At 61.3% G+C, this 115,343-nt stretch carries 93 protein-coding genes (2 of these 93 running past the window's edge); 55 read left to right on the top strand and 38 right to left on the bottom strand.

The annotated features are described in order from the left end of the window. A protein-coding gene (locus AC3ZU9_RS05835; protein WP_012722372.1) for a SirB1 family protein crosses the window boundary here: on the bottom strand, positions 1–505 show its 5' portion. 299 nt of this gene lie to the left of the window's left edge; only the first 505 of its 804 coding nucleotides appear in the window; the start codon lies at positions 503–505; its stop codon lies beyond the left edge, outside the window. Positions 506–692: 187 nt separating this feature from the next. On the opposite strand from AC3ZU9_RS05835, the gene AC3ZU9_RS05830 reads away from it, so the two are divergent. Further along, a complete protein-coding gene (locus AC3ZU9_RS05830) occupies positions 693–1,712 on the top strand; it encodes a Glu/Leu/Phe/Val dehydrogenase family protein (RefSeq protein WP_043204825.1) in 1,020 nt (339 codons plus the stop codon). Between the two features lie 54 nt (positions 1,713–1,766). On the opposite strand, the gene AC3ZU9_RS05825 is transcribed toward AC3ZU9_RS05830, so the two are convergent. Further along, positions 1,767–2,027 (bottom strand): YebG family protein, encoded by a 261-nt coding sequence (locus AC3ZU9_RS05825; RefSeq protein ID WP_012722374.1) that lies wholly within the window; start codon positions 2,025–2,027, stop codon positions 1,767–1,769. A gap of 372 nt (positions 2,028–2,399) precedes the next feature. Between AC3ZU9_RS05825 and AC3ZU9_RS05820 the strand changes: the two genes are divergently transcribed. Further along, a complete protein-coding gene (locus tag AC3ZU9_RS05820; RefSeq protein ID WP_012722375.1) occupies positions 2,400–2,888 on the top strand; it encodes a phosphate-starvation-inducible protein PsiE in 489 nt (162 codons plus the stop codon). Here AC3ZU9_RS05820 and AC3ZU9_RS05815 read toward each other — a convergent pair. The 3 genes from AC3ZU9_RS05815 to AC3ZU9_RS05805 form a co-directional block, all read right to left on the bottom strand. Beyond that, positions 2,885–3,199 (bottom strand): DUF3509 domain-containing protein, encoded by a 315-nt coding sequence (locus AC3ZU9_RS05815; RefSeq protein WP_012722376.1) that lies wholly within the window; start codon positions 3,197–3,199, stop codon positions 2,885–2,887. The two genes, AC3ZU9_RS05820 and AC3ZU9_RS05815, sit on opposite strands and share 4 nt — an antisense overlap. Before the next feature lie 298 nt (positions 3,200–3,497). Further along, entirely contained in the window at positions 3,498–4,784 is a 1,287-nt protein-coding gene (locus AC3ZU9_RS05810; protein WP_093542088.1) for a serine/threonine transporter, read from the bottom strand. A 62-nt stretch (positions 4,785–4,846) separates the two neighbouring features. Next, entirely contained in the window at positions 4,847–6,223 is a 1,377-nt protein-coding gene (locus AC3ZU9_RS05805; protein ID WP_012722378.1) for an L-serine ammonia-lyase, read from the bottom strand. A 137-nt stretch (positions 6,224–6,360) separates the two neighbouring features. Between AC3ZU9_RS05805 and AC3ZU9_RS05800 the strand changes: the two genes are divergently transcribed. Both AC3ZU9_RS05800 and AC3ZU9_RS05795 read left to right on the top strand, forming a co-directional pair. Next, positions 6,361–7,308: a LysR substrate-binding domain-containing protein gene (locus AC3ZU9_RS05800; protein ID WP_490090409.1), complete on the top strand. Its 948-nt coding sequence runs from the start codon at positions 6,361–6,363 to the stop codon at positions 7,306–7,308. 213 nt (positions 7,309–7,521) lie between these two features. Beyond that, positions 7,522–7,932, top strand: coding sequence for an HPF/RaiA family ribosome-associated protein (locus AC3ZU9_RS05795; protein WP_012722380.1), 411 nt, complete (start codon positions 7,522–7,524; stop codon positions 7,930–7,932). Positions 7,933–7,991: 59 nt separating this feature from the next. Here the strand turns inward: AC3ZU9_RS05795 and AC3ZU9_RS05790 are convergent, their stop codons facing one another. After that, on the bottom strand, positions 7,992–9,506 hold the full coding sequence (locus AC3ZU9_RS05790) for an MFS transporter (protein WP_490090408.1): 1,515 nt from the start codon (positions 9,504–9,506) through the stop codon (positions 7,992–7,994). 107 nt (positions 9,507–9,613) lie between these two features. Here AC3ZU9_RS05790 and AC3ZU9_RS05785 point away from each other — a divergent pair, with 107 nt between their 5' ends. Then, on the top strand, positions 9,614–10,525 hold the full coding sequence (locus AC3ZU9_RS05785; RefSeq protein ID WP_012722382.1) for a LysR family transcriptional regulator: 912 nt from the start codon (positions 9,614–9,616) through the stop codon (positions 10,523–10,525). Positions 10,526–10,716: 191 nt separating this feature from the next. On the opposite strand, the gene fecA is transcribed toward AC3ZU9_RS05785, so the two are convergent. From fecA to AC3ZU9_RS05770, 3 genes are all read right to left on the bottom strand, one after another. After that, positions 10,717–13,053 (bottom strand): TonB-dependent Fe(3+) dicitrate receptor FecA, encoded by a 2,337-nt coding sequence (gene fecA / locus AC3ZU9_RS05780; protein ID WP_490090407.1) that lies wholly within the window; start codon positions 13,051–13,053, stop codon positions 10,717–10,719. 91 nt (positions 13,054–13,144) lie between these two features. Then, positions 13,145–14,086: a FecR domain-containing protein gene (locus AC3ZU9_RS05775; RefSeq protein WP_064054836.1), complete on the bottom strand. Its 942-nt coding sequence runs from the start codon at positions 14,084–14,086 to the stop codon at positions 13,145–13,147. Beyond that, the gene (locus AC3ZU9_RS05770) at positions 14,083–14,571 is read right to left on the bottom strand and encodes a sigma-70 family RNA polymerase sigma factor (protein ID WP_043204827.1); all 489 of its coding nucleotides are present in this window, start codon (positions 14,569–14,571) and stop codon (positions 14,083–14,085) included. The genes AC3ZU9_RS05775 and AC3ZU9_RS05770 overlap by 4 nt, the downstream gene beginning before the upstream one ends. 170 nt (positions 14,572–14,741) lie before the next feature. On the opposite strand from AC3ZU9_RS05770, the gene AC3ZU9_RS05765 reads away from it, so the two are divergent. From AC3ZU9_RS05765 to AC3ZU9_RS05745, 5 genes are read left to right on the top strand one after another with little or no spacing between them, the layout of a single operon-like run. Beyond that, positions 14,742–15,044, top strand: coding sequence for a DUF3649 domain-containing protein (locus AC3ZU9_RS05765; RefSeq protein ID WP_102061633.1), 303 nt, complete (start codon positions 14,742–14,744; stop codon positions 15,042–15,044). After that, positions 15,041–16,615: a PepSY-associated TM helix domain-containing protein gene (locus AC3ZU9_RS05760; RefSeq protein ID WP_490090406.1), complete on the top strand. Its 1,575-nt coding sequence runs from the start codon at positions 15,041–15,043 to the stop codon at positions 16,613–16,615. Before AC3ZU9_RS05765 ends, AC3ZU9_RS05760 begins: the two co-directional genes overlap by 4 nt. Then, positions 16,616–16,942 (top strand): DUF3325 domain-containing protein, encoded by a 327-nt coding sequence (locus tag AC3ZU9_RS05755; RefSeq protein ID WP_320400264.1) that lies wholly within the window; start codon positions 16,616–16,618, stop codon positions 16,940–16,942. Positions 16,943–16,949: 7 nt separating this feature from the next. After that, on the top strand, positions 16,950–17,528 hold the full coding sequence (locus tag AC3ZU9_RS05750; RefSeq protein ID WP_043204830.1) for an RNA polymerase sigma factor: 579 nt from the start codon (positions 16,950–16,952) through the stop codon (positions 17,526–17,528). After that, on the top strand, positions 17,525–18,502 hold the full coding sequence (locus AC3ZU9_RS05745; protein WP_490090405.1) for a FecR family protein: 978 nt from the start codon (positions 17,525–17,527) through the stop codon (positions 18,500–18,502). Before AC3ZU9_RS05750 ends, AC3ZU9_RS05745 begins: the two co-directional genes overlap by 4 nt. Here AC3ZU9_RS05745 and AC3ZU9_RS05740 read toward each other — a convergent pair whose 3' ends face one another. After that, positions 18,503–18,853, bottom strand: coding sequence for a glutaredoxin family protein (locus tag AC3ZU9_RS05740; RefSeq protein WP_064054842.1), 351 nt, complete (start codon positions 18,851–18,853; stop codon positions 18,503–18,505). It abuts the gene before it with no gap. Continuing rightward, complete coding sequence (gene yejK / locus AC3ZU9_RS05735; protein ID WP_012722392.1) at positions 18,853–19,857, bottom strand: nucleoid-associated protein YejK; 1,005 nt, start codon at positions 19,855–19,857, stop codon at positions 18,853–18,855. Before yejK ends, AC3ZU9_RS05740 begins: the two co-directional genes overlap by 1 nt. A 396-nt stretch (positions 19,858–20,253) precedes the next feature. Between yejK and AC3ZU9_RS05730 the strand changes: the two genes are divergently transcribed. After that, positions 20,254–20,535 (top strand): HU family DNA-binding protein, encoded by a 282-nt coding sequence (locus AC3ZU9_RS05730; protein WP_003188840.1) that lies wholly within the window; start codon positions 20,254–20,256, stop codon positions 20,533–20,535. 166 nt (positions 20,536–20,701) lie between these two features. On the opposite strand, the gene rlmF is transcribed toward AC3ZU9_RS05730, so the two are convergent. The 5 genes from rlmF to AC3ZU9_RS05705 all read right to left on the bottom strand — a co-directional run bounded on the left by rlmF (position 20,702) and on the right by AC3ZU9_RS05705 (position 27,690). Beyond that, positions 20,702–21,721, bottom strand: a complete 1,020-nt coding sequence (gene rlmF / locus AC3ZU9_RS05725) for a 23S rRNA (adenine(1618)-N(6))-methyltransferase RlmF (RefSeq protein ID WP_064054843.1) — start codon at positions 21,719–21,721, stop codon at positions 20,702–20,704. 430 nt (positions 21,722–22,151) lie between these two features. Further along, the gene (locus AC3ZU9_RS05720; protein WP_012722394.1) at positions 22,152–24,998 is read right to left on the bottom strand and encodes a valine--tRNA ligase; all 2,847 of its coding nucleotides are present in this window, start codon (positions 24,996–24,998) and stop codon (positions 22,152–22,154) included. Positions 24,999–25,227: 229 nt separating this feature from the next. Then, the gene (locus tag AC3ZU9_RS05715; protein ID WP_043204835.1) at positions 25,228–25,605 is read right to left on the bottom strand and encodes a hypothetical protein; all 378 of its coding nucleotides are present in this window, start codon (positions 25,603–25,605) and stop codon (positions 25,228–25,230) included. Positions 25,606–25,612: 7 nt separating this feature from the next. Then, positions 25,613–26,041 carry a DNA polymerase III subunit chi gene (locus AC3ZU9_RS05710; RefSeq protein ID WP_012722396.1) on the bottom strand — a complete coding sequence of 143 codons (429 nt, stop codon included), beginning with the start codon at positions 26,039–26,041 and terminating at the stop codon, positions 25,613–25,615. Between the two features lie 158 nt (positions 26,042–26,199). Next, positions 26,200–27,690 (bottom strand): leucyl aminopeptidase, encoded by a 1,491-nt coding sequence (locus AC3ZU9_RS05705; RefSeq protein ID WP_012722397.1) that lies wholly within the window; start codon positions 27,688–27,690, stop codon positions 26,200–26,202. A 284-nt stretch (positions 27,691–27,974) separates the two neighbouring features. Here AC3ZU9_RS05705 and lptF point away from each other — a divergent pair, with 284 nt between their 5' ends. The 10 genes from lptF (at position 27,975) to tadA (ending at position 38,520) form a co-directional block, all read left to right on the top strand. Continuing rightward, on the top strand, positions 27,975–29,093 hold the full coding sequence (lptF, locus tag AC3ZU9_RS05700) for an LPS export ABC transporter permease LptF (RefSeq protein ID WP_012722398.1): 1,119 nt from the start codon (positions 27,975–27,977) through the stop codon (positions 29,091–29,093). After that, on the top strand, positions 29,086–30,165 hold the full coding sequence (lptG, locus tag AC3ZU9_RS05695) for an LPS export ABC transporter permease LptG (RefSeq protein WP_012722399.1): 1,080 nt from the start codon (positions 29,086–29,088) through the stop codon (positions 30,163–30,165). Before lptF ends, lptG begins: the two co-directional genes overlap by 8 nt. A gap of 151 nt (positions 30,166–30,316) precedes the next feature. Next, positions 30,317–32,116: a translation elongation factor 4 gene (lepA, locus tag AC3ZU9_RS05690; RefSeq protein WP_003210439.1), complete on the top strand. Its 1,800-nt coding sequence runs from the start codon at positions 30,317–30,319 to the stop codon at positions 32,114–32,116. A 5-nt stretch (positions 32,117–32,121) separates the two neighbouring features. Then, positions 32,122–32,976 (top strand): signal peptidase I, encoded by an 855-nt coding sequence (gene lepB, locus AC3ZU9_RS05685; protein ID WP_012722400.1) that lies wholly within the window; start codon positions 32,122–32,124, stop codon positions 32,974–32,976. 146 nt (positions 32,977–33,122) lie between these two features. Next, positions 33,123–33,812, top strand: coding sequence for a ribonuclease III (gene rnc / locus AC3ZU9_RS05680; RefSeq protein ID WP_012722401.1), 690 nt, complete (start codon positions 33,123–33,125; stop codon positions 33,810–33,812). Further along, positions 33,805–34,707, top strand: coding sequence for a GTPase Era (era, locus tag AC3ZU9_RS05675; RefSeq protein ID WP_043204836.1), 903 nt, complete (start codon positions 33,805–33,807; stop codon positions 34,705–34,707). Before rnc ends, era begins: the two co-directional genes overlap by 8 nt. Before the next feature lie 194 nt (positions 34,708–34,901). Next, positions 34,902–35,591, top strand: a complete 690-nt coding sequence (gene recO, locus AC3ZU9_RS05670; protein WP_012722403.1) for a DNA repair protein RecO — start codon at positions 34,902–34,904, stop codon at positions 35,589–35,591. A gap of 52 nt (positions 35,592–35,643) precedes the next feature. Then, complete coding sequence (gene pdxJ, locus AC3ZU9_RS05665) at positions 35,644–36,387, top strand: pyridoxine 5'-phosphate synthase (protein WP_490090404.1); 744 nt, start codon at positions 35,644–35,646, stop codon at positions 36,385–36,387. A 259-nt stretch (positions 36,388–36,646) separates the two neighbouring features. Further along, positions 36,647–38,023, top strand: coding sequence for a multicopper oxidase family protein (locus AC3ZU9_RS05660; RefSeq protein WP_102061638.1), 1,377 nt, complete (start codon positions 36,647–36,649; stop codon positions 38,021–38,023). Continuing rightward, positions 38,023–38,520: a tRNA adenosine(34) deaminase TadA gene (gene tadA / locus AC3ZU9_RS05655; RefSeq protein WP_043204838.1), complete on the top strand. Its 498-nt coding sequence runs from the start codon at positions 38,023–38,025 to the stop codon at positions 38,518–38,520. Before AC3ZU9_RS05660 ends, tadA begins: the two co-directional genes overlap by 1 nt. An 80-nt stretch (positions 38,521–38,600) precedes the next feature. On the opposite strand, the gene cmoB is transcribed toward tadA, so the two are convergent. The 6 genes from cmoB to AC3ZU9_RS05625 form a co-directional block, all read right to left on the bottom strand. Then, positions 38,601–39,557 carry a tRNA 5-methoxyuridine(34)/uridine 5-oxyacetic acid(34) synthase CmoB gene (gene cmoB, locus AC3ZU9_RS05650; protein ID WP_012722407.1) on the bottom strand — a complete coding sequence of 319 codons (957 nt, stop codon included), beginning with the start codon at positions 39,555–39,557 and terminating at the stop codon, positions 38,601–38,603. Further along, positions 39,554–40,297, bottom strand: a complete 744-nt coding sequence (gene cmoA / locus AC3ZU9_RS05645; protein WP_102061639.1) for a carboxy-S-adenosyl-L-methionine synthase CmoA — start codon at positions 40,295–40,297, stop codon at positions 39,554–39,556. The genes cmoB and cmoA overlap by 4 nt, the downstream gene beginning before the upstream one ends. Before the next feature lie 185 nt (positions 40,298–40,482). Next, positions 40,483–41,118, bottom strand: coding sequence for a lysoplasmalogenase (locus AC3ZU9_RS05640; protein ID WP_093542061.1), 636 nt, complete (start codon positions 41,116–41,118; stop codon positions 40,483–40,485). A gap of 1 nt (position 41,119) precedes the next feature. Continuing rightward, a complete protein-coding gene (locus AC3ZU9_RS05635; RefSeq protein ID WP_012722410.1) occupies positions 41,120–41,509 on the bottom strand; it encodes a protease inhibitor I42 family protein in 390 nt (129 codons plus the stop codon). 208 nt (positions 41,510–41,717) lie between these two features. Continuing rightward, positions 41,718–44,138, bottom strand: coding sequence for an endopeptidase La (gene lon / locus AC3ZU9_RS05630; protein WP_012722411.1), 2,421 nt, complete (start codon positions 44,136–44,138; stop codon positions 41,718–41,720). Between the two features lie 218 nt (positions 44,139–44,356). Beyond that, entirely contained in the window at positions 44,357–45,346 is a 990-nt protein-coding gene (locus AC3ZU9_RS05625; RefSeq protein WP_490090403.1) for a GntR family transcriptional regulator, read from the bottom strand. 337 nt (positions 45,347–45,683) lie between these two features. Here AC3ZU9_RS05625 and AC3ZU9_RS05620 point away from each other — a divergent pair, with 337 nt between their 5' ends. The 13 genes from AC3ZU9_RS05620 (at position 45,684) to AC3ZU9_RS05560 (ending at position 60,791) form a co-directional block, all read left to right on the top strand. Next, complete coding sequence (locus AC3ZU9_RS05620; protein WP_012722413.1) at positions 45,684–47,006, top strand: amidase; 1,323 nt, start codon at positions 45,684–45,686, stop codon at positions 47,004–47,006. An 11-nt stretch (positions 47,007–47,017) separates the two neighbouring features. Next, positions 47,018–47,896, top strand: coding sequence for a polysaccharide deacetylase family protein (locus tag AC3ZU9_RS05615; RefSeq protein WP_003234086.1), 879 nt, complete (start codon positions 47,018–47,020; stop codon positions 47,894–47,896). 31 nt (positions 47,897–47,927) lie between these two features. After that, a complete protein-coding gene (locus tag AC3ZU9_RS05610; RefSeq protein WP_046034403.1) occupies positions 47,928–49,268 on the top strand; it encodes an MFS transporter in 1,341 nt (446 codons plus the stop codon). 10 nt (positions 49,269–49,278) lie between these two features. Then, a complete protein-coding gene (locus AC3ZU9_RS05605) occupies positions 49,279–50,040 on the top strand; it encodes an SDR family NAD(P)-dependent oxidoreductase (RefSeq protein WP_012722415.1) in 762 nt (253 codons plus the stop codon). A gap of 136 nt (positions 50,041–50,176) precedes the next feature. Then, complete coding sequence (locus AC3ZU9_RS05600) at positions 50,177–50,926, top strand: SDR family NAD(P)-dependent oxidoreductase (protein WP_012722416.1); 750 nt, start codon at positions 50,177–50,179, stop codon at positions 50,924–50,926. Positions 50,927–50,939: 13 nt separating this feature from the next. Beyond that, positions 50,940–51,233 (top strand): hypothetical protein, encoded by a 294-nt coding sequence (locus tag AC3ZU9_RS05595; RefSeq protein ID WP_043204842.1) that lies wholly within the window; start codon positions 50,940–50,942, stop codon positions 51,231–51,233. A gap of 125 nt (positions 51,234–51,358) precedes the next feature. Then, a complete protein-coding gene (locus AC3ZU9_RS05590; RefSeq protein WP_043204844.1) occupies positions 51,359–52,333 on the top strand; it encodes a CobW family GTP-binding protein in 975 nt (324 codons plus the stop codon). After that, the gene (locus AC3ZU9_RS05585) at positions 52,330–53,505 is read left to right on the top strand and encodes an ABC transporter substrate-binding protein (protein ID WP_012722419.1); all 1,176 of its coding nucleotides are present in this window, start codon (positions 52,330–52,332) and stop codon (positions 53,503–53,505) included. The genes AC3ZU9_RS05590 and AC3ZU9_RS05585 overlap by 4 nt, the downstream gene beginning before the upstream one ends. Before the next feature lie 441 nt (positions 53,506–53,946). Further along, a complete protein-coding gene (locus tag AC3ZU9_RS05580; protein ID WP_490090402.1) occupies positions 53,947–56,283 on the top strand; it encodes a putative bifunctional diguanylate cyclase/phosphodiesterase in 2,337 nt (778 codons plus the stop codon). A gap of 210 nt (positions 56,284–56,493) precedes the next feature. Continuing rightward, a complete protein-coding gene (locus AC3ZU9_RS05575; protein WP_012722421.1) occupies positions 56,494–57,171 on the top strand; it encodes a methylamine utilization protein in 678 nt (225 codons plus the stop codon). Next, entirely contained in the window at positions 57,155–59,503 is a 2,349-nt protein-coding gene (locus AC3ZU9_RS05570; RefSeq protein WP_122809971.1) for an EAL domain-containing protein, read from the top strand. The genes AC3ZU9_RS05575 and AC3ZU9_RS05570 overlap by 17 nt, the downstream gene beginning before the upstream one ends. A gap of 5 nt (positions 59,504–59,508) precedes the next feature. Next, positions 59,509–60,372, top strand: coding sequence for a DUF3034 family protein (locus AC3ZU9_RS05565; protein ID WP_043204846.1), 864 nt, complete (start codon positions 59,509–59,511; stop codon positions 60,370–60,372). After that, entirely contained in the window at positions 60,372–60,791 is a 420-nt protein-coding gene (locus AC3ZU9_RS05560) for a group I truncated hemoglobin (RefSeq protein WP_046034410.1), read from the top strand. Before AC3ZU9_RS05565 ends, AC3ZU9_RS05560 begins: the two co-directional genes overlap by 1 nt. 246 nt (positions 60,792–61,037) lie before the next feature. On the opposite strand, the gene AC3ZU9_RS05555 is transcribed toward AC3ZU9_RS05560, so the two are convergent. Next, the gene (locus tag AC3ZU9_RS05555; protein WP_012722425.1) at positions 61,038–63,449 is read right to left on the bottom strand and encodes a glucose/quinate/shikimate family membrane-bound PQQ-dependent dehydrogenase; all 2,412 of its coding nucleotides are present in this window, start codon (positions 63,447–63,449) and stop codon (positions 61,038–61,040) included. A 416-nt stretch (positions 63,450–63,865) separates the two neighbouring features. After that, positions 63,866–65,884, bottom strand: a complete 2,019-nt coding sequence (locus AC3ZU9_RS05550; protein WP_012722426.1) for a TonB-dependent receptor — start codon at positions 65,882–65,884, stop codon at positions 63,866–63,868. Positions 65,885–66,031: 147 nt separating this feature from the next. Between AC3ZU9_RS05550 and AC3ZU9_RS05545 the strand changes: the two genes are divergently transcribed. Both AC3ZU9_RS05545 and AC3ZU9_RS05540 read left to right on the top strand, forming a co-directional pair. Continuing rightward, on the top strand, positions 66,032–66,265 hold the full coding sequence (locus AC3ZU9_RS05545) for a VF530 family protein (RefSeq protein ID WP_012722427.1): 234 nt from the start codon (positions 66,032–66,034) through the stop codon (positions 66,263–66,265). A 4-nt stretch (positions 66,266–66,269) separates the two neighbouring features. Beyond that, entirely contained in the window at positions 66,270–66,893 is a 624-nt protein-coding gene (locus AC3ZU9_RS05540) for a Pr6Pr family membrane protein (RefSeq protein WP_093542044.1), read from the top strand. A gap of 1 nt (position 66,894) precedes the next feature. On the opposite strand, the gene AC3ZU9_RS05535 is transcribed toward AC3ZU9_RS05540, so the two are convergent. Together AC3ZU9_RS05535 and AC3ZU9_RS05530 are read right to left on the bottom strand one after the other, a co-directional pair. Continuing rightward, complete coding sequence (locus AC3ZU9_RS05535) at positions 66,895–67,662, bottom strand: siderophore-interacting protein (protein WP_093542041.1); 768 nt, start codon at positions 67,660–67,662, stop codon at positions 66,895–66,897. Then, the gene (locus AC3ZU9_RS05530) at positions 67,659–68,180 is read right to left on the bottom strand and encodes a PadR family transcriptional regulator (RefSeq protein WP_012722430.1); all 522 of its coding nucleotides are present in this window, start codon (positions 68,178–68,180) and stop codon (positions 67,659–67,661) included. Before AC3ZU9_RS05530 ends, AC3ZU9_RS05535 begins: the two co-directional genes overlap by 4 nt. Positions 68,181–68,652: 472 nt before the next feature. On the opposite strand from AC3ZU9_RS05530, the gene AC3ZU9_RS05525 reads away from it, so the two are divergent. From AC3ZU9_RS05525 to AC3ZU9_RS05485, 9 genes are all read left to right on the top strand, one after another. Beyond that, complete coding sequence (locus tag AC3ZU9_RS05525; RefSeq protein WP_043204847.1) at positions 68,653–69,162, top strand: fimbrial protein; 510 nt, start codon at positions 68,653–68,655, stop codon at positions 69,160–69,162. Between the two features lie 51 nt (positions 69,163–69,213). Then, positions 69,214–69,768, top strand: coding sequence for a fimbrial protein (locus tag AC3ZU9_RS05520; protein WP_012722432.1), 555 nt, complete (start codon positions 69,214–69,216; stop codon positions 69,766–69,768). A gap of 19 nt (positions 69,769–69,787) precedes the next feature. Further along, positions 69,788–72,382, top strand: a complete 2,595-nt coding sequence (locus AC3ZU9_RS05515; RefSeq protein ID WP_012722433.1) for an outer membrane usher protein — start codon at positions 69,788–69,790, stop codon at positions 72,380–72,382. Further along, entirely contained in the window at positions 72,379–73,140 is a 762-nt protein-coding gene (locus AC3ZU9_RS05510; RefSeq protein ID WP_320400277.1) for a fimbria/pilus periplasmic chaperone, read from the top strand. Before AC3ZU9_RS05515 ends, AC3ZU9_RS05510 begins: the two co-directional genes overlap by 4 nt. Before the next feature lie 21 nt (positions 73,141–73,161). Beyond that, positions 73,162–73,740 carry a fimbrial protein gene (locus tag AC3ZU9_RS05505; RefSeq protein ID WP_012722435.1) on the top strand — a complete coding sequence of 193 codons (579 nt, stop codon included), beginning with the start codon at positions 73,162–73,164 and terminating at the stop codon, positions 73,738–73,740. 10 nt (positions 73,741–73,750) lie between these two features. Continuing rightward, positions 73,751–74,245 (top strand): fimbrial protein, encoded by a 495-nt coding sequence (locus tag AC3ZU9_RS05500; protein ID WP_102061647.1) that lies wholly within the window; start codon positions 73,751–73,753, stop codon positions 74,243–74,245. A gap of 13 nt (positions 74,246–74,258) precedes the next feature. Then, positions 74,259–74,738 carry a fimbrial protein gene (locus AC3ZU9_RS05495; protein ID WP_012722437.1) on the top strand — a complete coding sequence of 160 codons (480 nt, stop codon included), beginning with the start codon at positions 74,259–74,261 and terminating at the stop codon, positions 74,736–74,738. Positions 74,739–74,749: 11 nt separating this feature from the next. Next, on the top strand, positions 74,750–75,298 hold the full coding sequence (locus AC3ZU9_RS05490) for a fimbrial protein (RefSeq protein WP_490090401.1): 549 nt from the start codon (positions 74,750–74,752) through the stop codon (positions 75,296–75,298). A 131-nt stretch (positions 75,299–75,429) separates the two neighbouring features. After that, positions 75,430–76,401, top strand: coding sequence for a fimbrial protein (locus AC3ZU9_RS05485; protein ID WP_102061648.1), 972 nt, complete (start codon positions 75,430–75,432; stop codon positions 76,399–76,401). A 1-nt stretch (position 76,402) separates the two neighbouring features. Here AC3ZU9_RS05485 and AC3ZU9_RS05480 read toward each other — a convergent pair whose 3' ends face one another. Then, entirely contained in the window at positions 76,403–79,501 is a 3,099-nt protein-coding gene (locus tag AC3ZU9_RS05480; protein WP_490090400.1) for a transglycosylase domain-containing protein, read from the bottom strand. Between the two features lie 112 nt (positions 79,502–79,613). Further along, positions 79,614–84,845, bottom strand: a complete 5,232-nt coding sequence (locus AC3ZU9_RS05475) for a hypothetical protein (RefSeq protein ID WP_490090399.1) — start codon at positions 84,843–84,845, stop codon at positions 79,614–79,616. A gap of 476 nt (positions 84,846–85,321) precedes the next feature. Here AC3ZU9_RS05475 and AC3ZU9_RS05470 point away from each other — a divergent pair, with 476 nt between their 5' ends. Further along, positions 85,322–86,731: an amino acid permease gene (locus AC3ZU9_RS05470; protein WP_012722443.1), complete on the top strand. Its 1,410-nt coding sequence runs from the start codon at positions 85,322–85,324 to the stop codon at positions 86,729–86,731. An 18-nt stretch (positions 86,732–86,749) separates the two neighbouring features. Here AC3ZU9_RS05470 and AC3ZU9_RS05465 read toward each other — a convergent pair whose 3' ends face one another. From AC3ZU9_RS05465 to AC3ZU9_RS05450, 4 genes are all read right to left on the bottom strand, one after another. After that, entirely contained in the window at positions 86,750–93,262 is a 6,513-nt protein-coding gene (locus tag AC3ZU9_RS05465) for an NEL-type E3 ubiquitin ligase domain-containing protein (RefSeq protein ID WP_490090398.1), read from the bottom strand. 63 nt (positions 93,263–93,325) lie between these two features. Next, positions 93,326–94,459, bottom strand: a complete 1,134-nt coding sequence (locus tag AC3ZU9_RS05460) for an OpgC family protein (RefSeq protein ID WP_043204851.1) — start codon at positions 94,457–94,459, stop codon at positions 93,326–93,328. A gap of 215 nt (positions 94,460–94,674) precedes the next feature. Beyond that, entirely contained in the window at positions 94,675–94,959 is a 285-nt protein-coding gene (locus AC3ZU9_RS05455; protein WP_102061654.1) for a putative quinol monooxygenase, read from the bottom strand. Between the two features lie 12 nt (positions 94,960–94,971). Beyond that, positions 94,972–96,591 carry an FMN-binding glutamate synthase family protein gene (locus tag AC3ZU9_RS05450; protein ID WP_012722446.1) on the bottom strand — a complete coding sequence of 540 codons (1,620 nt, stop codon included), beginning with the start codon at positions 96,589–96,591 and terminating at the stop codon, positions 94,972–94,974. Positions 96,592–96,775: 184 nt separating this feature from the next. On the opposite strand from AC3ZU9_RS05450, the gene AC3ZU9_RS05445 reads away from it, so the two are divergent. The 3 genes from AC3ZU9_RS05445 to AC3ZU9_RS05435 all read left to right on the top strand — a co-directional run bounded on the left by AC3ZU9_RS05445 (position 96,776) and on the right by AC3ZU9_RS05435 (position 97,806). After that, positions 96,776–97,048, top strand: coding sequence for a type B 50S ribosomal protein L31 (locus AC3ZU9_RS05445; RefSeq protein ID WP_012722447.1), 273 nt, complete (start codon positions 96,776–96,778; stop codon positions 97,046–97,048). 165 nt (positions 97,049–97,213) lie between these two features. Then, on the top strand, positions 97,214–97,492 hold the full coding sequence (locus AC3ZU9_RS05440) for a type II toxin-antitoxin system RelE/ParE family toxin (RefSeq protein ID WP_490090397.1): 279 nt from the start codon (positions 97,214–97,216) through the stop codon (positions 97,490–97,492). Positions 97,493–97,500: 8 nt separating this feature from the next. After that, positions 97,501–97,806, top strand: coding sequence for a HigA family addiction module antitoxin (locus AC3ZU9_RS05435; RefSeq protein ID WP_012722449.1), 306 nt, complete (start codon positions 97,501–97,503; stop codon positions 97,804–97,806). 90 nt (positions 97,807–97,896) lie between these two features. On the opposite strand, the gene AC3ZU9_RS05430 is transcribed toward AC3ZU9_RS05435, so the two are convergent. The 4 genes from AC3ZU9_RS05430 to AC3ZU9_RS05415 are packed head-to-tail and all read right to left on the bottom strand — an operon-like array spanning position 97,897 to position 103,962. Next, complete coding sequence (locus AC3ZU9_RS05430; protein ID WP_490090396.1) at positions 97,897–99,276, bottom strand: ATP-binding protein; 1,380 nt, start codon at positions 99,274–99,276, stop codon at positions 97,897–97,899. Continuing rightward, positions 99,273–101,087 carry a DAHL domain-containing protein gene (locus AC3ZU9_RS05425; protein ID WP_490090395.1) on the bottom strand — a complete coding sequence of 605 codons (1,815 nt, stop codon included), beginning with the start codon at positions 101,085–101,087 and terminating at the stop codon, positions 99,273–99,275. The genes AC3ZU9_RS05430 and AC3ZU9_RS05425 overlap by 4 nt, the downstream gene beginning before the upstream one ends. A 10-nt stretch (positions 101,088–101,097) precedes the next feature. Further along, positions 101,098–102,033, bottom strand: a complete 936-nt coding sequence (locus AC3ZU9_RS05420; RefSeq protein ID WP_122809922.1) for a cytochrome-c peroxidase — start codon at positions 102,031–102,033, stop codon at positions 101,098–101,100. 54 nt (positions 102,034–102,087) lie between these two features. Then, the gene (locus AC3ZU9_RS05415) at positions 102,088–103,962 is read right to left on the bottom strand and encodes a putative bifunctional diguanylate cyclase/phosphodiesterase (RefSeq protein ID WP_122809921.1); all 1,875 of its coding nucleotides are present in this window, start codon (positions 103,960–103,962) and stop codon (positions 102,088–102,090) included. 218 nt (positions 103,963–104,180) lie between these two features. On the opposite strand from AC3ZU9_RS05415, the gene nosR reads away from it, so the two are divergent. Genes nosR through AC3ZU9_RS05400 form a run of 3 tightly spaced genes read left to right on the top strand, consistent with a single transcriptional unit; the run spans position 104,181 to position 106,431 of the window. Continuing rightward, on the top strand, positions 104,181–105,506 hold the full coding sequence (gene nosR / locus AC3ZU9_RS05410; RefSeq protein WP_102061659.1) for a response regulator c-di-GMP phosphodiesterase, NosR family: 1,326 nt from the start codon (positions 104,181–104,183) through the stop codon (positions 105,504–105,506). Continuing rightward, positions 105,503–105,919 (top strand): NUDIX hydrolase, encoded by a 417-nt coding sequence (locus tag AC3ZU9_RS05405; protein WP_012722455.1) that lies wholly within the window; start codon positions 105,503–105,505, stop codon positions 105,917–105,919. The genes nosR and AC3ZU9_RS05405 overlap by 4 nt, the downstream gene beginning before the upstream one ends. 5 nt (positions 105,920–105,924) lie before the next feature. Further along, positions 105,925–106,431, top strand: a complete 507-nt coding sequence (locus AC3ZU9_RS05400; RefSeq protein ID WP_093542016.1) for a GNAT family N-acetyltransferase — start codon at positions 105,925–105,927, stop codon at positions 106,429–106,431. Between the two features lie 51 nt (positions 106,432–106,482). Here AC3ZU9_RS05400 and metR read toward each other — a convergent pair whose 3' ends face one another. Both metR and AC3ZU9_RS05390 read right to left on the bottom strand, forming a co-directional pair. Beyond that, a complete protein-coding gene (metR, locus tag AC3ZU9_RS05395; protein ID WP_012722457.1) occupies positions 106,483–107,400 on the bottom strand; it encodes a transcriptional regulator MetR in 918 nt (305 codons plus the stop codon). Positions 107,401–107,488: 88 nt separating this feature from the next. After that, positions 107,489–112,939, bottom strand: a complete 5,451-nt coding sequence (locus AC3ZU9_RS05390; RefSeq protein WP_490090394.1) for a dermonecrotic toxin domain-containing protein — start codon at positions 112,937–112,939, stop codon at positions 107,489–107,491. A gap of 258 nt (positions 112,940–113,197) precedes the next feature. Here AC3ZU9_RS05390 and AC3ZU9_RS05385 point away from each other — a divergent pair, with 258 nt between their 5' ends. From AC3ZU9_RS05385 to AC3ZU9_RS05375, 3 genes are all read left to right on the top strand, one after another. Continuing rightward, a complete protein-coding gene (locus AC3ZU9_RS05385) occupies positions 113,198–114,217 on the top strand; it encodes an alpha/beta fold hydrolase (RefSeq protein WP_012722459.1) in 1,020 nt (339 codons plus the stop codon). A gap of 55 nt (positions 114,218–114,272) precedes the next feature. Further along, a complete protein-coding gene (locus AC3ZU9_RS05380; RefSeq protein WP_102061663.1) occupies positions 114,273–114,926 on the top strand; it encodes a DsbA family oxidoreductase in 654 nt (217 codons plus the stop codon). Between the two features lie 186 nt (positions 114,927–115,112). Beyond that, positions 115,113–115,343 carry the 5' portion of an arginase family protein gene (locus AC3ZU9_RS05375; RefSeq protein WP_102061664.1) on the top strand. Its footprint extends 690 nt past the window's final position, so only the first 231 of its 921 coding nucleotides appear in the window; its start codon is at positions 115,113–115,115; its stop codon lies off the right edge, out of view.

Genomic DNA, 115,343 nt, shown 5'->3' with positions numbered 1-115,343 from the left:
GGTCGGCCTGCAGCTTGAGGTTGGGGCCGTATTGGCGTTGCAGCAGGTCACGGCAATCATTGGGGTACAGGCGCCGGCCGCCGCACGGGTCCAGAAGGTGATCGGCGCCGGGGACCCGCAGTAGAAAGTGGCCGGGGAAATTCACGCCGACCATGGGGATATCCAGGCGTCGTGCCAACTCAAGGGCGATCAGCCCCATGGCCAGGGGTTGTCCGCGTTTGCGCTGCAAGACCTTGTCCAGCAGCGCGGCAGCGGGGCGCAGTGGCGTGAACTCATCCTGGGCAAACCCCAAGTCATTCATGCGCCGCAACAACGTCTGGCCCAGTTCATCCGCCGGCACCATGGGCATGCCGAGGCTCACCTGCTGTTGCAGCAACGTCAGCTCCTGCAGGATCAGCAATGGCTGCACTGCCGGGTCATGCTCGGCGGCTATCCACAGCGCGGCTTCAAACAGCGCAGGGGGGGAGCGTTCCAGGCAGGCAAAAAAGGCTTTGCGGGGGTTCATTGCATTCTCCGGCGGATGCCCCCGTTTTAGCCTTGCTGGGAATTTTCGTCCAGTGGCTTAGGCGATAACCTGTGTGCTTATGTCGCAAGGCCTGCGAAATCGAGCGGCTTATTCCAGCGTATTTCGGCAGGTTTCTGCCGCAAGCCTATACTTGGCCCACTACCAGAAGTGATTCGGGAGCTTGACGATGTTTGCTCTCATGCACAGCACCCGCCTTGAATCGCTGCACTTGAGCGTCGACCCGGCTACCGGGCTGAAGGCGGTCATCGCCATCCATAACAGCCGCCTGGGGCCTGCTCTCGGCGGTTGTCGCTATCTCTCCTACCCCGACGACGAAAGTGCCGTAGCCGACGCTGCGCGCCTGGCCCAAGGCATGAGCTACAAGGCGGCATTGGCCGGTTTGCCGGTGGGCGGCGGTACGGCGGTGATCCTGCGCCCCGGCCATGTGGAAAACCGCGCGGCACTGTTTGAAGCATTCGGCCGTTGTATCGAGCAACTCGACGGCCGCTACATCACCGCCACCGACAGCGGCACCTCGGTGGCCGACATGGACTGCATCGCCCAGCACACCCGCTTCGTCACCAGCACCAGCGCGGCAGGCGACCCTTCGCCCCATGCCGCCATGGGCGTTTTCGCCGGCATCCGCACCACCGCCATGGCCCGCCTGGGCAGCGACAACCTAGAAGGTTTGCGCGTCGCCATCCAGGGCCTCGGTAACGTCGGTTACGCCCTGGCCGAACAACTGCACGCCGCGGGTGCCGAACTGCTGGTCAGCGACATCGACCACGGCAAGGTGCAGTTGGCCATGGAGCAACTGGGCGCGCACCCCATCGCCAACGACGCCTTGCTCAGCACCCCGTGCGACATCCTCGCGCCCTGCGGCCTCGGGGCCGTGTTCAACCGCCAGAGCGTCGGCCAACTGCGCTGCGCTGCCGTGGCCGGTTCCGCCAGTGCGCAATTGACCAACCTGCAAGTGGCTGACCAACTGGAAGGGCGCGGCATCCTCTACGCCCCTGACTACGTCATCAACTCGGGCGGCCTGATCTACGTCGCGCTCAAACACAGCGGGGCAGAACTGCCGACCATCACCGCGCACTTATCCAACATCGGCACGCGCCTCACGGAAATCTTCGCCCACGCCCAAGCCGAAAAACGCTCGCCCGCACGGGTCGCGGATGAATTGGCCGAGCGCCTGCTTTACCAATAGCCGGTTATTAAAAAGGCCCTGAATCGATGATTCAGGGCCTGTTCAATTCGGGCTTTATTCCGCCGGTGCGTTCAGCAACTCGGACAACGCGTCCGGCTGACTCTTGAACGCCTTGGCAAATACATCGCGGTTCTTCGCCATGTAGATCCCGGCTTCTTCCACCTGCTGCTCGCTCAGGGACGGCACGGCTTTTTGCAACACTTCTGCCAGCAACTCAGCGAGTTCAAGCATCTTGTCATGACGGTCAGCTTCGGCTTTATCCATGAACAAACGCTCCAGATCTCGGCTGCTGCGGTATACCACTTCGACGGCCATTCACCACCTCACATGCCTTCACGATAGTTGTCTTTCGCTACTACTGTATTCATATACAGTGAAAAGAGTAAGCCAAACCGTGGGGTTTGGGTAGCAGTTTTTTAATGTAGTCGGGAAATAGAGGTTTGCTACAACGGAAATTTCTGACAACACGGCGAGGTTGCCGGGTAATCCTACGGTGACACCCTCTTCAATGTGACCCCCAACGGGAGCAAGCTCTCTCGCCACAGGTTATGTGCCACTTAATGAATCTGTGTCTCATGTCATGCTGCCACCATCTCATTTCCCAGCCCTGGCCTTTTTTCTGCATGCAGAACAACCGTCACGTCCAACCCGCATTATCCGGTCGAGTCGACCTAAGGAAGCATCATCGTGAAAATCAACTGGGCCGAAAGGCTGCGCCAGCAAGTACATGGTCTGGCCGAGTCCCTGGGCAATCTGTTTGTCGAGTCGTTCCACTACCTGGCGCTGTTCGCCATTGGTGCGGTGACCGCGTGGGCGGCGGTGATGGAGTTTCTGGGGATGCTCGAGAATGGGCATATCAAGATCGATGACATCTTGCTGCTGTTCATCTACCTGGAATTGGGCGCGATGGTCGGGATTTATTTCAAGACCAACCACATGCCGGTGCGCTTTCTGATCTACGTGGCAATCACCGCGCTGACGCGTCTGCTGATTTCCAACGTGTCCCACCACAATCCACCCGACATTGGCATCATCTACCTGTGCGGCGGGATTCTGCTCTTGGCGTTTGCGATCCTGGTGGTGCGCTATGCGTCGTCGTCGTTCCCCTCCGTGAAGGTAGAAGGCCCGCGCCGCAAGGGCGAAGCGAGCCTGGAAACCGAGAAAGGTGAGCTTTAAAGCCCGACACTGAAGGGCAGGGGGCGGTTGGGCGGGCGCTGTAGTACTTTGTGATCGCCATCCGTCATCACCGCCAGGATTTCCATGGCGCTGTGACCCTGCTCGATGGCGATGCCGAATTGGATACTCTGCACCAGACGCTTCAGCCGCTTTGGATCATTGCGTTGTTCGGCGCTGATCATGCGTTTGGCTACCACCCCTTGCTCGTTGGAGAGGGTCAGCATGATGCTGCCGTCCAGCCGTTGGATGCTCAAGTTGACACGGTATTCTGGCGTGAACGTGTCGGTGATGATCTGAAAAGGATTGTCCATGGTGCGTTACCGCCTGATAAGAACATGCAGTCATTGACGACCGGTGTCGGGTTTAGTTCGCGTCTCCTGACCACCGGCCACTCCGTCGCTGAAGCTTCACAAGATCCGTTTGCTTCAATGCTGTACAGCAAGGGGCGTGCCGTACAGAGATCTTTCAGACAGTGCGATTCCAATGTGGGAGGGGGCTTGCCCCCGATAGCAGTCTTTCCGCCGAGCATTCATTGGCTGACACACCGCCATCGGGAACAAGCCTCCTCCCACCGTTGTTTTGGGTTGCGTATGAGATCGGTGACCTGTTTCAGGGCAGTACCGAGAAAACGATCGCAGACAGCGCAATCAACCCAATCACCACCACAAACACATTCGACAGCTGACCCGAATACTGGCGCAGAGAGGGCACGCGGCGGATCGCGTACATCGGCATCAAGAACAGCAGGCACGCGATGATCGGCCCGCCCATGGTCTCGATCATGCCCAAAATACTCGGGTTGAAAGTCGCCACGGCCCAGCAGGTCAGCACCATAAACAGCGCGGTGCAGCGTTCCAGCCATTTGGACGACATCGAACGGTTACGCCCGCGCAGGGATTTGACGATCAGGCCTTGGAAGCCTTCGCTCGCGCCGATGTAGTGACCGAGGAAGGATTTGGTGATGGCCACCAGCGCAATCAACGGCGCGGCGTAGGCGATCACCGGGGTCTGGAAGTGGTTGGCCAGGTACGACAGGATCGAGATGTTCTGGGCCTTGGCCGCTGCCAGGTCGGCCGGCGACAACGCCAGTACACAACTGAAGCAGAAGAACATCACGGTCACCACCATCATGCCGTGGGCGGTGGCGAGGATGCCGCTGCTTTTGCGCTCGGCCTGCGGGCCGTACACGCGTTTCTGGTCGACGGCGAACGCGGAGATGATCGGCGAATGGTTGAACGAAAACACCATGACCGGGATCGCCAGCCACAAGGTCTTGAAGAACATCGGCAGCGGCATGCCCTCGCTGGCAGAGGCGAAGAACGCACCGTTCCAGTTGGGGACCAGGCTCACGGCCAGCAGCAACAGGGCGGCAACGAACGGGTACACCAGCACGCTCATGGCCTTGACGATCACGCCCTGGCCGCAGCGCACAATGGCCATCAGTCCGAGGATCAGCACCAGCGACAGGATCGCCCGAGGCGGCGGGGCCATGTGCAGTTGGTGTTCCATGAAACTGCCGAGGGTGTTGGTCAGCGCCACGCTGTACACCAACAGGATCGGGAAGATCGCAAAGAAATACAGCAGGGTGATCAGTTTGCCGGCGCCGACGCCGAAGTGTTCTTCGACCACTTCGGTGATGTCGCCGGATTTGCCCGACAGCACAAAACGCGTCAGCCCACGGTGGGCGAAGAAGGTCATGGGGAAGGCCAGCAGTGCCAGCACGATCAGCGGCCAGAAACCGCCGACGCCGGCATTGATCGGCAAGAACAGGGTGCCGGCACCGATGGCGGTGCCGTAGAGGCCCAACATCCAGGTGGTGTCGTGTTGGGTCCAGCCGGTGGTCACGGTGTTGTCTGAAACAGGATTTTCGGCAGCAGGTGTACGTACATCGGTCATCGTTATTGCCTCGTTATTATTTTTGCGCGGGCTCACGTTTGGGGCGGGTAGCAGTGCTCCGATCAGCACTCCACCCAGCTGACCGCCAGGCCGCCCCGTGAAGTTTCTTTGTATTTGTCATGCATGTCGGCACCGGTATCGCGCATGGTGCGGATCACCCGGTCGAGGGAAATGAAGTGTTTGCCGTCACCGCGCAGGGCCATTTGCGTGGCGTTGATCGCCTTGACTGCCGCGATGGCGTTGCGCTCGATGCACGGTACTTGCACCAAGCCGCCGACCGGGTCGCAGGTGAGGCCGAGGTTGTGCTCCAGGCCGATTTCGGCGGCGTTTTCCAATTGCTCGGGGGTGGCGCCGAGGATGTCGGCCAACCCCGCAGCGGCCATGGCGCAGGCCGAACCGACCTCGCCCTGGCAGCCGACTTCGGCACCGGAGATCGAGGCATTTTTCTTGCAGAGAATGCCGACGGCAGCAGCGGCCAGGAAGAAATTGACTACGTCGTCGTCAGACGCGTCGGCGTTGAACTTCATGTAGTAATGCAGCACGGCCGGGATGATCCCGGCGGCGCCATTGGTCGGTGCGGTGACCATGCGCCCGCCGGCGGCATTTTCCTCGTTGACGGCGAGGGCGAAGAGGTTGACCCATTCCATCGCCGACAAGGTTGAGGTGATCACATTCGGCTTGCCGATTTCCAGCAGGCTGCGGTGCAGTTTTGCCGCGCGGCGTGGCACGTCCAGGCCACCTGGCAGGATGCCTTCATCGCGCAGGCCTTGCTCCACGCATTCGCGCATCACCGACCAGATATGCAGCAAGCCGCTGCGGATGTCGGCGTCGCTGCGCCAAGCGCGTTCGTTGGCCATCATCAGTTCGGAAACCCGCAAGCCATGCTTGTTGCACAAGGCCAGCAGCTCCACGGCGCTGGAAAAGTCGTACGGCAAATCAACATCGCTGGTCGGCGCAATGCCGGAGGCGGCTTCTGCCGCTTCGATGATGAAACCGCCGCCCACCGAGTAATAGGTTTGCTCACTCAACAGGCCATTTTCGCCATAGGCGTGCAGGGACATGGCGTTGGGGTGGTAGGGCAGGCTCTCGTCCAGCAGCAGGAGGTCTGTGTGCCAGTTGAAGGCAATGTCTTGTGTGCCTGCGAGTAGCAGACGGCCGGACTCGTGCAATTGCTGGATGCGGGGATTGATCGAGCTCGGATCGACCTGATCTGGCCATTCGCCCATAAGCCCCATCACGCAGGCGCGGTCGGTGGCGTGGCCGACACCGGTGGCGGACAGTGAGCCGTACAGGCGCACTTCCACGCGGCGGGTATCGGTCAGCAATTGTTGGTCGATCAGGGCTTTGGCGAAGGTCGCCGCCGCCCGCATGGGGCCGACGGTGTGGGAGCTGGAGGGGCCAATGCCCACTTTGAATAGATCAAAAACGCTGATAGCCATGCTAAAGCCTTACAAGCAATGGAGTAGAAATCGCTGCCATGTTTTGTAGAGCGAGCGGAATTGGCGAGATACTGAGCCTCTGGATCGGCACTGACCAACGAATTATCCTAAGACACCCTTTAGCAGGACTAAACGCTATGACCCGGCCCCTTCATGGCCAGACGTATGTCTGGCTGCACGTTTTTTCCTGTGCTGCGCGGCATTTGTCGTTTACGCGCTGCGCCGAAGAACTGCACATCACGCCGGGTGCGGTGAGCCAGCAGATCCGCCAGCTGGAGGAGCGATTGGGTTTCCGTTTGTTTCATCGACGCGCGCGTGGGGTAGAGCTGAGTGCCGAGGGGCAGCGTTTGGCGACGACGGTGGGTGAGGCCTACGGCAGCATCGATGCTGAACTGCAGCGCTTGGACGCGGGGATGATCAGCGGCACGTTGCGGCTGCGTTCGATCCCGTCGTTTCTCGGCAAGTGGCTGACCCCGCGTTTGCCGCGCTTGCAGCAACGCTTTCCGGATATCCAATTGCGCATGGTTGCCGAGGACAGCAGCATCGCTCTGCATGAGGGCGATTTCGACCTGGCCATCGACTTGAACGACGGCAGCTACCCCGGCCTGTTATCCACAGCGTTGCTCGACGAGCAGATCTTCCCGGTGTGCGCCCCGAGCCTGCTACGCGGCAGGCCACCGTTGCATGGCCCGGCCGACCTGGTGCATTTCCCGTTGCTGCACGACATTACCGCCTGGCGTGGGAGTTATGAGTACGCAGAGTGGGAGTTCTACCTGAATGCCATCGGCTATCACGACGCCGACGTGCGCCGTGGGCATACGTTCAATCGCAACCACCTGACCATCGAGGCGGCCATTGCCGGCATGGGCGTGGCCATCGCGCGGCGCACCTTGCTCAACGATGAATTGGAGCGCGGCACCTTGATCGTGCCGTTCGGCCTGGCCGTGCCCAATCACAAACGCTACGTGTTGCTCTATGCGCCGGTTGCACTGAGCCATCCGGGCGTGCGCGCGGTGCATGATTGGCTGGTGGAGGAAGCAGGGATTTTCCGCGGATTGCACCCGTTGGGAGAGGGGCAATTGTAAGGTTGGCTGAGCGTAAGAAGATGTAACCAACTCCCCACCCTAACAGCGTTTTTGCTTGTCGTCAGACTTAATTTGTAATGTGGGATTTATCTTTGCAAAGGGGTTGAATTGTTCTTCGGACTGCTCAATTGTGTAATCAAGAGGTCATGGTTTCACCACCCCGGTGTTGCAGTTTGTGACCTCTCGCGAGCTAGCTGAAATAAGGGAAGAACTATGCAAATCCAAGTCAATAGCGATAACCATATTGAAAGCAGCATCCGACTGGAGGAGTGGGTACGTACTACCATTGAGAGCACGCTAGAACGTTACGAAGAAGACCTGACCCGAGTGGAGGTCTACCTGCGGGATGAGAACGGCGACAAGCCCGGTCCCCACGATTTAAGTTGCCGCCTGGAAGCACGGCCAAAAGGCCATCAACCGCTGTCGGTACTGCACAAGGCCGATACCCTGGAACAGGCGATCGACGGTGCGGCGACCAAGCTGGACCATGCGTTGGAACATCTGTTTGGCAGACTGCAAGGCAAGCCACGCGCTGCCGGGAAAAGTCTGTCGGACACCAAGGTCAACGAAGATGAGCTTGAACAGGAGTTTCTGGAAAAAGAACGTGCTGTGTTTAACAGCTGATCACTGAGAGTTCTTTCATCCCCCACTGAACGGGCCTGCCATTGCAGGCCTGTTTTCGTTTAGTGTCCGCGCCGGAAGAAAGACCTGCTCAACCACGCCAACCCACACGCCCCCCCTCCCGCGAAGAGCATGGCCCAGCCGACGCCATGGCGCAGGGCTGCCTGGGCATCGGTGACGCTAAGGTCCATCGATGAAGCCAGTTTGCCCGCCGCAATGTTCTGGCTGATGGCCGCCCAATCCAGCACGGTGCTTTGGGGCAATACAGCAGCCAGTTGATGGCTGATCCCCAGCAACAGCACCAACCCCATCAACGCGATGTTGAGCGCGAGGGTGATCAGCCGCGCGCTGAGGTCGATGCCCGAGGCCATGCCTGCACGGTCGGCCGAGACTGAACCGGTGGTGGTGTTGGTGGTGGGGGAGTTGGTCAGCGCCAATCCCACGCCGGCCGCGATGCAACTGCTCAGCACCAGCACGATGCTTGGCTGCGCGGCAGCGTTTGCAGCGGCCATGCTCAAGAAACCTGCACCCATCAAACCTAACCCAAGAGGGATGATGCGTTCGGCGCCGTAGCGCAGGGCCAGGCGTTCGGCCAGTGGCGGCACCAGCAGTGTCGGCAAGGTGTAGGCGAGCAGGGCGCCGCCGGTGGTCAAGGTGTCGTAGCCCAGCCCGGCCTGGAAATACAGTGGCAGGTAGATCATGAACGGCCAGAAGCTGAAGTTCATGCCGATCGAGCCCATCAACGCGCCGTTGAAGCGCTGGATACGGAACACCGAGAAATCAAACATCGGGTGGGCGCTGCGCCGTTCGACAACGATGAACAGCAGCAGTGCGGCCACTGCCAGGCCCGCCCAGCCGAGCATGGCCGGGGTGCCAAAGCCGTGTTCGGTGCCTTGGGTGATGAAGTACACCAGCGCGAACACCGACAGCGTCAAGGTGAGCATGCCGGCGATGTCCAGGCGATTGCCCGCCGGGTCGCGGGATTCCTGCACGCTGATGTGCAGCAGCACCAGGGTGAACACCGTGAGTGGCACGTGCACGAGAAACACCCAGCGCCAATCCGCCACCGCCAGGATCAACGCGCCCACCATCGGGCCGAAGCCCAGGCCCACGCCGGCAATCACGCCCCAGATCGCGAATGCTCGCGCCCGCGCTGCCGGTTCGCGGAACAAGTGCGACAAAATCGCGAACTGGCAAATCATCATCGCCCCGGCGCCGATGCCTTGGACGAAACGCGCGGCGATCAGCGTCGAAGCATGCTCCGCCAGCCCACAGGCCAGGGACGCTAGCCCGAACAGCCACAGGCACAGCACCAGCATGCGTCGGCGGCCAAAGCGATCGGCCAGGGTGCCGGCCGCCATCAACACGCTGGTGCAGGCCAGGGTGTAGGCATTCATGATCCATTGGGCGTCCTGGAAGCCGGTGCCCAGTTCCCTTTCAAGGGTGGGCAGGATGACCGGCACGCTGGAGATTTCCAGGCCGAACATCAGGGCGACCAGGCACACGGCGGTCAGCGCGAGACCATTTTTGGCGGTGCGCGGTGGGCTGGCGACCGATAACGTGGCAGCGGGTGGCATGGGGACTCTCCTGTCGTTGGGGTATCGGGCTATTTTCAGGGGAATCTGGTTCTTTATTCGTGATAAGTTTTCCAGTAATAAGGGAATCAAGAGCGACAATCGAGCCTATGACCACTCCACGTTTTGATGGCGTTGAACTCTTTCTGCAGATCGTCGAGAGCGGCAACCTGACCGAAGCCGCCGAGCGGCTGAATGTGACGCGCTCGGCAGTCGGCAAGGGCTTGGCGCGACTTGAGGCCCGCCTGGGCACGTGCCTGTTACAGCGCTCTACCCGTCGCCAACGGTTGACCGAGGACGGGCAGGCCTATTACGAGCATTGCCTGCGGGCGCTGGCGGAACTTGAGGCCGCCGAGTCCGTGCTGGAAAGCGGACGGCAACAACCTCGTGGGCGGTTGCGGGCCAGTCTGCCATTAGCGTTCGGGCACCACTATGCGGCGCCTGCGCTCTGGGGGTTGATGGATAGATTTGCCGAATTGGAGATCGAGATTTCTTTCTCTGACCGGCTGATCGACGTTGCCCAGGAAGGCTTCGACCTGGCGGTACGCATTGGCGCGCTGCCCGACACCGACCGCTTGAGCGCCCGTCGCCTGGGCGAGCAGGCGATTGGCCTGGCGGCGTCACCGGCGTACTTGCAGCGCGTGGGTCAAATTGAGCGCATCGAGGACCTGGCCGGGCATCGCGGCATTGCTTATCGCTGCAGTGCCCCGCGCTTGGAGTGGGCGCTCAATGACGAGCAGGGCCGCCCACACCGTGCGCGGGTGGCCTCGCCGCTGATGATGGATGACCTCCAGGCGGTGGCCGATGCCGCCATCGCGGGCGTGGGCCTGGCCTGGTTGCCCAGTTGGCTGATCGCCCACTATGCGCTGCGCGGTCAGCTGCAAGCGGTACTGCCTGGTTACTGCGAGCAGCCCTCGCCGATCCACGTGATCTGGCCCACGGCGGCGCACATGCCGGCCAAGACGCGCTGTGCCATCGACGCGTTGGTGGCCGGCACGCCGTCGTGCCTGGCGGGCAGTTAAAACTCAGGATGAACATAGGCATTGTGGTGAGCGGGCTTGTTGTGGTGAGCGGGCTTGCCCCGCGCTGGACTGCGTAGCAGGCCCATTTTTCAGGGTCGCTGCGCAACCCGGCGCGGGGCAAGCCCACTCACCACAACAGACCTCTCACCACAGCAAGCCCCCTTGCCACAGGTTATTTGTGGCTCGAGCCGTTAGAACGCGATGGAGGTCTGCACATACACCGTGCGTGGCTCACCGACGTATTTGCCTTTGTTGTTATCGTCGAATGAACGTGTGTAGTACTGCTTGTTGAAGATGTTTTTCACTCCCACCGCCACGTTCAAATCAGACAGCTGCGGGCCGAAGTCGTAGGCGGCGCGGCTGCTGAACAGCATGTAGCCGGGGATGCGCCCGTTCGCACCGTCGGCGCTTTCGGCCTGGGTGTTGGCGTTGTCGGCGAACTGGCTGCTCTGGTAGCTGCTGTCCAGGTTGAGCTTCCAGCGGCCTTCGGTGTAGCCCACGCCGAGGGTGCCCTTGTGTTTTGACGAGAAGGGCACGCGGTTGCCTTTGTTCGGGCCGTCTTCGCGGATGGTGGCGTCCACGTAAGCGTAGCTGGCATACACATCGAACCCTGCCAGCGCCGGGCTCAAGCCGTCGAGGGCGTAGTTGATGCTGGATTCGATGCCCTGGTGACGGGTCTCACCACGGGCAATCACCGAATCATTGGTCTGGTTGCTTTCGTACTGGTTGTCGAAGTTGATCAGGAACGCGCCGATTTCCGCGCGCAGGCTGCCGTTGTCGTAGCGTGTGCCGAGTTCCCAGGTCCGCGCTTTTTCCGGTTTGACTTCGCCGCTGGTCACACGGTTGGGCATCTGGCTGTACTGCACGCTACCGAACGAACCTTCGGTGTTCGCGTAGAGGTTCCAGTCTTCGGTGAGGTGATAAAGCACGTTCAGTGCCGGCAGCGCGGTGTTGTAGTCACCCTTGTATTTAACGTTGCTCAGGTTGTTGGTTTGCTGGGACTCGATCATCTCGTAGCGAATGCCCGGGGTGATGGTCCACTTGCCGATATCAATCCGGTCATCGATGAAGAAAGCATTGGCCTCGGTGCCGCCACGGGTGTCGCGGTCATTGCGGCTGTCGGTGGTGGGGATTTGCTGATTGGCGGCAATCGGCGTGCGGTAGCGCAGTTCGTGGCCGGCCTCGTTGATATAACGGTAGCCGACGCCCACTTCGTGGCTGGTCGGGCCCAGGTCAAAGCCTTGGGCGAAGCGCGTTTCCACGCCGCGCACCCAGTACTCGCGCGGGGACAGCGACAGGAACGTGCCTTGGTCGAGGTAGCCGCTGCGCAGCGTCTTGGTGAAGAAGCTGTTCACGGTGAATTCGCGACGGTCCTGCTCATAGCGATAGCCGACGTTGAACATCGTACGGCGGCCCCAGAACTTGTCGTAGGGACGGGTGGACTGATACGGATCGGCCTTGTAGTCCGCGACGTTCAAACCACCGGGCATATCGGCCTGGCCTTCGTAGTATTGCGCCATGGCGTTGAAGCTGTTGGCATCATCGAGCTGGTATTTACCCTTGAGGATCAAGTCGTCAATGCGCGTGTCGCTGTTCTCGCGCCAGTCGCCGCCTCGGGTGCCGGAGTACAGCAGCGCGCCGCCCAGGCCGTTGTCGGCGGTGCCGCCGGCGAGCAGGTTGCCGGTGGTCTTGAAGCCGTCGTGGCTGGAGGACGGGCTGGTTTCGGTCTGCAGGCCGCCTTTGACCGTGGGCGCATCCGGGATCGCGCGGGTCACGAAGTTGACCACGCCGCCGACGTTCTGCGGGCCGTAGCGCACAGCGCCGCCGCCGCGTACGACGTCCACCGCATCCATGTTGCCCATGCTGATCGGCGCGAATGAAAGCTGCGGCTGGCCGTAAGGCGCGAAAGGCACCGGGATGCCGTCCATCAACACTGTGGAGCGCGAGGCCAGGCGCGGGTTGAGGCCGCGAATGCCGAAGTTCAGCGCCATGTCGTGGCTGCCGGTGCCGTTGTTGTCCGGTGCGTTGACGCCGGGGATGCGGTTGAGCACGTCCTTGGCCTGGGTCGCGCCCTGACGCTCGAACTCTTCGCGGCGGATCACATCACGGGCGCCTGGGTGTTCGAATACGTTGGTTTGCGCCGCATCGCCGAGCCAGTCGCCGACCACGCTGGACGTGCCCAATTCGATACTGGCCGGTGCCGTGACCGGTTGCAGGCTGTAGGCATTGTCGCCCTCGGCGCGGGCTTGCAGGCCGGTGCCTTCCAGCAGTTTTTGCAGGCCGTCTGCGGCGCTGTAATTGCCGGACAGGCCACGGCTCTGTCTACCCGCCGTAACTTCGGAGCCGAAGGAAATCAGCACGCCCGCTTCGCGGCCAAACTGGTTCAACGCAGCTTCCAGCGATGTCGGGGCGATGTGATACGGCTTGGCATCGGCCGCCATCACCGGCGGCAGTACGGTAAGACTCAGGCTGGCGCCGAGTAGGAGTTGGCGCAAGGTGCGGGCGAGAAGCGTCGGTTGCTGGGGCATGAACAGCGGTCCTGAGAAGGAAGGATCAAGGTGGCTTTCCTTCTCTGTCACGCGAGGGGTGGAAAACGGCTCATCGGTTTTGAAATTAATCTCAGGCGCGTGCCTGCACGGTCACCCAATACCGCGTAAAACGCCTTACTTTCACCGGCAGGCTCACTTCCAGCAGGTCGAGAATGCGTTCGCTGTCATCCAGCGGGTAGCTGCCGGAGATCAGCAGGTTGGCCACCTGTGGGTCGCAATTGACCTGGCCACGACGATAACGGCCCAGTTCGCCGAGGAAATCTTCCAGGCGCATGTGGGATGCGACCAGCATGCCGTCGGCCCAGGCGCCGCTGTTGGCGTCGGTGGGGCGCGGGGTGTCCCAGCCTTTGCGGGTGAAGTTGACCTGGCGCCCAGCCTCGACCGTCAGCGGCAGGCCGCTGTAGGTGTTTGGCATCACCTCGGCGCGGCCATCGAAGACCGTCAGTTGGGTGTGATCGTTGAACTGGCGCACATTCAAGCGCGCCGCCTGGCTGGTGAGCAGGCCCTGGCCGGTCAGGACATTCAGCGGCGTATTGCCTGCGAGGCTGGTCAGCAGGATCTCGCCTTCAAGCAGGCGGATCAGCCGCTGCCGGCCATCGAAATGCACGTCTACCGCGCTGCCGGTATTGAGCTGCAATTGGCTGCCATCGGCCAATTGCACCTTGCGACGCTGGCCGACGGGGCTGCGATAGTCGGCGGTCAGCGGCGGCAGGATATGTTGCTGGCGCAGGCTCCAGGCGGCGGCCGAACCGGCACCGAGGACCAACAGTAACTTGAGGGCCTGGCGGCGGCTGGTGGAGGTCGGCGCATTCAATGCGGCATGGGCCAGGGGCGAGGGCATGCCGCGCAGGCGCTGATTCACGCGCTGCATATGGTCCCACGCGCGCTGGTGTTCGCTGTGGGCGTTCAGCCATTGCTGCCAGGCCGCTTGCTGGCGAGGGTTGAGCGCGCCTTGCTGCATTTCCATCAGCCAGTGCACGGCTTGTTCGGCGACTTGAGTGGAAAAATTCATAGGGCGAAATAGCAGCGCATGGCCGCTTTGTTCAGGTGGCGTTTGACGGTGGCGATGGAGATGCCCAGTTCAGCGCCGATTTGTGCGTAGGTCAGGCCATCCAGCTGGGCCAGCAGGAAAGCGCGTTTGACCTGCACGGGCAGGCCGTCGAGCAGCTGATCCAGCTCCACCAGGGTTTGCAGGATGATTGCGCGTTCTTCTTCCGACGGCGCGACGTGCTCGGGCATGTGCGCCAAGGCGTCGAGGTAGGCGCGTTCCAGGTCCTGGCGGCGGTAGAAGTTGAACAGCACGCGCTTGGCGACGGTGGTGAGAAACGCACGGGGCTCGATCAACGGGGGCGTTTCCCGTGCGGTGAGTACGCGAATGAAGGTGTCCTGTGCCAGGTCGGCGGCACTTTCCGGGCAGCCGAGCTTGCGTCGCAACCAGCCGGTGAGCCAGCGGTGGTGGTCGTTGTACAAAACTTCGACGGTGTTGGACGGGCTCAACGGGGACACTCCACAAGCATCGCCATGCTTTAGAGAACAAGAATTGTTCGCATTGTAGGGTGCGTGAGCGGCTTCGGCAATCCACCTGCGCAGGTGATTCATCCGTTCTGTTTTGCTTATGAGAATATTTATCATTAATATTGCGTGCTGATGAACCTGGCGCTTCCCGCATGAAAAGCAAAACCTCGCTGCCTGTCTCCTATCGTCTTGCTGTGACCTCGCGCGTGCTGGCTGCCGTGGTGGGGGGGTACCTGATGGCTTCCCTGGCCAGTATCTGCCTGGCGCTGTGGATGCCTATTTCCCGTGCTGACGCAGTGATCACCGGGATGATGAGTTCGTTCGTGTTCTATCTGCTGGCCGTGCTCTGGTGTTTCGCCTGCCGCAGTGCCGCGCGCGCCTGGTTGGGTGTGATGCTGCCGAGCGCGGCTTTCGCCACGTTGGCGGGTGTGGGGTTCTGGATGGCACGCACATGAAAGAGGGCTTTCGCCAGGCCATGGCTTGGCTGCACACCTGGGCTGGGCTGATCTTTGGCTGGCTGCTGTTTGCGATTTTCCTGACCGGCACCTTGGCGTATTTCAAGGACGAAATCAGTCATTGGATGCAGCCTGAAGTACAGGCCCATCCGCTCGACGACACGCGCAGCCTCACGTTGGCACAGGCGTATCTGCAGCAGCAGGCACCGAATGCCGCGCGCTGGTTCATCACCTTGCCCGACAGCCGCGATCCTGGCCTGTCGGTGATGTGGCAAGACAAGGTCGACCCCGGCAAGCGCGGTAATTTCATCCAGAAAACCCTCGACCCAGTCAGCGGCCAGGCCGTACAGGCCCGTGAAAGCATGGGCGGCGAGTTCTTCTATCGCTTCCATTTTCAGCTGCAGATGCCTCACCCGTGGGGCCGTTGGCTGTCGACCATTGCCGCGATGGTGATGTTTGTCGCGCTGATCACCGGCATCATCACCCACAAGAAAATCTTCAAGGACTTCTTCACCTTCCGCCCCCGCAAAGGCCAACGCTCCTGGCTCGACGGGCATAACGCGGTGGGCGTGCTGGTGCTGCCATTCCATTTGATGATTACCTACAGCAGCCTGGTGATCTTCATGAGCATGGTGATGCCGGCGCCGATCCTGGCTTCTTATGGCAACGACACCCGCGCCTTTTTCAGCGAGGTGTTCCCCAATACCAACAACGCGCCGGCCTTGGGCCAGCCAGGCACATTGCGGCCGCTGGTGCCGATGTACGAACAGGCACGGGCGCAGTGGGACGGTGGGCATGTGGGGCGCGTGGCGGTGAATAATCCCAGCGATGTAAACGCCTCGGTCAATGTGTTCCGCGCAGGTTCCGACAGCGTGGTGCACGATTTCGGCAGCACCGTTTCCTTCAACGGCAGCACCGGTGAGCTGTTGCGGGTGAGTGGCGGGCAGTCACTGCCGGCGGCCATCGGCGGCAGTTTCTACGGCCTGCACATGGGCCATTTCGCCGGTCCGGTCCTGCGCTGGTTGTACTTTATCTGTGGCTTGGCGGGCACGGCGATGATCGGCACCGGGCTGGTGATCTGGCTCGGCAAACGCCAGCTCAAACACGCTAAAGCCGCGGTCATGCCGTTTGAACTGCGCTTGGTGGAAGTACTCAACATCGCCAGCATGTCCGGGCTGATGATCGCCATCGCGGTGTTTTTCTGGGCGAACCGTCTGCTACCGGTGAGCTTCGCCGAGCGTTCCGACTGGGAAGTGCAAACCTTCTTTATGGCCTGGGGCCTGAGCCTGTTGCACGCCATCCTGCGGCGCGGGCGACAGGGTTGGGTCGAGCAGTTAAGCGTCGGCGCGCTGCTGTTTATCGCCATTCCGCTGCTCAATGCGTTGACGACCTCGCACCACCTTGGCGTTTCGCTGGCCACCGGCGATTGGGCCATGGCCGGCTTCGACCTGACCTGCCTGGCCAGCGGTGTGTTTCTCGCCTGGGCCGCCTGGAAGATGCAGCATCGCACCGCGCCTGCGCCCAAGGCTGAACGCGCACGCCCGTTGACGCTCAAGCAGGAGACCAACTGAATGCTGCTCGCTCTGCTGATGTGCTACGCCGGGTTCACGGCGCTGTGCTTGTCCACTGACCGTCACCACGGCGAACTGCTGCACAGCAAACCCTCGCCCCGGCGGCGCCTGGGGTTGCGTGTGACCGGCTGGTTGCTGCTGACGCTGTCGATCTGGCCGGCGGTGAGTGTCGTCGGTTGGGGGCAGGGCCTGGTGGAATGGTGCGCCGTGTTGATGCTCAGCGCGCTGCTGTTGGTGCTGTTGTTGCCGTATCGGCCAAGGCTGGCCTTGATCCTGGCAGGCATCGGCCTGCTGGCCAGCCCGGTTGCGGCGTTTGCCACCCTTTGAGCCGACCTTGATGATCAGCACCCCACCCGAATCCCAGGACAGCCAGCACGCTGACGCGGCCGGTGGACGTGCGCATTTCCTGCAGGTCTTCTTGTCCCAGCGTTCGCAGATGGAGGCCCTGGTAAGTCGACGCGTGGGGTGCCGCGCCACGGCGGCTGACCTGGTGCAGGACCTGTTCCTGCGCTTCTGGCGCCGGCCGCTGGTACAGGTTGAAGAACTCAGCACCTACCTGTTGCGCTGCGCCGGCAACATCGCTATCGACCACCTGCGCAGCGAAGGCGCACGGGTGCGCAGCAGCGAAGGCTGGCTGCCCGAACAGCAAGACAACCAGGGCTCCGAACCCCAGGCGGCGCTGGAGGCAGGCAACGATCTGCGCCACGTCGAAGCGGCCCTGCGCAGCTTGCCCGAGCGCACGCGGCAGATTTTCCTGCTCAACCGCATCCACGGCCGCAAGTACGCCGAAATCGCCAAGGCCATGGGCCTGTCCCAAAGTGCCGTGGAAAAACATATGATGCGTGCCCTCGAAGCCTGCAAAGCCAGCCTTCGCGAACCTTCATCCCCCCGCACGCCAGGGAAAGCACCGTGAACGTCACCCCCACGCCCGCCCAGGAGCAAGCCGCACTGGCCTGGCTGAGCCTGCTGCACGACCAGCCCAGCAGCGGCGACCAGGCTACGTTCAGCCAGTGGCTGCGGGCCGACCCTGCGCACGTCGTGGCCTATTCCCAGGCGCAGGTGCTGTGGGAGTTGAGCGAAGTACCGGCGCGCAAGTTGGCGGGCGAGGAGGCGTTGGCATTGCAGGGCTACCTTAACGCCATGCATGCCTCGAAGCGTTCGCGGGGGGGGCGCTGGTCCGGGGCGCTGGCCATGGCCGCGTGCCTGGTGGTGATGGTGTCGATGGGCGCCGGTTGGCAGCCGTCGCGCTGGGTCGATGACTTTGGCGCGGACTATGTGACGGCACCCGGAGAAATCAAAACCGTCACCCTGGCCGACGAGTCCCAAATCACCCTCGATGCCGACAGCGCCATTGCTGTGGATTTTAACCATGGCGAACGGCATATCCAACTGCGTCGGGGCGCGGGCTTTTTCAGCGTGACCCACACCGGTGAGTCCTTCGTCGTGGCGGCGGGCAGTGGCGAAGCGCGGGTGCTGGGCACACAGTTTGAAGTCCGTCTGCAACCGGCAGGCGCTCAGGTAACGGTGTTGTCCGGGCGGGTTGGCGTGACGCCGTCAACGCAGGGCCAGCAGCAGATTCTTACGGCGGGCCAGCAAGTGGCCTACACCGATGGCATCGCCGATCAGATGCACGCGGTCGACAGCGAATCACGCCTGGCCTGGCGCGACGGCTGGCTCAACTACTACAAGGCGCCGCTGGCCGACGTGGTCAAGGACCTGGAGCGTTATTACCCTGGTCGCATCCTGTTGCTCAATGACGAGATGGGCGCCAAGCGCGTCAGTGGCAGCTTCCCGAGCCAGGATCCGCAGGCGGTGCTGAATGCATTGCAGGCGGTACTGGGTTTTGAACAGCACCATGTGCTGGGGCGAATGATCGTGGTGCGCTGATTACTTCAGCGCCGCCATGATTTTCTCCGGGCTGTAGTCGCGAATCAGCGTGCCGTTCACGTCCACGAACGGAATCCCGCCGCCGCCCAGCGCCTCGTACGCCTTGCGCGCCTGGGCGTCCTTCTCGATATCGAACGCCTGGTAGGGAATGCCTTTCTGGTCCAGGAACCGGCGGATCTGTTTGCAGTACCCACACCATTCGGTGGAATAGAGCACCACGCGCGCCGACGTGCGCACGTGCTCCGGCACCCCTTGCGAGGGGTTGAACACCCGCTCGATCTTGCCCCAGTTCTGGATCACCACCACGACCAGCAACACCAGCAGGACTTTCTTGAAAACCCCGCCCAGCATCAGTTGCGGCGCTTGAGCTGATCGGTCAGTTGGGTTGGCAGGCCCTTGATGATCAAGGTGCCGGCGGCTTCGTCGTACTCGATCTTGTCGCCCAGCAGGTGCGCTTCAAAGCTGATGGACAAGCCCTCGGCGCGGCCGGTGAAGCGGCGGAACTGGTTGAGGGTACGCTTATCGGCAGGGATTTCCGGCGACAGGCCGTAGTCCTTGTTGCGGATATGGTCGTAGAAGGCTTTTGGCCGATCTTCATCGATCAATCCGGAGAGCTCTTCCAGGCCCATCGGTTCACCGAGCTTGGCCTGGCTGCTGGCGTAGTCCACCAGGGTCTTGGTTTTCTCGCGGGCGGACTCGTCCGGCAGGTCTTCGCTTTCGACGAAGTCGCTGAAGGCCTTGAGCAGGGTGCGGGTCTCGCCCGGGCCGTCGACGCCTTCCTGGCAGCCGATGAAGTCGCGGAAGTATTCCGAAACCTTCTTGCCGTTCTTGCCCTTGATAAAGGAAATGTACTGCTTGGACTGCTTGTTGTTCTGCCACTCGGACACGTTGATGCGTGCCGCCAGGTGCAGTTGACCGAGGTCCAGGTGACGCGAGGGGGTCACATCCAGCTCGTCGGTCACCGCCACGCCTTCGCTGTGGTGCAGCAGGGCGATGGCCAGGTAGTCGGTCATGCCCTGTTGATAGTGGGCAAACAGCACGTGGCCGCCGGTGGAGAGGTTGGACTCTTCCATCAGCTTCTGCAGGTGCTCGACAGCGGTGCGGCTGAAGGTGGTGAAATCCTGCCCACCCTCGAAATACTCCTTCAACCAGCCGCTGAACGGGTGCGCACCGGACTCGGCATGGAAGAAACCCCAGGCCTTGCCTTGTTTGGCGTTGTAGCTCTCGTTGAGGTCGGCAAGCATGTTCTCGATGGCGGCCGACTCGGCAAGCTCGGAGTCGCGGGCATGGAGAACTGCAGGTGTGCCGTCGGGTTTTTTGTCGATCAGGTGGACGATGCAGTGACGGATCGGCATAGGCTTCTCGGCTGGTTGATAGGGGAGCGGTTGGCCTCCCCGAAAAGTCGCCAAGTGTACCGCACCATTGGCCAAGACGTGCTTCGAAGGGTGTTTCGAGCACCCTCCGACGGGCCATATGCCTTTTTTTCACGGTTTAGAGCGATAAAGCTGACCAAATGGGTAGGTAGAAGCGGATATTTCCCCGTCTCTGTGCTAGTTTTGCCCCGTCTTACGCCAAGTCTCGGCGATAAGCGTGCATTCAGCATCTGTCAGGTCGAACCAATCCCCGTTTCAAGCATCTATAACCCCGATCTCCGTGGTTATAGCCGGGGGTGCCAGGCCATGACGGTCGGGCTCGACGGCTGACACTGCACTCTGCAATCCATATGAATTTGATAGGGAAGGAACACCACAATGGCTATTACTAAAGACCAACTGATCGCTGACCTGGCTGAAGCAGTAGACGCACCGAAAACTACCGTGCGCGCTCTGCTGGACCAACTGAGCCAAGTTGTTGCTGACCAGCTGGAAAACGGCGGCGAAATCACTCTGCCAGGCGTTGGCAAACTGAAAGTGACCGAGCGTCCTGCCCGTACTGGCCGTAACCCTTCGACTGGCGCTGCCATCGAAATCGCTGCCAAGAAAGTTATCAAGCTGGTTGTGGCCAAAGGCCTGACCGACGCTGTTAACAAGTAAGACGCAGCAAAAAAAACCGTGCTCCGGAGCGATCCGGGCACGGTTTTTTGTTGCCTGCGATTTACTGTAGTTGCGGGGTTACTGTGGCGAGGGAGCTTGCTCCCGCTGGGCTGCGCAGCGGCCCCAAAAGTCTGGGAGCGGGAGCAAGCTCCCTCGCCACAATGGATCAGTCGCGCACCCAGCGCTGGCGCCAGATCTGCTGCTCGTTCTTGGTCTGGAAGGTCCAGGCCACGAAACGGCTTTGCTTCTGGCCCTGGGACATTTCCACCACTTGGCTTTCCAGCACGCCGGCTTTTTTCAGGGCTGTCTCGATAGCGGGCAAGTTTGACGCTTTTGACACCAAGGTGCTGAACCACAACACCTTGTGGGCAAAATGCGCGCTCTCGGCAATCAGCTGCGTCACAAAGCGCGCTTCGCCGCCTTCACACCACAGTTCAGCTGATTGGCCGCCGAAGTTCAGCACCGGCAACTTGCGCTTGGGGTCGGCTTTGCCCAGGGCGCGCCACTTGCGCTCGCTGCCCTTGGTCGCTTCGTCCATGGACGCATGGAACGGCGGATTGCACATGGTCAGGTCAAAGCGCTCACCCGGCTCCAGCAGGCTCAGCAGGATCTGCTTGGGGTTGGTCTGCTGGCGCAGTTGGATGACTTTGCTCAGGTCATTGGACTGCACGATTGCCTTGGCGGCGGCCACGGCGATAGGGTCGACCTCCGAGCCGAGGAAGTTCCAGCGGTACTCCATGTAGCCAATCAGCGGGTAGACGCAGTTGGCGCCCATGCCGATGTCCAGCACTTTGACGATCGAACCGCGTGGGATCTTGCCGTCATTGACGCTGGCCAGCAGGTCGGCGAGGAAGTGCACGTAGTCGGCACGCCCCGGTACCGGTGGGCACAGGTAATCGGCCGGGATGTCCCAATGCTGGATGCCATAGAACGACTTGAGCAACGCTCGGTTGAACACCCGCACCGCGTCCGGGCTGGCGAAGTCGATGCTTTCCTTGCCGTACGGGTTGATGATCACGAATTGCGCCAGTTCCGGCGTGGTCTTGATCAGTGCCTGGAAGTCGTAACGGCCTGTATGGCGGTTGCGCGGGTGCAGGGTGGCCTCTTTACGCGGCACGACGGGTTTGGCCGTGGTTGCGGTTTTAGGCTTCTTGCGCGGAGGTTTTGGCGTGCTGGGGGCGGTCATGATGATTCTGGTGTTGGCTCAAAGTGGTGGGCATTGTCACACATCCTGAGCCTGTCCCGGTCAAATGTGGGAAGGGGCTTGCTCCCGATTGCGGTGGGCCCGCCAGTTCATAGGTAGCTGACACACCGCTATCGGGGGCAAGCCCCCACCCACATTGACTGTATTGTCAGCCTGGCATTGGGAGTCTCCAGGCAAAAAAAGAGGCCCGAAGGCCTAATGCAAGTCAGTTAAGGGCAAACACTGTACCTGTGGCGAGGGAGCTTGCTCCCGTTGGACTGCGCAGCAGTCCCAGTCTTTTGAAACAAAGAGCTGGGGCCGCTTCGCGGCCCAGCGGGAGCAAGCTCCCTCGCCACAGGTTATTTTTTACCCTTTCTACGTCTTAACTGACTGGCATTAGGCCTGAAGGCCTCTTTCTTAAACGCGGTCCACCTTACAGGCTGGAAATCCGCGCATGTTGCTCCGCCAGCTTGCCCAAGGCCTGTTCAGCCTCGGCTAACTTGGCGCGTTCCTTGTCGATCACTTCCGCCGGCGCCTTGTCGACGAACGCCGCGTTGGACAGCTTGCCGCCCACGCGTTGCACTTCGCCTTGCAGGCGGGCGATTTCCTTGTCGAGACGGGCCAGTTCCGCACCCTTGTCGATCAGGCCCGCCATCGGCACCAGCACTTCCATGTCGCCGACCAGTGCGGTGGCAGACAGTGGTGCGTCTTCGCCAGCCGCCAATACGGTGATCGACTCCAGCTTCGCCAGCTTCTTGAGCAGTGCGTCATTCTCGCTGAGACGACGCTGGTCCTCGGCACTGGCGTTCTTCACGAACACCGCCAGTGGCTTGCCCGGCCCGATGTTCATCTCGGCGCGGATGTTGCGCGTGCCGAGCATCAGGGTCTTGAGCCATTCGATATCGCTTTCGGCGGCCTCATCGATGCGCGCTTCGTTGGCCACCGGCCAAGGTTGCAGCATGATGGTCTTGCCTTCGATACCGGCCAGTGGCGCCAGGCGCTGCCAGATTTCTTCGGTGATGAACGGCATGAACGGATGCGCCAGGCGCAGCGCCACTTCGAGCACGCGTACCAGGGTACGGCGAGTGCCGCGCTGGCGTTCAACCGGCGCGTTTTCGTCCCACAGCACGGGCTTGGACAGTTCCAGGTACCAGTCGCAATACTGGTTCCAGATGAACTCGTACAAGGCCTGTGCAGCCAGGTCGAAACGGAACTGGTCGAGCTGGCGGGTCACTTCGGCTTCGGTGCGTTGCAGCTGCGAGATGATCCAGCGGTCGGCCAGGCTCAACTCATAGGCTTCGCCGTTCTGGCCGCAGTCTTCGCCTTTATCCAGCACGTAGCGCGCGGCGTTCCAGATCTTGTTGCAGAAGTTGCGATAGCCTTCGACGCGGCCCATGTCGAACTTGATGTCGCGACCGGTGGACGCCAGCGAGCAGAAGGTAAAGCGCAGGGCGTCGGTGCCATAGCTGGCGATACCGTCGGCGAACTCGTCGCGGGTCTGCTTCTCGATCTTCTTCGCCAGTTTCGGCTGCATCAGGCCCGAGGTGCGTTTCTGCACCAGGGTTTCCAGGTCGATGCCGTCGATGATGTCCAGCGGGTCCAGGACGTTGCCCTTGGACTTGGACATTTTCTGGCCTTGACCATCACGCACCAGGCCGTGCACGTACACGGTCTTGAACGGTACTTGCGGGGTGCCGTCCTCGTTCTTCACCAAGTGCATGGTCAGCATGATCATCCGGGCAACCCAGAAGAAAATGATGTCGAAGCCGGTGACCAGCACGTCGGTGGAGTGGAATTTCTTCAGGAATTCGGTCTGCTGCGGCCAGCCCAGGGTGGAGAAGGTCCACAGGCCCGAACTGAACCAGGTGTCCAGTACGTCGTTGTCCTGTTGCAGCGCAACGTCCGCCCCCAGGTTGTGCTTGGCGCGCACTTCGGCTTCGTCGCGGCCGACGTAGACCTTGCCCGACTCGTCGTACCAGGCCGGAATGCGATGGCCCCACCATAGCTGACGGCTGATGCACCAATCCTGGATGTCGCGCATCCATGAGAAATACATGTTTTCGTACTGCTTGGGCACGAACTGGATACGGCCGTCTTCCACGGCGGCAATGGCAGGTTCTGCCAGCGGCTTGGTAGACACGTACCACTGGTCGGTCAGCCACGGCTCGATCACGGTGCCGGAGCGGTCGCCCTTCGGCACTTTCAGGCCGTGGTCGTCAACGCTGACCAGTAAACCGGCGGCGTCGAAGGCGGCAACGATCTGCTTGCGCGCTTCAAAGCGGTCAAGGCCGGCGTATTCAGCCGGGATCTTGCCGTCGATGCTGTCGTTCAGCGTGCCGTCCAGGTTGAACACCTGGCAGGCCGGCAGAACGGCGGCATTCTTGTCGAAGATGTTCAGCAGCGGCAGGTTGTGGCGCTTGCCGACTTCGTAGTCGTTGAAATCGTGGGCCGGGGTGATTTTCACGCAGCCGGTGCCGAATTCAGGGTCGCAGTAGTCGTCCGCGATAATCGGGATGCGGCGGCCCACCAGCGGCAGCTCGACAAACTTACCGATCAGCGCCTGGTAGCGTTCGTCGTTCGGGTTAACGGCTACGGCGGCGTCGCCGAGCATGGTTTCCGGGCGCGTGGTGGCGACGATCAGGTAGTCGTTGCCTTCAGCGGTCTTGGCGCCGTCGGCCAGCGGGTACTTGAGGTTCCACAGGAAGCCTTTCTCGTCGTGGTTTTCCACTTCGAGGTCGGAAATCGCCGTGTGCAACTTGGTGTCCCAGTTGACCAGGCGCTTGCCGCGATAGATCAGGCCGTCTTCATGCAGGCGCACGAAGGCCTCTTTCACGGCTTCCGACAAGCCGTCGTCCATGGTGAAGCGCTCGCGGCTCCAGTCCACGGACGAGCCCAGGCGGCGGATCTGACGGCTGATATTGCCGCCGGACTGGTCTTTCCATTCCCAGATCTTTTCCAGGAATTTCTCGCGACCCAGATCATGACGGCTCTGGCCGGTGGCTTCGAGTTGGCGTTCCACGAGCATCTGGGTGGCGATGCCTGCGTGGTCGGTGCCCGGCTGCCACAGGGTGTTGCGGCCCTGCATGCGGCGGAAACGGATCAACGCATCCATGATCGCATTGTTGAAGCCGTGGCCCATGTGCAGGCTGCCAGTGACGTTCGGTGGTGGAATCATGATGGTGTAGGAATCGCCCGCGCCTTGCGGGGCGAAATAATTCTCGGATTCCCAGGTGTTGTACCAGGAAGTTTCGATAGCGTGCGGCTGGTAGGTCTTATCCATGCGCGGCGGGACCCTAGTTGGCATTTATTCAGGAAAGCCGGCAAGTATAACGGGGGCGGACGAGGAGGGCGAGTTGAAGACGGGCTTAAGGCTGATGCAAGACTAATGGGGGAGGGGCTTGTGGTGGTGAGGGGGCTTTTCCCCCGAAAAACCAATGGGACTGCTTCGCAGTCCAGCGCGGGGCAAGCCCGCTCACCACAGCAAGCCCCACAGGGGATTTTGGTGTGGTTTAAGACTGGTACTGGCTAAGCAACCGCTCCATCCGCGCATCCAACCGACGCTTGATCTCGGTTTCGATATGCGGGGCAAAGTCGTCGATCACGTCTTGCATGATCAGTTGCGCGGCGGCGCGCAGTTCGTTGTCCAGGTGCAGCAGCAGGGCGTCGGGGCCTTTTTCGGCCGTTGCAGGGGCGGCGGCCTTGACCACCGGCGCCGGCTCGACCGGCTTGCCACCGACCATATCGAATAACAGCGGAATCTGCGGCTCGCCCTCGGCGGGCTCGGTCAACAGCGGCGGCTGCACGTTATCATCACCCAGCAACTGACGGATCGACTCCAGGTCGTCCAGCAGGTGGTCGTCTTTTTTTAGAGGGTTTGGCGTGTCCATCATTTACTCAAAGTCGTTGTAGCCGGTGATCCTGCAGAGGATAGCCCTGTTCGCGGTAGAAACGGAAACTCTCCCGCGCGGCCTGACGAATAGCCGGATCTTCCACCACCACTTCCGCCACACGGGCGAATGCCTTGGCGAACGGCGGCACTTTCAGGTCCAGGTTGACCAGCAGGTCGTGGTGATCGCCGCAACTGTCGCCTAAACCCAGCACTACCAGGCCTTCAGGTTCAGACTCGGCGGGGCCGTGGGGCACGAAGCTTTCGCCCTTGAAACGCCACAGGCGGGCATCCAGCTCGTCGCGCTGGGCGGCATCGCTGCAATGCAGGTAGATGCGGTGGCCCATGCGCCAGGCTTTTTCGGTGAGTTTGCAGGCAAAGTCCAGGCGCGCGAGCGGGTCGGCGCTGGGCAATATATAGAAGTCGACTTGGGTCATTGCGGTTCCTGGGCGGCCTCAACAAGGGTAAAAGGCAGCTTGTTGTGGCGAGCAAGCGTGCTTGCGCTGGGGTGCGAAGCGCCCCCAAAAAGCTGGGGACTGCTGCGCAGTCCAGCGGGAGCAAGCGCCCTCGCCACATCAAGCCCGCTCCGACCGGGTTAGGCCTTTGCGCGATCCAGCAGGTATTGGGTCAGCAGGGGCACCGGGCGGCCGGTGGCGCCCTTGTCCTTGCCGCCGCTGGTCCAGGCCGTGCCGGCGATGTCCAGGTGCGCCCAGTTGAAGTTCTTGGCAAAGCGCGACAGGAAGCAGGCAGCGGTGATGGTGCCGGCTTTCGGGCCACCGATGTTGGCGATGTCGGCGAACGGGCTGTCCAGCTGTTCCTGGTACTCATCGAACAGCGGCAGTTGCCAGGCGCGGTCGTCGGCGGCCTTGCCGGCGCTGAGCAGTTGTTCGATCAGCTCATCGCTGTTGCCCAGCAGTCCCGACGTGTGGGAGCCCAGGGCAACGATGCAGGCACCGGTCAGGGTGGCGATGTCGATCACGGCCTGTGGCTTGAAGCGCTCGGCGTAGGTCAGGGCATCGCACAGCACCAGACGGCCTTCGGCGTCGGTGTTGAGGATTTCGACGGTCTGGCCGCTCAGGGTGGTGACGATGTCGCCTGGACGGGTCGCGCCGCCGCTCGGCATGTTCTCGGCGCAGGCCAGGATGCACACCAGGTTGATCGGCAGCTTGAGTTCCAGCACGGCACGCAGGGTGCCGAACACGCTGGCGGCGCCGCCCATGTCGTACTTCATTTCGTCCATGCCCAGGCCCGGCTTGAGGCTGATGCCGCCGGTGTCGAAGGTGATGCCTTTGCCGACCAGGGCGTAAGGCTTCTCGGACTTCTTACCGCCGTTGTATTGCATCACGATCAGGCGTGGCGGCTGGTCGCTGCCTTGGCCTACGGCATAGAACGAGCCCATGCCCAGTTCCTTGATCTTCTTTTCGTCCAGCACTTCGACTTTCAGGCCCTTGAACTCTTTGCCCAGTGCCTTGGCCTGTTCGCCCAGGAACGTCGGGTGGCAGATGTTCGGTGGCAGGTTGCCCAGGTCGCGGGTAAAGGACATGCCGTTGGCGATGGCCTGCGCGTGGGTCACGGCGCGCTCGACTTCAGCCTGGGCAGCCTTGATGGTCAGCAGGGTGATTTTCTTCAGCGCACGCGGTTCGGCTTTCTGGCTCTTGAACTCGTCGAAAATATAGCCGCCGTCCACCAGGGTTTCGGCCAGCAGGCGGGTCTTGCCGTAGCTGTCACGGCCTTTTACAACGATTTCATCGAGGGCCAGCGTCGCATCGCTGCCGCCCAGGCCCTTGAGGGTCGTGAGGATACCGCTGATGATCTTGCGGAACGGGCGGTCGCCCAGTTCGGCCTCTTTGCCCACGCCGACCAGCAACACGCGCTCGGCCTTGAGGTTGGGCAGGCTTTGCAGCAGCAGGCTCTGGCCGACTTTGCCGGCCAGGTCGCCGCGCTTGAGCACCGCGCTGATGGCGCCGCCGCTGAGTTCGTCGAGTTGCTTGGCGGCAACGCCGAGCTTGCGGCCTTCGCCGATGGCGACCACGAGGGTGGCGGTTTTCAACGTTTCGGGGCTAACGCTTTTTACAACCAATTCCATTTTCGGGTCCCTTATAAAGGTCTGTTAGCCAAGAGTCTGTACTCCGGCTTTAATACCAGGCAGCTGTGTAAACCGCCGGTGACAAAGGCCGCAGTTTGAACCTCGCCGACGGAGCCTGACAACCCTTGCCACCTGCTTTGTGCATGTGCATGAGGTTGCGCAGTGACAGGCGCGGTCAATCACAGGATAATGCGCCATCTTTTTAGCCGGCCCTGTGTCAATGGGCTGACTCGGTATGCTTGCTTGTTTGGCCGCCTTAGCCTGACAACCCTGGAGTGTCTGGTTTGATCGTCTTCCGTTATCTGTCCCGCGAAGTCCTGTTGACCCTGAGTGCCGTGAGTGCGGTATTGCTGGTCATCATCATGAGTGGTCGTTTCGTCAAATACCTGGCCCAGGCTGCCTCCGGCGCCCTCGATCCGGGCTCGCTGTTCCTGATCATGGGCTTTCGCCTGCCGGGCTTCCTGCAGCTGATCCTGCCGTTGGGCCTGTTCCTCGGGATCCTGCTGGCCTACGGCCGGCTGTACCTCGAAAGCGAGATGACCGTGCTCTCGGCCACCGGCATGAGCCAGCAGCGTCTGCTGGGCATGACCATGATCCCGGCCGCCGGCGTCGCGCTGATCGTGGCCTGGCTGAGCCTGAGCCTGGCCCCTCAGGGCGCCATGCAGTTCCAGCTGGTGCTGAACAAACAGGACGCGATGACCGAGTTCGACACCCTCGAACCCGGCCGCTTCCAGGCACTCAATGACGGTTCACGGGTGACCTACACCGAAACGCTGACCGACGACCGCGCCAACCTGGGCGGTGTGTTCATCTCCGAGAAGCGTCTGGGCCAAGACAAGAAAGACCGTGGTATTTCCGTGCTGGTGGCTGATTCAGGTCGCCAGGAAGTGCGTCCTGACGGCAGCCGCTACCTGATCCTGGAAAATGGCTATCGTTACGATGGCAGCCCAGGCATGGCGGATTATCGCGCGATCAAGTACGACACCTATGGCGTGATGCTGGCTCGCCCGGACATCAGCGATGAAGTCACCGACCGCGATGCCATTCCGACGATGGACCTGTTCGGCAGCAACGAACTGCGTTCTATCGCCCAGTTGCAGTGGCGCTTATCCTTGCCTCTGTTGGTGTTTATCGTGACCTTGATGGCTGTTCCGTTGGCCCGTGTCAACCCGCGCCAAGGCCGTTTCCTCAAGCTGTTGCCCGCGATCCTGTTGTACATGGCTTATCTGACGATGCTGATCTCTGCCCATGGGGCGGTAGAGAAAGGCAAGCTGTCGCCGACCCTGGGCTTGTGGTGGGTGCACGGGATCTTCCTGGCAATCGGCCTGGGGCTGCTTTATTGGGAACCTATACGTTTGAAAATGAAGAGCCGTCGTGGCCAGAAGGAGTTGGCTCGTGGCTAAGCTCGATCGCTACATTGGTAGCAGCGTACTGATCGCCATCCTGGCGGTACTGGGCATCATCCTGGGCTTGGCCTCGTTGTTCGCCTTCATCGATGAAGTCGGCAACGTCAGCGACACCTACACGGTGTGGGATGTGCTGAGCTACGTGGCCCTTACCGCGCCGCGCCGTCTCTACGACATGATGCCGATGGCCGCGCTGATCGGTTGCCTGATCGGCCTGGGCAGCCTGGCCAGTAGCAGTGAACTGACCATCATGCGCGCCGCCGGCGTGTCCATTGGGCGTATCGTCTGGGCGGTGATGAAACCCATGCTGCTGCTGATGGCCTGCAGCGTGCTGATCGGCGAATACGTGGCGCCACCGGCCGAAACCACCGCCCAGGCCAACCGCGCCCTGGCGCAGGGGTCGGGCGATGCGCAAAGTTCCAAGCACGGCCTGTGGCACCGTCAGGGTGAAGAGTTCATCCACATCAACGCCGTGCAGCCAGGTGGCCTGTTGATTGGTGTGACGCGCTACACCTTTGACAAAGAACGTCACTTGCTGGAGTCGAGCTTCGCCAAACGTGCGCAATACAGTGGCGAAAAATGGCAACTGAGCGACGTCACCACCACGTACTTCCGCAATATTGGCCAAGGCACCAACGCCCGTACCGAAGTGATCAACGTGCCGAGCGAAGAGTGGGATATCGCCCTCAAACCGGAACTCTTGAATACCGTGGTGATGATCCCGGAAAGCCTGCCGATCTCGGGGCTGTGGAGCTATATCCACTACCTCAAGGACCAGGGCCTGAACAACGGCCGCTACTGGCTGGCATTTTGGGTCAAGGTGTTGCAACCGGTGGTCACCGCGGCGCTGGTGCTGATGGCGATTTCGTTCATCTTCGGCCCGTTGCGTTCGGTAACCCTGGGCCAACGCGTGTTTACCGGCGTGCTGGTGGGCTTCACCTTCCGCATCGCCCAGGACCTGCTGGGCCCGTCGAGCCTGGTGTTTGGTTTCTCGCCGCTGTTTGCGGTGCTGGTGCCAACCGCTATCTGCGCCCTGGCCGGGTTCTGGCTGCTGCGCCGGGCGGGCTAGCCGCGCGCTTATGAACAAAAAATGCCCCGGTCGAGAGATCGGGGCATTTTTGTTCTGGTCAGCAAAGATGACGCCTGGCCTGAGCATCAGGTACAATTCCCGGCTATTTTTCAGCGGGCAATCTGCCTGCAGCCTTTTTGAGTGTTGATCCGTGAGTGATTTGAGTCATATCCGCAATTTCTCCATCATCGCCCACATTGACCATGGTAAGTCGACGCTGGCCGATCGATTCATCCAGATGTGCGGCGGCCTTGCCGAGCGTGAAATGGAAGCCCAGGTACTGGATTCCATGGACCTCGAACGCGAGCGCGGGATCACCATCAAGGCCCACAGCGTGACCCTGTACTACACCGCCAAAGACGGTATCAAGTACCAACTGAACTTCATTGACACCCCTGGCCACGTCGACTTCACCTACGAAGTCAGCCGTTCCCTGGCGGCCTGCGAAGGTGCGCTGCTGGTGGTGGACGCGGGCCAGGGCGTTGAAGCCCAGTCCGTGGCCAACTGCTACACCGCCATCGAGCAAGGCCTGGAAGTGATGCCGGTGCTGAACAAGATCGACCTGCCACAGGCCGATCCGGACCGCGTCAAAGAAGAAATCGAAAAAATCATCGGCATTGACGCCACCGACGCCGTCGAGTGCAGCGCCAAGACCGGCCTGGGCGTCGACGAAGTGCTCGAGCGCCTGGTCAAGACCATTCCCGCCCCCACCGGCAACTACGAAGATCCGCTGCAAGCGTTGATCATCGACTCCTGGTTCGACAACTACCTAGGCGTTGTTTCCCTGGTACGCGTGCGCCATGGCCGTGTGAAAAAAGGCGACAAGATCCTGGTCAAATCCACCGGCAAGATCCACCTGGTGGACAGCGTCGGTGTGTTCAACCCGAAGCACACGGCTACCACTGATCTGAAGGCCGGTGAAGTAGGCTTCATCATCGCCGGTATCAAGGACATTCACGGTGCGCCGGTCGGTGACACCCTGACCTTGAGTTCCACCCCTGACGTCGACGTGCTGCCGGGCTTCAAACGCATCCAGCCGCAGGTCTACGCCGGCCTGTTTCCGGTCAGCTCCGACGACTTCGAAGATTTCCGCGAAGCCCTGCAAAAGCTCACCCTCAACGACTCGTCGTTGCAGTACACCCCGGAAAGCTCCGACGCCCTGGGCTTCGGCTTCCGTTGCGGCTTCCTCGGCATGCTGCACATGGAGATCATCCAGGAGCGTCTTGAGCGCGAGTACGACCTGGACCTGATCACCACCGCGCCGACGGTTATTTTTGAGCTGGCGCTGAAAACCGGTGAAACGATTTACGTCGACAACCCGTCCAAGCTTCCAGACCTGTCTTCCATCGAAGACATGCGCGAACCGATCGTGCGCGCCAATATTCTTGTGCCGCAGGAACACCTGGGCAACGTCATTACCCTGTGTATTGAAAAGCGTGGCGTACAGCACGACATGCTGTTCCTCGGTACCCAGGTGCAAGTGACCTACGATTTGCCGATGAACGAAGTGGTCCTGGACTTCTTTGACCGTCTCAAATCCACCAGCCGCGGCTATGCTTCGCTGGACTACCATTTCGACCGGTACCAATCGGCTAATCTGGTGAAACTGGATGTGTTGATTAACGGCGACAAGGTCGATGCCCTGGCACTGATCGTGCACAAGGACAACGCGCACTACAAAGGTCGCCAGTTGACCGAGAAGATGAAAGAACTGATCCCGCGCCAGATGTTCGACGTTGCGATCCAGGCCGCCATCGGCGGGCAGATCATTGCGCGGACCTCGGTCAAGGCCCTCAGAAAGAACGTGCTGGCCAAATGCTACGGCGGTGACGTAAGCCGTAAGCGCAAGCTGCTTGAAAAGCAAAAGGCCGGTAAAAAACGCATGAAGCAAGTGGGTAACGTGGAAATTCCACAAGAAGCCTTCCTTGCGGTGCTCAGGTTGGATAGTTAGGTCCTATGTCGCTAAATTTCCCGCTGTTGCTGGTCATCGCCGTTGCCGTTTGCGGTCTGTTGGCATTGCTCGATCTGGTCTTCTTCGCCCCGCGTCGTCGGGCGGCTATCGCGTCCTATCAGGGCAGCGTCAGCCAGCCCGATGGCGTGGTCATCGAGAAGCTGAACAAAGAGCCTTTGCTGGTTGAATACGGCAAGTCGTTCTTCCCGGTGTTGTTCATCGTGCTGGTGCTGCGCTCGTTCCTGGTGGAGCCGTTTCAGATCCCGTCGGGCTCGATGAAACCGACCCTGGACGTGGGCGACTTCATCCTGGTGAACAAGTTTTCCTATGGGATCCGCTTGCCGGTGATCGACAAGAAGGTCATCGAAGTCGGTGACCCGCAGCGCGGCGATGTGATGGTGTTCCGCTACCCGAGCGACCCGAACGTCAACTACATCAAGCGTGTGGTCGGCCTGCCGGGCGACGTGATTCGCTACACCAGCGACAAACGCCTGTTCATCAACGGTGAATCGGTGGCCGAGAAACTGATCGGTTCCGAACCGAACAGCCTGGGCAGCGCCGAGCTGTACCAGGAAAAACTCGGTGCGGTCGAGCACGAAATCCGCAAGGAAATGAGCCGCTACCGCGCGACGCCTGATGGTGAATGGAAAGTGCCGGCCGGGCACTACTTCATGATGGGCGACAACCGTGACAACTCCAATGACAGCCGCTACTGGGATGATCCCAATATTCCCAAGGACCTGCTGGGCATGGTTCCCGACCAGAATATCGTCGGCAAGGCCTTTGCGGTCTGGATGAGCTGGCCGGAACCCAAACTCAGCCACCTGCCGAACTTCTCGCGAGTCGGGCTGATCAAGTAATACAAGCGGCGCTGTGAACACAGCGCCGAATGCTTTTCTGGGGCTCGGACATTTCCGGCCTCATGCAGCACCAACCAGGATTTGAATTTGAACACTGCGTCAATCGTCGATGGCCGCCGGTGCCACCAACTAGATATGGATAAACCGTGACCGTTTCTCTAGCACGTCTCGAGCGCCAGCTCGGCTACACCTTCAAGGACCAGGAATTGATGGTCCTTGCCCTCACACACCGCAGCTTTGCAGGGCGCAACAACGAGCGCCTGGAATTCCTCGGTGATGCCATCCTCAATTTTGTCGCCGGTGAAGCGCTGTTCGAGCGCTTCCCCCAAGCCCGTGAAGGCCAGCTGTCGCGCCTGCGCGCGCGCCTGGTGAAGGGCGAGACCCTTGCCGTGCTGGCCCGTGGCTTTGGCCTGGGCGAATACCTGCGGCTGGGTTCCGGTGAGTTGAAGAGCGGCGGTTTCCGGCGTGAATCGATCCTGGCCGATGCCCTCGAGGCGTTGATCGGTGCGATCTACCTTGATGCAGGCATGGAAGCGGCCAAGGAGCGCGTCACTGCGTGGCTGACTTCCGAGATCGAGAGTCTCACGCTGGTCGACACCAACAAAGATCCCAAGACCCGCCTGCAGGAATTCCTGCAGTCCCGCGGTTGCGAACTGCCACGCTACGAAGTGGTGGATATCCAGGGTGAGCCCCATTGCCGCGTATTCTTCGTGGAATGTGAAATCACCTTACTGAACGAAAAAAGCCGAGGTCAGGGTGTGAGCCGTCGTATTGCCGAACAGGTAGCGGCCGCTGCAGCACTGATTGCCCTGGGCGTGGAGAATGGCCATGACTGATTCAACCGCAACACGCTGTGGCTATGTTGCCATTGTTGGCCGCCCCAACGTGGGCAAGTCCACGCTGCTCAACCACATCCTCGGCCAGAAGCTTGCGATCACCTCGCGCAAGCCGCAGACCACCCGCCACAACATGCTGGGCATTAAGACCGAAGGCACCGTGCAAGCGGTCTACGTCGACACCCCGGGCATGCACAAAGGCGGCGAGAAAGCCCTTAACCGCTACATGAACAAGACCGCTTCGGCGGCGTTGAAAGACGTCGACGTGGTGATCTTCGTGGTCGATCGCACCAAGTGGACCGACGAAGACCAGATGGTCCTCGAGCGTGTGCAGTACGTCACCGGCCCGCTGATCGTCGCGCTGAACAAGACCGACCGCATCGAAGACAAAGCCGAGCTGATGCCGCACCTGACCTGGCTGCAGGAACAACTGCCGAACGCCCAGATCATGCCGATCTCGGCCCAGCACGGTCACAACCTCGAAGCCCTGGAACGCGTGATTGCCGGCTACCTGCCGGAGAACGAACACTTCTTCCCCGAAGACCAGATCACCGACCGCAGCAGCCGTTTCCTTGCCGCCGAACTGGTGCGCGAGAAAATCATGCGCCAGATGGGTGCCGAGCTGCCGTACCAGATCACCGTCGAAATCGAAGAGTTCAAGCAGCAGGGCAAGACCTTGCACATCCATGCGCTGATCCTCGTCGAACGTGACGGCCAGAAGAAAATCATCATTGGCGACAAGGGTGAGCGCATCAAGCGCATCGGCACCGAAGCGCGCAAGGACATGGAATTGCTCTTCGATTCCAAGATCATGCTCAACCTGTGGGTGAAGGTTAAGGGTGGCTGGTCCGATGATGAGCGTGCATTGCGCTCGTTGGGCTACGGCGACTTGTAAAACACCGCACGATGATGGGCGGGCTTGTTGTGGCGAGGGAGCTTGCTCCCGCTGGGCCGCGAAGCGGCCCCAAAAAGGCCACCGAGGTTTTACTGATAAAGCTCGGTGGCTGATACAGGGGCTGCTTCGCAGCCCAGCGGGAGCAAGCTCCCTCGCCACAAAGGCGCTTTCCCTCTTCAGAGATTCCCCGTCTCATGTCCCAATCCCCACCCCCCAGCCAACTCGCCTATGTCCTGCACAGCCGCGCCTATCGCGAGACCAGCGCCCTGGTGGATTTCCTCACGCCACAAGGCCGCTTGCGCGCAGTCTTGCGCAGTGCACGGGGCAAGGCGGGCACGTTGGCCCGGCCGTTCGTGGCCCTGGACGTGGAGTTTCGCGGCAAGGGCGAGCTCAAAAACGTCGGCCGCCTGGAAAGCGTTGGTACCTCCGCCTGGCTGAATGGCGAGGCCCTGTTCAGTGGCCTCTACCTCAATGAGTTGCTGATCCGTCTGCTTCCCGCGGAAGACCCGCACCCGGCGGTCTTCGATCACTACGCCGCCACCCTGATCGCCTTGGCCGAAGGCCGGCCCCTGGAACCGTTGCTGCGCGCGTTTGAATGGCGCCTGCTCGACGACCTGGGCTATGGCTTTGAATTAAACAACGACCTGCACGGCGACCCCATTGCTGCCGACGGTATGTACCGACTGCAAGTCGACGCGGGCCTGGAGCGCGTATACCTGCTGCAACCCGGCTTGTTCCAGGGCACCGAGCTGTTGGCCATGAGCGAAGCCGACTGGACCGCCCCCGGCGCCTTGTCCGCCGCCAAGCGCCTGATGCGCCAGGCCCTGGCCGTGCACTTGGGCGGACGGCCGCTGGTCAGTCGCGAGTTGTTTCGAAAGCCCTGACATCCCCGTGTATGCTGTGCAGCGTTTCTTTCCCCTTTTCAGGAGCGCTTCCGTGAGCACCAGCAATCGCATTCTTCTTGGCGTCAATATCGACCACGTCGCTACCCTGCGTCAGGCCCGGGGCACCCGTTACCCTGACCCGGTCAAGGCCGCGCTGGACGCCGAAGAAGCGGGCGCCGACGGCATCACCGTGCACCTGCGCGAAGACCGCCGCCACATCCAGGAACGCGACGTGCTGTTGCTCAAGGATGTGCTGCAAACGCGCATGAACTTCGAAATGGGCGTCACCGAAGAAATGATGGCCTTCGCCGAGCGCATCCGCCCGGCGCACATCTGCCTGGTCCCGGAAACCCGCCAGGAACTGACCACCGAAGGCGGCCTGGATGTGGCTGGCCAGGAAGCGCGAATCAAGGCGGCGGTAGAGCGCCTGTCGAAGATCGGCAGTGAAGTGTCGCTGTTCATCGACGCCGACGAGCGCCAGATCGAAGCCTCGCGCCGTGTCGGTGCCCCCGCCATCGAACTGCACACCGGCCGTTACGCCGACGCCACCACGCCCACCGAAGTGGCTGACGAGCTGCAGCGCATCGTCGACGGTGTGAACTGCGGCCTCAACGAAGGCCTGATCGTCAACGCCGGCCATGGCCTGCACTACCACAACGTCGAAGCCGTGGCCGCGATCAAGGGCATCAACGAGCTGAACATCGGCCATGCACTGGTCGCGCACGCGCTGTTCGTCGGCTTCAAAGGCGCCGTGGCCGAGATGAGGGCGCTGATCCTGGCTGCTGCCAAGGCTTAAAAAACGCTGAAAATCCAATGTGGGAGGGGGCTTGCCCCCGATAGCGGTGTGTCAGTCAGCCTATCTGTCGCTGACCCACTGCGATCGGGGGCAAGCCCCCTCCCACAGTGATTTTCGGTGCATCCAGAGTTGTCGTCATCCAGCCAACCCCTTTGAAATCAGCCATGCGGCAATGCGAAGCCTTACTGTTTAGCCAGTGCAGGTGTATCGTATCTGCCCTTTGCAGGCCCCGAGCCTGCGGCAGATACGTGAGGTTGTTGTGTCCCGATCCTTTTCTCGTCGACAAATCCTGGGTGGTCTTGCAGGCCTGGCCGTAGTGGGGGTGGGGGCCGGTGGCGCCTATCGCTACTGGCTGGGGAAAGTCGCCGAGGCCGAGGCGGGACACGATTACGAACTGATTGCGGCACCGCTGGATGTGGAACTGGTGCCGGGGCACAAGACCGAAGCCTGGGCGTTCGGCCCCTCGGCGCCGGGCACCGAATTGCGCGTGCGCCAGGGCGAGTGGCTGCGCGTGCGGTTTATCAACCACCTGCCGGTCGCCACCACCATTCACTGGCATGGCATCCGCCTGCCGCTGGAAATGGACGGCGTGCCCTACGTCTCGCAATTGCCGGTGCTGCCCGGCGAATACTTCGACTACAAATTCCGCGTGCCCGACGCCGGCAGCTACTGGTATCACCCGCATGTGAACAGCAGCGAAGAACTTGGCCGGGGCCTGGTCGGCCCGCTGATCATCGAGGAGCGCGAACCTACCGGTTTCAAGCACGAGCGCACCCTCAGCCTGAAAAGCTGGCATGTGGACGAAGAGGGCGCTTTCGTGGCGTTCAGCGTTCCCCGTGAAGCGGCGCGTGGCGGCACCGCCGGGCGCTTGTCGACGATCAATGGCGTGTCCCAGGCGGTGATCGATCTCCCCGCCGGGCAGATTACGCGCGTGCGTCTGCTCAACCTCGACAACACCTTGACCTATCGCCTCAATATCCCGGACGTTGAAGCGCAGATCTATGCGCTGGACGGCAACCCCATCGAACCTCGCCCGTTGGGCAAGGAATATTGGCTGGGCCCGGGCATGCGTATCTGCCTGGCGATCAAGGCACCGCCGGCTGGCGAAGAGCTGTCGATCCGCAACGGCCCGGTGCGCCTGGGCACCTTCCGTTCGGTGGCCAACACCGACGCGCCTACCGACTGGCCACCGGCATTGCCCGCCAACCCGATCAGCGAGCCGGACCTGGCCAATGCCGAAAAACTCAACTTCAATTTCGAGTGGGTGGGTTCGGTGTCGGTGGATGACGGCAAGCCGCCGAGCCTGTGGCAGATCAACGGCAAGGCCTGGGACATCACCGACAAGACCTGCGCCGACCGCCCGATTGCCAGGCTTGAGAAGGGCAAGAGCTACATCTTCGAATTGAAAAACATGACCCAGTACCAGCACCCGATCCACCTGCACGGCATGAGTTTCAAGGTGATCGCTTCGAACCGCCACAAGGTGATCCCGTACTTCACCGACACTTACCTGCTGGGCAAGAACGAACGCGCACGCGTGGCGTTGGTGGCGGATAACCCAGGGGTGTGGATGTTCCACTGCCATGTGATCGACCACATGGAAACCGGCCTGATGGCCGCCATCGAGGTGGCGTGATGCGCCAGTTTCGCCCTACGGCGATCATCGACCGCAGTCGCGACCAGGACTTCATGCGCGAGGCCCTGGTGCTCGCCGCCCAAGGTGCCGCGTTGGGTGAAGTGCCCGTGGGCGCGGTACTGGTGCAGGACGGTGAAATCATCGGCCGTGGCTTCAACTGCCCGATCAGCGGCAACGACCCCAGCGCCCATGCCGAAATGGTCGCTATCCGCGCCGCTGCGCAAGCCATCAGCAACTACCGCCTGGTGGGCAGTACGCTGTATGTGACGTTGGAACCGTGCAGCATGTGCGCCGGTTTGATCGTGCACTCACGGATTGCGCGGGTGGTGTACGGCGCGCTGGAGCCTAAGGCCGGGATTGTGCAGAGCCAGGGGCAGTTTTTTACCCAGGGCTTTTTGAATCATCGGGTGGTGTTTGAAGGTGGGGTGTTGGCGCAGGAGTGTGGGACGGTGCTGAGTGAGTTCTTCAGGGCCAGACGCGCCAAGCCTCAGGCCTAGCCAACACCGTATAGCCAATGTAGGGGGAGCAAGCCCCCTCCCACATTGTGATCTCCCTGTATTCAAGGGGGATCGGGGGGTTATTTCTTGGCGATGATCACCGCCCGCATCGGCGCCGGCAGCCCTTCAAGGGTCTTGCTGTGATCCTCCGGATCGAGGAAGTCACTTAACGACTGATACTTCATCCACTCCGTGCCGCGCTGTTCCTCCACGGTGGTCACGCTCACATCCACGCAACGCACGTCACTGAACCCGGCACGGCGTAGCCACAGCATCAACGCCGGCACCGAAGGCAGGAACCACACGTTACGCATCTGCGCGTAGCGATCTTCCGGCACCAGCACTTGCTGCTGATCGCCCTCGACCACCAATGTTTCCAGCACCAGCTCACCGCCCTTGACCAGGGTGTCCTTCAGCGCCAGCAAATGCTCGATCGGCGAACGGCGGTGGTAGAAAACACCCATCGAAAATACCGTGTCAAAGCCTTCCAGGTTCGCCGGCAAATCTTCAAACGGGAACGGCAGGTGCCAAGCCTTGGGCTCGGACAGGTAGCGCTGCACCGCCTGGAACTGGCAGAAGAACAGCCAATTCGGGTCCACGCCAATCACACTGTCGGCACCGGCGCCGAGCATGCGCCACATGTAATAGCCGTTGCCGCAGCCTACATCCAGGATGCGTTTGCCTTTGAGGTCCAGGTGCGGCGCGACCCGTGACCATTTCCAATCCGAGCGCCATTCGGTGTCCACATGGACGCCGAACAGGTGGAACGGCCCCTTGCGCCACGGGCACAGCCCCATCAGTGCCGTGCGCATTTGCGCGCGGGTAGCGTCGTCGCAGTCGGTGTCCAGCGCCAGGTCGTTGAGCAAATCGACTTCGCTGGGTTGGATGTTCGGCAGTGCATCCAACGCACTCTGCCAACGGTCCAGGTCGCCATGACCCTTTTCCATCTTGCTATCGAGTTGCGCTTGCAGGCCTTGGGCCCACACGGCCAGGGGAGTGCCGACCAAATGGCGGGCGAGGGGGGACAGATCAATCATGGCAAGGCAATCAACGAGGCAAAGTTAAGACACTGGAACCACGGCACGACTGTCGAGAAACCCGCCGCCAGCAGGCGTTCGCGGTGTTCTTCGAGGCTGTCGGGCTTCATGACGTTTTCGATGGCGCTGCGCTTCTGGGCGATTTCCAGTTCGCTGTAGCCGTTGGCGCGTTTGAACGCGATGTGCAGGTCGTTGAGCAGCGCGTGTTCTTCAGGATCGTTGAAACGCAGCTTCTCCGAAAGAATCAACGCACCGCCCGGCAGCAGCGATTGGCGGATGCGCGAGAGCAAGGCCAGGCGTTCATCGGGGGCAATGAACTGCAGGGTGAAATTCAGCGCCACCACCGAGGCCGGCGCAAATTGCAGCGCGAGGATATCGCCCTCGATCACCTCGACCGGCAGCAACTCCTGGAACATCGAGTCCTGGCCATTGAGGTATTCGCGGCAGCGCTCGACCATCGCCGCCGAGTTATCCACTGCAATCACCCGACAACCGTCGGTGCGCACATGGCGACGCAAGGCCTGGGTCACCGCGCCGAGCGACGAGCCCAGGTCATACAGCACGCTATGGGGCTGGGCAAACTGCGCCGCGAGCACACCGAGGTTCTCGACGATGGTCGGGTAACCCGGCACCGAGCGCTTGATCATGTCCGGGAACACCCGCACCACGTCTTCGTTGAAGGCGAAGTCCGGCACCTGGGGCAGGGGCTGGGCGAATAGGCGATCGGGTTCTTTGCTCACGGTTGTTCCGGCAACGAAGGGGGAAAGGCCGGCATTTTAGCCAAGTTGGCCCTCGGATGCGCGCGTTGTCTGATTTGTGGTCAGCAGGCTTACTGTGGTGGGCGGGCCTGCTGTGGTGAGCAGGCTTGCTGTGGTGAGCGGGCTTGCCCCGCGCTGGGCTGCGCAGCAGCCCCAAACTATTAAGGTCAGCGCTGCTTCCGGATAAATGCTGATGCAGTGATGCCCCACTGTCCCAGCCAGTAAGTGACGATCAGCAAATACGGCGCCGCCTCGAACGCGACCACAAACCGATTGATACCGATCAGCGTGTCGGAAAACACAAACGACCCCGCACCCGCCGCCGCCAGCAGTGCCGAGCGTTTCGGCACATCACTGCCCAATCGCGCCAGTGCGCGCCAGAGCATGGCGCTGATCACCAGCGCGTACACCACGACGGGGATCAGCAAATCGCCAAGCCCGTGGGAAATCAAAATGCTCAGCAGCACCGCGCCCACGGCCAGCGCGAGCACCAACGGCAGCAGTGCCAAACGCCGACAGTCGCTGTAATAGGCTTTCAGATAGGCCAGGTGCGCAAACAGGAACGCACCGAGGCCAAAGATAAACAGGTCGCCCGGCCAGGCGAGCAGCACATCGCCGACCAGGGAGAAAATCAGCCCCAGGCTGATCCAGCGTCGATAGTCGGTGGGCGGTGCATCATGCAGCCAGCCCAGCAGCGCCAGTACCGGCAGCGGCTTGACCAGCAGGCACAGCAACGCCGCATGGGTGGTCAAGCCGTAGATAAAGGTGCCGGCGCCCATCAGCGCAAGAATCAGCCATGGCATATCAGTTCACCGTGACGGCGCAGTCAAAGGTTTCGACGGGTTCGGCTTCCGGTTCCCAGGGTTGCTGGGAGGTCAGGCGCAAACGGCCCTGGCCGGCCGCGAAGGCCTGGAAGCGCCAGGTGGACTGGCCGCCGCCTCCGATCACGCCGGATTCCGTGCTGCTATAGACCTCGGGGCTCAACGCACGCAGCACACCGCCGGCGGAGTCCTGGATGGCCCAGCGGTAACCGGTGGTGGGGTTGCTGGGCAGGGTTAGGATCAGGTTTTGCCCGGTTTTAAGCTGAAGCGGGCAGGCGCTTTGGTTGTCCACGCTGACGTTTTGCTTGGGGGCACTGGCGCAGGCGGCCAGCAGGGCAAGGCTCAAGGGGAGAAGCAGGCGGGCTGCGGTCATGGGGGCTCCGTTGATTCACGACGAAGGGCGAGCATAACTGAAGATGAGGCAAGGTGTAGTGAGCGGGCTTGCCCCGCGCTGGGTGGCGAAGCCGCCCTGAACCAAACACCGCGTTCTGTCTGAAAGAATGCGGTGTTTTAACAGGGGCGGCTTCGCCACCCAGCGCGGGGCAAGCCCGCTCATTACAGGGCCGGGCACTACCTGGTGATTAGAACAGCACCTTCGCCACGTCCGCAAAGCGCTTGGCAAAGTGCACGGTCATGCCTTCCTTCAGGTACTCCGGCAACTCCTCGAAGCTACCGCGATTCGGCTCCGGCAAAATCAGCTCATGAATCTTCTGGCGCCGCGCCGCAATCACCTTTTCGCGCACCCCGCCAATCGGCAGTACATGCCCGGTCAACGTCAGCTCGCCGGTCATGGCCACGCCTTTTTTCGGCGGCTGGTTACGCGCCAGGGACAATAGCGCACTGGCCATGGTCACCCCCGCACTCGGGCCATCTTTGGGCGTGGCACCTTCCGGCACGTGCAAGTGCACGAAGGCTTCGTCGAAGAACTTCGGATCACCACCAAACGACTTCAAGTTGGAGCTGATGTAGCTGTAGGCAATTTCGGCGGATTCTTTCATCACTTCACCCAACTGCCCGGTGAGCTTGAAGCCGCGATTGAGCGTATGGATGCGCGTCGCCTCGATCGGCAACGTCGCGCCGCCCATACTCGTCCAGGCCAGGCCGGTGATCACACCGGTGCCGGACAGCACTTGCTCATTGCGGAACACCGGCATGCCCAGCGAGCTTTCCAGGTCCTTGTTGCCGATCTTGATCACCGAGTCCGGCTCATCCAGCAGCTTGACCACGGCCTTGCGCACCAGTTTGCCCAGCTGTTTCTCCAACTGGCGCACCCCGGCTTCGCGGGCGTAGCCGTCGATCAATGCGCGCAGGGCGCCGTCGCTGATGCTCAGGCTGTTTTTCGACACGCCGGCTTTTTCCAGCTGTTTCGGCCACAGGTGACGCTTGGCGATGGCAACTTTTTCTTCGGTGATGTAGCCCGACAGGCGAATCACTTCCATACGGTCGAGCAGCGGGCCGGGGATGGAGTCCAGGGTGTTGGCGGTGCACACGAACAGCACCTTGGACAGGTCCAGGCGCAGGTCCAGGTAATGATCGAGGAATTCGACGTTCTGCTCCGGGTCGAGGGTCTCCAGCAACGCCGACGCCGGGTCGCCCTGGAAGCTCTGGCCCATCTTGTCGATCTCGTCGAGCATGATCACTGGGTTCATCACTTCCACATCCTTGAGCGCCTGCACCAGCTTGCCCGGCAGCGCGCCGATGTAGGTGCGGCGATGGCCCTTGATCTCGGCCTCGTCGCGCATGCCACCCACACTGAACCGGTAGAACGGCCGCCCCAGGGATTCGGCGATGGATTTGCCGACGCTGGTCTTGCCCACGCCCGGCGGGCCCACCAGCAGCACGATGGAACCGGCGACTTCGCCTTTATAAGCGCCCACCGCGAGGAATTCGAGGATGCGACTCTTGATGTCATCCAGCCCCGCGTGGTGTTTATCCAGCACCTTGCGCGCGTGTTTGAGGTCAAGTTTGTCCTCGCCGTACACGCCCCACGGCACCGCGGTGGCCCAGTCGAGGTAGTTGCGCGTCACCGCGTATTCCGGTGAACCGGTTTCGAGGATCGACAGTTTGTTCAGTTCTTCATCAATACGTTTTTTCGCCTGGGCCGGCAGCACTTTGCCTTCCAGGCGTTGCTCGAACTGTTCGACATCCGCGCTGCGGTCGTCCTTGGTCAAGCCCAGCTCTTGCTGGATGACCTTGAGCTGTTCCTTGAGGAAGAACTCGCGCTGGTGCTCGCCGATCTTGCGGTTCACCTCGGCGGAGAGTTCTTTTTGCAGGCGCGCCACTTCCACCTCTTTGCGCAGCATCGGCAGGACTTTTTCCATGCGCTTGAGCATGGGCACGCAGTCCAGCACTTCCTGCAACTCGTTACCGGTGGCCGAGGTCAGCGCGGCGGCGAAGTCGGTCAGCGGCGACGGGTCGTTGGGGCTGAAGCGGTTGAGGTAGTTCTTCAGCTCTTCGCTGTACAGCGGGTTGAGCGGCAGCAGTTCCTTGATCGCATTGATCAGCGCCATGCCGTAGGCCTTGACCTCGTCGGTCGGCTCGCTCGGCTGGTGCGGGTATTCGACTTCCACCAGGTACGGCGGGCGGTGGTGCTTGAGCCAAGTCTTGATGCGCACGCGGGTCAGGCCCTGGGCCACGAACTGCAGCTTGCCGTTCTCGCGGCTGGCGTGGTGCACCTTCACCAGGGTGCCGTACAGCGGCAGGCTGGAGGTGTCGAAGTGGCGCGGATCTTCCGGCGGGGTGTCCATGAAGAACAGGGCCAGGGAGTGGTGGTCGGATTTGCTTACCAGCTCCAGGGTCTCGGCCCACGGCTCTTCATTGACGATCACCGGCAGCACTTGCGCCGGAAAGAAGGGCCGGTTGTGGATCGGGATGATATAGACCTTGTCCGGCAGGTTTTGCCCAGGCAGGGCCAGGCCGGTGTTGGACGAAGGGGTTTCAGCGTTTTCGGGGTCGGCGTAGTCGTTGAGGTCGTAATCAGGGAAATCTTGCTGGTCGCTCATGGGGCACCTGCATAAGGAAGTATGGTGCTTAGATGGGGCGGGGCAGTGGTGGTTTCAATGGGGGGGTGGAGTTAGCAACAAATTGCATGAAATAACGGGAGAGACTCGCTCAGTGTGGGAGGGGGCTTGCTCCCGATAGCGGTTATTCAGATAAAAATTGATGTCTGGCACACCGCCATCGGGAGCAAGCCCCCTCCCACATTTTTTATCGCGTGGCGTCAGCTGATTTTGTACAGGTAGGCGGGCAAGGGCTGCTCCGGTAACACTGAGAGCACCTTCAAACGCTGCAACATACGTTGCCGTGCCCGCTGTAAATGCTCACGCAGGTTCAGCGCCGCTGCATCAAACGCGCCGTGCAGCAGCAACTCCAGAATCAAACGATGTTCGGCCAGCATGGCGGGATCGGCGCCGATCCCCAGCAAACGGTAGAAAATCCGGCTGATGATCATCGGGCTCTGGCCCTGGCGGATCAGGGCGGCGATCTTGCGGTTTTGCAGGCCGGCCAGGCAGCGTTGGTGCAAGTCCTCTTCAATCTGCTCAATGGCTTCCAGGCTGCATTGGGGGCTGTCTTGCGCTTCCAGCACGCGCTGCAACATCGCTTCAAGCAGCTCGCGGTCGAGGTGGGGCGCGCTCTGGCGCAGGGCTTCAGGCTCCAGGCAGGCACGCAGTTCGTAGTCTTCGGTGATTTCCCGCGCCGTCAAAGGCCCCGCCAGCCATTGGGAGTAGGGCTCCTTTTCGACCAGGCCACGATCGCGCAGGCGCATCAGCGCTTCGCGCACCACCGCGCGGCTGACGCCGTAGTGGTCGGCAGCGGCTTGCTCGTCGAGTCGGTAGTGGCCGAAGGCAATGCAGGTGGACAGCGCCGCGCCGATTTCCTCAACGATGCGCTCGCCCAGCGGCCGCGTGTCCACCAGCTCATCTTCTCCGTTAAGCCCCAGATGCGCATGGCTCAAGGGTAAGCGCAGTGGCTCCATGGCCAAGCCTTCGGGGTTGATCAGGTAACCCCGGCCGTTGAAGCGGCAGATCAGGCCTTCGTCATGCAGCAGGTCCAGCGCCTTGCGCACCGGTACGCGACTGGTGCCGAACAATTCGGCCAGCGGCGCTTCCAGCAACACCAGGCCGTGACGCGCGGTACCGTTGACGATCGCGTCACGCAACACCTGGTGAATCATCGCGTAACGGGAGGCCGAGGCGGACACTGCTTTCATCGCTTTCTCTAGAGGCTGTAGGACGGTGGCCGGGGATTCTCTCATACCTTGCGCCTGTCACTCTGCGCCACGTCGGTGGCACTTTTTTGGGGCCCGAAAGGTGGGACTGTTACTTTTCTGCACCAAAATGTACTTATTAATAAAAGATACATTATTTCATTGAAGGCGCTTTCCCGCGCCCTGGCAAGATTTTATTCCACCGTTTAAAACCATCTATCCCGTAGCTCTGGGCAAAATTCACGCATCGCGCCCCTACGGCCTGACGAAGACTGGCACGAAAGCTGCCTTTGTAAAATGTACATTTTATTAATATGTACGTTTTGTGAGGGTCATCCTGATGTCAGACGCCACTTCAATGGCCGAGGATTTTGCCAGCGGTCGCAGCGACCCGGTGCAAGCCCTCGAACAGGCACTCGAAAAGGCCAGCCAAGCGCCGGCCGTTTTTATCAGCCTGACTGCCGAACGTGCCCGCCGTGAAGCCGAGGCCTCCGCCGCCCGTTGGCGCGCCGGCCAGCCATTGAGCATGTTCGATGGCGTGCCGCTGGCCTGGAAGGACTTGTTCGATGTGGCCGGCAGTATCACCACGGCGGGCGCCGCCTACCGTCGAAACGCGTCCGCCGCGTTGCTTGATGCCCCCATCGTCGGCCTGCTGTGCCGCGCCGGGATGGTCAGTGTCGGCAAGACCAACCTCAGCGAACTGGCCTATTCCGGCCTGGGGCTGAACCCGCATTTCGGCACGCCGCACAACCCTCATGGCACCGACCAACCGCGCATTCCCGGTGGCTCGTCGTCCGGCTCGGCAGTGGCCGTCGCCGCCGCAATTGTGCCGATCGCCATGGGCACCGACACGGCCGGTTCCATCCGTATCCCGTCGGCGTTCAACGGCCTGGTGGGTTACCGCAGCAGCAGCCGACGCTATAGCCGCGACGGTGTCTTCCCCCTGGCCCATACCCTTGACAGCCTCGGCCCGCTGACCCGCAGCGTGCGCGATGCGCTGGCCATCGACGATCTGCTGCACGGTCGTAGCCAAACCCACAGCGCCCGCAGCCTCAAGGGCCAGCGCTTTGTGCTGGCGCAACAGGACGTCGAACCCGCTGTGCGCAACAACCTGTTGCGCGCCGTGGAGCAACTCAAGGCCCAGGGTGCGTTGATCGAAGAACGCGAATGCCCGACCTTCCAGGCAACCCTGGACCTGATCAAACACCACGGTTGGCTCGGTGCTTTTGAAGCCTTCGCCCTGCACGAAGCGTTGCTCGACAGCCCCGACGCCGAACAACTCGACCCCCGCGTGCGTCGCCGCCTCGAAGCCGCGCGTTCACTGCCGGCCAGCCAGCTTATCCACCTGACCGAAGCACGCCGCCGCCTGCAACACCACCTGGTTGAAGACCTCGACGGCGCCATCCTCATCACCCCCACCGTTGCCCACGTTGCACCGGCGTTGGCGCCTCTTGAGGCCGACGACGACCTGTTTGTCAGCACCAACCTCGCCACCCTGCGCTTGACTATGCCCGGCAGTTTGCTCGACATGCCTGGCGTAAACCTGCCCAGCGGCCGCGATGCCCAGGGCCTGCCCACCGGGCTGCTGCTCAGCGCCCCGACGGGAGAAGACGCACGCCTGCTGCGCGCGGCGTTGTCCGTCGAAACCGTACTTAACGTTTAAGGAGACACACCATGGCTAAAGACATCCTCTGTGCATTTGGCGTCGACGTTGACGCCGTCGCCGGCTGGCTCGGTTCCTACGGCGGCGAAGATTCGCCCGACGACATTTCCCGTGGCCTGTTCGCCGGTGAGATCGGTGCGCCGCGCCTGCTCAAATTGTTCGAACGCTACGGCCTGCGTACCACGTGGTTTATCCCCGGCCACTCGATGGAAACCTTCCCCGAGCAGATGAAGGCCGTGGCCGATGCCGGTCATGAAATCGGCGTGCATGGCTACAGCCATGAAAACCCCATCGCGATGACCGCCGAGCAGGAAGAAATCGTCCTCGATAAATCCATCGAACTGATTACCCAAGTCACCGGCAAACGCCCCACCGGCTACGTCGCGCCGTGGTGGGAATTCAGCAAGGTCACCAACGAGCTGCTGCTGAAAAAAGGCATCAAGTACGACCACAGCCTGATGCACAACGACTTCCACCCCTACTACGTGCGCAAGGGCGACAGCTGGACCAAGATCGACTACAGCCAGCACCCCGACACCTGGATGAAACCCTTGGTGCGCGGCGAAGAAACCGACCTGGTGGAGATCCCGGCCAACTGGTACCTCGACGACCTGCCGCCAATGATGTTCATCAAGAAAGCCCCCAACAGCCACGGCTTCGTCAACCCGCGTCACCTCGAAGAAATGTGGCGCGACCAGTTCGACTGGGTCTACCGCGAACACGAACACGCGGTGTTCACCATGACCATCCATCCCGATGTGTCCGGCCGCCCGCAAGTGCTGCTGATGCTGGAGCGCCTGATCGAACACATCCAGAGCCATGCCGGCGTGCGCTTTGTCACGTTCGACGAAATCGCCGACGACTTTATCCGCCGTCAACCGCGTACCTGAACCTTTGCCCCCCACCCCTGAGGCGCGACCCATGTCCATCTACAACAAGCTTGACCTGACTGGCTGGAAACCCCGGCAACTGACTTCCAAGGAGGTGCGTTTCGCCACCTGGATCGCGTTTTTCGCCTGGGTGTTTGCGGTGTATGACTTCATCCTCTTCGGCACCTTGCTGCCGGAAATCGGCCGGCACTTTGGCTGGGGTGAAGTGGAGCAAGCTGAAATCGCGACCTGGGTGGCGGTGGGCACGGCGGTGGTCGCCTTTGCCATTGGCCCCGTCGTCGATAAGTTGGGACGACGCAAAGGCATTATCTTCACCGTGGCCGGTTCTGCGCTGTGTTCGGCGCTGACCGCGATCGGTGGCGCGTGGGGCAAGTCGCCGCTGATTCTGATTCGGTCGTTGGGTGGCCTGGGCTATGCCGAGGAAACCGTTAACGCCACCTACCTGAGCGAGCTGTATGGCGCCTCGGAAGACCCGCGCTTGACCAAGCGCCGTGGCTTTATCTACAGCCTGGTGCAGGGCGGCTGGCCGGTCGGCGCGTTGATCGCCGCCGGGTTGACCGCGCTGTTGCTGCCGATCATCGGCTGGCAGGGGTGCTTCATCTTCGCCGCGATCCCGGCCGTGGTCATCGCGATCATGGCGCGCAAGCTCAAAGAGAGCCCGCAGTTCCAGATCCACCAGCGCATCAGCCAGCTGCGTAAAAGCGGTGCGGTGAAGGAAGCGCAGAACGTCGCGGTGACCTACGGCGTGGACTACGACGAACACAGCAAGGCCGGCCTCAAGGCGGCCTTCCGTGGCCCGGCGCGGCGCGCCACGTTGGTGATCGGCGCGGCACTGTTGCTCAACTGGGCGGCGATCCAGGTGTTCAGCGTGCTGGGGACTTCGGTGATCGTCAGCGTGCATCACATCTCGTTCGAAAATTCGCTGATCATCCTCGTGCTGTCGAACCTGGTGGGCTACTGCGGTTACCTCAGCCACGGCTGGATGGGCGACAAGATCGGCCGCCGCAACGTGATCGGCCTGGGTTGGATGCTCGGCGGCCTGGCGTTCGCCGGGATGCTGTTTGGCCCGAGCAATATGCCGATGGTGGTCGGGCTGTACAGCCTGGGCCTGTTCTTCCTGATCGGGCCGTACTCGGCGGCGTTGTTCTTTATCAGCGAAAGTTTTCCCACCAGCATCCGCGCCACGGGCGGCGCCATCATCCATGCCATGGGCCCGATTGGGGCGGTGGTCGCAGGCTTTGGTGCCACTCAAGTGTTGTCCGCCGGCAGCGACTGGCAGACCGCCGCGCTGTGGTTCGGCGCACTGCCGTGCTTTTTGTCCGGCGCGCTGATGTTTGCCGCACGCCATGTGCGTCCGGAAACCGTTCAGTAAGGAGTGATCGATGAGTCGTAAAGTTGCCTTGATTACCGGCGCCGCCAGCGGCATCGGCCAAGCCCTCGCCGTGGCCTATGCCCGCAACCGCGTGGCGGTGGTGGGCGGGTATTACCCGGCTGATCCCCATGACCCGCAGACCACCGTCAGCCTGGTGGAAGCCGCCGGCGGCGAATGCCTGATGCTGCCGTTGGACGTGGGCAATACCGCCTCGGTGGATGCGCTGGCCGAGCAAGCCATACAGCATTTTGGGCGACTGGATTACGCCGTGGCCAACGCGGGTTTGCTGCGTCGCGCACCGTTGCTGGAGATGACCGACGCGCTGTGGGACGAGATGCTCAATGTCGACCTCACGGGGGTGATGCGCACCTTCCGCGCGGCGACCCGGCATATGCATGCGGGCGGCGCGTTGGTGGCGATTTCATCGATTGCCGGTGGCGTGTACGGTTGGCAGGAACACAGCCACTACGCGGCGGCCAAGGCCGGTGTGCCGGGTTTGTGCCGGTCGCTGGCGGTGGAATTGGCACCGCTGGGTATTCGTTGCAATGCGGTGATCCCCGGGTTGATCGAGACGCCGCAGTCGCTGGATGCGAAGAATTCGCTGGGGCCGGAAGGCTTGGCGAAGGCGGCGCGGGCGATTCCGTTGGGCCGGGTAGGGCGGGCGGATGAAGTGGCATCGCTGGTGCAGTTCTTGACCAGTGAGGCGTCGAGCTATTTGACCGGGCAGAGCATCGTTATCGACGGTGGGCTGACCGTGCGCTGGCCTGACTGATGTACCCGATCCAAATGTGGGAGGGGGCTTGCCCACGATGACAGTGTGTCAGCCAGTTTATCTGTAGCTGACACTCTGCAATCGAGGGCAAGCCCCCTCCCACATTGGAACTGTGTTTTTTGTAGGAGATGTGTGTATGCCTCAACTGACTAACCGCCGCGCCGTCATCACCGGCGCCGGCAGCGGCATCGGTGCCGCCATCGCCCGTGCCTACGCCGCTGAAGGCGCGCGCCTGGTGCTGGCCGACCGCAACGCCGCCAGCCTCGCCGAAACCGCGATCACCTGCCGCAACCTCGGCGCCGAGGTGTTCGAATGCCTGGCCGACGTGGGCAGCGTCGAAGGCGCCCAGGCCAGTGTCGACCGTTGCGTCGAACAGTTCGGCGGTATCGATATCCTGGTCAACAACGCGGGCATGCTTACCCAGGCGCGCTGCGTCGACCTGTCCATCGACATGTGGAACGACATGCTGCGCGTCGACCTCACCAGCGTCTTCGTCGCCAGCCAGCGCGCCTTGCCGCACATGCTCGCGCAGCGCTGGGGGCGGATCATCAACGTGGCCTCGCAACTGGGGATCAAGGGCGGCGCCGAACTGACTCACTACGCCGCCGCCAAGGCCGGTGTGATCGGCTTTACCAAGTCCCTGGCCCTGGAAGTGGCCAAGGACAACGTGCTGGTCAACGCCATCGCCCCCGGCCCGATCGAGACGCCGTTGGTGGGTGGCATCAGCGAAGACTGGAAGCGCGCCAAGGCCAAGGAGCTGCCCCTGGGCCGCTTTGGCTTGGCGGACGAAGTGGCACCGGTTGCAGTGCTGCTGGCCAGCGAGCCGGGGGGCAACCTGTTTGTCGGCCAGACCCTGGGCCCGAACTCCGGCGACGTCATGCCATGACGGAGGTGTAGCGATGTGCGGACTCTGCGGATTGCTCGGCGAAGACCTGCACTGGAGCGACCCCCTGGGCGACGAACTGCCCCGACGCCGCGAACGCCTGCGCCGGATTGCGGCGATCAACCAAGTGCTGGCGGTGTTCCGGCTCAAGGTCGAAGACTTCCAGGGCGCGTCCTACCTGCTGTTGGGCGCCACCGGTAAACAGGCACTTGCCCATGGCCTGGATCAACTTTGGCAGGCCGCCGAGACCCTGCTCGGCCGCCCGTTGGATCCTCTCGATCCGATACTGCTCGACCATCTTGAACGCTGAACCCGCCCTCTGTGGCGAGGGAGCTTGCTCCCGTTGGAGCGCGAAGCGCTCCGGTTTTCTGGGGGCTGCTGCGCAGCCCAACGGGAGCAAGCTCCCTCGCCACAATGGACGGTTTGGAAACGACTATGAGCATTGCCCTTAATGTCATCACCGGCTTCCTCGGCAGCGGCAAGACCACCTTGCTCAAGCGCCTGCTGCAGGGCGAAAGCCTGGGCGACACCGCGCTGCTGATCAATGAATTCGGCGATGTCGGCATCGACCACCTGCTGGTGGAAGAAGTGGCGCCGGACACTGTACTGCTGCCCAGCGGCTGCGTGTGCTGCTCGATCCGTGGCGAGTTGAAAGACGCGCTGCTCGGCCTGTTGCAGCGCCGCGAGCGCGGTGAAATCCCGGCCTTTAAACGGGTGATCCTGGAGACCACTGGCTTGGCCGACCCGGCGCCGATCCTCGCCACCTTGAACAACGATGTGCAACTGCGCGGGCGTTTCCATATCGGCCTGGTGATCACCCTGGTCGACGCCAGCCACGCCACCCTGCAAGAACGCCTGCACCCGGAATGGCTGGCCCAGGTGGCCGCGGCGGACCGCTTGCTGCTGAGCAAGACCGATCTTGCGGGCGACTGCGCGGCACTGCGCGCGCACTTGCAGGCGCTGAATGCGGGTACGCCGATCCTGAATACCCACGACATCCACAGCGGCGATCAACTGTTGCTGGGTGAGGGCCTGCGCAGCGCCGAACCGGCGGTGGAAGTCAGTCGCTGGCAGCTGCATCGGACCACCACAGCTATCCACGGTAGTGCACAAGTGTGCAGCCTGACCTTCGACCAGCCGCTGGATTGGGTGGGGTTCGGGGTCTGGTTGTCGATGCTGTTAAGATGCCACGGCGAACGAATCCTCCGTGTCAAAGGGCTGCTCAACGTGAACGCCAGTAACGCCCCCATCGTCATTCATGGCGTGCAGCATTGCCTGCATGCGCCGGTCCATTTGCCTGCGTGGCCGGGCAGTGACCGCCAATCGCGGCTGGTGTTTATCCTGCGCGGCCTCGACCCCGCGCTGCTGCGGCGCTCGTTCGAGGCGTTCTCGCGGCGGTTCGCGGCATGATCACCCTTCGCGTCCTCGGCACCTCCGTCACCTTGCTCGAATGCCTGCGTGTACGCGCCGAACAGGAACTGGGCATTCGCCTGGTGTACCAGGTGCATGATGTCGAACAGGCCCAGCGTATCGCGGTGATGCAGCCCGAGAGCTATGACCTGTACGACCAGTGGTTCCACAACGTCGACTTCGTGTGGCCGGCCCGGGCGATCCAGCCCATCGACACCCGGCGCATTGCGCTGTGGCACGAGATCAATGACCTGCCCAAGCGCGGGCGCCTATCCCCCAATGACCGCCTGGGCAGCGGCAGTGTGCCGAGCGAGCGCCTGTTCGTGCAGCACGACGGCAGCCTCGGCAGCACTGTCACCGAGCGAATCAGCATGCTGCCGCTGACCCACAACGCCGACAGCTTCGCCTACCGCCCCGAGCGGCTGCCCGAAGGTTTTTGCCACGGCAACGAAAGCTGGGGCTGGCTCCTCGACCCCGCGTGGCGTGCGCGTACGGCCTTGCAAAGCGACGCCGCCATCGGCGCCCTGGATGCCGCGCTGGCGGTGCAGGGCGCAGGGCTGGCGACGTTCAAGGACATCGGCAATATGAGCATCGAAGAGATCGACGTGCTTGCCGACATCCTCGTGCGCAAACAGAAAGAAGGACACTTCGCGGCGTTCTGGTCCGATGATGAAGAGGCCGCGCAACTGATGCTCAGCCCGAGTATCGATATCCAGAGCCTGTGGTCACCGACCTTGATGCGCCTGCATCGCGCTGGGGTGAAATACCGCCTGGCGGTGCCGAGCGAAGGGTATCGGGCGTGGTTTGGTGGCGTGTCATTGTCGCGGCATGCCAAGGGGCCGGTGCTGGATGCGGCGTATGCGTATCTGAATTGGTGGCTGTCCGGGTGGCCCGGGGCGGTGATGGCGCGGCAGGGGTATTACATCGGCAACCCGGCGCGCAGTCGTGATCACCTGAGCAGTGCGGAGTGGGATTACTGGTATGCGGGTAAGCCGGCGCGGGAGGAATTGCTGGGGAGTGATGGGTTGCCGTTGATTGATATCGGTGAAATGCGTGATGGCGGGTCTTATGAGCAGCGGATGGGGCATATTGCGGTGTGGAATTCGGTGATGGATGAGCATAATTATTTGGTGCGGCGGTGGGGGGATTTTATGCGGGCTCGGGGTGGTTGACCGGGTACCTATCCGTTGCTGCGGTAACGGCTAACCCGGCGTCCTGCCGGGTTCTTACTGTCGATCTCGGTTAAATGTGGGAGGGGGCTTGCTCCCGATTGCGGTGTGTCAGCTAATACATCTGCAACTGCCCCACTGCTATCGGGGGCAAGCCCCCTCCCACAGTTTGATCTCCATGTATCAGGTGCTTACTTTTGGGATCTTCCAGAAGTGAGTCTCAACCCCCCCCCAAAAATCAGCCAACCCTCTGTCGCCAATAAACCGGCACTCATATCCCCGGTTTTATTGGGTGCACTTACCCCAACTCCCAGCTAATCTCCTCACACCCAACACTCAAACAAAATAGATGTTTTTTTGACGCCAGGTCAGCGGTCGCAAGGGACGCACATGACAAAGGGACGCCGTGGCAGAGAGAGGCGAACGCTGCCAGAGGGCACTGCAATGAGGTGGCGCCACACGTTCCAAACCCGTATCGCGGGGGTGCTCGCGCTATTGCTGCTGGTCGTCGTTGCCGCTACCTACTTTGCCGTAAAGACCGCGACCTCCCGCGCCGTGGAAAACCAGGCGCGAGTCCAATTGAAAACCGGCAGCCAAGTGTTCGAGCGCCTGCTCGACCTGCGTGGGCATCGCCTGCAAAACGGCCTGGACTGGCTGACCGCTGATCTCCCCTTCAAACGGGCTGTGGCCGAAGGCAAGACCGTGCCGATTCTCGCCGCCCTGCGTCGCCACGGCACCGGTATCCGCTCCAGCGAAGTGTTTGTATTGGGCCTGGACGGCAAGGTCATGGTCAGCACCTTGCCGATCCTCACGCGTGGGCAGTTTTTCCCCTATGACGACGCCCTGCGCCACGCGCGGCGCACGGGGCTGCAGATGCTGATTGTGGCGATGGATAGCCGGCCTTATTTGCTGGTGCAGGATGAAGTGCTCGACCCACTGCCCGTCGCCCGCATCGTCATGGGCTTTCCCATGGACACACTGTTCGCTAACGAACTGCGCTCCATGAGCAACCTGGAGGTGTCGTTCCTCAGCGTGCAAAACGGCAAGCCCGGACCGCTGTTCAGTACGCAGCCGGACGCTTACCACGCCACCACCCTTAGCCTGCTGCGCGAGGGGCACATCAGCCCTGAACCGAAGATCCACCTGTTTTATGGCCGGCGCGTGCTCAGCCAAGTGTTGCCGCTGGCCAACACCGGCGATGGCAACGAAGTGCGCGTGTTGCTGCAAAGCCCGCTCGACCATGCCTTGGAGTCCTTCGCGCCGCTGGACCGGCAGTTCCTTGGAATCGCCCTCGCGGTGCTGCTGGTGTCGTTGGCCGGGGCGTTGTTTTTGGCGCGACGGGTGTCGCGCCCGCTCAATGCCCTGGTGCAGGCGGCCGGGCGGATTGGCGCCGGTGACTATCGCACGCCGGTGCGGGTGCGCAGCCACGATGAGTTCGGGCTGTTGGCCCGTGCCTTCAATGCCATGCAAAGCGGCATCGCCACGCGCGAGCGGCAATTGGCGCACAACGCGCTGCACGACCCGCTCACCGGCCTGCCCAATCGCGCGCTGGCCATGGAGCGACTGGGCAGCGCGATCAGTGCGCGTCGGCCGGTGGTGTTGCTGTACCTGGGGATCGAAAACTACCGGGTGATCAACGAAGGTTTCGGCCCCCAGGGCGTGGAAGAAATGCTGCGCGAAGCCAGCCGCTGCCTGTCCATGAGCCTGTTGGCCAGTGACACGGCGGCACGTATTGCCGGCAGCGAGTTCCTGCTGTTGCTGGAAAACACCGAGGTCGACCGCGCCGTGGCCCGTGCCGACCGTCTCTATGCACTGCTCACCGAACCCCAGCGTATCGGCAACGACGAGCTGCGCCACGAAGTGAGCATCGGCATCGCCGCCTACCCAGCCGATGGCCAGCACGTGGAAGAGTTGATCAGCCGCGCCGCCATCGCCCGGCATGACGCCGCGAGCCTGCCGGGGCATTTGCAGATCTACCAGCAGGACCGCGACTTGGCCCATCAGCGCCAGATCACGCTTATCCGTGACCTGCGGCGTGCGGTCATCGAGGGTGAGTTGTTCCTGTGCTACCAGCCCAAGCTCGACCTCAAGCACGGGCATGTGCGCCAGGCCGAAGCCTTGTTGCGCTGGCAGCATCCGGCCCTGGGCCAGGTGTCCCCGGACGAATTCATCCCCCTGGCCGAACGCACCGGCAGCATGAGCAGCCTGACCCTGTGGGTGATTGAAGAAGCTATCCGCCAGATCGCCGAGTGGGCGCAGCGCGGCATGCTGATCCAGCTCTCGGTGAATATTTCGGTGGATGATCTGGCCGATGATGAGCTGGCTATCCGCGTCACTGCCTTGTTGATGCAGTACCAGGTGGGGGCCGAGCAACTGATCTTCGAGATCACCGAAAGCGCGATCATGCACAACCCGCAACAGGCGCTCAGCGTGTTGGAGCAACTGCGCGGCTGTGGCATCAGCCTGTCGGTGGATGACTTCGGCACCGGCTATTCGTCGCTCGCGCAATTGCAGCGTTTGCCGGTGCAAGAGTTGAAAATCGACCAGTCCTTCGTGCGCAACCTCAACAGCACCAGTGGCGACGGAGTGATCGTGCGCTCGACCATCGAAATGAGCCACAACCTGGGGCTCAAGGTGGTGGCCGAAGGTGTGGAGTTCGAGCCCAGCCTCAAGCTGCTCAAGCTATGGAATTGCGACACCGCACAGGGCTACCTCATCAGTCGGCCATTGAACGCGATGGCGTTCGAGCGTTGGATGCGCCGCGAGCGGGCGCCCATCTAAATAGTCATTCCTGTCGACTACAGATTTTTAGAGCAGGGTCGATAACCTCTACAGAGCTTGACCGATTGCATAGGTTTTCGCCGACCAGCGGTCATGTGTTCCTGTAAGCTGAATGATGGCAATTTGCCTTATTTGCGTCATCATGCCCGCAGTGCAACGCTTCTGTGCCAAGGCTGGCCGCTCTTTTAGCCCATTTTCTGCGGATCGACCATGGCTCGGATTTTCCACCTGTTATCCCGTGCGGCGCTGTTGCTGGCCGCGGCCGGCCCCGCGTCGGCGGCGACGCTCGAGGTGGCGGCTTACCAGGCCGACGGCCGCCCGGTCGCCGATGCCGTGGTGACCCTCCGAGGCCCGGCTGATGCACCGCAGGGTGTGCTCAAGGCCGATATGGACCAGCGCGGTCAACGCTTCGCGCCCCATGTGCTGGCGGTGCATACCGGCACGCAGGTGCGCTTCCCCAATAGCGACAATATTCGTCATCAGGTCTATTCGTTCTCCGCTGCCAAGCGCTTTGAGCTGCGTCTTTACGAAGGCACGCCTACCGACCCACTGCTGTTCGATAAACCCGGTGTGGTGGTGCTGGGCTGCAACATTCATGACTGGATGCTGGGCTATATCTACGTGACCGACGACCCTCGCTTCGGCGTCAGCAATGCCCAGGGCCGGGTGCACCTGGAACAACTGCCGGCCGGCGACTACCACCTCACCCTATGGCATCCGCAACTGGCGGGTATGCAGCCGCTGGATGGCGGCACCTTGCACATCCCCGCGGCCGGCCTCAGCCACCGCGTTGTGTTGAGCCTGGAACCTGCGCCTGCGGACTTGCCGCCGGCACCCAGCGCCTTTGGCGATGCCTTCAATCGAGCCGCCCATGAAACTGCGCAATAGTTTCCAGGCGCGGGTCGCCAGTGTGCTGATCCTGCTGTCGCTGGTGGTGATCGGCGCGTTGTATTTCAGCGTCAAGGCCGCGACCCGCTCGGCGGTACGCGGTCAGGCCCTGGCGCAGTTGGACGTGGGGACGCGGGTGTTCGAACGCTTGCTCGACGCGCGCGGCCGACGCCTGGCCGATGGCGTGCAGTTGTTGGCGGCCGACTTCGGCTTTCGCGACGCTGTCGCCAGTGGCGATTCAGCGACGATGCGTTCGGTGCTGCTCAACCACGGTAAGCGTATCAACGCCAATGACATGATCCTGCTGGGCATGGACGGCAACGTCCTGGCCAGCACCGTGGAGGAAGTCCCCGAAGGCTCGACCTTTCGCTACGACCAGGCCCTGCGGGAAGCTCGGCGCAATCGCCAGGCGACGCTGATCGTGCCGTTGCAAGGCGAACCGCACCTGTTGGTGGAGGCTTCGGTGTTGGCACCGTTGCCGATTGCACGGGTGGTGATGGGGTTCAGCATGGACGGTGCGTTCGCCGATGAGTTGCGTTCGTTGAGCAACCTGGAAGTCTCATTTCTGGCGATTGATCGTGGCCGTCCTGGCGAGCTGGTCAGCACCCAGCCGCAGGTACTGCGCGCGAGTATCAGCGCGCTGATGCAGGGCGATTCGACGCGCCGTGGCGTGTCCACCACCGATCACCTTGAGCACCGTTTCCTCAACCAGTCGCTGGTCCTGGCCAGTGATGAAAACGGTAAAGTCCTGGCCCTGCTGCAAAGCCCGCTGGACGCGGCGATGCAGGCGTTTGTACCGCTGGATGAAAAGATCCTCGGCATTGCCCTGGTCGCGCTGATCGCTTCGCTGATCGGTGCGTTGCTGCTGGCTCGCACGGTATCGCGCCCGGTGCAGGCGCTGGCGCTGGCGGCCGAGCGTATCGGCAGTGGCGACTACCAGACCCCGGTCGTGCTGGCGCGCAGTGATGAACTGGGGCGCCTGGCCCTTGCGGTCAACGCCATGCAGAGTGGCATTGCCGAGCGCGAACAACAGCTGGCGCATAACGCCCTGCATGATCGCCTCACCGGCCTGCCGAACCGTGCGCTGGCCATGGAGCGCCTGGGCAGTGCAATTGCGCTGCAGCGGCCGATGGCGTTGATCTACCTGGGGATCGACAACCTGCGCGTCGCCAGCGAAGCCATCGGGCCGCAAGCCGTGGACCAATTACTCTTGACGGTGAGCCAGCGCCTGCAAGCGGCGTTGCGCCCCGGCGATACCCTGGCGCACCTGATCGCCGATGAATTCCTGCTGCTGCTCGAAGGCGCGGGCAGCGACGAAGCTGTGGGCATGGCCGACAAACTGCAACAACTGTTGCTGCGTCCCCAGCGCATCAATGGCCATGATCTGGCCTTGGACTGCCGCCTGGGCATCGCGGCGTACCCGGCCGATGGCGCCAGCCCCATTACTTTGCTGGAGCGGGCGGCGATTGCCATGAAGGACGCCGCACAAATGCCCGGCCGCTTGCAGGTCTACGAGCAGGGGCGCGACCTGGTGCACCGCCGCCAGATCACCCTGATCCGCGACCTGCGCCACGCCCCCAACCTGGGCCAACTGCTGTTGCACTACCAACCCAAGCTGGACATCCGCCAAGGCCATGTGCGCCAGGCTGAAGCGCTGTTGCGCTGGCAGCACCCGCAATTCGGCATGGTCTCGCCGGCGGAATTCATCCCCTTGGCCGAGCGCTCCGGCAGCATCACGTTGCTGACCCAGTGGGTGATCGAGGAGGGCATCCGCCAGTTGTGCGAGTGGAACCGGCGCGGCCTGTCTCTGCAGTTGTCGCTGAACATCTCGGCGGACGACCTGCTTGGCGATGAACTGGCCCATCGGGTCTCGGCATTGCTGCGGCGCTATGGTTTGCCGGCGGAACAACTGCTGTTCGAAATCACCGAAAGCGCGGTGATGCGCGAGCCGGAAAAAGCCCTCAAGGTGCTCAACCTGCTGCGCGACTGCGGCATTGGCCTGTCGGTGGATGACTTTGGCACCGGCTATTCGTCATTGGCGCACCTCAAGCGCCTGCCGGTGCAAGAGTTGAAGATTGACCAATCTTTTGTGCGCAACCTCGATGAAACCAGCGAAGACGCGGTGATCGTGCGCTCCACCATCGAGATGAGTCACAACCTGGGCCTCAAAGTCGTCGCCGAAGGCGTTGAATACGCCCACAGCCTGCGCCTGCTGGAGCGCTGGCAGTGCGACACGGCACAGGGTTACCTGATCAGCCGGCCCTTGAGTGCCGACGCCTTCGAAGCCTGGGTGGCCTTGCCCCTCAGTGCGCAAACTTCCCGGGTTCATTGAGTGGCATGACGGTGCGTGTTTCTTTTCTGATGGGTTGCCTTTGCGCGCTGACCCTACAAACGGCGCTGGCCGATAATGGCCGGCTGATCGCGACCGGCGGCGCCAGCAGCATTGAAGGCGCGGCGGGGGGTGGTATCACACCGTGGGCCGTGCTGGCCGGGTATGGCGAACAGCACGAGTGGGGCGCCACGGCATTCGCCACCACGGTCAACCTTCCGGATTATCGCTTGGACGTGGCCGGTCTGGCGCTGGCCTATGACAACCGTGTCGAGCTGTCTTTCGCCCGCCAGCGCTTCGACCTCGGCACACTGGTGCACAGGCTCAACCTGCCCGAAGACAACCTCGGGCAGGACGTGCTGGGGCTCAAGGTACGGCTGTTCGGCGACGTGATCTACGACGCGTTGCCCCAGGTTTCGCTGGGGCTGGAATACAAGCACCAGACCCACTTCGATATCCCCAGCCTGGTGGGCGCCAAGCGCGACAGCGACGTCGAGGGCTATCTGGCCGCCAGCCGCTTGTTCATGGGCGCCGCGTTTGGTTACAACGTGCTGGTCAACGGCAGCCTGCGCTACAGCCGGGCCAATGAAACCGGCTTGCTTGGCTTTGGCGGTGACCGCCGCGACAGCCGCAGCCTGCTCAAGGAGGGCTCGCTGGCGCTGCTGCTCAACCCGCGGTGGGCCGTGGGCGTGGAGTACCGCGAGAAGCCCGACAACCTGTCGTTTGCCGGCGAAAGTGACTGGGCGGACGTGTTCGTCGGCTATTTCCCCAACAAGCATGTGTCGTTTGTATTGGCCTACGCACGCCTTGGCGAAATCGCCACGCTGGATAACCAGAATGGCACCTACCTGTCGGTGCAAGGGAGTTTCTGATGCGCGTGTTACCGCTATTCCTCGCGCTGTTGCTCAGTGCCTGCGCCCAGCAGCCGCCGAAGGATGACAGCCTCTATCGCGACCTCGGCGCCCTGCCGGGTATCACGCGTATCGTCGAAGGCATGTTGCTCAACATCGCGCGCGATGAACGCATCGTCGAGCGCTTCCGGCGCATTGATATCCAGCGCCTGCGCAACAAGCTGATCGAACAATTTTGTATGGAGGCGGGTGGGCCGTGCACCTACACCGGCGACAGCATGGCCGAGAGCCACAAGGGCCAGAACGTGAGCCGCAGTGATTTCAATGCGTTGGTGGAAGACTTGATCAAGGCGATGGACAGCGAGGGGATTGCAGTGCCGGTACAGAATCGCCTGATTGCGCGGCTGGCGGTGATGCGCGGGGAAGTGATCGAACACTGATCGCAACTGTGGGAGGGGGCTTGTCCTAATGCCAGCCAGTTAAGAAGCAGCAAGAGCGAAAAGTAACGCGTGGCGAGGGAGCTTGCTCCCGCTGGATTGCGCAGCAGTCCCAGTCTTTTGAAACAAAGAGCTGGGGCCGCTTCGCGACCCAGCGGGAGCAAGCTCCCTCGCCACAGGTACGGTGCTCACCTTCAACTGACTGGCATTAGGGCTTGTCCCCTCCCACAGTCTTGTTGTCGGTGTCGCTTAATCCGGCAGTTTGAACGCCATCACATAGTCACCCTGCTTGGTACCCAGGGAGCCATGACCGCCGGCCATGACCAGCACGTACTGCTTGCCGTCCTTGCCGGTGTAGGTCATCGGTGTGGTTTGCGCGCCTGCAGGCAGGCGGCCTTCCCACAGTTGCTTGCCGTTTTTGACGTCGTAGGCACGCAGGTACTGGTCGAGGGTACCGCTGAGGAACGACACGCCACCGGCGGTGGTGAAGGTGCCGCCCAGGCTAGGTACGCCCATGGTCAGCGGGATTGGAACCGGCGAGCTGTCACGCACGGTGCCGTTCTTGTGCATCCAGAGGGTCTTGTGGGTGGTCAGGTCGACCGCCGCCACATAGCCCCACGCCGGTGCCTGGCACGGCAGGCCCATTGGCGACAGCATGGCTTCGAGGATCACGCCGTACGGCGCGCCTTTGTTCGGCTGCACGCCTTCGGTTTCGCTGACGCGTGGACCTTGCTTGGCGATCTCGGCGGCCGGGATCAGTTTCGATTTGAATGCCATGTAGCTTGGGTTCACGAAGGCAATCTGGCGAACCGGGTCGACGGAAATGCCACCCCAGTCGAACACGCCGAAGTTACCTGGGTAAACGATCGAGCCTTGCAGCGATGGCGGGGTGAAAGCACCGTCGTAGCGCATGGATTTGAAATCAATCCGGCACAGCATCTGGTCGAACGGCGTCACGCCCCACATGTCGCGCTCTTTGAGCGGCGGCGGCATGAAGTTCAGGTCGGACTTGGGTTGGGTCGGCGACGTGTGGTCGCCCGCGACCGCACCTTGCGGTACCGCCACTTCGTGGATCGGCACAACCGGTTGGCCGGTGGCGCGGTCCAGCACGTAGATGCTGCCTTGCTTGGTCGACGCCATCACCGCTTGCTTCACGCCTTCAGCGGTCTTGATGTCGATGAGCGAAGGCTGGCCGCCCACGTCCATGTCCCACAGGTCGTGGTGGGTGAACTGGAAGGTCCACTTCACGTGGCCGCTGTCGATGTCCAGGGCGGTCAGGCCGGCGCTGTATTTTTCCGAGTCTTCGGTACGGTCGCCGCCGTATTGGTCGGGCATCTGGTTGCCCATCGGCAGGTACAGCATGCCGAGTTTTTCATCCACGGCGAACATGGACCACATGTTCGGCGAGTTGCGGGTGTAGGTCTTGCCCTCGGCCAACGGCGTGGTGTCGTCCGGGTTGCCGCTGTCCCAGTTCCACACCAGCTTGCCGGTGTGCACGTCGAACGCGCGGATCACGCCGCTTGGCTCGTCGGTGGAAACGTTATCGGTGACGTGGCCGCCGATCACCACCAGGTTCTTGGTCACGGCCGGTGGCGACGTGGAGTAGTAACCGCCTGGGGCGAAGCTGCCGATGTTGGCACGCAGGTCGACCTGGCCTTTGTCGCCGAAGTCTTCGCACATCTTGCCGGTGTCGGCGTTGAGGGCGATCAGACGGGTGTCGGCAGTCGGTACGAAAATACGTTTCGGGCAGGCATTCGGTGCAGCGGCGGGGCTGGCGCTGCCGGTCGGGCTCTGCTCGGAAGCGTAGGCGGCGTCATCGTGATACGACACGCCACGGCAGGTCATGTGCGCCCAACCCTTGAAGTTCTCGGCACCCTGGCTGCTGATCTTCGGATCGAAGCGCCAGATTTCCTTGCCGGTGTCCGGGTCGAGTGCAATCACCTGGCTGTGCGGCGTGCACACGTAGAGCATGCCATTGACTTTCAGCGGGGTGTTTTCTGCGGTGGTCTCGCCTGGATCATTCGGGCCAGGGATGTCACCGGTGCGGAAGGTCCACGCAGGTACCAGTTTGTGAGCGTTTTCCGGAGTGATCTGTGCCAGCGGCGAGTAGCGATCACCGTAGGCCGAACGGCCGTAGGAGTTCCAGTCGCCATCGGCCTGGGACGGCGCAGCGCTGGCCATGCCCGGCACCGCATCGCGGTCCAGTTGACCCTTGATCTCACCGGGGTTGGTGAATTGGCTGGCGACGGCAGCCGCACCGGCCAGCACCACGGCCACGCTCAACGCGCCAGTGCCCAGCGGGGCAGGCTGGCCACGCAGCAACGGACGGCGAAACCACGGGAGCAGCATGACGATACCCAGGGCGAACAGCAGCGCCAGGCGCGGCACCAACTGCCACCAGTCCAGGCCGACTTCCCACAAGGCCCACACGGTGCTGGCGAACAGCACCAGTGCGTACAGACCCAACGCGGCGCGGCGGGTGGCCAGCAGCAGGACGCCGGTCAAGGTGATGCCGATACCGGCCAGCAGGTAGTACAGCGACCCACCGAGCATGCTCAGCTTGATACCCCCGGCCAACAAGGCCAGGCCCATGATCAGCAGCAAGACGCCTAGCAGCCTGGGCAGCAGGCGACTTGGGCTTGAGGCACCGTCAGTGCTCATAGTTGTGTTTCTCCGTTACGTTGGAATTATGTATCCCCGTGTGTCTTCACTGTAGATGACGATTCGGCACGGGCTTGGTTCAGCGTTAATTCGGTTTTTCCGGGGATAAACGGGGTTATCCACAGGCGGGCGATTTATCCCCAGGCGCAGAGGGGGGTAAGACAGCGCTGTCTTTGCAGGCGGGAAATGTCAGCAAGATGGGGTCGACCGGGGAGTGAAACGTTTCAGGTTATTGCCGGGAAGGATAAAGGCAGTGGGCGCCGAGAGAAAGCGCAAATCGCAAGATGCATCATTTCCGATTTGGTAACAGTGACTAAATGTCGCTGCAAAAAGAGGGGCAGGGCAGGGTTTTTGTAGTGAGCGAGCTTGCCTCGCGCGGGGCAAGCCCGCTCACTGCAAGTAGTCAGGCGTACACCTTAGAACGTTGTACGGAGACCGAACTGCACGCTTCTGCCCGGTGCCGGCGCGATATCGCGCAGGATCGAGCTGGCATAGCGCACCGTCTGGTTGGTCAGGTTCTCACCGTTCACAAACGCCAGCCACTGGCTGCCCCCCATGTTGAAGCGATAACCCGCGCTCGCGCCCAGGGTGGTATAGCCATCGGTGCCGCTCTCGTTATCCGGCACACGCCCTTGGCCGGCGGCATGTTCCACGTCGATGCGCGCCTGCCAGCGGTCGAGTTCCCACAGCAAGCCGCTGTTCAAGCGTAACGGTGCAATGCGCGGCAGGGCTTCGCCGGTATCGAGGTTGGTGGCGCGGGTGTAGTCGCCCGACAGTTCCAAGGCGAATTTGCCGTAGGCGCCTTCGCCAAGCTTCCAGTGATCCTGGGCTTCGAAGCCGGCGAAACGTGCACGCACGCCGGAGTATTCGTACTCAGGGATACCGGCTGCGTCCTCTTCACCTTCATCGTTCAATGTGCGACCGGTGCCCAGCAAGCCGATGTAATTGGAGAAGCGGCTGTAGAACACGCCGAAGCTGCCCTTGTGGGTGCCGGTGTCAAAGCGCAGTGCCAGGTCGCTGGACACGGCTTTTTCTTTTTTCAGGTTGGCATCGCCCAATTCGTAAGTGCCGGTGGCGACGTGGGCGCCGTTGGCATACAGCTCGTAGAAGGTCGGCGCGCGCTCGGTGTAGCCCAAGGTCGCGGCCAGGGACCAAATTGGCGTGAGGGTGTACACGGCGCCCGATGACAGGCTGCCGGCGGTGAAGGTGTTGGACCGGTCGGCATTGGCGAAACGCGCATTGCCCTTGGCATCCGGGTCGACGCTGGTGTGTTCCAGGCGCCCGCCGAGGCTGAGTTTCAGGCGCTCGGTGGCCTGCATTTCTTCAAGGATAAACAGTGCGCCGGCGTTGGTATCGGTCTGCGGCACGAAGGCTTCTTCGCCGAGGGCCGAGAACTCGTTGCGGGTCACTTGTGCGCCGACCACGCCGTCGAACGGGCCGATCGGCTGGTGGCGCGCTTCAACCCGCGCTTCATAACCTTTGTTTTTGAAGATCGTGCCGGTTTCGCCGCCTTCGATTTCGCGGTGCTCGTAGTCGGTATAGCCCGCGTCGAGTTTCAGCGAGGTAAACGGGCCTTGCAGGTTGCGGATCTCCGACGCGAAAGCGTAGTGATCCTGCTGCATGCGGATGCGTACATCCTGCTCGGCGGGAGAGCCGTAGTTGGCGTCGTAGTTGCTGTAGGACAGCCCGGCATAACCGTCGTCCCAGGTGTAGGAACCGCCCACGGCGCCGCCGTCCTGGCGCCCATCACTGTTGCCCAGGCGGCCATTCTTCCCGGGCGCGTCGTCGGTTGCCGGGGCGTGTCGGCTGCGGGCTTGGCCAGGGATCTTAAGGTCGTTGAATTCCCGTGCATTGGCATCCAGGTGCAAGGCGAACGTGCCGTTACCGGCTTCCAGTCTGCCGGCGCTGCTGCGGGTGGTGTCGGCGCCGCCGTAGCGCAACTCACCGGCACCGTGGATGCCTTCGATGGCCTCGGTCGGGATGCGGTTGTCGAAGGTATTGACCACCCCACCGATGGCGCTGCCGCCGTACAACAGGGCCGCGGGGCCGCGCACGATTTCGATGCGGTCGACGTTGACCGGGTCCAGCGGCACCGCATGGTCGTAGGACAGCGACGACGCATCCAGCGCACCGACGCCATTGCGCAGGATGCGAATGCGGTCGCCATCCTGGCCGCGAATGATCGGTCGGCTGGCACCTGGGCCGAAGTACGACGACGACACGCCTGGCTGCTTGTTGAGGGTTTCGCCGAGGCTGCCTTTTTGTTGCAGGGTCAGGTCATCGCCTTCGAGCACGGTGGTGGGCGAGGCGAGTTGTTCGCTGCCCAGCGGGTTGCCGGTGATGACTTGGGGTTGCAGTTCAAGGGCCTGGGCTTCGGAGCAGATCAGCAGGGCGGCAGCGAGCGGGGACAAGCGCCACAGAGAAGAGAGGGACATCGGACATTCCTTGGCAAAACGGGGAAAAGATTTGATATTTATCGTTACAATATAACATCTCTTTTTCGCTGGGAACGGGAACTTTTTATAACCGGGCAGGCGGGTGATAAGGTGTGCACCTTCGTGACCCTTTTTCATAGGCCTGGCATGACCGCGACAAGCAACGACCCCCTCCACGGCGTGACCCTGCAACACGTCCTCACCACGCTGGTGGAACACTACGAATGGGAAGGCCTGGCCGAGCGCATTGATATCCGCTGCTTCAAGAGCGACCCGAGCATCAAATCGAGCCTTACGTTCCTGCGCAAAACCCCATGGGCTCGGGAGAAAGTCGAAGGGTTGTACGTGAAGCTGATGCGCACCAAACGCCCGTTGGATTGATCCCATGAAGCGGTTCGTGGCGGCAGCGGCATTGGCCGGCTGGGCGGGGTTGGCGATTCAGCAATACCTGATTTTCTATTCGCGCTGGACGTCTGGCGCCAGCCTGCTCGGCGGGCTGATCAACTTTTTCAGTTTCTTCACCGTGCTCACCAACACCCTGGCGGTGGTGGTGTTGAGCTATGCCTGGGTGAATCGCGACTCAGCGGCGAAGCGGTTTTTTCTCGCGCCAAGGGTCAGCAGTGGCATTGCTGTGAGCATCGTTGTGGTCAGCCTGGCCTACAACCTGCTGCTACGGCATTTGTGGAGCCCTTCAGGCTTTCAATTCATTGCTGATGAATTGCTGCATGACGTGATGCCGGTGCTGTTTTTGATCTACTGGTGGCGGTGTGTGCCCAAGGGCCATTTGCGCTTCAGGCACATCGGCGCCTGGGTGATCTACCCGTTGGTGTACTTCGCCTACGCGCTGCTGCGTGGGGACTTGCTCGGGCAGTATCAGTACCCGTTCATTGATGTGAGCACCCTGGGTTATCCACAGGTGTTTGTGAATGCCGGGGGGATTCTGTTGGGGTTTGTGTTGATCGCGCTGGCGGTGGTGGGGCTGGATAGGCTCATCAAGCCCCGCACCTGACTCACTCTTCTTCGCTGCCCTCGGCCCGCCAGTAACCGACGGCCTTGAGGAATTCCTCGTTGACCTTGTGCGTGTCCAGCAACACACGTCGTACCTGGCGCGACAGCTTGGTTTCGGTTGCGACAAAGCTGTACAGCGAACCGGCCGGCAGGCTCAGGTTGCGCACTGTTTCGAGCAGGTCATCCTGGCCGCGCACCACCCATTTCACCTGCACATCGGCGGCACTCTGCAGGGCTTGGCGCTCTGCTTCATTGGCGATCTCAATCACCGCCAGCACCGTGCGCCCGGCCGGGAGTTCTTCCAGGCGGCGCGCGATGGCGGGCAGGGCGGTTTCATCGCCGATCAGCAGGTAGCTGTCGAAGATATCCGGCACGATCATCGAGCCCCGTGGCCCGCCGATATACAGGTGTTGGCCGACTTGCACCTGCTCGGCCCAGGTGGACGCAGGGCCATCGCCGTGCAGCACAAAGTCGATATCCAGCTCACCCGCGTCCAGGTCAAAGCGCCGGGGCGTGTAGTCGCGCATGGCCGGTTGCGGGCCTTCGCCTTTGATGCTGAAGGTCGGGCTTTCCAGCGCCGCTTGTTCAGCGGCGTTTTGCGGGAACAGCAGCTTGATGTGATCGTCGCTACCCAGGCTGACAAAGCCCGCCAGCTCAGGGCCGCCGAGCGTGATGCGGCGCATGCGTGGGGTGAGATCAACCACCCGCAGCACTTGCAGGCGGCGACGCTTGATCTCGTGGGTAACGCGATGGATGGCTTGCGTATTCATTGGTCTTTCCCGTCGGCAATGGCTTGAGCGGTGCCGTTGAGCAGCGCCGCGACACGAATGATTTCTTCCGGGCTCCAACGCCCGTGGTGCGAATGCAAGGCGTGACGCAGGTTGTGCACCGCCTCGTGGATTTGCGGTGGACGGTCGTGGCCGCGCAGTGAGCGTTTGCTCACATCGATGCGCATGCGGATGCCGTCGAGGGCAACCGCCTGTTCGCTTAAGAAGAGACGACCGGCGTCGGTGATTGTGTAGCGTTTTTTTCCACCTGCGGCGTCGCCAGCGATCAATTCACTTTCTTCAAGAAAGGTCAGGGTGGGGTAAATCACGCCGGGGCTGGGGGTGTAGGCGCCGTCGAACAGGCTTTCGATCCGGCGAATCAAGTCGTAGCCGTGGCACGGTTGCTCGGCGATCAGCGCCGGCAACAGCAGTTTCAAATCGCCGGGGGCAAACACCCGGGGGCCGCGACCGCGGCCGCCGCGGGGGTCAAAACTGTCGCGTGGGTGAGGATGGTCTCGCATGGTAGGAGCCTCTGTGTGTGTCTAGATATAACGTAAGATATATCTTAGATTTCACGCAAGGGCGCCCGACGGACGGTCCGCGTACCGCCACAGTGTTTTGCACTATTTAGTGGGTCTGCCTAAGTAAACAGTGTTGTTTTTTTGAATATGTAATCCTATTCTTACGGACTCTTCGCAACTAAAGAATTCTCGTTTAGTTCAATGTAATCCCTTTCTTACAGTCGTTCTTAAAGTTTTGGCAAATTGCCATAATCTTCCTATGTGTCTTGGTGTAACAAGGCCACGAGATTCAGGGAAAAAGACGGCTTACTTGCTCGTGCTCGCAGCGGAAACTTGTCGGGTGTCGAACGGCTCCTGATTTGCAATGCAAATAGTTGGAAAAAATCGGCGCTTTTAATAGGTCCTCGCACAACTGCGTCAGGATTTCTAACGATGATTATTGATAGGTGAGTACTTGCAAATGAAATCTAAAATGAAAGCTGCGCTGTTCTCTGTCGGGCTGTTGGCTGCTTCGATGTCCGTTGCTAATGCGGCGGATGGAACCATTACCTTTACCGGCTCGGTGCACTCGGGTGCTTGCTCTATCAAGCCTGAATCCGTCGATCAGACTGTTCCCCTGGGTTCGATCGCAAAGCACCAGTTGCAAGATGGCGGTAAGTCCAATGCGCGCCCTGTGACCATCGAACTGGAAGGCTGCGATTTGACCGGCCTCACCGATAACACCGTGACCACCACCTTCACCGGCGCGCCCTCCAGCGCTGTTCCGGGAGCGATCGGTACCGTGGGTGGCGCGGGCGGCGTGGGCGTCATGATGACGCACGGGGGTCGTCCTATTCAGCTGGGTGTCGCGACCACCCCGCAGGCCATTTCCGTCGGTGATAACACGTTGGAATTTGGTGCTTATGTACAAGGCGCCGCCACGGGCACGATCGTCCCGGGTGATTTCAGCGCGGTCACCAACTTTACCTTGGCTTATCAGTAAGTTTTTCCCCCGCCACCCCGGGTGGCGGGGGGACGCTGACGGGAGGTCCAGGTGAAAACATTCATAAGTCTCGCTATTGCCTCTTTATTGACGATCACCAGCGCCCCTGGCGCGCAAGCGTCTTCGCAAGGCGAAGGGGTTGTCACGCTGGGCGGCGTGGTCGTTGACTCAGCCTGCGGGCTGGAAGCGGGCAGTGCCGATCAGACGATCGTGATGCCCCCCGAACCTGTGGGCCGGCTTTTGCGATTGGCAAGGGGCGCACCCCACCCCTTCCAGTTACGTCTCGTCAATTGCTCATTGAGTCGCGAGGACCCCTTGCGCCCAGGTGTACCGCTGCCTGATTGGCAGCATCTGCGGGTGACGTTCGACGGGCCCAGCGATAGGGAAGGGCGCTCCTTTGCCGTGTCGGGTGGCTCACAAGGGGTCGCTTTCCATATTGAGGATGCTGCGGGTCAAGAGAGTGTGCCGGGTCAGCCGATGGCGCTGCTGCCGATAGTGGAAGGCGATATGACACTCCACTACAGGCTTTACCTGGTGGGTAACGGACTACCGCTGGTGGTGGGATCTCACGGTGCCGCAGTGCGATTCAAGTTGGAATACTTCTGAACAGTGATGGGTTGTTTTCATGTTGAATACGTCGAAGGTGAAAAGTGCACTCCGCCCAAGCCTTTTTGGCGGGTTGATGTCACTGGCAGGCACTGTATTGGGTGCCGGAGATATAGAGTTTAATACCGACGTTCTTGATCTTAATGATCGCACGAATATCGACTTGTCTCAGTTTGCGCGCAGCGGCTTTATTCTGCCTGGCACTTACTCGATGGTGGTGCAGATCAATACTCAGGCCATTGCGGAACAATCGGTGGCGTTTTATCCCCCCGATGATGATCCCAAAGGGAGCGAGGCCTGTTTATCACCCGAATTGGTAGAACAGTTGGGCCTGAAAACGTCCGGTGCCGCCAAACTGACTTGGTGGAACGGCGGACGCTGCCTGGATATCACAGGCTTGCCGGGTATGGAGGTGAGTGGAGATTTAGCCACTTCTACGCTGAACATCAGTCTTCCCCAAGCCTACCTTGAGTACAGCGCCATTAATTGGGATCCGCCCTCCCGCTGGGACGAGGGCGTGCCGGGCTTGTTGGTTGACTACAACATGACGGCGCAGTCGAGTTATCAAAAGGATGAGCGCAACCGTAATAACTTCAGTGGGAACGGAACACTCGGTGCCAATGCCGGGGCGTGGCGCCTGAGAGCTGATTGGCAGGGGCGCGTCGAGAGCGGCCGCGAGCGGTCCTACAAGGATCAAAAGCTGGAGTGGAGCCGCTACTACGCTTACCGCGCGGTGCCTGCGTTGAAGGCGCGTTTGGTGGTGGGCGAGGACTATCTGTATTCGGACCTGTTCGACAGTTTCCGTTTTACCGGTGCCTCGCTCAATTCGGATGAAAGCCAGTTGCCGCCTAACTTGCGCGGCTATGCACCTGAAGTGGTCGGGGTGGCCAAGACCAACGCGAAAGTCGTCATCAGCCAGAAGGGACGCGTGTTGTACGAAACCCTGGTGGCGGCAGGGCCGTTTCGCATTCAAGACCTGCGGGATGCAGTATCCGGCACGCTGGATGTGCGGGTGGAGGAGCAGGATGGTTCGGTGCGCAGCTTCCAGATCGACACGGCGGGTGTTCCTTACCTGACGCGCCCCGGGCAAGTGCGTTACAAGCTGGCGACTGGGCGGCCGTCCAACCTTCAGTACGGCGCTGACGGAGATTTTTTCGGCACGGGAGAGTTCTCTTGGGGGGTCAGTAATGGCTGGTCCCTGTTTGGCGGCGGCATGACGGATAACAACTACCGGGCGGTTTCCGTGGGTGCGGGTCGCGACCTGCTGGCATTCGGGGCCATATCGTTGGACGTGACGCAGTCTCGCGCAGAGCTCTGGAACGAGACGCTCTCGGGAAAATCGTACCGCCTTCAATACTCCAAGCACTTTGAACAATACGACAGCCAAGTCACCTTCGCGGGCTATCGGTTTTCCGAGAAGAACTTTTTGAGTATGAGTGAATACTTGGATGCTCGTCATTACGGGTTGAACGGCGAGCTCAGCAGTCGTAGCGAACTCACCGACGGCTGGAAGCCGATTGGCGGCAGCAAGGCGCTGTATACCGCGACGGTTAACAAGCAGTTCCGGGACCTGGGGGCCACTGTCTACGCCAGTTACAGCAAACAAACGTATTGGGAGCGGCCGGCCACTCAGCGCTGGAACATGTCGGTGTCACGCTACTTCAGCGTGGGCTCCGTCAAGAATATGAGCCTGTCCCTGAACCTGTACCGCAGTCAGGAATACAGCCATAAAGATAACGGCGTAGCGCTGACCGTCAGTCTGCCGTTGGGACGCAGCGGCACGCTGTCGCTGGATGCCAATAGAGCTGCGGGTGAGAACAACTTTTCCACCCGTTACAGCGATCGCTTCGATGAGCGCAACAGCTACCAGCTCAGTGCCGGCGACACGTCCGCCAGTGGTTATTTGAGTCATATCGGTGACCAGGCGGACATTGATCTCAGTGTCAGCACCCAAGAGGGCAATTACAGCAGCCTGGGTGTGTCTGCGCGCGGGGGGGGCACGCTCACGCCTTACGGTGGGGCACTGCATCGTTCCAGCAGTACCGGCGGAACCCGTTTGATGGTCGACACCGGCGGTGTGCCCGATGTGCCTGTGCGGGCTTACGGCACTCCGACCCGCACTAACGCCTTCGGCAAGGCAGTTATCTCCGACATCGGCAGTTATCAGCGCACGGCGGCCAGTGTTGACCTGGAGAACTTGCCTGGCAACGTCGAAGCCACTCAATCAGTGACGCAACTGACGCTCACCGAGGGCGCTATTGGTTACCGGTCGCTGGAGGTGATTGCCGGTGAGAAGGCCATGGCTGTTCTTCGCCTGCAGGACGGCAGTTCACCCCCCTTCGGCGCGACGGTGAAGAACCTCAAGCAGCAGGACACCGGCATCGTCAACGACGGCGGCAATGTCTACCTGAGCGGTATACAGGCCGGCAAACAGATGATCGTCAGTTGGGGCGGTAGCGAGCAATGCGTCCTTACGCTCCCGGCCATTTTGCCCGCGGATGCGTTGACCAACGCCCTCGAACTGAGCTGCCAGAGCGTCGCCACTGATCAATCCTTGCCCGAACCAGCAACGCTGACCGGGAAGCCAATTAATACGGAGAACACATCCTCATGACGCTGAATACGCGCCGCCTATTCCAGGCATTCGCTCTACTGGTCCTGGGCTTGAGCCAGAGCACTCAAGCCGCGGTGGGCCTGGATCGGACCCGAGTGATTTTTGACGGCGGCAAAGAGGCCACCAGTGTGAACATCACCAACAACAATACCCAGCTTCCGTATTTGGCCCAGGGCTGGATCGAGGATGAAGACGGCAAAAAAATCACCACGCCCTTGATCGTACTGCCACCGGTTCAACGCTTGGAGCCTGGCAAGCAAAGCCAGGTGAAGGTTCAGGCATTGCCGGCGGCCAAGATGTTGCCGCAGGACCGGGAGACGGTTTTCTACTTCAACCTGAGGGAAATTCCGCCGCGCAGCGATAAGGCCAACACGCTGCAAATTGCGCTGCAAACCCGGATCAAATTGTTCTACCGGCCCCAAGCTATTGCCCCCAGCCAGCAAGACCTGTCCAACCCTTGGCAGGAGAAGCTGACCCTCACCCGCGAAGGCGAGCATTACAAGGTGAATAACCCTACGCCTTACTACGTGACCCTGGTGGATGCGCGCAGCAGCAAGGACGGTAAAACCGTGCCGGGTTTTGAACCCCTCATGGTTCCGCCCAAAGGTGCGCTGGCGTTGGGCCCCACGGCCAAAGCACTCGGTACCACACCCTATTTGTCCTATGTGAATGACTACGGCGGCCGTCCGGTGCTGGCGTTCACCTGCAGTGGCGATACCTGCAAGGTGAACACCCAAGCCTCGCCGCGTAATGAGTAGCACCTGCTGCGGGAGAACATCATGAAGTCGCAACGTATAAGCGCCTGGGCCGGCCTGTTACTGGTCTTGATGGGAAGTGCGCACGCCGAGGATGAGGACATTGAAGGCATGAGCGGGAAGCTGAATATTCTCGGGTCCATGCATGAAGTTCCGTGCAGCCTGGAGATGGCATCAATGGATCAGACGATTGACCTGGGTGCCGTGTCGACGAGCCAGCTCCAGCGGCCCGGCGATCAGGCGACAGCCAAGGCATTCCAACTGCTTTTCAAGGACTGCCAACGCACCGCAGGCAGCATCCGCAATGAGCGCACCGGGAACCTGACATGGAGTGCGCATCAACCGGTGGTGACGGTCATGTTTGTCGGACTTGCCGATGCCGATGATGCACGCCTGCTCAAAGTTCAAGGCATCACCGGGATGGGCTTGCGCATGATCGATGCCCTGGGGCGGGACGTACAGCTGGGCTCAAGGGGCCAACCGTTGTTCTTGCCTGTGGGCAATAGCACGCAGACCTGGAATGTCCAACCCACGCGCACCTCCGCACCTTTGACCAGCGGGGCCTTTCGGGCCGTCGTTGATTTCAGGCTCAAATATGAGTGAGGGCAGAACAATGGCTAAGTCAAAAGGCCCGTGGGCCCTTCTTATCGGCGGCGGCTTACTGTGGGTGGTCAGTCAAGGTGTGCAGGCTGACGTCAATCTGAGCATCCGTGCGGTCATCATTGCGCCTCCGCCGTGCGTCATAAACAACGGCAGTACGCTCGATGTGCCTTTCGGCAATGACCTGCTGACGTCACGGATCGACGGCGTCAACTATCGTCGGGGCGTGCCCTATACCGTCAGCTGTGACTCCCCGTTCAGCAACGCGTTGACACTGGAACTCAGGGGCACGGGGGCTTCGTTTGATGGTCGCGTGCTGTTGACCCGCAAGCCCGACCTTGGGGTAAAGCTGTTCATCAATGGCGCTGACTGGCCTCTGAATACGGCCGTGAATTTTACCTACCCCAACTTCCCGGTCGTGCAGGCGGTACCTGTCAAGCGCGCGGGCAGCACGCTGACGGGAGGTGCATTCGATGCCGCCGCCACCCTTGTGGTCGATTACCAATGAAGAGAAGCGATCCATGACATTTCGGCAGCAGCGAGCGTTGCTCGCCTTGTGCTTCATCGGCTTTTGCAGTGGCGCGTCGGCCAACCTGACGTTCAGCGGAACACTGAATGAGCCGCCCCCTTGCACCATTAATGCAGGAACCACGATTGAAGTCGATTTTGGCGATGTCGGGGTCAAGCAGGTCGATGGTGTGAAATACCGCAGGGCACTCGGTTACCTCATTACCTGCGGCGCCGACACGCTGCCGTGGCAGCTGAAATTGAGCGTTAACGGAACACCAGCGGCTTATGACGCCTCGGCGGTGCAGACCAGCGCCGCTGACCTGGCCATTCGGATTTTTCAGAATAACGCCCCGTTCCTGCTCAATACGCCACTGGATATCGCCCTGTCGTCACCGCCGCTGTTGGAGGCTGTACCCGTCAAACGTCCAGGCGCAATCCTGGCCCCGGCAAGGTTCACGGCGGTGGCCACGCTGTTGGCCGAATACCAGTAGGAGTTGAGTCTATGCACCCTGCAATTGTTCATAAGGCTTGGCCCTGTGTCGGGCTGGCATTACTGCTCACCTTCGGCTTGATCCCCACGGGGCAGGCGGCGGACAACCTGTCCTTCAAGGGCAACCTGGTTGAAGAAGCCTGCACCCTCCGACCGGGTGACGAGTCGATCACCCTGGAACTCTGGGACGTTACCAGCAAGCACCTCTACATCAACACGCGCACGCAGGGAAAGGGCTTCAAGGTGCACCTGGAAGACTGCGATACCAGTATTGGCAACACCGTCACCATCACGCTCGGGGGGCGAGAAAACATGGCGCTACCCGGCTTGTTCGCGCTGGATGGTGGAAGTATTGCCTCAGGCATCGGCATCGGTCTGGAGACACCGGCTAATAAGCCATTGCCCGTGAATTCCGTCAGCGATGAACAGGTGCTGAGTAATGGCAGCAATGTCATTGAACTCAAGGCCTACGTGCAGGGCGAACCGAATGCCATCAAGGATCAAACCATAGGGCACGGCGCCTATAGGGTGACCTCAACGTTCACGTTGGACTACCCGTAACGCGGTACACCGAAACTCATAGGCTGAAAGAAATAGCCTCAGACAAACTTCAACTCGCTTCTGGGCGGCTTAAACGCACGGGCTGAATGTTCGTCGTGCGGTGCCCGTTAAGTGAGCAATGAGAGATCAACATGAAACGACTATATGGAGTCTTGCTGCTTCTGGTCCTGACAGGTATTGCGACGACCGCCAGAGCAACGGATTGCCGTGTGAACGGCGGACCGTGGATATTTGTAGGCGCAGGCGGCACGCTAAACCTGCAAGTCCCCGTCACTGTTCAACTGGGTGCGGACAGAACCCGAATCATGCTGGAAGGGGTGCGGCTAGAGTGCCGGTTTTCCGGCTTTGGGGGGAGCCAACCTTGGTATACGGACTACTGGGCGACGTCGGCCAGAGTAGGACCTGCCTGGGTACCCGGTGCAAAATTTGCCAACCAAGGCACGGGCTTACGGATAAACGGAAGTTACTACAACAACCCCGTTCCGAATGGCATTCGAATGACAACCATGCCGAACAATCTCATCGGCGTCCCGGTCGATGTAACGCCCTATATTCTAGTGCGCAATGATCCTGCCAACCCTATCGACGTTCGCATCGGGGATGTGCTTGGAAGATTGAATCTCGACCAGACAAACAACTACAACTCCGGCAGTTCGGCGCTTGCGGTGACCTACACCGCCGCCAATAACTTCTCCATTTCGCCGTCAACGTGCACGATCAACAATAACAACCCGATTGACATCAACTTCGGCAACGTACACCAGAGAGCGATAGGCACCGACCCGCTGACAACGACCGTGCGCAGCGACCGTCGGCTGACTTACTCATGCCCGGACGGCGGGATTACCACGCCGATCACCATCACTTATAAGGGCGTCCCCTCGACGTTCGACTCACGCCTGTTGGTGATGACCAATCCCGATGTAGGCACGGCGCTTGTCCGTGCAGGGACTGCGGTTCGAGTCGGCAGCTCCTTCCTCACCCAAATCAACAACAGTGTGGGGGGCGATGACGTGACCTTTACGCTGGTCAGGCGTGCGGGCTCCCTACCCACTGCCGGGCCCATCAACGGCAGCGGTGTGCTGGTGATGGGTGTGCCATGACCTAAGGCCCCGCCACACACTGTGAGTGGCTACCCGGTTGCAGGTACGGCGTCAGGATCGGCGCCATGCCCTTGAGCACCTGCACCGGCAGCGCCGAGGTGAACGTGAAGTGCTGCGCCGAGGCACCGGGCACGAAGGCGGTGAGTGTGCCGAAGTGCTGTTCGCCGATGTAGAACACAAAGGTCGCCGTGCGGTTGATCGACTTGGAGCTCAGCACCCGCCCGCCGGCGCCGATGGCTTCAATCCGGTTATCGCCGGTACCGGTCTTGCCACCCATGGCCAAGGGCGAGCCGTCGGCCAGTTTGAAGCTGCCGGAAACCCGCTTGGCGGTGCCGGCGTCCACCACTTGGGACAAGGCCCCGCGCAACGCGGTGGCCACCTCGGAAGGCATCACCCGTTTGCCGCGGTCGGGGGTGTTGGTCAAGCGGGTTTCGTAGGGCGTGCCTGCGGCGAACTGCAGGCTGTCGATGCGCAGCACCGGCTCGCGCACACCATCGTTAAGAATAATCCCCATCAACTCTGCCAGCGCTGCCGGGCGGTCGCCCGAACTGCCGATGGCGGTGGCCAGCGACGGTACCAGGTGATCAAACGGATAGCCCACTGCCTGCCAGCGCTGGTGGATATCCAGGAACGCCTCGACCTCCAGCATGGTCCGGATACGGCTGTCCCGGGCGCTTTGATGGCGGCTCTTGAACAGCCAGCTGTACACCTCCTGACGCTCGAATTGACTGGCTTTGACGATCTCGCTGAAGGTCGCTTGCGGGTGGTTCAGCAGGTAGCCCAGCAGCCATAAATCCAAGGGATGGACTTTGGCGATGTAACCTTGGTCGGGCAAGTCGTAGGCGCCGGGGCCGTAACTCTTATAGAGCTTGGCCAGGCGCTCGTCGGTGAGTTTTTCCTGGGGCTTGACGCCGTTCAGGTGCGAGCGCACGAAGCGGTTGAAGGTGTCCTGGTTGGCGTCGGGCAACAGGTAACGGTGCACCGCCGCCAGGCGAATCGGCGTGGGCCGCAGGCTGTCGAGGAAGGTGTCCAGGCGCGCCTGGGTGTCTTTTTTCTGGTATTTCTTCCAGAACTTTTGCAGGAAGGTCGTGCCCTCGCGGTCGGCGAACCGGGCCAGGTATTCCTGGCGACGCGGGTCATCATCGTCCTTGAGCAGCACGGCGCTGTTGTTCGGCCCCGCGTAGGTGCTGTAGCGCACCAGGTCGCGCATCAAGCGGATAAACGGCAGGTTGATCGACTCACGCAAGGCGTCCCGCAGGGTGGGGTTGCGGCCATTGTCTTCGTTGCGAAAGTTATGGAAGTGATGCAGGCCGCCACCGGTGAAAAAACTTTCGCCGGGGTTGGCCGAATACGTGCGGTCCAGGGCCGCGTCGAGCATCGCGGCAAGCGATGTGCCGGGGTTCTGGACCAGGTAGTCGACGGCCCAGCGGCTGAGACGGTCCTGGTCGTTAATCTCGGCTTTTTTCAGTGCTGCCGGGGTTTGCCCGGCATAGCGTTGATGCAGTTCGGTGATGATTTGCAGGTAAGTCGTGAGTACCCGCAGCTTGGCGGTAGAGCCCAGTTCCAGCTTACTGCCTTCGTTGATGTCGAAGGGTTGGTCGGTGCTGTCGGTCTGGACCCGCACCCGTGAGCTGTCGGGAGTCAGTTCGAACAAGGTGAAGCTGTAGCGCACTTGCGGTGTGCTGTCGGCGGTGAGCAAGCGTGGGCCGATCAGGCCGATCTGACCGGCAAAGGTCGGGTCGGCCAAGTGTTTGAGGTACTCGGTGACCTGGGCTTGCAAGTCACTCTGCAAGGTACTGGTTGCGGACAGATCAAGGCGGTCAAGGTCGTACAGCGGGCGATTGAGCAGGGCGGCCAGACGGCTGCGGGCAACGCTGATGCCTTTGTTGGTTTCAATCGGTTGGATCGTCGGTTGCTGTTGCCAGTCGCGGTACGTGACCTTGGCGGCCAGCGCGGCCGCCGACAACGCCGAGTCGATCACGCCGTTTTGCGTGAGCAGGCGCAGATGGCTGTCGGTCAACTGCGCCAGCTCCTCGCGGCCCTTGCTCAGGTAGTGAGAGGGGCGGCGCTGGGCAATCATCAGCGACAGCACTTCACGCAGCGCCAGGCCACGTTGCTTCAGGCTTTGCGCATCGTGCGTGGTGCTGGCCAGCGCCTGGTTGACCTGGGCGAAATCGGCGCCGTACCACACACGCAATCCTTCGGCCATGCCGTGCACCTCACCGTGCCCGGGTACTGCCGACAACGGCACGCTGTTGAGGTAATCGCGCACCACATTCTGTCGGGCCTGTAACGTGTGTGGGCCGGCCTGATAAGCGCGCACGCTGGCGGAAATCATCTGGCGGAGTTTCTCACCGCCGGACAGCGTCAGGCCGTCGGGGGAGTGGCGATACTTTTCCAGCTGCGTGGCCAACGTGCTGCCCCCAGCGGTTTGCCCCGGCAGGTGCAGCAGCTTCGCCACCTGCGACCAGGCTGCCTTGGCAAAACGTGGCCAGTCCACGGCTGGGTTGGCCAGGGGCTGCTCGGGGTCGAGCAGGTCACGGTTCTCGATGAACAACAAGCTGTGCACCATTAACGGTGGTATGGCATCGAAACTTGCGTACAGTTGCTGCGGGTAGTTGAACTGGTACAACGGCGCCGCCCGGCAATCGGTGATGGACAGCCCCGCCTGGGTTTTTTCGGCATAGGGCACAAAAAAACCGTGGTTGTTGTAATCCATCAACGCGCCAGAGAACCGGGTTTGCGCCTGCACCCGATAATCGCGTTTAAGCAGCCGGGGCAAAAACTCTCCGAGGGCGCTGTAGCCCAGGCGCTTGTCGAATGGCCCGGCACCGGGGTAAACGATGGCCTCGCTGGGGCCGGGCTCAAGCGTATACGTGAGGCTGGCGGCCAGGCGGCTGAGCTCGCGGGCTTGCAGGGCAGAGGTGCGTACCTCCCGGGCGGTGGCGAAGCCGAGGGCAATCAAGGCCATCAACAGGACCAGCCAGAACACCCGTCGCCATAAACGGCGAGGTGCAGGCGTTTTGGGCAAAGATGGCTGATCCACACTGCTTTCTGAAACGGCAGCCTTGGTCGAATCCGATTGCCACAGAGCACCCATAGTCGATTGATCCATTCACGCAGATTGATCGGACTTGTCTGAAGCTTAGACGGTGGCGGGCGATTGCAGCGGCGTTTTTGTGCGGCATGTCGATAGAGGAACGCGTGTTGCGTCAGGGCAACGGGTGTTTCAACCCATTATTGAGCAGTGCCAGCCAGTGTTGGTCATTGGCCTGGCCCCAACGGTAGGTGCCCTGGTCGTTGAAAAACACCGAGATATCCTGCAGAGACCACGCGATCATTTTCTCATTGAGCAGTTTCATGTAGTCCCGCGCCGGGCAGACGATGGCCGCCCATGGGTCGCAGATCCACAGGTCCGCCCAGCCTGCTTCCTTGAAGTCCAGCGTGTGTGTCAGCGTGGCGGTGGGTGCGCCTACCACCACGAAGGCATGCGCGGGCGGGCTCATGCCCCAGATGTGCGCGTGGCCACCGTTAACCCGGATCAGCTCTCGGGCGACATGAGCCATCTGGTCGCAATTGCCGGCGCCGGTCTTGAGGATCACCTCAGTGTAGTTGGGATGGCCGACGCGGCTGTATTGCCACATCACCAAGGACTCGGCGATGTCCAGCCGGGTCAGTTCGTCAAGGCCGGTGCCCACCACATTGGCTGAGCCGATACCGGTGCTCTTCACCAGGGCCACGGTGCTTGCGTGCGCCTTTTGGGCCAGGTACTGGTTGAGTTTTTCTGCGCTGCCAGCAGCCTGAATCAACGCGGTACGTGGCCAACTCTCCAGTTGCATTGGCCTTGCTGCAATGCTGATCGGCAGGCGTTGCCCTTGATCGCTTGCGTTGAGCAACAACTCGCGTTGCTTGAGCGGGCTCAAGGTGCTGGCCTGCTGGCGAAGGCGCGCAATTTTTTGGGGGCTGAAATCTCGGCGAGCCAGCTGTCCGTACAGCACTTCCAGGGTCGGCAGAGTGACCAGGGGACGGTTGTGGACATAACCTGCCGCCGTTAAATAGTCGAGTTTACGCTGGCTGAATGCGCGGATCAGTTGTTCGTGCTCGCCCCCTTGGCTGAAGTACAACTGATTGCACTCCGACGCGCGGCGACTCACCTCATAGAAAATCCCTGTATCGGCCTCTACGACAATGCGGGGGTTGGGGAGTGTGCCTGGCGGATTAAGGTCGACCGCCATCGCCCGCACGACGCGGCTGTCTTCCACACCGTCAACCAACGCCTGCAATTCAACCACTCGCGTTTCGCGGCTGAGCTTGTTATCCAATTGGTCGTTGGGCAGGCCGAACTGCGGTTCATCGTCGAGCAGGGTGCCGGTGACTTTCGGCTTGTACTTCAAGAGCGGCGGCAGGGCCACTGGCGTGAGGTCGAAGGTGCTCCCCGAGGGTATTGCCTCATACAGCCGGTGGTCATACACCAGTCGTCGCGGGGCCGACCCCACAGCGGGCGCCGCGGTGAGACGGATATGCTCAATCGCCTGGACCCGGCGATGATGAATGGATGAGCGGCTCGTGGAGAGTCTTTTGGTGAAGCACACCAACGGGATCGGGCTGCGTTTTTTTCGGCCGGTGAGGCAAGCCGCGTCCAGCCCTTTTTCGACCCTAAAGTAGGCGGGTGATTGCACATCGTCCAGGTGCGTTGCGGCCTTGTGCTCAAGGCGCAGCAGTTGGTTCTGGTGCAGCAGGTCGGTGGCCTCCGAGCGCGGGATGACCAGCGGCTGGGTGGCGAAAAAACGTTCTGTGACCAACGCCCGGTAACCATTGGCGGCGCGCATCGGTATCACGCCGACGGCACTGGCCAGGCGAAAACTATCCAGCGGCGGCCCATACGGTCGGGTGCTGAAGGGGGAGCAGGCGTGCCAGCGGTTTTTGTGCAGGAGGGCGTTGATACGCACGAAGTCGTTCCCGCGCAGCACCGTGCCGTTGCCGATGTCGGCGCGGGCCAGCAACGTGGGGTAATCCAGCCATAACGCGTTGGCGGTGCTGCGTTGAATTTGCCCGATCGCCGTGTCGAGCACACGTCCTGCTTCGGTCGTCAGCCGGATCGCGCCGCTACCGGCCAGCCTGAACAGGCCGGGAATACCGTCCAGCGGGTTCAGCACGGTATTGAGGAAGGCGCTGCTCAAGCGGCCCAGTTGGATCAGTTTAATCGGCAGCGGTACGGTTCTTTTCAAGATCGCCAGCGAGGCCGTAAGAAACTGTTGGGTGGGAAACAGCAGGGCCAGCAAGTCGATAAAACAGCCATAGGCCCCATCGATGGCGCGGCGCAGGTCTGCGGAGGTGATGTCGGTGGCGCACGACCAAAACGGGACGAGTTTTTTAAGCCGGGCCAGCAACCGATCCCAGCGTTGCTGCAAGTGTTCGTGCCGGGTCGAGCCCCTGGCCTGCACGCGCAAGCCGTCGACTTCGAGGAAGAAGTGTTGCTGCACGATGGCGTGGGCAATGGCGCGATTGACCGACGATCCAAACGTGAACGCCGTCGACGGCAGTGAGTTGTCCGGCGCCGGGGTGGATGACCACAGCAGGTCGATGATCACCTTGGAACGGATCCCCAGCCTCGGCGGGCGCCCATTGGCGTAGGCTTCCCAGTCCACGGACAGCTCATCGCCGACCAGCAACTGCGTGACGGGGTGGGTCGAGTGGGCACCGCCGGTGGTGGCCGAAATCGGCGTGCCTCCCAGGCGAAACGCCAACGGTGGGCCGTCGCGCTTGTGCACGCGGTTCAGCAGAGGGAACAGCTCGTACTCCTCGATGCCGGTGGGCGATGTCGCGCGCAGGATCACACCCGTCCGCGCGGTACGGGCGAGCTCTTCTTCCTTGCTCAGCAGCGTGAGGTCCTTGCCAGGTGGTTTTTTCAGCACCAACAGTTGCAGGTCAGCCTGTTGCAGGTGCGAACGATCAGCCAGGGGCAATTGCGCCAATAGGTCTTCAATCGTGGTGCTGTAGGCCTGTTTCATCGTTGCGATATAGACGCCAAAGGCCGTGTCGAAGCGTTCGTTGATATCCCCTAATTGCCCAAACGATAGACGCAGTTGCGCCAGGTCCAGCTGCGGTTCGATAGACGCCCACCGGGTGTCGTCCAACTGGCCGTCCATGTGCAATTCCACCAGCGAATGCAGGCTGTAGTTCTCGCGATCGTGATGGTGCATCGGGAAGCGCAGGCTGCTGCCGGCCAGCGGTGGAACCGGGCGCCACAGGCAGGCTTTTTCCAGCCACGGCTGCTTTGGAAATACCCGTTTGAGATCCTCCAGGGCGATGCTGCGGCGACTCGGCGGTGTGCTGGCAACGGTGATCAGCGCGTCCTTCAAGGCTTGCAGGCGATGCATCAGGCGGGTTTTAAGGGCGTCGATCTCGTCAGTCAGGTATTCACCGTTCTCGCGCTCGGGCAGTTCGCCTTGGGCGATGGCCCAGTCGAGCAAGGTGCGGGTGGCGGTGTACGCGCGCCACTGTTGCTGCTGGACGGTCTTGGGCGGCTGCGCAGCCAGCGCGATCATGTCGTTGTAGGTCATGTACTGCGGTGATCCAGGCGCCAGTGCGTGCGCAATCATCACGCCCTGCTTGAAGGTCATCCAGGCGATCGATGTGCGAAAACGCAGGGTGTCGGGCAATGCCTGCACCAGAAACTCCGGCGCGGTGCCGGCCAGCAACAAGTGCGCCGCCAGCGGGGCGGCGGCGGTCGAGACCTTGCAGGTGCGCATCACGTGCAGTTCCAGTTCGCGGCGTAAGTCGGCATGGGGTTTGCCCCAGTGCACGTCGGCGACCAGGTTGAAGCCGGCCGGCACGTAGCCTGCTTCACCGGCCGCAGGGTCAAGGTCGAGGATCAGTGCGCTCAGCACCAGCAGGCCCAGGCTTGTCTGGCCGGCGGATTCGTCCGCGTGTTGCCCATACCACTGCAGTGCCGTGATCAGCTGTTGGCCCAACGCACGCGCGGGCTCCAGGCCGAGCAGTTGCTTGAGCAGAGCGTCGGCCTGTGTGCGGATCTGCTCAGGCGTTTTGCCGTTCAGCAGGGCGCCGCATAGCCGATCGAGCAGGCGTGGGCGGTTGTTCTGCCGCCCGGTATTGATCGTCTCGATAATGGTTTTTCGTTGGGCGGTATCCAGTTGCACCGGCGAGCGAGCCGTGGCGCTCAACAGCGCGTGGTAGTCACCGAATGCAGGGGGCCTCGGCAGGTTCATGTGCAGGCTCAGCAGGGTGTCGTCGGCGGCGGCCACCGTGTCGGGTATGTCGAGTTCATGGTGGTGCAACAGCTGCTTGAGGCTGAACGGGCCGCAAGCGGAGCGGGCACTCACGGCGGGATGGCGAGCGCTGTCGGGCTGGCGTGCGCTGGAGTCTGGATCGGGTGTCAGTGGCACGCCGGCGGTGTCGATCAGGCTGTCACTGTCCTTGCCCAGGACCAGGGCCTTCAACGCTTCGGCCATGAGCGCCCGGTCGTGATCCAGCGCCAGCCATTGCAGGTGTTGCATCAGGGCGATGTCGGCGTTGGCCAGGTCGGCGACGGGCAGCATCGTCAGCGCCGTCGACTGGCGCAGGGTGTCGATCAGTGCCCGGGCCTCCTCAGGTGTGTCGGGCACCGGCAGGTCGTGGCACTGCAGGAGTTGGGCAACGCTGAACAGGCCACTCTGGTGGACAAGGGTGCAGAGCTGTTCGGCGACGTCGACCAACTGCTGCAGCTGGGCTTCGGGCGGCAACGCCAGCAACTGTTCGATGCCGATGTCGACCAACATGCCCAGGGCATTCTTGCCGCTGAGCCGGCGCGTGGCGGGGTCGAACGCATACATGCCGGGTTGCAGGCCTTGCGCTGACTCAAGCGCCAAGAATTCTGCCGTGGTGGTAAGGGTTGTAAGCAGCGCTGCACCGGCCTGCTGGGTCGTGGCCCAAAACGAGCCGGACTCGAGCTTGAGGTAGGTCTTGTAGGTGGAAAACAGATTGAAATCGTCTCCATCCACCAGGTTTCCCAGGCTGTCGGCGAGTTGGTGCAGGTCCTGGTTCAACCGCTTGAGGCTGTCATTCAGGCCCACCTTGGGGTCGGCAAAGGTGTTCAGTTGATCCAGCGCCTGGGTGATCACCCGGCGCTCCCCGTGATGGCGGGGGTGTGGATAACCGTAAAAGTTCAGCACCTGTTCTGCGCCAAGCGCCAGCTGCGTGGTGTCTTGCTGCACGTTCAGGCCAGCCAGGTCCAGTGGCAGTCGTGTGAGCCAAGCCTGCACGTTCGGTCGGCTGAGCGCTTTGCGATAGAGCTGCAGCCAGCAGCCCAGTGACGAACATTCTGGAATGCGCAAGGCGGTGGTGTCGGTGGATTCCAGGTGATTGATCAGCGCGGTTATCAAGCGGTTATCGGCCGCCAGGCGCAGCGCCCGACCCTGCTTGAGTACGTCGAGGGTGTTTTGCATGAGGATGTCCCTTCGGTGTCATTGCCGTCCTGGCAATCGAGGATTGCTGATCGTGAAGGGCCTGCGCTTGAAGCGCTATCGGCACGGTGCGCCTCAAACCGTGGCCGAGTTCGGTGTTGGCGGTGTGATGGGCTGAACAGGCTGAAATAGAGCCTTTTGCCAGGCCCGTCCGATCAGGCGAGGGGCATGACGCTGCACGGCGGCTGTGCAATACTCGCCCGCCTCGCAACACCTGGAAAACGTCTGAACACAGGTCATGCTTTCTCGTAGAAAGTGCATTCGCCCAGACTAATCGCTGAATTTAGTCGTTTATAGAGTGAAAGGCCCCGCGTTCGGGTTTTTATACTGCATGCCCCACCGATCCTGCAGGACGGGCCTGTTTACCCCTCAGGCCCGATCAAAGTCGCCCCGGACCTATCGGTCTTACGGCGGCAAGTTCGGTGGTTCATCCAATAACAAGACGAGGTTGTACCCTTATGCCAGTTGGCAACTCCCTGCCCCATGGCGAGACCGCTCAGGGCGGCCCGCTCAAACGCGAATTGGGCGAACGGCATATCCGCCTGATGGCCCTCGGCGCCTGTATCGGTGTCGGCCTGTTCCTGGGTTCGGCCAAGGCCATTGAAATGGCCGGCCCGGCGATCATGCTGTCCTACATCATCGGCGGTCTGGCGATCCTGGTGATCATGCGCGCCCTCGGCGAGATGGCCGTGCACAATCCGGTCGCCGGCTCCTTCAGCCGCTATGCACAAGACTACCTGGGCCCGTTGGCGGGCTTTCTGACCGGCTGGAATTATTGGTTCCTGTGGCTGGTGACTTGCGTGGCGGAAATCACTGCCGTCGCGGTGTACATGGGCGTCTGGTTCCCCGACACGCCGCGTTGGATCTGGGCCCTGGCGGCCCTGATCAGCATGGGCACCATCAACCTCATCGCGGTCAAGGCGTTCGGCGAGTTCGAGTTCTGGTTCGCACTGATCAAGATCGTCACCATCATTGCCATGGTGATCGGCGGTGTCGGCATCATTGCGTTCGGTTTCGGCAATGACGGCGTGGCATTGGGCATTTCCAACTTGTGGGCCCACGGCGGCTTCATGCCCAACGGCGTGACAGGCGTACTGATGTCGCTGCAAATGGTGATGTTCGCCTACCTGGGCGTGGAGATGATCGGCCTCACCGCCGGTGAAGCGAAGAACCCGCAGAAGACCATCCCCAGCGCCATCGGCTCGGTGTTCTGGCGCATTCTGTTGTTCTACGTCGGCGCGCTGTTTGTGATTTTGTCGATCTACCCGTGGAACGAAATCGGCACCCAGGGCAGCCCCTTTGTGATGACCTTCGAACGCTTGGGCATCAAGACGGCGGCCGGCATCATCAACTTCGTGGTGATCACGGCGGCACTGTCCTCGTGCAACGGCGGCATCTTCAGTACCGGGCGCATGCTTTACAGCCTGGCGCAGAACGGCCAGGCCCCGGCCACCTTCGGCACCACCTCGAGCAATGGCGTGCCGCGCAAGGCCCTGCTGTTATCGATCTTTGCCTTGCTGTTGGGCGTGCTGCTCAACTATCTGGTGCCGGAGAAGGTCTTCGTCTGGGTCACTTCCATTGCCACCTTCGGCGCGATCTGGACCTGGGCGATGATCCTGCTGGCCCAGCTCAGGTTCCGTCGTGGCTTGAGCCCGGCCGAACGTGACGGGCTCAAGTACCGCATGTGGCTGTACCCGCTCAGTTCCTACCTGGCCCTGGCGTTCCTGGTGCTGGTGGTGGGCCTGATGGCGTACTTCCCCGACACGCGCGTGGCGCTCTATGTCGGGCCGGCGTTCCTGGTAATGCTGACGGTGCTGTTCTACGTGTTCAAGTTGCAGCCGACGCAAGCCACCGTGCCCGCCCGATAGGCCCTATCGCCGGAGCGGTCAGTGGACCCTTTGGGCCAACTGCGCCGCTTCGGTCAATTGCCGGACCAGGCGGTATTGCTCCAGTTTTTCTCGCTCTATCAGTGACTGGCGTCGTTCCAGGTATTCGTCGGAGCGTTTGTTCTGCACCTGCTGATCCAGTTCCTGCTGCTTGAGCTTGGATGCATCCCGGACCGTCAGGAACGGCTCCGGGTAGCTGAGTGCCAGGTATTCGATCCAGAATTCGCGCTCCAGTATCGAGTCCTGTAGCGCCGGTGTGCTGCGCAAGGCATTCAGGTGGTCGCGGGCTTCCTGCACGTGCTGTTCGGTCACGCGTTCGTCAATGGCATACAGCATCTGTTCGGGGTGTACCGGCAGGCTGAATTCTTCGGTGAGCCTGACCCTGAAAAACAGCGTGACTTCGGCCGCATCCAGCGGTTCTTCCGGCGTTTCCAGGCGAGCGATGAGGTCCTCGGAAAACTGGTCGAGCTGTTCGATCAGGTAACTGCCTTGCGCCAGCACCAGCAAGTCTTTGTCCCTTTGATGGCTTCCCTGTTGAGACTTGGCCTGGTGCGCCCGGTGCATGAGCTCCATATTGCTGAACGTCAAAATCGCGCCGTCACCGCAGGTGCCTGCGGCGTAAGTGTTGAGGAAGATTGTCTCGCACAGGTGGTTCGAGTTGCCCATGGCAAGCAACAGCGTCCACACCCGCTGAGTCAGGCCGGCCCTGATCCGCCCGCCCTGTCGATAATCGTATGACTGGGTCAAGTCCCTCAGCACCCTGAAGGTGTCGTCGGGGCTTGCCCCTTCGTGCTCGCGCAACGCGTCCCAGAGAAATCGCAGGCTCTCATGTTTATTGGCGTGTACGCCCGACAGCCAGTTATTGAAGTCCTTGGACGGACCCGGCAGGTGCACGATTCCGGGCCTCGCGCCGCGCAGGTTGACCCGGGTTTCGGCGCCGTACCGGGCGAGCCGCTGGCGTGTCTCGAGGGTCAGTGGGTTGTCATGCAACAGCGTACGCCGTTGACGTTCCAGGGCCTGTGGGCTGCTGAAGAGACTCTCGGGAAGGGTGGTGATGTGGTTCTCCTCCAGGTGCAACAGGCTGAGGTTGGGCAATGCCCACGCGCTGTGTGGCCACTGAGTCAAGCCGGTGTTGCGCAGGTTCAGGGTTTTCAGCTCGGTCAGTGCGGCGAAGTCCGGAACCACCCCCAGCGGGTTATCGCTCATGTTCAGCTCGCGCAGATTGACCAGCCTGCTCAGGCGTTCGGCGGAGGCGGCTGTCAGCACGATACGGTTGTCTGCCAGGTCCAGGTGGGTGAGGTGGGCCATATCGCTGATTGCGCTGGGCAGTTCGCTCAGGTCACAGTCGATTTTCAACGCGCGCAGCTCGCTGAAATGGCGCAGGAAGGCATCCCCTTGGGCGGGGAAAATATCGCCTGCGAGGTGCAGGTGTTCGATGTGTTCAAACGTGCGCGAATCGATGCTCAGGGTCGGCAATGTATTGATGGCGTCCAGTTGCAGGGTCAACGAGGACAGGTGAAATAACCCGAAAATGAAGCGCTGAGGGTTTTCCCGTCGGGCGGCTTCGCACAGGCGTAGGGCGAGTGCGCGTCGTGTTGTGAGGTTGCTCCAGGATTGCCTGTCACTGTCGCTATCACTGTCGCTTTCCAGGCTGTCATCTTGGCTGTAGGTCGCATCGGACCAGCGTTGCAGCTCGGTCGGCAATGCTTGGATTTCGGCCTGGCGCCGATCCAGTTCAATCAGCGCGGCGGGTTCGCTGAGGTTCAGTGAACGAATGAAGCGCCGAGCGTCGTCGTTGGAAAAACGCGGGTAGACCTGCTGGACCCTGGACATCAGGTCGGGCGGGCGATTACCGCCGAAGGGCCACAGCTCACTCCACAGCGGGTAGGCCAGGAACGTTCGATTCACGCCCAGCGGCGGCACCATCCAGGGTTGCACGTGAGGCAGGTCCAGCAGACGTTTGATTTCGACCCGACGTTCCAGGGCAAGGGCGGCGATTTGTTCGCGTAAGTCAGCAATACCCGGTTCGCCCACGCCCCCCAGCGCGACTTTTTCGCTGTCGGACAGTGTCTTGACGATGACGTCCAGCAGCGCGGGCGATGGGGCACCCAGGTGTGCGCCGTCCGCCGCGTAGCCTTGATAGCCGCGTTGGGTGCGAGCGAGTACCCGGCGCACCGAACCGTCCAAGTGCCCGGCGCTTTCCAGCAGGCGCCCGCGCGAGTCACCTTCGTGGATATCGATACGCAGCCCCTTAGGCCAGGTGGGCAGGGATTTGAGCAGGTGCAGGGTGATTTTGTCGCTGTCGGGGTGGGTCCAGGCGCTCAGGTAGAGCCCTTCATAAGCCCGGTTCAAACGCAGGTCATGGCTGGACAGGCGCACCTGTTCGGCAAGCCGCAGGCTCACTTGGTGCTTGTCGCGAAGTTGCCTGAGTTCACGCGGGCTGGCGTGTTCGAGTATGGCCTTGACCAGCGGGGTGGGTAGTTCCGGGAACTTGGCTTTGAAGCGTTTATCGCGCAGGTTGCCGGTGGTCTCGCTCTGGGCGTAGAGCGAATTGAAGATGTCGGCTTTTTCGCGTTGGGCAAATTCGACGATTTTCTTAACCAGCTTGAACAGGCGTTCGTCGTGGGACGCGGGTAATTCACCGAGCAGGCCTTGGGTGATGGCGTCGTTTTGACTCAGCACTTCCAGCAGTTTGGCGTCTTTGTAATCGTGCTCGGTGACCTTCACGGCCTGGGCATCGGGTGCCTGGCTGACCGGGTATTGTTGCAGCACCCGGTTCTGGCGATCGACGATCTGCAGCACGTGGCTCGATGGCCAGTCCGGCAGGCTCGATATCACCAACATCTGCAAGTGCGGCTGGGCGCTGCGCGAGGTCGGCTCGGCGCGCATGGCCTCGATGAAGCGGTGGATTTCCTGTTCGATCTTCAAGCGTTTGCAGGTGTCTGCCAGCAGCGGCGGTACGGCGCGACCATTGCGGTGGACTTGGCGCAACAGCGGCGCGGAGGTGTCGGTCAGGGCCAGGATTTTAGCGGCCATGTCCCGTGTGAAGGCGTACGCGTGGTTACCCAGCCGATAGAGCAGGCGATGGTCGTCCCAGGTCATCGGGTTTTCGCTCGACAGGCGCCAGGTGCCTTCGCCGTTGTGTTCAAGGGTGGGGGTATCGACGCCGATTTTCGTCGGGTGGTGCAGCCGCCATTTGAGGCGCTTTTTGTCGAAGGCAATCCGGTAGAGCGCATCCAGCAACGGCAGGTAGTGGCGCCCGTCGAGTACGAAAATGCCGTTGGCGGTGGGCGCCAGGTCCGGTGGCAGGTCCAGGCGTTGTTCGTATTGCACCAACGAGCCATTGACCAGGCTGACAAACCCTTCGGTATTGCGCTGGTTGCTCATGTAATCCCCCAGCGTGTTACGCAGGCCTTGGCTATCGCTGGCGCTGTTCATACCCAGTAGCTGGCGCTCATGGGGTTGCAGCACCGAACCGATGGCCAGGTAGAAACTCTCGTTGTCGGGAGATACCGGAATCGTTCCGCCGTTACGCAGGTCGTACGCTTCATAGCGCCCACGGCCGTAATGGCGCAGTTCCACGGTCGGGTCGTCCGAGCCGCTGGACAGGTAAGGGGTGGCGATGTCACCGGCGACCACTTCGGTGATCACGAAAGGCCGTTTAAGCGTGTTGCGCACCAAGGCCGAGGCAAACTCCCGGGCCCATTGGTCAATGTCGTCATTGTGCGCGCGTGGGTGGTACAGCCCGTCTATTGCGGCGTCGATACGCAGCGCCGTGCGGTGGTGATCCAACCATTCGGCAAACGCCGTCGGCAAGGTGCCGGCGTCAAGAAAAGCCTGATGCTGGCGTGGCGTGAGTGGGTTAGCCGTGAGCAGTTGCTCAAGGTGGGCGGGCGACAGCGGCCGGTTCAGGTCGCGCATTTTTTTCAGCAGCGGCGTGACGGCCACCAAGGGAGGCGATGCCATGAACGGCAGGAACCGTCGCACATCGGCAGGAGGAAGTCGCTCGCCTTTTTCGTAACCCGAAAAGTCGACCACGGCACTGAACAGCGTCATCCGCTCCTGCCGAGCGAGGGCCACGACCTGCTCACGAATGGCGACGACCCGTTGGTCCGGCGAACGGTTGTGGCGAGTCTCCTGGCCCAGGGTCGAACCACTGGGTTGCAGCTGGAGGATGAGTAACAGCAACGTGTCGGCGGAACCGGGCGATACCTGCTGGCCATCGGTGGCCAGGTAGCTGCCGTCCTCACGACGTGTCAGGCTGATCAGGTGAGGCCTGGTCGGCGCGTGTTCAGGTTTGCTATAAATTTCAATCACTTCGCCGGCTTCCTCACGGATGCTCAACAGCGCGTCGACCGGCCAGCCCGCCAATTGCGTCAGCAGGCAAAACACCGTGCTGTCGCCGTGCGGGGGCATGTACCCCGGCTGGTCGAAGTGGTCGATGATTTGCTGGATAACCCGGTCGGCTTGCAGGCGCCTGACCCCTTCGATCAGGTTCAGCGGTGCGCTGTGTCCGGCCCAGACCCGGTCCAGGGTGGCGCGCGGTGTGGCGGTGCTCTTGAGCATGTGCTCCAGGTCGGCCACGGGTGCATGGGAAGAGCCGTTGGGCAGCATGCGCTGCAGCAATTTGATGTCGGACAGCGTGTGGGCGTTATGCAGGTCGAACTTCCAGGCCTGCCAGGCGGGTTCGAAAATGATCGGTGGGTTATAGGTGTCAGCGTTTGCGTGTTTGAGCACGTAACGCATGCTCTGCGAGTCGTGCCGCACTTCCACCACCAGTGCCTGGTCGTCGTGGCGCAGTTTGACGTAGCGTTTGCCCTTGACGGAAAAGACCCCCAGGGCGTCCGGGGTTTTGCCGTTAAGCAGGGCCTGGTTGGCCACCGCGTACGGTTGCGCGTCGGGTTTCCAGAGTGCTTCGACGCCGTCCGGGCGCGTGACTTTGCGTGGGTTGCCCAGCCGGTTCAGGTAGCCGAGCATGCGCTGGCGGTGCAGCCTGCCGGCAGTGGAGATCAGTCGGCCGCTGACGGCCAGGTCGGCGACATCCGCCATGGCGCTGGCGAAACCACTTGCATCACCCTGGATCGCTTCACTCAGGCCTTGGCCGACGCTGTAGGTCAGGCTGCCCATGACGGCCAGTTGCATCATGCGGTTCAGCCCGGTCACGCCGCCGGGCAGTGGTGTCAGCAGCAGTTGCAGGACTTCGCCGGCAATCGCGGCCACGGCGTCCGTGAGGGCCTGCCAGTCGGCTTCGGAACGCGGGGTCGCCAGGGTGTCCAGGTCGGCCTGGAAGCGTTGAATCTGCTGGTGAGTGAACGCTTCGACCAGCGTCAACGGGCGATCCGGGCGCATGGCTGTCGAGAAGCGCACGCTGTCGAGGGTCCGCTGCGGGAAGGCTTTGTGAAAACCGTCATACAGCAATCCAGTCAGCCAATTCATGTCCTTGGGACGCGGCTCTTGGCGCAGCAGCGATTTAAAGGTCGCCAGGCCAATCAGCGGCAGTTGTCGCGACAACCAACCCAGGTCTTGTTGCTGGTGGCTGGCATTGAGTTGCTCGCGCCAGGCGTTTTCGGCCGCCTGCGCGTCAACGTGATAGCGCAGCGCGCCGCCTGGGCGAAAAGGGAAATACGACAACACCCCGAGGCTGGCCACATTGATCAGCAGTAAGGGGATGGGCATTGCGCTGTGCCAGGCGGTGTGCGGCTTGGGGAGGATGGGCGTGCGACTGGACGTCAGGCTTAGCATGTCGAAAGGCGGTTGCGGGCCATCGCCGTTGAGGGCGGCGTGCAGCGTGTCATACATCGGGCGGGTCAAGCCGGTGACGGCGCGGTTGCGCCAGGCGTCGAGCAAGTCGAACAGCAGCAGCGCCTTGGAGGAGGCCTTGATCAGGTTTCGCAGCGTGCCGTCGCTGCTTAACGTCGGGTTGATGAGCGCCCGCAATCGCCCCCCGAGGTTCAGCTTGCGGGCTACGGCGATGAAGTCTTTGACCGGCAGGCTCCGGTCGTCGTTGCCGCCGATGATCTCACTGGCTTCTGCCAGGCTATAACCCGAGGCCTGAATGATCGAGCTGGTGAACCCGAAGTTCAGGCAGGCGGCTTCCCACAGGGTCATGCTTTTGGTGTGCTCGATGTACTGCCATTCATCCAGGGCGCGGCGAGGGCGATACGGCGGTTCAGTGACGCGGGGCTCCCAGGGAAAGGGTTGTTCGCGTTTTTCCAGGTAGATGGTGTAGAGGCGGTAGTTTTCCGGATCACGCCCGCCGATCTTCTCGCGCAGCTCAGCCAAGCCCTCGACTTTGAAGGCCTGGATCAGGCGGTTTTTTTTGGCTTCGACGGCGTTGACGGCAGCCAGGGCTTCGCGTTGCAGTTTGAGGTAACGAGTTTGCTCTGGCGGCGTCAGGCCTTGCATGGCCTGCGCGACAGTGTGCTGAATCAGTTCGAGGGATTGTTGCCGGGCCCAGGCTGTGCTGGATTGCAGGTTGCCGGATAAGCCGTTGAGCAGTTGGTGGGTGGGCATGTGTTGGGGCCTTTCACAATGGGTGGAAGGCCAAGGGGACCATGGCGCCTTTGGCGCCTGGGGTTAACTATGTACCTGGGTTGCGGACTTCATGGGCGTGTTCAGGCGCTTGTTGAACTCCAGCCACGCGGCCAGCGTCGCCATCAGCGCAGCGCCGGCCAGGGCGGTGAAAACCTGCATGGTGAAGGCATCGCCAGCCAGGGCGTTGACCATGTCAGCCAGCGGCGCCAGCAACACGCCCAGGCAGAACACTTCCAGCGAATAGCGCCCCATCCGGCAGGTTTGCCGTGCCAGCCAGTTTTGCGTCCAGGCACGCCCCGGCAACAGTTTGGCGGTGACATAGGCCAGGGCCAGGAAGTGCAGTAAACGGACCGGCGACAGGTCGGTCTTGCTGATCGGGTAGAGCAGCTCGCTGAGTGCGGAAGGCATCAACGCGTCATGTACGTCGGGCCAGCGCCAGGCAATCGTGATCACGCAGGCCACCAGCGAATAGACCGCTGCGGTGACGAACAGCGGCTGGCGTAGCAGGGGGCGATCATCCTGCGCCCGTGGCGTTTGCCCGTGAATGGCCGCCGCACCGCCCAGTATGAACAGGAACTGCCAGGTGACCGGGTTGAAGTACCACACACCGTCTGCGATCGCCGCCAGGTTCCACCCCAGGTGCGGCGCCAGCAGGTAAACCGCCATCGATACCGCGACCACCGCCCAGGTCTTGCGCAGGAGCAACGGCAGCACCAACGGCAGGCCGGCCAGCAGCACGATATACAGCGGCAACGGGTCCATCAGGTTCGGCTTGAAGCGCAGCAGCAATTCATCCACCAGGGCTTGCTGCGGGTGTGTGACGAAATGCGTCAGGCCCATCTCCTCTACCAGGTCGCGGGTTTCCACATGGCTGTTGGCGAAGAACACGATACCCATCAGCATCGCCAGCAAAAAGATATGCACCACGTACAGCACCCACGTGCGCCGCAGGATCTTCAAGCAGGCCATCCAGTAGCCTTCGCGCTGCAGGACCTTGCCGTAGGCCAGCACGGACGCGTAGCCAGCAAGAAACACGAAGACTTCAGCCGCGTCGCTGAAGCCGATATTGCGCAGGGTAATCTGGCCAAGGGGATTGTGGGGGACGTGATCCCAGAAAATGAAGATCAACGCCAGGCCCCGAAAAAAATCGATGCGCGGGTCGCGTCCGTTCAGCATGGCAGCGGGCTCTTGAACAAATAGTTTAGTAATGACAGGCGCGTGGCAGGGATGTCGCACGCCGCACGTCGGGCGGGCGCAGGTTGGCGGTATTTGTAAGCAATTGCAAAGCCGGGATATTACTGAATGTCTCTAGATATCCATGATCACTCACACAGCGTGGTAGCCGGCGAATACGCCATGGGCGCTGCCGGCTTGCACGCAATACGAGCGGCCTAGAAAGCATCCATCAGCAGTACACGGCAGGGCTTTGCCTGGTACTCATTGATTTTCGGTACCAGCCGCGTGAAGTGTTCGGTCTGGCAATGGGTATCCAGTGCGTCCTGGTCGGGCCACTGCTCGATAAAGATAAAGTGTCCGGGGTCTTTTTGATCGACATACAGGTCGTAGGCGATACACAGGGGTTCCTGGCGGGTTTTCTCCACCAGTTCGGCGTACCACGGGCGCACGGTGTCCACGTGTTCGGGCTTGATGAAATCTTCGGCGATGACTTTCAACACGGTATCGCTCCCTTACGCTGCCGCCACTTCATGCGGCTCAAAACTGTCCGCTCGCGCCATCTGCCACATGCGCGAATAAAACTCGCCGTTCACCTCGCCCGTCAGCAACTCGCCCGGCTTGAGGAACACATGCAACTGCGAGAACAGCTTGATCTCAGTCGCCGACATGCGCCGCACCAAGTGCTTGGCCGACAGCTGTGACGGATGATCCAGGCCGGCCGCCGCGAGCATTTCCGCCAGCGCCTTGAGCGTGTTGCGGTGGAAGTTGAACACCCGCTGGGCCTTATCCGGCACCACCAGGGCGCGCTGACGCAGTGGGTCTTGGGTGGCGACGCCGGTGGGGCATTTATTGGTGTGACAGCTTTGCGACTGAATACAGCCGATGGCAAACATGAAACCGCGCGCCGAGTTGGCCCAGTCGGCGCCGATGGCCAAGACGCTGGCGATATCGAATGCACTGACGATTTTGCCACTGGCGCCGAGCTTGATCTTGTCGCGCAGGTTCAGGCCCACCAGGGTGTTGTGCACGAACAGCAGGCCCTCACGCAGCGGCACGCCGATATGGTCGGTGAACTCCACGGGCGCGGCGCCGGTGCCGCCTTCCTTGCCGTCGACCACGATAAAGTCCGGGAGGATACCGGTGTCGAGCATGGCCTTGGCGATGCCCATGAATTCCCACGGGTGGCCGAGGCAGAACTTGAAACCCACCGGTTTACCACCGGAGAGTTCACGCAGTTGGGCGATGAACTGCATCAGTTCGATCGGCGTGGAAAATGCGCTGTGGCGCGACGGCGAGATGCAATCCTCGCCCATCATGATGCCGCGGGTGTCGGCAATTTCCCGGGTGACTTTGTGCTTGGGCAGGATCCCGCCATGGCCGGGCTTGGCGCCCTGGCTCATCTTGATTTCGATCATGCGCACTTGTGGGTTTTGTGCCTGCACGGCGAAGCGTTCCGGGTCGAAGCGGCCGTCGCTGGTGCGGCAGCCGAAGTAGCCGCTGCCCAGTTCCCAGGTCAGGTCGCCGCCGTGTTCGCGGTGGTAAGGGCTGATGCTGCCTTCACCGGTGTCGTGGGCAAAGTTACCCAGCTTGGCACCCTGATTGAGCGCGCGGATGGCGTTGGCGCTCAACGAGCCAAAACTCATCGCCGAGATGTTGAACACCGACGCCGAGTAGGGCTGCGTGCACTGTGGGCCGCCGACCATCACGCGAAACGCGTTGGGGTCGCTCAGGGGCGCGGGACGCATGGAGTGGCCGATGAATTCGAAGCCCGACTGGTACACGTCGATCAGGGTGCCGAAGGGTTTGTCCGCTGTTTCGTTCTTGGCGCGCGAATACACCAGCGAGCGCTGGGACCGCGAGAAGGGCAGGGCATCGCTGTCGGACTCAAGCAGGTATTGGCGGATTTCCGGGCGAATGGCTTCCACCAGGTAACGGATATTGCCCAGGATCGGGTAATTGCGGCGCACGGCGTGGGGGCTTTGCAGCAGGTCGAAAATGCCAATCAGGCTCAACACGCCGGTGACCAGGGTGATCGGCCATAGCCATTCATGATGGATAAAAGGGAGGCTGGCGAGGGTGAAAATGACGCACACGGCAAAGAAGGCGTAACGGCTCAGTAACGACAGGCTCATACGGTTTTTTCCTCAGGTTCAACGCTACAGGTCGATCCGCCATTCTGCGCCTGTAGGGAAAGCCGGGACAACCGATAAGGGCATTGAGCTGGGGCTTGTCCTTATTGCAATCGGTTCTCGTTTGGGTGCATTATTTGCGTTATTGTATAACACATTGAATCCACCCAGACGCCCAGGAGGCCTTATGAAAGCTGGTATCCATCCCGACTACCGTACCGTGTTGTTCCACGACACCGCCGCCGACGTGTTCTTCCTGATCGGCTCCACCGCTGACAGCGACCGCACCCATGTACATAGCGACGGCAACACCTACCCGTACATCCCGCTGGACGTCTCCAGCGCCTCGCACCCGATCTACACCGGCCAGCAGCGCAAGACTCAGGTTGAAGGCCGGATTGCCGGTTTCAACAAGCGGTTTGCATCGTTTGGCTCCGGTGCGAAGAAAGCTGAGGAGTGAGGGACTCACCTTTCACCTCAAAGGCCGCTGCCGCTCCCGGAGCGGCTTTTTTTGACTATTGTCGACCGCTCGTCGCAACCCCTCAGTGGCTATTCAACTGCCAGTTGAATATCCCGAAAACCAATGTAGAGTTAGTCGTTAACGCATAACGTTAAGCATTAAAAGATGATAAGAAGCTTTAAATGCGCTGATACCAGAACCCTTTTTGAAACCGGTCGAACGCGTCGTTGGTCAGCCATCCTTTCAGTGGCGGAACGAAAGTTGGGCATGCTGGATGCTGCGGTTGAACTCACCGACCTGCGTTCGCCGCCGGGAAACCGATTGGAACAGCTATATGGTGACCGCGAGGGGCAACATAGCATACGAATCAATGGTCAATTCCGAATCTGTTTCATCTGGGGGCCAAATGGTCCGGAAAACGTTGAAATTGTGGATTACCACTGAGGTGAATCATGTTTAAGAATGGCATGCGTCCCGTACACCCTGGGGAAATTCTCAAGGAAGAGTACTTAGAACCGCTGGGCCTTACCGCCGCTGCTCTCGCAAGGGCGCTGCATGTTTCCGCGCCTACGGTCAATGACATCGTATTGATGCGCCGCAGCATCAGCGCGGATGTCGCGTTACGTTTGGCTGCTGCCTTTGAAACATCCGCGCAATTCTGGCTGAACCTGCAGACTGCCTATGATCTGCGCACAGCGGAAATCACCAAGGGTGCTCAGATTTACAAGGAAGTCGAAAAAGTTGCGCATTGCGCATGATGTTGTACTTGGTGCATTAAAAACCCGGCAAATAGCCGGGTTTTTAATGCTGATCGTTTCGTGGGGTTGTTTAACCCTCTCTATACAGCCCTACGCCGCCGTTTGCCGTATCGGCAACACCACCCGAAAGGTCGTTCCCTTGCCCACCTCGCTGCTGACGGAGATGTTGCCATGGTGTTTCTTGATGATGCCGTAGGAGAGTGACAACCCCAGCCCGGTGCCTTCGCCCACCGGCTTGGTGGTAAAGAACGGGTCGAAGATCTTCTGCACGGTTTCGGGTGTAATCCCACAGCCGTTGTCCGCCACTTCCAGCCAGATATTCTCGCCTTCCACACCGTTGCTGATGGTAATGATGCCGCGTTCCGGCCCCATGGCTTGTGCGGCGTTGATCACCAGGTTCATCACCACCTGGTTGAGCTGCGAGGCCAGGCATTCGATTTCCGGCAGTGGGTTGTAGTGTTTGACCACATCGGCCTTGTACTTGAGTTCACTGGCGACGATGTTCAGCGTCGAATCGATGCCCTGTTGCAGGTTCGCGAATTGCCAGGTCTGGTCGTTGTCGACACGGGAGAAGTTCTTCAGGTCCTTGACGATCTGCACCACGCGGCCGATGCCTTCCTTGGACTCCCGGATAAGAATCGGAATGTCTTCCTTGAGAAAATCCAGCTCCAGGCCGGTTCGCAGGACTTTGAGTTGATCGCGCGGTTCTTGCGGGGCAATCAGTTCTTCGGCGCTTTGATAGGCATCGAGCATCTGTTGCAGCTGGTTGAAGTAGCTGTCCAGGGTGCTGAGGTTGGATGAGATAAAACCCACCGGGTTGTTGATTTCATGGGCCACACCCGCCGCGAGTTGGCCAAGCGAAGCGAGTTTTTCCGACTGCACCAGTTGGCTTTCCAGGTGCTTGCGTTCGTCGATTTCCAGTTGCAGCGCCTGGGTGCGTTGTTCCACCAACTGCTCCAGGTGAGTGGTTTGCAGCGTGGCGCGACGGGCCATGTCCCATTTATTGGCCAGGGTATTGGCCATTTGCTGGACTTCAATGTTATCGAACGGTTTTTTCAGGATCAGCAAGCGATCATGGCCATTCAGGCGGTCCAGCAGGTCTTCCCAGGAATAGTCCGAGTACGCGGTGCACACCACCACCTGCAGGTCGGGGGCGACTTTCCAGAGTTCCTCTATCGTTTTTGCACCGTCCCAGCCCTGGGGCATACGCATGTCGACGAACGCCAGGGCATAGGGCTGCTGCTGTGCCATCGCCGAGATGAGTAATTGCAGGCCTTCTTCTCCGCCGTAAGCTGAGTGCAGCTCGAAGACCGGAGCCTTGGCTTTGACCGTAGCGCCAAACAGTGCTGACTCCATCTCATCCAGCACTTGGTTGGAATCAACCACGGGCATCAGGATCTTGCGGAAGTCGTCGTGAATCGACGGCGTGTCATCAATCAGCAGGATGCGTCGGTTAGGGGGCTTGTTCATGCGGGACTTCCGGCAAGGGTCAGAGGAATGGTCAAGGTAAATACCGCGCCCCGGCCCGGCCCGTCGCTGTGGGCGGTGAGCTGGCCATTCATCTCCACAGCGGCCAGGGCGCAGCTGTGCAGGCCAAAGCCGTGGCCTTCCTTGCGGGTGGTAAAACCGTGGGTAAAGATGCGGGTCATGTTTTCGGCCGGTATGCCTTCGCCATCGTCCTTCACGCTGATCTGCAGGGTATCGTCATCCCTCTGCTCGACCCTGAGGGTCATCTGCCGTGGCCGGTCGCTGAGGTTGGACATGGCATATTTGGCGTTGCTGATCAGGTTGACCATGATCAACAGCAACCGGTGTTTGTCTGCCAGGATTTCCGGCACCTGGGCGTAGTGCTTGACCACTGTCACATTGTGGCGGCTCAGCGCACCAGCATTCATCCGCAAGGCATCTTCCATCAACACGCTGATATGCACCGGCTCCAGCAGCGTTGACGCCCCGGCATAGGATTGCTGGGTGGAGACGATGTCCTTGATGTGGTCGACGCTTTTGCTCAGTTGCGCCAGTTCGTCGGTCATGCCTTGCTGCTCGACGGCAATCGCCTCCACCAGTTGGTTCAGGTAGCCGGGCAGCAACTTACCCTTTTCATCCTGAGTCAGGAAGGTACCCAGGTCCCCCTGGTGTTCGTTGATCAACTGCATGGCCTTGCCCAGGCCCTGGGCCTTGCTGCTGCGTAATTTGCGCGCAACCATGTCGGCGGAAATGTTCACGCTGTTAAGCACGTTGCCGACGTTGTGCAGCACGTTGGTAGCGATCTCCGCCATGCCGGCCTGACGGGCGCTGTCGAGTAACTCACTCTGGGCATCCTTGAGCTGCTGCGTGCGCCGCTCCACGCGTTGCTCCAGGGTTTCATTGGCGGCCTGCAAGGCCCGATTGACGCGGTTGATCTCGGCAAAGCTGCGCAACAGGCGCACGGCCAGGTACAGCAGCAAAACCACCAGCAGGGTGGCGAACACCAGCAGGTAACGGTGGTACTTCTGGTCGACGAGGTCGGCCGTCTGTTGATCCTGGTTGAGGTAATTGGTCAGCTCATCCAGGCGGTCGGCCACGGGAATGGCTGCAATCCGTTCGAGCAAATTATTGACCAGCGGTTGTTCGCGCAAAATCAGCTCGATGTGCTTGCTCAGGATCTCAACCGGTGCCTGGAACTCGGTTGGCAACTGTTCCTTGTTCACCGCCAGCTTGCCCAGGCCCACCAGGATATCGGCGGCACGCTCGTCGCTGGTGACCTGGGCGAACTCCAGGCTGCTGAGCAGCAGGTCGTAGGTGTCGGTGGCGACGCTTTGCAATTGCCGCCTGCCGTCCTCGTCATAACGGCTGAACTGGGCCTGGATATCGTCTTCGGCGGTCGGCAAGAAGGCCAGGGAGTTGCGCAGCACCGCGTTGTGGGATTTGAACTGATCCACCAACCGGGCTTTTTCCTGGATCGCCGCCTGGTAACCCTCCAGGGTGGCTTGCCAGCGGGACAGGTCTTCTGGGGCGTGATAGGTGGGGTGACTCTGCAGAACTGCCCACAGCCGCGTCATTTCCCGCAGGGGGGTAACCAGAGGGTCGTAGTTGTGCGTGACGGCGATCCTGGCCTTGAGCACCTCGCTGTCCCATTGCGCATTGAGTTGCTGCAGTTGGCGGATCAGTTCGCGGGACTGGGTGTAAGTGGCCGTCTGATCGCGGGACGACTTCACGTACAGAAACACCAGGATCGAGGCCAGCAGCAGCGTCATCAGGCTGAGGAGAAACTGGCTGGTAAGGCGGCGAGAAAGGGTCATGAGAGTTGGCTCATAGCGGCTTGCCTGCCCATTCGCCGGTCAGGGTCTTGAGAAACTGCACGATCAGCGCCTTGTCTTCGGCGGAGGGCGTGCGGCCCAGTTGGTAGATGAACATCACATCCACCGCTTCTTCCAGTGTTTTGGCCGACGCGTCGTGAAAATACGGCGCGGTGACCGCCACGTTGCGCAGGCTGGGCACTTTGAACACATGGCGATCTTCCTCGTCCTGGGTCAGCAGGTAGCGCCCCAGGTCCGATTCGACCGGGTTGCCGCGCGCCTTGAAGTAGTCCCCCATCACGCCGAACTTCTGGAACATATTGCCGCCGATATTGATGCCCTGGTGGCAGGCGATACAGCCGTACTCCTTGAAGCGCTGGTAGCCGTACTTTTCCTGGATCGTGAGGATATCGGTATTGCCCAACAGGTATTGGTCGAACCGCGAGTTGGGGGTCAGCAGCGTTCGCTCATAAGTGGCCAGCGCATTTTGCACGTTGGCGGCGGTGACGCCGTCGGGGTACGACTGGCTGAAAGCGGCCTGGTAAGCGGGCAGGGCGGACAGGTTCTGCACCACGGTTTTCCAGTCGCTGCCCATCTCCACCGGGCTGATGACCACTTGTTCGATCTGCGCTTCCAGCGTGTCCACCCGGCCGTTCCAGAACTGCTTGAAATTCTGGCTGGCGTTAAACACCGTGGGCGTGTTGATCTCCACCGGGTGGCCATCGAAGCCAATGGAGAACGGTTTGTCATCGGCACCGCCGATGTCCAGTCGATGGCAACTGGCGCAGGACAAGGTGTTATTGGCCGACAGCCGCGGCTCGTTGAACAGCTGGCGGCCCAGTTCGACTTTGGCCGGGTCCAGGGTCGGCGCCGCCGGCAACGGCTTGAGCGGCTCGTCCAACGGGGCGGCCATCAAGGGCGCTGCCGTGACCAGCCAACACGTGAACATCAGGCCAATTCGAGTAGTTGAGACTGCGCTCAAACGAGCACTCCTTGCGTTCGGCTATTGATCGGGCATCAGGGGCGCGGAGCCCACTTGCAGTAACTGGGCGAAATCCTTTGAAGGTACAGCCTTACTGAACAGATGGCCTTGGCCTTCTTCACATTGCTGGGTTTGCAGGAACTTCAGTTGCTCCAGCGTCTCCACCCCTTCGGCGATGATGCTCAACCGCAGGCTCTTGCCCATGCCGATGATAGCGCTGATCAACTGTTCGTCTTGGTTATTCACATTCAGGCCTTGCACAAAAGACTGATCGATTTTCAGCACGTCAATGGGGAAGCGTCGCAGGTAGCTGAGGCTGGAGTAACCGGTGCCGAAATCATCCAGGGCCAGGCGTACGCCCATGGCTTTGATCTTGTTCAGCCTCTCAACGGTGTCGTCGACATTTTGCATCAACACGCTTTCGGTGATCTCCAACTCCAGTCGGTCGGGCGGCAGGCCGCTTTGCTTCAGGATCGCGGCCAGGTTGTCGACAAAATCCCGCTGGCGGAAGTCAATCGCCGAGATATTCACCGAGATGCACAGCGAGGGCAGGCCCATCACGCGCCACGCCTGTGCCTGCTGGCAGGCTTCGCGCAGTACCCATTGGGTCAGGCGCACGATCAGGCCACTGTCCTCAGCCACGGGAATGAAATCCACGGGGCTGACCCACCCTGAGCGGGGTTGAAACCAACGTATCAGGGCTTCTGCTCCTACGATCCGCCCGGATTTCAGGTCCAGCTTCGGTTGGTAGTGCAGCACAAACTCATCGCGCTCCAAGGCCTGGCGGATCGCACTTTCCAGGTTTTGCTGATGCTGGGCGCGCAGGTTCATGGCGTCGGTATAAAAGCTGAAACTGTCGGGGCCGCGCTCTTTACTGGTGTGCATGGCCGTTTCAGCGTGTTTGATCAACTCCACCGCGGTGCCGCTGTCATTGGGGTAAATGCTGATGCCCAGGCTGGCCGTGATGCTCAGGTCATGCCCCGCGACGTGGCGAGTCGCGCTGATGGCCTTGAGGAGTTTCTGGGCAACGCCCTGGGTCTGCTGGGGGTGCTGGATATCGTTGAGCACGATCACGAACGCGTCGGAGCCGTAGCGGAACACCGAGTCCGACTCACGCACCGCCGCCACCAGGCTTTGGCTGACCTGCTGCAGCACCTCGTCGCCTACCGGATAGCCCAGGGCATTGTTGATGCGCTTGAAACGGTCCAGTCCGATGAACATGACCGCCAGTTGGGTGTCATGCCGACGGCCCAAGGCCATGGCCTGGGTCAGCCGGTCGCCCAGCAGCGTACTGTTGGGCAATTCGGTCAGCGCGTCGTACTGCAGCAGGTGCGAGACTTTCAGCAGTTCCTGCACACGTTCTTCAACGGTGCGCTCCAGGCTGCTCACTTTGAGCGCGACGTCCTGGGCCAGCTGCCACTTCCACGTCAAGGCGCTGGCCATCTGGCGGATTTCCAGGTTGTCGAAGGGCTTTTTGAGGATCAGCAGCTGGTCGTTGTATTTCAATCGCGCTTCGATGGCCTCGAAGGAGTAGTCGGAATACGCCGTGCACAGGGCAATCTGCAGGTTGGGGTCGGCATTCCAGAGGGCTTCGATGGTTTGCAAGCCATCCCAACCCGGCGGCATGCGCATGTCGAGGAACGCCATGGCATAGGGAGCGCCGGCGGCGAGTGCCTTGTGGACCAGGGCCAGGGCTTCCTCACCCTGGTAGGCGGAGTCCAGCTCAAACACCTGGCGCACTTTGGCCGGGGTGCCGAACAGGGTGTGCTCAAGGGTGTCCAGCGAGGGCTGGGCGTCTGCGTCGGCACAGAGGATCTTGCGAAAGTCCTGGTGGATGGAGGCAGTGTCATCGACGATCAGAATACGACGGTTGGCCTTGACTGAATCCGGGGTCATACGGCGCACAGCGATGGCAAAAGGTGCGACTGCATAATGACTTCTTCCCTGGTTGCACGTCTGAGCGGGTTGCCAGCGGCTATGAGAGCATAGTCGAGCTCCCTTGATATCGACGGCCAGTTGGCGTCAAATCAACCCCACGCCTTAAGCGAGGGAAGACGGCTTGGGACAAGGGCTCAATGTAGCTCAATTTTGTTTAATTTGAAGGCGCAGTCGGCATGGATGAACAACTCGCGAAGCTTTCCACCGAAAAACCCACCATTTTGTTGGTCGACGATGAAGAGTCGATCCTCAATAGCCTGCGCCGTTTGTTGCGCGGCCAGCCCTACGATGTGCTGCTCGCCGGCAGCGGTGCCCAGGCCCTGGAAATCATGGCGGCGCAGCCCATCGACCTGGTCATGAGCGATGCGCGCATGCCGGGCATGGACGGGGCCACGCTGTTGGCCAAGGTGCACGATGTGTATCCCGCCACCAGCCGCATCCTGCTGACCGGGTATGCCGACCTCCCGACGATCATCAAGGCGATCAACGAAGGCCAGATCCACCGTTACATCGGCAAACCCTGGAATGACGATGAACTGAAGCTGATCCTGCAGCAGGCCCTGGAACATCAGCGCCTGGAGCGCCTGACCCAGGTGCAGAACGAGCAGCTCAAGGTACTCAATGCGACCCTTGAAAAGCGCGTGGAGTCGCGCACCGGTGAGCTGCAGCAGACCGCCGACATGCTTGACCTGGCCTACGAAGAACTCAAGCGCAGCTACGTGACGGGCACCGAGGTGTTTTCGCTGTTGGCCAACTTGCGCCTGCCCAAGGACAAGCAGACCAACCGCCAGTTGATCGACCTGATCCGGGTGTACTGCAACGCCCAGGCCATGGACGAGGTCAGCACGCGCGACCTGACCATGGCCGCCGCGCTCTACAACATCGGCAAACTCAGCTGGACCGACAGCATGATGACCGCCCCGGCCGATAGGCTGCACAGCACTGACCGCGATCTGTACCGCGCCTATCCGACGCAGAGCGAGTCGCTGCTGATGACGCTGGAGCCGATGAAGGATGCGGCGCGGATCATTCGTCACCACCAGGAACGCTATGACGGCAGCGGCTTTCCCGATCACCTCAAGGAGGAGGCGATCCCGTTCGGTTCACGCCTGCTGAAACTGGCGGTGGATTTCATCGAGTTGCAGAAAGGCCTGATCCTTGAGCGGCAGATGAACAGTGATGAAGCGCTGCTCTACATCCAGAAGTATGCCGGGCGCCTTTACGACCCAAGCCTGGTCGACGATTTTATTCAGGCCTGCGCCAAGTTCCTCAGTGATGTGACGCTGGGCGATCCCACCGTCAAGGTCCTGACCACCCGTGAACTGGCGGACGGCATGGTCCTGGCGCGTAACCTCAATGCCGATAACGGTATGTTGCTGCTCAACGCCGGCAAGGTGCTGAACCTGCCGCTGGTGGACAAGCTCATTGCGTTCGAGGCAATGGAAGGCGCGAAATACGCCATTTTTATCAAAGTACCCGAAGAGACCGCGAACCTTTCATGAGCACCTCTACTATCCGCATCGCCGCCGCCCTCCTGATCGGCAGCGACGGCCAAACATTGCTTGTACGCAAGCGTGGCACCCAAGCGTTCATGCAGCCTGGTGGCAAGATCGACGCCGGCGAGCAACCTGCCGAGGCCCTGGCCCGCGAGCTGCACGAAGAGCTGAACCTGTGCATCGACCCCAGCCAAGCCCTCTACCTCGGCAACTTCAGCGCACCCGCGGTCAACGAGCCGGGCTTTACCGTCGAAGCTGAGTTGTTCCAGGTACGCATCGATGTGCCGGTCACCCCCGCTGCTGAAATCGAAGAGGTACGCTGGATCGATCCTGCCGGTGATGGCGGCTTGCACTTGGCGCCGTTGACACGCGACCTGATCCTGCCGTTTTACCGTGCGTCACTGACCGCAACGGCCTGAAGCCTATGATCATCCGTGCACTGGGGGCCCACGACGCCGAGGCTTATCGGGCCTTGATGCTGGAGGCGTACGGCGCCTATCCGCAGGCATTCACCTCCAGCGTGGCCGAGCGGGCGGCGATGCCATTGAGCTGGTGGCAAAAGCGCCTCGACAACCCACTGGATCGGCTGTTGGGCGGTTTCGACGGCGATGAACTGGCGGGTATTGTCGGTCTGGCGTACGAGCCACGCGAGAAGGCGCGGCACAAGGTGACCCTGTTCGGTATGTACGTGACCGGGGCCTATCAGCAAAGAGGCCTGGGCCTGCGGTTAGTCGAGGCAGCCCTGGATGAAGCGCGCCGACATCCGCGCTTGAAAGTGATCCAGCTGACCGTCACCGCCGGTAATGACGCCGCGTTTGCGCTGTACCAGCGCTGTGGGTTCACTCAATACGGTCTGGAACCGCTGGCGGTGCGGGTGGGCGTGGATTACTTCGATAAAATCCACATGTGGCGCGAACTGAAAGACCAGTGATACGCCCTGTGGGAGGGGGAAAGCCCCCTTCCACCGGTTGAGCTGAGCCTTTCAACGCACCGCGCTGACCCCATCCAAGGTGGAAAACGAGGTGTCCTTCGCGGTCAGCAGAAAGTCGCGCATATACGGCGCGTCCAGCATGTCCGCGCGAATCCCTGCATACAGCGTCGCAAACAAACCCTTCTCACCCAGCCGCTTGGCTTTCACGTAGCCGCGCGAGCTGTATTCATGCAGCGCCCAGTGAGGCATGCCGCACACGCCACGGCCGCTGGCCACCAGTTGCATCATCATCACCGTCAGTTCCGAGGTGCGCACCTGAGCCGGCTCAACGTCGGCCGGTTCGAGGAAGCGAGTGAAGATGTCCAGGCGGTCGCGCTCCACCGGGTAGGTGATCAGGGTTTCGGTCAGCAGGTCTTGCGGCACGATGTAGGCCTTGTTCGCCAGCGCGTGCTGGTTGGCCACGGCGAGCATGGCTTCATAGGTGAACAGCGGCACATAGGTAATGCCTGGCAGTTCCAGCGGGTCGGACGTCACCACCAAGTCCAGGTCACCACGGGCCAACGCCGGCAGCGGCGCGAAGGCAAAGCCCGAGGCCAGGTCCAGCTCGACTTCCGGCCAGGCATCGCGGAACTGGTCGATGGTCGGCATCAGCCACTGAAAGCAGCTGTGGCACTCGATGGCCATGTGCAAACGCCCGGCGGTGCCGCCGGCCAAGCGTGCAATGTCGCGCTCGGCGCCGCGCAGCAGCGGCAGGGTGGCGTCGGCCAGTTGCAGCAAGCGCAGGCCGGCGCTGGTGAAGCGCAGCGGCTTGGTCTTGCGCACGAACAACGGCATGCCCAGGCGTTCCTCCAGTTCCTTGAACTGATGAGAAAGCGCCGATTGAGTCAGGTGCAGGCGTTCAGCGGCTTCGACCAGGCTGTCGGCTTCGCGCAAGGCGTGCAGGGTCTTGAGGTGGCGGATCTCTAGCACGGGTTATCCATGAGTAAATTTGATGTTTGAGAGGGAATGGTTGAATTTGTCTCATGTTTACAGCCTCTCATTCAACCCCTGCCGAGCGTCACGACGCCGAAACCTCGTCGGCAGCTACCCACAACGGACGGATATGAGGCAGCGCCGAGGATTTTTTGCCGATATCGGAGAACGGCAATGTCGGGTCATCACCGTGAGTCAGGCCCCGATGCTCCGGCAGCTTCAAATGGGCTTTCTCGAACTGATCGAACGTCGCTGCGCGCCGGTTGTAATGAAAGTGCGCGTACCACAGCGGCTTCGGCGGCAAGGCTGTCAGGTCCCAGACTTCATATTCCTGCATGAAATCCGGGCGTCCATCGCGTAATGGGGCCAGGCGTTTCAACCCGCTGTTACGTCGCACCTCGACCACCTTATGGCTGGCCAGGTCATCAAGCATGCCATCGGTGGGCTGTTTACTTGACAGGGAAAACTCAGTCCGCAGGGTACGGCCGGTTGCTTTCAGCTGTGTCGCGCCGTCCTGCAGCTGTTTGAGGGTCATATGATCGGGCGCCAAGGGCGCGATGGTCCGCGCCCGGGTGAGCAGTTCCTCGGCTTCTCTTGCCAGCATCTCCTCCATTTCGACCGGCAGCAGGCCGTGGCGAGCGTAATCACGCACTTTTTTGATGTAAGAAGTGACGGCCCTCAGACGTGCTTGCGCTTCAATGACCAGGGCGTTGAGGTTCCTGGCGGCCACCACCTCGACAATGGGCTCGGGGTTGGTCAGGTAATACCGGCCATTCGCGGTTTGCTCCCAGATCTCGGTACGGCCTTGGGCGCCGGTAATGGTATAGCGACGCACGCCGGTCGAGGGTTCCCAGCTTTCCACGCCGATCAGCAGTGTGTTGTCTTCAGTTTCGAAAATTCTGCGGGGGCTGCTGGTGGGCTTGCGCGGTGCAGGCTCACGCAAGGTTTTACGGGCGCGCTCGGCCATTTTTTCCAGTTCGGCGCGCAGTTGGGGGACGTAAACCGGGTCGAAATGTTGGGGGTAACTGGTTGACCAGCGGTCCAGGTTCATCCGCATGTTTTCGTAGGCATTAATGCAGAAATTGAGGATCGTGTTGCGTTGGTTGAGGTTCGAACTGATTTCCAGCAAGTCGGTTTGCAGATCCAACGCACGCCAGGTCGTGGTTTTGGCGTTCTTCAGCGCACCTTGCAGGTAATGCCAGGAGACGTCCGACAGCGCCTTGCCATGATCGATAACGTCCAGCAAGGCGGCGACCTTGGTGTAGTTACGTTTTCTCTCGGACAGGTGTCGGTTTATCACCTCTGAGGCATTGGTTATTCGTTGTCGTTGCTCACGGAGGGAGACCCGGCTGTTCCAAGTGTTCATGGTCTCCATCGCGGTCTCGGTGTGGCGAAAGTGCTCAAGGTTGGCAATGTGTTTGCCCCTGATCTGTTCCCTGAGGGCCGCCCGTGCCGTCACTTGCTCATAGGGTGTGGCCTCTAGAAGAGCGGTCAGGTTTTCTATGTCATCGGAATGGGTGACCATCCGTTCTCCCCTGAGCTTGATCAGCCATTGGGACTTCCAGACCACTTCATACGCGGCATCACTTTTGGCTCTATTTCCGGTCCTGGCCCGGTTGCCGCGGACCAATGGAATGACTTGGTCGAGTTGCTCATGAAGCTGCTTGGCAAGCTCTATGCCTTGCGCCAGCTCGGTTACTAGATCGTCGAACAAGCCTGTCTCGCCATTTTCATAGCGATTTACCAACGTGCCGACCCGCTGATGGTTTTGATCGAAGTGATGATAAGTCTGTTCGACACTGGCCGTCAGTGAACGCTGCCGACGGTAGACCTGATCGGTCCACCAGCGCGGCAGACGCTCACGAATTGCCAACGGCCACAGCGGGTCCAGCCTATCTGCCAAGTGCCCGAGCGCCGCACCGCCGCCTGCCAGGCCACCGGGGTGTGAGGTGCCGTAGACACCGAAGTGCGTGTCCCATTGCCCGGTTTCATCCAGGGCGATCGGCTGCTTGTAGGTTTTTTTCGAGTTGCCGCTCAGGCGCCAGTGACCATCCTGCAGCTCAACCTGATAGAGCGCATGCCTGCGCAGGATGAAGTCGCCGTCGGCATGCCGGTAGATGTGACGATAAAGGCCGTATGTCGCCGGCTGCAGGTGACCGAGCGAGAGCGCTTTCTCGTATTCGTAACCGCTGAACCGCAGGCCTATATGGGCACTGCGGCTCGGTGGCGGACGCAAATAACCGCTCACGTTGAACGCGTTGCGCAGTTGGCGCGCGGCGGTGCGTGCACGCGCGGCATTCGGGGTGATGAGCACGCCGGTGCCCACGTCGATGGCGGCATCGATCAGTGATTGCAGGACCTGCGTTACCGCCTGTAATCCTTCAACCGGGTCGCCGCGCCGAAACGCACGGACGGCTTCGTTGGCACTGGTCCAACCATCGTGCAGACCGATGGCGGTACCCACGATGGGTACCACACCCATGGCCATCTTGATCCAGGTAAAGGCCTGCTCACCCTTCATCGCATAGCGTTCCCGGTACAGCTCGCTGTTGGAGCGTGAGGTGGCGCGGTGAGCCTCAAGCAAGCGGCCCATGTGGGCGTTGAACACGTGAGTGGCCAGCGACGGTGCGCCTGGCCAGGGTTTGCCGATGGCAATCAGGGCACTATAGTTTTTCAGCACGGCCTGGTTGATCCGGCCGGCATGGCGTTCGACGTCTCCGGGCACTGCGCGTGCGGCCAGGTAACTGACCATGTCGCTGGACAGGCACAGGTTGTAGAGGGCCTGTCGGGCTTGCTCGCGGGTATCGAAGCGGCGCACGTATTGGCGGTCCGGGCTGTCGGGCAGGTAGAGGAGGGTCAGCCCGGTGCTTTTTTCTTCAATGAAGCTGATGCCGGACAACGTGCTGGGGCCGTCATCGGTGTCCGCCCCGCCGACACTGAGTACGGCGGGCAGCACAACGAGACCCACCGGCTTGGCCTGCTCGGCGGCCCGGTTGAACACCTGCAGTTCATCCGCCGTGAGGGTGCCGTTCAAGTGCGCCAACCGACCCTGAATCTTCAGTATCAGGCGGTGGGGTTCCATCAGGCATTCCAGGCGAGCGTCGCGATTAAACGAGGCTTCCCGGTCGGTGCCCAGCCATGTCTCCTTAATCAGGTCCTCATACTGTTGTGCCACGTCCAGCTCGGTGACCATTGTTTTCACGTAGCGCGGGGTGAGGGCTGCCGCGAGGACTTCACGCTCATTCGTATCGAGCGTGCTGACGAGCACTTTCATAAAGCCCAGGCGTTCACTGAGTGCGTTATCGATGTTACCCAACGCCAGGTCTTCAAGGCTCAGGCTGACTCGGGCCGTGCTGGGTTCCAGCACGGTTTTGGTCGGGGTTCCCGGTGCGCCGGGCGCGGCGAAAAAGTGCTGCCGGTGGGCAACGGTTTCGGGCAAATCCAGTGTCACGGAAAAGGGCTGTTTGAGGGCGAAATCCCGGTTCAGGCGCTTTTCAAGCTGGGTCTTGCAGTAGGTGTGGCTCAGGGGCAGTTTTTGTTCCAGCGCGTGATCGGCCCTGCGCATGGCCCGCCAATAGTCTTCGATCCATGCCTTGAGCTGGGCTCGGTCTTCGGCGCTGACGGTAGTGAGCCAGGTGGTCAGGTGTTCGGCCAGGGCGCCCGTCTGCTGTCGCTCACGCCACTGGGTATAAGCCAGTTCGCGTGCTTCATTCGCCGGTACGCCCAGTTCGTGCAGCAGTTTTACGCGGATGGCTTGCAGTTCAGTGGCTTGTTGCAGGGCCTGTTCGGGCTCGGATGTGCGGTGCAACAGCACTTCAATCTGCTGCACACCGTTGGAAAGCTGCTGGTGCAAGCTGTAATCGAAGGCCTTCTGGCTCAGCAGACGGGGCTCAAGCGTCAGCGCCGGCTGAGTGGAGGTTTGGACGAAGAACCACGCTTGCAACTGCGCAAAGTTGTCAAAGCGATGCACACCACCATTGTGGCCTGGCCAGTAGAGCAGCAGGCTGTTGGGCGAGGAGGGCAATGCTTTCAAGGTGCTGGCTTGGGTAATCAGCAGCACACCCTCGAGTTCTTTTTGGCTGATGGTTTTTTCGCCGTTCTTCTGCTCGATCATGGACAGGACGAGGCAGGCGACCGCGATGTCCTTGGCGGGTGGTTTGTCGGGGTCCAGCCCATCCATCAACCACTGGTATTCTGGGATGCTGATTTGATTCAACTGTCGTAGCAGCTCGGCTTCCTGCTTCAACCCCTGCCATCGCGCCTGCAGCAGGGCGGTGTATTGAGGGGTGTGCTTCTGCAGTAGCTCCGACAGCATGAGCGCAGGTTTTTGATCGAGCAAAGCGCCGGCTGCTGTGTAGGCCTGCTGCCTGGCCTGATGCAGTGCATCGAATAGAGGGGTGAGTAAGGCCAGGCGCGAGTTGTCCTCGCCCGCGAAGACTTCAAGGGCGTTTTGCTGTTGTTTCAAGGCCTGGCGGCGTAGCCCCAATGGCACATCGGCGGTCAAGCCAGTAAAGGGCGGCGGGTTTTCGGTACTGTCGGGTGCAGCGGGCAGTTCTGGGGCTGCAGCGAACAGTGGCTCCCGTTGCAGGCGGTCGATCCGCTCGGCAGTGTGCAGCGCGCTCGCGCCGTGCTCGGCCAAATCACCGTCGGCCGCAGACGTCAGGGTGTCTTGTTTTTGCTTGATCCAATGCTCCTGAAGGTGTGCCAGCCCTGCCTCCAAGGGGGTCTCAACCGTACGGTACTCGATGCTGTGCTCGCGGGTTATCTGTGCGACGCCGGGGAACAATTCCGGCTGATCACGTAGCCAGGTTTCCAGGCGGACGCGATCGCCGAACACCATCAGCGCTGGCTGCCGGGTGGGCAAGTACACACACTGAGTCACAGGGTTGTCCTGGTCGGTACGGGTCATGACCAACGCACCCGGCACCTCGACCGTAGGGCCGCTGGCAGACGTCAACAGCAGTTGCTCGACATACAGGGCCTGGCCGTCGGCGGGTTGTTCGTCGGCAGGTGGATCGACCAGCCGTAGGAGCGGTGTCACCTGGTCGGTATTGATCTCGCCCACGGCGACGGCATGTTGGGCGGCGGCCAGGAAATGCTGGCGGTACAGTTGGTTGGCCAGTTCGCGCCGGGCCATCGGGGTGCCGGGCGCGCGGGCAATCCACCAGGTGATCCAGTGGCTTCTGATCCCATGCCGCAGGTTCAGCTTCAGCAATCGTTGCAGCAGCGCAACCGGTGTCGTCTCTTCAGAGAGACCAGTGAGTGTGCAGCGTTGGTCGAGGGTGGGGTCCACGCCCGCGAACGCATAGTGTTGTTGAGCGTAGGCCCAGGCGTCCGTGAGCGTGACATCCCGGGCAGGGGCATCACCTTGCGCGGCGAAATGCAGATGTACCTGCTCGCCATCCACGTCCAATTCCTGCCTGATCAGTGTGTTGATCGATGCGCGCACGCTGGGCGCGGTCGCCATCAGGTCGCGCAAACGCTGGCGACTGTCCTGCCAGCTCTCGCGCGCTTGCAGCAAGAGATTTTCATCCACAGCACGGCCTAGAGGGGATGAGGGCCTGCGAATGTCGCTGAGGGTAATGCGTGTGTTGAGTTGTTCCGCCATCAGAATGTCTCGGGATCAATGAAGTAACGGGCATTGAACGTCGGCGTGACTTCTGTGGGGGCTTAGATAGTTGTCGCAGTGACCGTTGAGCGGGCTTCATCAAACTGTCACGCAACTGTGGCAGCGCGCTTGAACAAACTTCATCAGACTCGCGCTCTACTGGGGTTCTGCGTTTCGGTGTTTTTCATGCGCGTGTTGCTTTTACTGGCCGCTCTATTGTTCGGCCTGCCGTCTTTTGCGGCTTCTCGATGTGACGTTAATGTCCCGACCCAAACGGTCGACCTGGCTCAGGTGAGCATCGCCTACCAGAGCATCGGCCGTGCGTCCGACCCGGCCTTGCTGCTGGTGATGGGGCTGGGCGGGCAGTTGATCCATTGGCCCGACGAAGTCGTCGTCGCCCTGTGCCAGCAAGGGTTTCGGGTGATCCGCTATGACAACCGCGACGTCGGCCTGTCCACGTGGCGCCAGGCACCGGCCAATGCCAACCTGACCTTTGAAGTGCTGCGCTACAAGCTCGGCCTGCCGGTGGCGGCGCCGTATACCTTGACCGATATGGCCGACGACGCCATCGGCTTGATGGACGCCTTACAGATCCAGCAATTCCACGTGCTGGGCGCGAGCATGGGCGGGATGATCGCCCAGCACCTGGCGGCCATGGCGCCGCAGCGGGTCGAGAGCCTTACGCTGATCATGACCAGTTCCGGCGCCGAAGGCCTGCCGGCACCGAACGCGGCGCTGGTGCAATTGCTGTCGCGGCGCAGCGCGCCGAATCGTGAAGTGGCCCTGGAGCAGCAAGCCGATCTACTGGCGGCGCTGGGCAGCCCGAACGTGAAGGATGATCGCCAGGTGTTGCTGCACCAGGCGGCGCTGTCCTACGACCGGGCCTTCAACCCGGACGGCGTGAAGCGCCAGATCATGGCGATCCTCGCCGAGCCGAGCCGCGTGCCGTTGCTCAACCAACTGCGCGTGCCGACCCTGGTGGTGCACGGTACTGCTGACCCGTTGCTGCCGGTGATGCATGGCGTGCACCTGGCGGCGCATATCCAGGGCAGTCAGTTGAAGCTGATCCCCGGCCTGGCCCATCGTTTCCAGGAAGCGTTCAAGGCGCCGTTGCTGGCGGCGGTGTTGCCGTACCTGCAAGCCCATCGCGAAGATGCCGCGCACTGGGCGCAGATTGACTTGGGCGAGCCTGCAAAGGTGTTGTGACATTGGTGTATCGTGCAACCTTTACGGCACATTACTGCTAGCGAGGTTGCCTGCCATGAGTACCCCCCTGAAAATCGATTTCGTCAGCGACGTGTCCTGCCCCTGGTGCATCATTGGCCTGCGCGGCCTGACCGAAGCCCTCGACCAGCTTGGCGCCGAGGTGCAGGCCGAGATCCATTTCCAGCCGTTCGAACTGAACCCGAACATGCCTGCCATCGGTCAGAACATCGTCGAACACATCACCGAGAAATACGGCTCCAGCGCCGAAGAATCCCAGGCCAACCGTGCGCGTATCCGCGACATGGGTGCCGAGCTGGGCTTTGCCTTTCGCACCGATGGCCAGAGCCGCATCTACAACACCTTCGACGCGCACCGCCTGCTGCATTGGGCCGGGCTGGAAGGGTTGCAGTACAACCTCAAGGAAGCGCTGTTCAAGGCGTACTTCACCGATGGGCAGGACCCGTCCGACCACGCCACCCTGGCGATCATCGCCGAAAGCGTCGGCCTGGATATCAAACGCGCGGCCGAGATTCTTGCCTCCGACGAATACGCCGCCGACGTGCGTGAGCAAGAGCAGTTGTGGATCTCCCGTGGCGTGAGCTCGGTGCCGACCATCGTGTTCAATGATCAGTACGCCGTCAGCGGTGGGCAGCCGGCGGAGGCGTTTGTGGGCGCGATTCGCCAGATCATCAACGACTCGAAAAACTAAAGTCGAACATGGGTCAACCTGTGGGAGGGGGCTTGCTCCCGATAGCGGTGGTTCAGTCAAAACATGTGTTGACTGACACTCTGCTATCGGGGGCAAGCCCCCTCCCACATTTGTTTCTCGGTGTTCTTGAGATAAGTGCTGGCCCGCCCCTTGCATTGACCCCTTAAAGCCTTAGGGGACACTGCCTTGAACATTCTTGACCTCGACCACAGCCTCACCGCCCAGGCACCGATTGCCCGGCGTTTGGCCAATGGCCGCGCCCACCGTATCGACCTGCTGGACCTGGGCCCCAAGCTGCGCTTGTGGTCCACCGAAAAAACCTGGAAGCGCTTCGCCGAACGTCTGGCCCAGCGGCCCCGGCCTACGGATGCGCGGCCGGAAATCCTGTTTGTCGGTTCCGGCGACTATCACCACCTC

It is taken from the genome of Pseudomonas sp. A39, from assembly GCF_058145955.1.
Note: the sequence above shows the minus strand (reverse complement) of the source record. Positions and strands in the feature narration are given on the sequence as shown.

What these genes read in the sequence shown, in the direction of transcription:
- AC3ZU9_RS05525 (WP_043204847.1), top strand. Translation starts at nt 68,653, where the DNA reads ATGAAAGCTGCGCTGTTCTCTGTCGGGCTGTTGGCTGCTTCGATGTCC.
- AC3ZU9_RS05825 (WP_012722374.1), bottom strand. Translation starts at nt 2,027, where the DNA reads ATGGCCGTCGAAGTGGTATACCGCAGCAGCCGAGATCTGGAGCGTTTG.
- AC3ZU9_RS05435 (WP_012722449.1), top strand. Translation starts at nt 97,501, where the DNA reads ATGTTTAAGAATGGCATGCGTCCCGTACACCCTGGGGAAATTCTCAAG.
- AC3ZU9_RS05415 (WP_122809921.1), bottom strand. Translation starts at nt 103,962, where the DNA reads ATGACCCCGGATTCAGTCAAGGCCAACCGTCGTATTCTGATCGTCGAT.
- AC3ZU9_RS05715 (WP_043204835.1), bottom strand. Translation starts at nt 25,605, where the DNA reads ATGGACACGCCAAACCCTCTAAAAAAAGACGACCACCTGCTGGACGAC.
- tadA (WP_043204838.1), top strand. Translation starts at nt 38,023, where the DNA reads ATGCGCCAGTTTCGCCCTACGGCGATCATCGACCGCAGTCGCGACCAG.
- AC3ZU9_RS05485 (WP_102061648.1), top strand. Translation starts at nt 75,430, where the DNA reads ATGAAACGACTATATGGAGTCTTGCTGCTTCTGGTCCTGACAGGTATT.
- AC3ZU9_RS05705 (WP_012722397.1), bottom strand. Translation starts at nt 27,690, where the DNA reads ATGGAATTGGTTGTAAAAAGCGTTAGCCCCGAAACGTTGAAAACCGCC.
- AC3ZU9_RS05815 (WP_012722376.1), bottom strand. Translation starts at nt 3,199, where the DNA reads ATGGACAATCCTTTTCAGATCATCACCGACACGTTCACGCCAGAATAC.
- AC3ZU9_RS05475 (WP_490090399.1), bottom strand. Translation starts at nt 84,845, where the DNA reads ATGCAAAACACCCTCGACGTACTCAAGCAGGGTCGGGCGCTGCGCCTG.
- AC3ZU9_RS05545 (WP_012722427.1), top strand. Translation starts at nt 66,032, where the DNA reads ATGACCGCGACAAGCAACGACCCCCTCCACGGCGTGACCCTGCAACAC.
- AC3ZU9_RS05505 (WP_012722435.1), top strand. Translation starts at nt 73,162, where the DNA reads ATGAAGTCGCAACGTATAAGCGCCTGGGCCGGCCTGTTACTGGTCTTG.
- AC3ZU9_RS05490 (WP_490090401.1), top strand. Translation starts at nt 74,750, where the DNA reads ATGCACCCTGCAATTGTTCATAAGGCTTGGCCCTGTGTCGGGCTGGCA.
- AC3ZU9_RS05500 (WP_102061647.1), top strand. Translation starts at nt 73,751, where the DNA reads ATGGCTAAGTCAAAAGGCCCGTGGGCCCTTCTTATCGGCGGCGGCTTA.
- nosR (WP_102061659.1), top strand. Translation starts at nt 104,181, where the DNA reads ATGGATGAACAACTCGCGAAGCTTTCCACCGAAAAACCCACCATTTTG.
- lepB (WP_012722400.1), top strand. Translation starts at nt 32,122, where the DNA reads ATGTCGCTAAATTTCCCGCTGTTGCTGGTCATCGCCGTTGCCGTTTGC.
- AC3ZU9_RS05775 (WP_064054836.1), bottom strand. Translation starts at nt 14,086, where the DNA reads ATGAATTTTTCCACTCAAGTCGCCGAACAAGCCGTGCACTGGCTGATG.
- AC3ZU9_RS05805 (WP_012722378.1), bottom strand. Translation starts at nt 6,223, where the DNA reads ATGGCTATCAGCGTTTTTGATCTATTCAAAGTGGGCATTGGCCCCTCC.
- AC3ZU9_RS05400 (WP_093542016.1), top strand. Translation starts at nt 105,925, where the DNA reads ATGATCATCCGTGCACTGGGGGCCCACGACGCCGAGGCTTATCGGGCC.
- AC3ZU9_RS05380 (WP_102061663.1), top strand. Translation starts at nt 114,273, where the DNA reads ATGAGTACCCCCCTGAAAATCGATTTCGTCAGCGACGTGTCCTGCCCC.
- AC3ZU9_RS05730 (WP_003188840.1), top strand. Translation starts at nt 20,254, where the DNA reads ATGGCTATTACTAAAGACCAACTGATCGCTGACCTGGCTGAAGCAGTA.
- AC3ZU9_RS05570 (WP_122809971.1), top strand. Translation starts at nt 57,155, where the DNA reads ATGAAACTGCGCAATAGTTTCCAGGCGCGGGTCGCCAGTGTGCTGATC.
- AC3ZU9_RS05595 (WP_043204842.1), top strand. Translation starts at nt 50,940, where the DNA reads ATGTGCGGACTCTGCGGATTGCTCGGCGAAGACCTGCACTGGAGCGAC.
- AC3ZU9_RS05760 (WP_490090406.1), top strand. Translation starts at nt 15,041, where the DNA reads ATGAAAGAGGGCTTTCGCCAGGCCATGGCTTGGCTGCACACCTGGGCT.
- AC3ZU9_RS05405 (WP_012722455.1), top strand. Translation starts at nt 105,503, where the DNA reads ATGAGCACCTCTACTATCCGCATCGCCGCCGCCCTCCTGATCGGCAGC.
- AC3ZU9_RS05600 (WP_012722416.1), top strand. Translation starts at nt 50,177, where the DNA reads ATGCCTCAACTGACTAACCGCCGCGCCGTCATCACCGGCGCCGGCAGC.
- AC3ZU9_RS05590 (WP_043204844.1), top strand. Translation starts at nt 51,359, where the DNA reads ATGAGCATTGCCCTTAATGTCATCACCGGCTTCCTCGGCAGCGGCAAG.
- AC3ZU9_RS05640 (WP_093542061.1), bottom strand. Translation starts at nt 41,118, where the DNA reads ATGCCATGGCTGATTCTTGCGCTGATGGGCGCCGGCACCTTTATCTAC.
- AC3ZU9_RS05575 (WP_012722421.1), top strand. Translation starts at nt 56,494, where the DNA reads ATGGCTCGGATTTTCCACCTGTTATCCCGTGCGGCGCTGTTGCTGGCC.
- AC3ZU9_RS05535 (WP_093542041.1), bottom strand. Translation starts at nt 67,662, where the DNA reads ATGAATACGCAAGCCATCCATCGCGTTACCCACGAGATCAAGCGTCGC.
- AC3ZU9_RS05755 (WP_320400264.1), top strand. Translation starts at nt 16,616, where the DNA reads ATGCTGCTCGCTCTGCTGATGTGCTACGCCGGGTTCACGGCGCTGTGC.
- AC3ZU9_RS05615 (WP_003234086.1), top strand. Translation starts at nt 47,018, where the DNA reads ATGGCTAAAGACATCCTCTGTGCATTTGGCGTCGACGTTGACGCCGTC.
- AC3ZU9_RS05585 (WP_012722419.1), top strand. Translation starts at nt 52,330, where the DNA reads ATGATCACCCTTCGCGTCCTCGGCACCTCCGTCACCTTGCTCGAATGC.
- AC3ZU9_RS05555 (WP_012722425.1), bottom strand. Translation starts at nt 63,449, where the DNA reads ATGAGCACTGACGGTGCCTCAAGCCCAAGTCGCCTGCTGCCCAGGCTG.
- AC3ZU9_RS05795 (WP_012722380.1), top strand. Translation starts at nt 7,522, where the DNA reads ATGCAAATCCAAGTCAATAGCGATAACCATATTGAAAGCAGCATCCGA.
- AC3ZU9_RS05635 (WP_012722410.1), bottom strand. Translation starts at nt 41,509, where the DNA reads ATGACCGCAGCCCGCCTGCTTCTCCCCTTGAGCCTTGCCCTGCTGGCC.
- AC3ZU9_RS05625 (WP_490090403.1), bottom strand. Translation starts at nt 45,346, where the DNA reads ATGAAAGCAGTGTCCGCCTCGGCCTCCCGTTACGCGATGATTCACCAG.
- fecA (WP_490090407.1), bottom strand. Translation starts at nt 13,053, where the DNA reads ATGCCCCAGCAACCGACGCTTCTCGCCCGCACCTTGCGCCAACTCCTA.
- AC3ZU9_RS05560 (WP_046034410.1), top strand. Translation starts at nt 60,372, where the DNA reads ATGCGCGTGTTACCGCTATTCCTCGCGCTGTTGCTCAGTGCCTGCGCC.
- yejK (WP_012722392.1), bottom strand. Translation starts at nt 19,857, where the DNA reads ATGCCGATCCGTCACTGCATCGTCCACCTGATCGACAAAAAACCCGAC.
- AC3ZU9_RS05765 (WP_102061633.1), top strand. Translation starts at nt 14,742, where the DNA reads ATGAAAAGCAAAACCTCGCTGCCTGTCTCCTATCGTCTTGCTGTGACC.
- AC3ZU9_RS05620 (WP_012722413.1), top strand. Translation starts at nt 45,684, where the DNA reads ATGTCAGACGCCACTTCAATGGCCGAGGATTTTGCCAGCGGTCGCAGC.
- AC3ZU9_RS05445 (WP_012722447.1), top strand. Translation starts at nt 96,776, where the DNA reads ATGAAAGCTGGTATCCATCCCGACTACCGTACCGTGTTGTTCCACGAC.
- cmoB (WP_012722407.1), bottom strand. Translation starts at nt 39,557, where the DNA reads ATGATTGATCTGTCCCCCCTCGCCCGCCATTTGGTCGGCACTCCCCTG.
- AC3ZU9_RS05810 (WP_093542088.1), bottom strand. Translation starts at nt 4,784, where the DNA reads ATGACCGATGTACGTACACCTGCTGCCGAAAATCCTGTTTCAGACAAC.
- AC3ZU9_RS05740 (WP_064054842.1), bottom strand. Translation starts at nt 18,853, where the DNA reads ATGCTGGGCGGGGTTTTCAAGAAAGTCCTGCTGGTGTTGCTGGTCGTG.
- AC3ZU9_RS05430 (WP_490090396.1), bottom strand. Translation starts at nt 99,276, where the DNA reads ATGAACAAGCCCCCTAACCGACGCATCCTGCTGATTGATGACACGCCG.
- AC3ZU9_RS05480 (WP_490090400.1), bottom strand. Translation starts at nt 79,501, where the DNA reads ATGGGTGCTCTGTGGCAATCGGATTCGACCAAGGCTGCCGTTTCAGAA.
- AC3ZU9_RS05420 (WP_122809922.1), bottom strand. Translation starts at nt 102,033, where the DNA reads ATGTTCACGTGTTGGCTGGTCACGGCAGCGCCCTTGATGGCCGCCCCG.
- AC3ZU9_RS05610 (WP_046034403.1), top strand. Translation starts at nt 47,928, where the DNA reads ATGTCCATCTACAACAAGCTTGACCTGACTGGCTGGAAACCCCGGCAA.
- AC3ZU9_RS05465 (WP_490090398.1), bottom strand. Translation starts at nt 93,262, where the DNA reads ATGCCCACCCACCAACTGCTCAACGGCTTATCCGGCAACCTGCAATCC.
- AC3ZU9_RS05425 (WP_490090395.1), bottom strand. Translation starts at nt 101,087, where the DNA reads ATGACCCTTTCTCGCCGCCTTACCAGCCAGTTTCTCCTCAGCCTGATG.
- AC3ZU9_RS05565 (WP_043204846.1), top strand. Translation starts at nt 59,509, where the DNA reads ATGACGGTGCGTGTTTCTTTTCTGATGGGTTGCCTTTGCGCGCTGACC.
- AC3ZU9_RS05605 (WP_012722415.1), top strand. Translation starts at nt 49,279, where the DNA reads ATGAGTCGTAAAGTTGCCTTGATTACCGGCGCCGCCAGCGGCATCGGC.
- recO (WP_012722403.1), top strand. Translation starts at nt 34,902, where the DNA reads ATGTCCCAATCCCCACCCCCCAGCCAACTCGCCTATGTCCTGCACAGC.
- AC3ZU9_RS05785 (WP_012722382.1), top strand. Translation starts at nt 9,614, where the DNA reads ATGACCACTCCACGTTTTGATGGCGTTGAACTCTTTCTGCAGATCGTC.
- AC3ZU9_RS05580 (WP_490090402.1), top strand. Translation starts at nt 53,947, where the DNA reads ATGAGGTGGCGCCACACGTTCCAAACCCGTATCGCGGGGGTGCTCGCG.
- AC3ZU9_RS05720 (WP_012722394.1), bottom strand. Translation starts at nt 24,998, where the DNA reads ATGGATAAGACCTACCAGCCGCACGCTATCGAAACTTCCTGGTACAAC.
- AC3ZU9_RS05830 (WP_043204825.1), top strand. Translation starts at nt 693, where the DNA reads ATGTTTGCTCTCATGCACAGCACCCGCCTTGAATCGCTGCACTTGAGC.
- AC3ZU9_RS05385 (WP_012722459.1), top strand. Translation starts at nt 113,198, where the DNA reads ATGCGCGTGTTGCTTTTACTGGCCGCTCTATTGTTCGGCCTGCCGTCT.
- AC3ZU9_RS05510 (WP_320400277.1), top strand. Translation starts at nt 72,379, where the DNA reads ATGACGCTGAATACGCGCCGCCTATTCCAGGCATTCGCTCTACTGGTC.
- AC3ZU9_RS05710 (WP_012722396.1), bottom strand. Translation starts at nt 26,041, where the DNA reads ATGACCCAAGTCGACTTCTATATATTGCCCAGCGCCGACCCGCTCGCG.
- AC3ZU9_RS05800 (WP_490090409.1), top strand. Translation starts at nt 6,361, where the DNA reads ATGACCCGGCCCCTTCATGGCCAGACGTATGTCTGGCTGCACGTTTTT.
- AC3ZU9_RS05495 (WP_012722437.1), top strand. Translation starts at nt 74,259, where the DNA reads ATGACATTTCGGCAGCAGCGAGCGTTGCTCGCCTTGTGCTTCATCGGC.
- AC3ZU9_RS05440 (WP_490090397.1), top strand. Translation starts at nt 97,214, where the DNA reads ATGATAAGAAGCTTTAAATGCGCTGATACCAGAACCCTTTTTGAAACC.
- AC3ZU9_RS05540 (WP_093542044.1), top strand. Translation starts at nt 66,270, where the DNA reads ATGAAGCGGTTCGTGGCGGCAGCGGCATTGGCCGGCTGGGCGGGGTTG.
- AC3ZU9_RS05790 (WP_490090408.1), bottom strand. Translation starts at nt 9,506, where the DNA reads ATGCCACCCGCTGCCACGTTATCGGTCGCCAGCCCACCGCGCACCGCC.
- AC3ZU9_RS05450 (WP_012722446.1), bottom strand. Translation starts at nt 96,591, where the DNA reads ATGAGCCTGTCGTTACTGAGCCGTTACGCCTTCTTTGCCGTGTGCGTC.
- rlmF (WP_064054843.1), bottom strand. Translation starts at nt 21,721, where the DNA reads ATGACCGCCCCCAGCACGCCAAAACCTCCGCGCAAGAAGCCTAAAACC.
- lon (WP_012722411.1), bottom strand. Translation starts at nt 44,138, where the DNA reads ATGAGCGACCAGCAAGATTTCCCTGATTACGACCTCAACGACTACGCC.
- AC3ZU9_RS05550 (WP_012722426.1), bottom strand. Translation starts at nt 65,884, where the DNA reads ATGTCCCTCTCTTCTCTGTGGCGCTTGTCCCCGCTCGCTGCCGCCCTG.
- era (WP_043204836.1), top strand. Translation starts at nt 33,805, where the DNA reads ATGACTGATTCAACCGCAACACGCTGTGGCTATGTTGCCATTGTTGGC.
- AC3ZU9_RS05530 (WP_012722430.1), bottom strand. Translation starts at nt 68,180, where the DNA reads ATGCGAGACCATCCTCACCCACGCGACAGTTTTGACCCCCGCGGCGGC.
- AC3ZU9_RS05470 (WP_012722443.1), top strand. Translation starts at nt 85,322, where the DNA reads ATGCCAGTTGGCAACTCCCTGCCCCATGGCGAGACCGCTCAGGGCGGC.
- AC3ZU9_RS05515 (WP_012722433.1), top strand. Translation starts at nt 69,788, where the DNA reads ATGTTGAATACGTCGAAGGTGAAAAGTGCACTCCGCCCAAGCCTTTTT.
- AC3ZU9_RS05460 (WP_043204851.1), bottom strand. Translation starts at nt 94,459, where the DNA reads ATGCTGAACGGACGCGACCCGCGCATCGATTTTTTTCGGGGCCTGGCG.